Source organism: Lysinibacillus fusiformis, from assembly GCF_002845985.1.
GTDB classification, from domain to species: Bacteria; Bacillota; Bacilli; order Bacillales_A; family Planococcaceae; genus Lysinibacillus; species Lysinibacillus fusiformis_D.
Window position 1 is genome coordinate 57,672 of the sequence record NZ_PDFK01000008.1, and the last position, 105,483, is coordinate 163,154.

Sequence of the window (105,483 nt, forward strand, 5' to 3'; positions counted from 1 at the left end):
CTAATAACGCTCACTATTGAACCTATCAAAATAAGGATGACGGCCGCCCATTCAATCATTTGATTTACGTTCAACAATCACACCTCTTTCAATATATTTGGTAAAGGCAATTGTACCAATAAACGCTAAAATACCTAAAATAAGAATGGCCTCCAAATATGCCTTCGTCTTTAAAATAATCGAAACAATCGCAATGGCCGATAAAAGATTTACACCAATTGTATCGAGAGCTATGGCTCGATCAGGCATTGATGGACCACGGATGACTCTATACAGCGACAGCGCAATGGAAATACTAAAAAAAGCAAGCGCTAGCAGTAGAACATTGGTAATCATTAGCGTGTCACCTCCATTATTGCTTGTTCAAATTTCCCAATTGAGCGTATGACAGCATCCTTAGACTGCTCAATGTCCATGGCATGGATATAAAAGACATCGCCCTCTTCTGATACTTCCATCACTACAGAGCCAGGTGTTAACGTTAGCAGTAAGGCAAGAGCTGTAATCTCCCAATCGCCCTTAAGTACCGTTTTATACGTGAAAATACCAGGTGTAATGTTAAGCCTTGGAGTAGTTATTTGTCTTATAACGCTATAACTTGATAAAAATAGCTCCCAATTAAACAGCCATAATAATTTTAAGATTGAAAAGACACGTCGCAAATAAAATTGGGTGCCATAAAAGCGATGCATCGCATATAAAATACCCATACCTACAATAAAGCCCATTAAAAATGTCGAAAAATGTGGTGTCACTTCATCCTGTAAAAGTAACCAAAGTGTTGCGATAAATAAATTTAAGATAAACTGCATCGCCATTATTTATTCACCTCACCTTGCCATAAATCACCATCTAAAACAGCATCAATATAAATAGATGGTGTATAAAGTGTTTCCGCTGCATCTGTTACAAAAGGTGCCAATTTTTCAGCCCCAATACCTAAACCGAGTGTACATGCAGCCAATAGTGTTAATGGTAGCAGAATACGTTTTGGTAAAGGTTTTTCATCCTCTATACTAATGATGGTTTCTCCAAAAAAGGAAGAAAGAAATATTCGTAGCAGTGAATACAAAACAATTAAACTAGAGAAAAACCCTAGACCTAATAGAACAAAATTGCCACCTTCTATCGCACCTTGTCCAATTAAAACTTTTCCTAGAAAACCGCTTAATGGCGGTATACCAGCTAAAGAACACATAGCTACAAAGAATAACCATCCAAAAAAAGGATAATTTCGTATAAGTCCACTCATTTTATCTATTACTGTTTCCCCAGTGACATAAATCATCATACCAATTGCTAAAAACAGCATAGCCTTGGCTACCATATCATGCATTAAATAGTAGACAACGCCTTGCAAGGCTGATTCTGTACCAATCGCTAGACCAGCTACTATAAAGCCAACACCAATCAGCACATTGTAGGAGGCAATCGTTCTGACATCTCGTCCTGAAAGAGCGCCGATACAGCCTGCTATAATCGTGACTCCAGCCATTATGCCGAGTGCCATGTGTGTGACTTCCGTATTGTTAGGGAAAAGCAATGTAAAAGTACGTACAAGTGCATAAATCCCTACCTTTGTTAATAAAGCAGCGAATAAAGCAGCAATAGCAGTTGGTGGTACACTATAGGAGCCTGGCAACCAGAAGAATAATAAAAGTCCAGCCTTCAAGCTGAAGACAATTAAGAAAATAAGCGCCACTGTTGTAATAAGGGGATTAGTCCCTGCCTCCATCACACGAACAGATATATGGGCCATGTTTAATGTACCCACTGTGCCATATAGGAAAGCTAACGCCACTAAGAAAATCCAAGAGGCCACAATATTGATGAGCACGTATTTCAATGCTTCACGCAGTTGAATTTTCTCGCCACCTAAGCTAATAAGTGCATAGGAAGCAAGCAGCATTACTTCAAAACATACAAATAAGTTAAAAATATCGCCCGTCAAAAATGAGCCGTTAACGCCCGCTACCATGAGTAAGGTAAATGGATAAAAATACATTTTTTCATACCTTAACTCCATCGTAAAAATTGCATATAGTATACAAATAACGGCCACAAGATTAGCAACTAACACTAATAATGTTGCAAATGAATCTGCCACAAATGAAATACCAAATGGCGGAGCCCAGCCACTAAAATCAATTCGCAATATACCTTGATGTTGAATCTCTAACAATAAAATAATGCTAATAATAACAATAAAGCTTAATGTCAATAAGCTGATGATACGTTGTAACATCACATGCTCTTTTAAAAAAACCAGTAAAATAGCTGTAATTACCGGTACAATTAATGGTAAGACAATTATATTACTCATCCGGCGTACCTCTCAATTCATCAAAATTCCCTGAACCATTTGTCTTGTACGCACGATAGCCTAAAACTAAAACAAATGCAGTAACAGCAAAGCTAATCACAATAGCTGTTAAAATTAACGCTTGTGGTAACGCATCTGTATAAGGGCCCTCTGATTCCCCTAATAATGGTACAGCTCCTTTTTTAAGACCTCCCATTGTCAGAATCAGTAAGTGGGCAGCATGTGATAAAACAGCAGTGCCTAATATAACACGCAATAACTGTTTCGAGAGGATTAAGTACGTTGCAACAGCTACTAATATACCTACTAAAACAAGTATTAAAGACTCCATTGGCTACTCATCCTCACTTATACTTAAAATAATTGTCACGACAACACCCACCACCGTTAAAGCTACACCCGCTTCAAAAATGGTTACGGTTGAAAAACCCATTTTCCCAAATATCGGCACATCAATATACGTATAGGCCTGTGTTAAAAACGGCACATCGAAAAACAACGAACCTATTGCAGTTCCAGTTGCAAGCAATACGCCTAATGCTGCAACCTTTTTAAAGTCAAATGGCATTCCTTTATGCACAGTCTCAATATCATAGGCTAAGTATAATAAAACAATGCCAGAAGCTAACACGAGGCCACCTATAAAGCCACCACCTGGCGCGTGATGTCCAGCAAAGAACAAATACACGCCAAGTGTTAAAATAATGAACACGACTGTCTTTGTGACCGTCCTTAATATCACATCATTAATTTTCACGATCTGCTTCCTCCTTTCGTGGCTTAAGCTTTGTCAACATATAGACCCCTAAGCCAGCAATCAGAAGAACAACAACCTCTAACATCGTATCAAAGGCACGGAAATCCCCTAGAATTGTATTGACAATATTGGAACCCCCAGCCAATTCATAGGAATCATTGAAGTAAGTGGACACTGGTTCAAAGCGATCGTAGTGTACGACTGCCAATCCAACCATTGTTACGGTTGCCCCAACAAAAATGGAGATCATCGCTTTTGACCATTGAATCCTTTTGCGAGGAGCTTCCGGCATTAGATCTGGTAAATATTTAAAGCACAACAGGAATAAAGCCGTTGTTACCGATTCAACAACCAATTGTGTTAAAGCTAGATCTGGTGCACGGAAAATGACAAAGAAGAAGGCAATGGAATAACCTAATACACCATTTAACAACATAGCTGTCACACGACCTTTTGCAAAAATCATCCAAACAGCTGCAAAAATCATGACAAATACAAGAATTAGCTCATAGTATTCAACAGCAGAGTCCATGTCAAAATGAAAGGTCATTGCGTCTGACCAAATAAAATAACCAGCAATAAGTGCAACGAAAAATACATATATATAGACAAAATAATGTGTTAAATTACCTGTCATATATTTACTAGTGAGCTTCTTAGAGCCGCTTTCACTCATCTCAATTATTCGATTGTAATACGTATTAAACGTATACTTTTGTGAAAATAGGCGATAAAGTGGCTTCCAGCTTTTTAATGTTTTGAATAAGATTATCCCAATAATAATGACACCTAGCGTCATTATTAATTCCGCATTGATGCCATGCCACGCATGGACATGTGGTGTTAATTCACTTGTTGTTGGGAATGTAGGATAAATACTTGCCATAGCAGGCTCTAAAATATAGTGACCTAGCACATTTGGGAAGAAAAAGATACCTATTACCAACAAGCATAAGATTATTGGTGAAATTAACATGCCAAACGGAGCTTCATGTGGTTTTCTATCCATCTTCTCTGGCTGTAGTTTACCCAAAAATGTACGGCTAATTAATATCAAACTGTAAACAAATGTAAAGACACTTGCCACCCATGCTACTAATGGGAAAAACAGCCCTACATCAGCAATTGAGAATGCCTCTACATCTCGAATAGCCAATACCGCAGCAAAAAACATTTCCTTACTTAAGAAACCATTAAATGGCGGTAATCCTGCCATCGAGAAGCTACCGATAACTGCGATTGTAAATGTTATAGGCATTAAAGACATTAGGCCACCTAAACGGCGAATATCGCGAGTTCCCACTTCATGATCGACAATTCCAACCATCATGAATAAGGCTCCCTTAAATGTCGAGTGATTCACAAGGTGAAATAACGCCGCAAAGCTTGCTTGTGTATAGAGAATAGAATTCTCTGCATAGCCATAATAATGACCAACAGATCCAAGACCAAATAGACTCATAATTAAGCCCAGCTGACTCACTGTTGAAAAAGCTAATAAAGCTTTTAAATCCGTTTGACGAACAGCATTAAAGGAACCCCAGAATAGTGTAATTAGACCAACGACACTGACTAGCCAGAACCAAATGGCTTCTCCTCCAAAGACTGGTGAAAAACGGGCAACTAAATAAATTCCTGCCTTAACCATTGTCGCTGAGTGTAAGTAAGCACTAACAGGTGTTGGTGCTTCCATAGCATCTGGTAACCAAATATGGAATGGAAATTGAGCAGACTTTGTAAAAGCTCCTAGTAAAATTAAAATTAGCGCTGGCGTAAACAGAGAATGATCACGTATTACTTCTACATTAGCTACAATTTCACGAATACTAAATGTTTGAGAGGCCACGTAAAGCATTAAGAAGCCTGCAAGCATCGATAGACCACCAAAGACTGTAATCATCATCGCCTTTTTAGCTCCTGCGCGAGATGCTTTTCTATGGTGCCAAAAAGCAATTAATAGGAATGATGACACACTTGTTAGTTCCCAAAATGTGTATAATACCATTAGGTTATCTGAAAAAACAACGCCAAGCATAGCGCCCATGAATAGTAATAAATAGCAGTAAAAATGATGAAGAGATTCTTTCGTTGATAAATAAAAAATAGAATATAAAATGACTAAACTACCTACTCCTGTAATCAGTAAACCAAAAATCATACTGAGTCCATCAAGGTAAGTTGTGAAATTTATATTAAAAGAGGGAATCCACTCATATGTATGGATAAATGTTTTACCCTCGGCAAGTTGAGGAATATAGCGCGCGAGTAAAAGAAACAAGATAAGTGGAACAGATAAAACAAACCAGCCAAGATGTGTGACACGCCTTAGTCGCCTATAAAGCAATGGGATTAGTGCAGCACAAACAATTGGCAAAAGTATTGCGATGAGAACAGTAACCAAATGAAAACCTCCTACTATCAAAATCATCTAGCAAATTTTTGTGGTGATTGGAATGGTAAGTGCTAAGACTCTAGAAATTTGTTCAAGCTAAGTAACATATCAGATCTATTCTTGAAATTTTTTAAATGGAATGTGGTGGGGTGTGAAAAAGTGCCTTGTCGTTTATCAAAAATGGTTATGTTAGTTATTTAGTCACTTCTAACCCGATGCAAGCCTAAATAACTTGTGGAAAATCAGATAATTTATACAGTTGTAACTTAGGTTATATCAGTACAATGAAGACACTTGACTATCTATTTAACACACTGCATAATAGTGTGGCATATGAAAGCAATTTTGCTCAGATGCACATAATGCATAAATTAAATAATTTTAAATTATTGATTTAAGCTTAATCCTTCAAGGGTTTTCCAATATATTTCCGTTAACTTTTATACGTTTTTAAGTATACAATATAAATGAGCATAATGCACTGTAACAGCATCAATTTTAGCTGTTTTAGGATAATTTTTTCGATACAACAGTGAAATTAACAAAATACCAACAGATAAGAGGTGTACATTTTTTATGAAGCATGTAAAAGGGCGTTTGGATGAAAGTATATTAGTTTGTGTTTACTACGGCTTAAATGGCGAACGTTTAATACGTCGTGGTCATAAGATGGCCACAATGCTAGATTGTCCACTCTATATTCTTTCAGTCGATTCGCAACCCCTTGATGCATTTGACGCAGAAAAATCTAGTTATATAGAGCAATGGAAGAAGCTATCAGATGAACTTGAGGTTGAAAAATTCATTTTGCAAGATAATGAAAAACGCCCCATTCAAAAAGTTATTGCAGAAGTCGCAAAGAGTTATGGTATTTCACAAATTATCGTAGGGCAAAGCGCACAAAGTCGTTGGGAGGAAATCACTAAAGGTTCTTTCCTAAACGTACTGTTAAAAGAAGTTCCTTTTGTAGACTTTCATATTGTGGCTGTTCAACGTCCAACAGACGATGATGCAAATGAAACATATGAAAAAGGAGTACGTGCTTACTTAATTAAAGAGCAGGATCACTTTAAAGTAGCATTTACTTGCCCTAAATATGTATCCATCGAAGGTATATTTTTCAAGGAAATTGGCACGGACTTTGACAATGGCATCTTTAAATTTACTTACAATGATAAAATGCATGAAGTTCATATTTCAGAGGGCTACGTGATCGATCAAGAGAAGTTGCCAGCAGAATTTTTAGCTCCATTAAGACAATAAAAAGACGCGTACCTCATAAAGAGGACGCGTTTTTTAAACTGCAGTGGATGCTGGTTTATCCTTCGGTAAAAAGAAGGCAATCAACAATAATAACGGTAATAAGGAAACGACCATCATAGTAAAATCAATCCCTTTATGATCCATTAAAATGCCGATAACCATCGCACCTATTGCTCCCATACCAAAGGCAAAGCCCGTTGTTAAGCCAGCCATTGTACCAATTTTTGTTGGTACTAGCTCTTGAGCATAGACTACCGTTACGGAGAAGCTAATCATGATCAATGTACCGATAATGACTAAAAATATCATAGCGGCCCATAATGGTACATAGGGCAATGCTAAACAAAATGGCATTGGCACTACCACAGAAAGAATAATGACATTCTTTCTACCAATACGATCTGATAAAGAGCCTCCGAAAAATGTACCTACTACCCCGAATGCCATGAAGGTGAATATTAATATTTGTCCTAGTCGCAGGCTGACATCATAGTGATCCATCAAATAAAACACATAAAAGCTTGTTATATTTGTTGTATAAAATGATCGTGCAAAAATAATTGTAAATAATAATGTTAACGCAATTCCTACTTGTTTCTTTGTTAAAGGAGGCAATGTTGAGATTAGTACACGTTTTTTCTTCGCTATACGCTCTTGCTCCAATTGTTTTTTATACCATGTAGCTATTTTACTCAATAAAATGATACCGAACGTTGCAACGACTAATACGATTGCAGCACCACGCTGCCCGAAAATATCAAAGATGTACGCACTAATTAACGGTGCAAGAGCTTGTCCTGAATTTCCTCCTACTTGATAGATAGACTGAGCAAGTCCTCTTTTAGAACCAGCTGCCATAAATGAAACTCGCGATCCCTCAGGGTGAAATATAGCTGAACCAAAGCCGATAAATAATACCGCAATAATAATAATCCAATACTGTGTTGTAAACGCGATAATGGCGATACCTATAAAAGAACTAATCATACCTATTGGTAAAGCATAGGGCATTGGTTTTTTATCACTGATAAAGCCTACAGCAGGCTGTAATGCAGAAGCAAATATGTTTAAAACAAAAGAAATCATACCAATTTGTGTAAAGGTCAAACCTAATTCACTCTTAAATATCGGAAACATCGCTGGGATAACAGCTTGCATCGTATCATTGATAAGGTGAGCAACACCGATTGCAACCATAATTGGATAGATTGGATTTGTTAAATTTAATTGTTTATTCATGTTGCCACCTCGCTCATATTTTGTTTATACAGGATTGTCGCATACTATCGACCATTTTGCACAAGCTATAGTTCGACAGCTGTAAAAGGAGTTGATATATGCATGGAAAGCTTTATTCATGCTCACTTTTGGGAAATGATTCTTCGAACAACACTTTCGTTTTTTGCATTACTCATTCTGGCACGTATACTTGGGAAAAAACAATTGGGCCAGTTAACATTCTTCCACTATATTACAGGTATTACATTTGGTTCGATTGCTTCAGAAATAGCCTCACAGGAAGAAACACCTTTTTTAGATGGTATGATATCCCTCGTTTGGTGGAGTGCTTTAACTTATTTGATGACCGTCATTACCATTAAATCTAAAAAGGCTCGTGTTCTCATCGATGATAAACCTACCATCGTTATTCAAAAGGGGCTTATATTAGAATCAGCTCTACAAAAAAATCGTCTTCATTTAGATGAGCTAACAATGATGCTACGTGAACAAGCCATTTTCTCTGTACAGGATGTTGAATATGCTATGTTAGAAACAAATGGTAAACTCAGTGTTTTACAAAAAACTTCTGAGCAAGTGGCTACGAAGCAAGATGTGAAAGCGGATGTATCACCACCTACTTATCTGCCTACGGAAGTCATTTCGGATGGTCAACTTATTACAGAAAATATAGTTGAGCTTGAGCTAACAGAAGATTGGGTATTGAAAAAATTGAAAAAACAAAATGTGCAATCAGTAGAAGAAGTTTATTTTGCTCAAGTCCAAACAAATGGATCCTTATACATTAGCCTAAAAGACAAATCGAGACATTCAAGCCCGTAATTGTTTGTCTCGTCTCTTTGTTAGTCGATCTTTACTATATCTAATGGTGTAATGATACCTAGTAATTTTTGATGTGGTTCGCCATGCTCTGTTATTAGTAAGGCCTCGAAGCGCCTTCCCCTTTCGACCCCTTGTTTAAAAATCTCCTCAGCCTCATAGATCGTTAAAGATCTGCTGACAAATTTGTAATTTACTCTATTTTTCTCATGCATTAAAATATCATGCAACGTAGGAATCCTTTTTGGTAGATGGTCACCACCCATTTTTGAAGCAAGCCAATTGGTAATTCCTACTGTCGTGATAAGCCCTTTAAATTGCTTATTATAATAAACTGGGAACTGCGTAAATTTGCGTTGGCGTATCACTTTTAGTACATGTTTCAATGAATCGTTTTCCTGAAAAACCAGTACTCTTTTACGGAACATTTGTCCCACAAGCGTTGGCTTAGCAAGGGTAGCATCTATGTATTCAATTCTTTCTACAACATCGGTATGTGGTTCTGCAATGACATAATGTAAGGAAGTACGGTGATGCACAATAGCATTACGTAAGTCGGCATATGAGCGTAAATCATCCTCATATTTCTTCACCAAGACATCCTTTTTCTTTGCTTGATCAATCAGTCTATAAAAAGCCATAAAATCCTTGGCTCCTACAATATCTCGTAATCTATGATCTATTCGATTAAACGCTGTCAGGAAACGATCGGAGTTTTCAGTCCCCACTTTTCTTGTACCTTCTTTCTCTATTCATCTATATATTTTCCGAGTTATTTGACAAATTTCGAGTTACACACCCATTATATTCCTAAGTTATAGAGATTCCAAGAATGTAGTTTTTAAATATAGAAATGAATTAACAATTCCCCCTTGAAAGTGACGTAATGTTATTTTATATACTAGCTGTAACAGAGAGGGGTATTAGTTATTTTGCTGACGATTCACCATGTTTCCAAGCAAACTGGCTTACTGTTCGCACATTATGAGGAGATTGAACTGTTACTTCCAACAGTAAAGGCGGAGGATGGACAGAGGATTTACGGTGAAAATGCCCCTACAAATCGTATTTTTAAAGGCATGAGGATTCAAATTAAAAGAAATTCAAACTCTACTAAATAATTCATGGGCGTGGCAAACAAGTTAACTTTTATAGCGGAGGAACAAAAGAAATGACAACAGATGGAGAGTGCCATACTTGGATTAAAGAACGCTTCGGCTATTGAGGGAGGGCTAACAGAGTCCCTTATCCAGAAATTCATCCAGCTTTCGAATCCATAACAAGATAAAAAGCAAGCTTTCCGACAGCAAATTTTTGTAGCTGCCGAAATAGATCTCATTAACTTAGTGGTTACACAAGGAATCATTCTACTTGTTTTACATCTTTTATTCTGTGGATTTATGAATCAACCCTTAAGAAAAATTCAAACACTTTTTGATCAAAGTATAAGTTCTGCTCTTTCTTGGATTATGTTTTTTGTCGGGCTGATACTGCTTATAAATCGTGGGATGATTTAAAAATAAAAAACGGTAAAAACTCATCGCAAACTGGTTTTTACCGTTTTATCTTTTTTAGATTTTTGCCATAGACGCATTTCTTTTCATCATCGCGATCCCAATGCTAATACAGATAATTGTTAATGCCACAGTGATTATTAGGCTCCACCAATAGTCTGACATGTCCATTGCTCCTCGTACTAGCAAAATTCCATAGCTCGCTAGTTTCCAAGGAGATATTGTCCAAAAGATTCCCACTATCATATCTACGATTTGCCCTACAAAGATCACCGTAAATGCACATGTAGTAGCTATAACCGTTTTAAAACTAGCACTCATCAGTAATGAGACAGCTATTACAAATAACAGCCAAATATAGTACGTACAAAAACTAATTAGTAGTGCTCCAATGTCCAAAGTTCCATATAATATGCTTGTGTAATATACACTTGCAGCAAAGCCAGCTAAAATACTTACAAAACAAACTGTGCCTATAACAATAAACTTACTCATAAAGTAGGCGCCATATGAAATGGGCCGTGCATATAAGAGGGTAGCCATGCCACTTGCTCGTTCTTTACTAATAGCCCCTACAAATGAAGCCATCATCACCAGTAAGCCTATTGTTTGAAACTGTCCAATAGAAGCTTGGAGTAAATCAACTGGCACTAATTCTGGCATTAGCATTTCAAAGCCCTCAGGTACATTCCCAACAGCATTTAATATATCCATCATATAATAGTTTGTTAGTGGATCACTCATTCCAAGCAAAGCAAACACGAGAGGTATCCATAAAAATTTCCAGCTCCGCCATGCTTCTCTATATTCCTTTTGCAGAAGTACTTTGAATCCACTCATGCTTTTTTCGCCACCTTCATGAAAATTTCTTCCAGAGATGCTGTTTGTCGCTCCACTTTTCGGATGGTATAAGGACATGCACTTAAACGTTGTAGCAGCTCCTTCATCGTTGGCTCCTCATTCACAACCTCAATATACACATAACAACCGATTATAGTATAGGATGGATCCGCAAAAAGCTTCGCCTCTTCTTCACTGCCAAATTCAATTACATAGTTTTGCTCATCAAAACGTTGCCGTACCTCACGTAATGTACCCTGTTCCACTAGTTTTCCATTTTGCAAAAATAATAGCTGGTCTGTCATTTCTTCCGCATCATTTAAAATATGCGTTGAATATAAAATGGTTGTCTCTTGTTGTAAACCTTTTAATAAATCGAGCACTTCTCTGCGTCCAACGGGATCTAACGCTGAAACTGGTTCATCTAATAGCAGTAATTTAGGCTTATGCACAATTGCCTGGGAAATACCAAGACGTTGCTTCATTCCCCCAGAAAAAGTGGCTATTTTTTTATGTAGCGCATCCCCCAACCCTACGAACTCTAATGTTTTTTGTGCTTCTAATTTAGCTTTTTTGGCTGCTACACCATTCAACCTAGCAGCCATTTCTGTAAACTCTAATGCACTTAGCCAAGGATGAAACTGCGGATACTGAGGTAAAAACCCTATATTCGCACGTAAATCTCCATTTAACATCCTTACACTTCCAGCAGTCGGTTTTAAGAGCCCTGTTAACATAGATAAAGTTGTTGTCTTGCCAGCTCCATTTGGTCCAATTAAAGCTGTTGAAGTCTTTTCTTCTAACACGAAATGAATATTATCTACAACTGTGTGCTCTGCAAATTGCTTGGTCAAGCCTGTAACTTGAAGTAATGTTGTCATGACTGCTTTCTCCCTACTATAAAGTACGCAATGGACCCTAATAGATTGGCAAATAGAATGATAAATACCCATAAAATTTTAGGACCATTTGTGGCATGGATTTTACGCAGATCAATAAGCGCTACGATCATTAATATAATTTGAACGATGATGAGCGGTGCGATAACCGCCCATGGAACCTTTGCTAATTCCTCCATCATACAGATCACCTCATCATTTGTTATATATTAACTATAACAAATTTGTTCTAATATGTATAGAACAAAATAAAATTTAATAAAAAAGATGCACCCTAATAGGTACATCTTTTTTATTTATATAGTTGTTGCAATGCATCTTCCATTTTTGGGCGAATGGATACTTGTGGACGAGCTTTTTTAACTGCTGCTTCTGCTTCCTCTAATGAATTAACCATTCCCAGCTCCATTAATGCGGCTGCGGCGGCAACACCTGCACGTCCGCCACCACTTCCACAGTGAATATATACTTTTTGCCCGTCCTCGAAGGCTGATGCAATTTCTTTCGCTACTTGTTGAATAGATGATGCTACCTCAATCTCTTCATCTGCAATTGGCAAATGTTTATAAGAATAAGGAACTGTTTGCTGCTCTTGTGTGGAAAGCCCTTGAACACGAACATCTATCACAATATTTACGGATTCTTGTGCAAATGCAGTCTCAGCGTCTTTTGCACCACCAAAGAATAGTCGATCTTCTACTAAAGCATCGTAGTTCTTTTCCATATTCTCCACATCCCACATGTTTATTTTAGTAAATGCTTAATGTCCTCATAATATGGTAGGGCAGTTAATGCACCTGCTTTTGTGGCAGCAAAAGCTCCTAATTTATTGCCGAAGCTTGTACAGCGCACGAGTTCTTCTTGCGTTGTAGGTAAGCCATTATAATGGACATCACATAGTACGCCTGCCATAAATGCATCGCCCGCACCTGTCGTATCTACAGGTACTACCTTCTCCGTCGGCACATGGAGAACCTCACCATTAAGTACAGCATAAGTACCATTTTCTCCTACTGTGATTAAGATAATAGGCACTAAATAGCTATTGAGATGTGCAATGCCCTCTTCTAAGGTAGTTGTCTCTGTCAGAAAGAATAATTCATCATCCGTAACCTTTAAAATATCAACATCCTCAAAAAATGATGTAATCGTCTCTCGACAAATTTCCTCACTGCTCCAACGTAGCGGTCGAATATTGGCATCCATTGCAATAATTGCACCCTTATCCTTTGCCATTTCTACAGCTGCTCGCGTTGTGGCAAGTGCTGTTGGATGGAACATAGTACCTGAACATACTGTTAAAGCCGAAGCATGTTTAAAAGCTGCTTCATTTAGCTGTGATGGTTCCACTTGTAAATCGGGTGTTTCATCAACATAATCTTTAAAAATCCGCTCACACGCTTCTGTAAGATGCACATATACGCCACTTACTCGCTTTGCTGGATTAAATACGGCATAATCCAGTTGTACACCCTCTTGGGCAAGCCCATCTCGCACAAATTGAGAGCCTTCGTCATCCCCTGTAATAGTAATTAATGCCGACGGTGCCCCAATTCGGCTAATACCAGCTGCAACATTTACCGTTGCACCACCCATATATTTAGTAAATGATGTGTTTGTTACATCATCAGCAATATAGTCAATAAAAGCATCTCCATAGACTAATATAAAATCCTTCTCTTGCTTTGTCATGATTGTCCTCCAAAATGTCTAGTCATTATAGATTAACACGAAAATTGTCATTCTATCAATGACGCCGGGGCGTCATTGCGTCCAAATATTTTCGAGCTGACGAGTAGAAGTGAATCTATAACTGTCTGTCTATCCTGTGACAACGGTTGACTGATCTGCATCATACAAGCCTCTTTTCAAAATCTTTGATATCAGCTAGAGCCATTGTTTTAATTTAGTGTTTTGTTGAACACCTGCTGGATTAAGCTAATGGGTTTTACTTTTGTTAGTGGGCTATAAAATTTGAGTCAATCTCTATCTTTGTTATACTTGCCTATAGAAAGGTAGGGATTATCAAGATGAGTATTACAATTCGACAAGCGCAACCACATGATGCCCATGCCGTTGTGCCTCTTATTATCGATGCAATTGGTGAAATTGCTAATCGCTTAACTGGCGAGAAATCAGCTGAAGCTGTTATACAAGAACTGACAATTCTTTTTCAACGTGACGACAATCGACATTCTTATTTAAATACCTTTGTCGCTACTGAAGGAGAGCAAATATTAGGGATTCTCGTTTATTATCACGGTGCACAAGCCGTTCACATGGATGCTAACCTTGTTAAATGGCTAGAAGCAAAAAACGCTACATCCATTGTCATTGATCAAGAAGCACATGAAGATGAGGCATATATCGATACTGTTTGCGTAGCACCAGAAGCACGAGGTAAAGGAATTGGAACATTGCTATTACAATTTGCCGAAGAGCTAACAAAGCAGCGCGGCTATACAAAATTATCATTAAATGTTGAAACCCAAAAAGAAGATGCTCGCCGACTTTATGAGCGTTTGGGCTTTGTTATTACAGAGCCATGGTCCATAATCGATGAGCCATTCCATCACATGGTGAAACAGTTTTAGGAAGTGAAATATTTATATATGAAAACAAATTTTATTTACCCTCTTTTGATTGTCATTGCTTCTAGTAGCTACGGTATATTGTCAACGATTGTCAAAGTAGCTATGCAGCATGGCTTTACAACATCAGAGGCAGTATCAAGTCAGTATATAATCGGCTTTTTACTCGTTGTAGCCATTTTTATTTTTACAGACAGAAAATTACCGAGTCCATCCAAAAAGGGCTTACTTATTTTAATTTGTGCTGGAATTTTTACTGGGACGACAGGAATAGTGTATGGAGAATCTTTAAAATATCTACCCGCTTCTCTTGCGGTAGTCATGCTATTCCAATTTACATGGATTGGTCTGCTAATTGATTGTGCCCTACACAAAAGATTACCCAGTCGTCCTGAAGTAATTTCGATCATTATCTTATTTGCAGGAACTATTTTAGCTGCTGGTGTATTAAATGTAGATTTAAGTGGCATCCCTATCCAAGGGTGGCTATTTGGCTTTGCAGCAGCCTTTACCTTTGCTTGCTTCATTCAATTCAATTCGCGGCCTGTCGAGGGAGTTACTACGACTTCTCGGGTATTAATCGTTTCCTTCGTAGCCCTTATTATGATTAGTATTTTCCTTAGCCCTGAGGTTATTTGGAATGGCCAATTATTCATGCAAGGCTTATGGAAATTTGGACTAGCACTAGGTCTTTTCGGTATCATTTTACCAATTTACTTATTTTCAATCGCTATTCCTAAAGTCGGTGGCGCGCTAGCTTCCATTTTAAGTGCCATCGAATTACCAGTTGCCGTTACAGTTTCGGTTATTGTTCTGCATGAACCTTTAACCGCTGTACAAATCGTAGGGATTATTCTCGTTATTGCTGGTATGATGCTGCCAACCATTATTGCACAACGGCAACAAAAAGACAGCTTATTAGAAGCCCATTCATAAATCGACAAAAAACTCCTTAAAAATGGAATGATTCCTTTTTAAGGAGTTTTTTTGAATTTTGCTGAAATCGCATTGCTTACTGTTAAGTACTTAGCTATGATGAAGGCAAATGTAATTTTTTAATAATTCTAACATTAATCTTATCCTTTCGTATTATACTGCAATATGCAAGTACCTTACTTTATGAAAGGAGAAGATGATGAAAAAAACCCGCATTCTTGGTTTTTTCCTTGTGTTGATGTTTTTAGCTTTAGCTGCTTGTAACGGCAATAATCAGCAAAATTCTACAGATGGTGCAGCAAATAAAGACAAAACATCTGATGGTGATAAAACAGAAGTGGCAGCAACGACACCTTCAGGAAAGCTTGTCATTTACACAGGTCGTGATGAAGAAATGGTGCAAAATGTGATCGATCAGTTTAATGAAAAATACCCAGACATTGAGGTCGAGTTTTTAACGATGGGGGCACAGCAAATTTTAGAGCGCCTCCGCGGTGAAAAGGCCAATCCTCAAGCAGATTTTTGGTGGGGTGGAACGCAATCCGCTCTCATTGTTGGAGCAAATGAAGACTTATTGCATGCTTGGCAGCCTAGCTTTATCGGTGCCATTGATGCCTCACACAAAGATGCAGATGGACGTTGGTTTGGTGAGATGTTGCTACCAGAGGTCATTATGATTAATAGTGATTTACTGACAAAAGAAACAGGGCCTCAGGACTGGGATGACCTATTAGATCCTAAATGGAAGGATCAAATTCTAATTAGAGGTGTGCTTGCGTCAGGTACAATGCGCACAATTTATTCCTCTATGATTGTACGACAGGGAGACGATTCACCTGATAAAGGCTATGAATGGTTATTACAATTAGATGCTAATACAAAGGAGTATACACAAGATCCTAATGCCTTATATTTAAAGCTAACACGACAAGAAGGTAGTGTTTCTTTATGGAATTTGCAAGATATTTTATTAAAGAAATATACGACTGATTATCCTTTTGATTATATTTATCCAAAAAGTGGTGCACCTATTTTAGTAGATGGTGTAGCCGTTGTAAACAATGCGAAAAACTTAGACAATGCAAAACTATTTGTAGAGTTCTTATTTGAAAAAGAAATGGTGACACAATTGGCGAACGATTATTATCAAATTCCTACACGTTCTGATATCGATAAGGCTTCCATGCCAGAATGGTATCAGGAATTAGATTTAAAAACGTTCGATATTGATTGGCAGCTAATGTCTGACAAAGAAGCTGAATGGATGGAATATTGGGATAACAATGTAAAAGGGCGCGGCAAATAATAAAATAGGTAAAAATTCGGCATGTGCTGCGAATTTTTACCTTCCTGTATCATCTGCATTCTTTGTTAGAGAGGAGTTTATGATTGAGAAGTGTCAAAATTGAAAATGTCTCAAAGCAATTTGGTCAAGTGTATGGCGTGAATGATATAAATCTTGAAATAAAAGCAGGGGAATTTTTTACTTTTCTCGGTCCTAGCGGCTGTGGCAAAACAACCACTTTAAGGATGATTGCAGGCTTTTATTACCCTTCTAAAGGTAAAATTCTTTTTGACGATCGAGATGTCACTCGACTTCAGCCCAATAAACGCAATATCGGTATGGTATTTCAAAATTATGCTCTTTTTCCTCATATGACGGTTGATGAAAATATTGCCTTTGGTTTACAAGTGCGGAAATTTTCAAAGACCGAAATTCAATACAAGGTTGACCGCATTAGAGGACAAGTACATCTAGCAGCTTATGGTAACAGAAAAATAAATGAACTATCTGGTGGACAACAACAACGGGTTGCTTTGGCTAGAGCGCTTGTAATTGAGCCAGATATTTTATTACTGGATGAACCTCTATCCAATCTAGATGCTAAATTGCGTGAGGAAACACGTATTGAAATCAAACGAATTCAATCTGAGCTTGGCGTTACAACGATTTACGTTACCCATGATCAGATGGAGGCAATGGCTATGTCGGATCGAATCATGGTCATGGAGAATGGTTTGATCAAGCAAATTGGGACTCCTCAAGAAATTTATCATCAGCCTGAAGATCGTTTTGTAGCTAACTTTATTGGTGAAACCAATTTAATCGAAGGCACTATACAAGCCATTAATGGTGAAAATGTACAAGTGAGAACCTTAAATGGACATCTTTTGACTGGGCGAAAGCAACAAAGCTCCCCCTCTTTAACGCATATGATTGGAGACAAAGTGTTTATTTCTATTCGACCGGAGTCTATTCAACTAGGTACTGGTGATAATACGTTAACAGGAAAAATTACATTTGTTGAATTTACAGGTATTAGCGTCAATTACATTGTAGATTTTACGGCATTTTCACTTAAAGTAATGATTATTAATTCTTATGACCAAATAAAGAAAATCGGTGAAGACATTACAATCAATATGGCTCATGATTCACTGTACTTATTAGGGGAATAGGAGGAAGCCAAAATGGGAAAACAGTCTGTCAATGCCTCTCAGGAAAGCGCGTGGACACGAATTTTTCAATCCAATTGGTTTGTTTATATTTTAATATCGCCATTATTTTTAGTATTGTTCGCCTATGTGGTTTACCCCTTCTATCAAACATTTATCCAAAGTTTTGCTGGTGATGAGGCTTTCTTTCACTATAAAAAATTTTTTGATCTGGCGAGCCCAGCAAACTTAGAAGCTTTATGGACCAGTATTTATATTTCGATCATCAGTGTTATTTGCTGTGCAGTCGTTGGGGTTACGATGGCCTTTTTACTGGAGCGCTATAATTTCCCAGGAAGGCGTACACTGTCTATTTTAGTATTAGTTCCTATGGCACTTCCTCCTCTAGTGGGTGTACTTTCTTTTTCATTTTTATATGGCGATAGCGGTATTTTCCCTCGAATCTTTCAGCATCTATTCGGATTAGACCATGTACCGTTTGCATTGAAAGGCATTTGGGGAGTTATCGTCGTTCATACCTTCACGATGTATACGTACTTCTACTTAACAGCTTCAGCTGCTATTAAGGGGCTCGATCCTGCTTTAGAAGAGGCTGCAACCAGTCTAGGTGCAGGGCGTATTCGCGTATGGACAAAGGTTATTCTACCAATGCTGACACCTTCCATTGTCGCCTCGTCCTTATTAGTGTTTATGATCTCAATGGCTTCCTATACAGCACCTTTAATGTTTGGTGTAGAGCGCACCATGACGATGCAAATATATTTATCACGTACAAATGGCAATCTTGAGATGGCTGCAACACAGTCGATGATTTTATCCTTTGTATCTATTACCTTTTTAATCATCATGCGTTGGTATCAGAATCAGCGAAATTATCAAAATCTCAGTAAGGGTATCAGTGTTCATCGTTCCGAGGTATCCTCTAAAAAAATTAAAGTTATGGCAACAATCGCATCCTTTGTTGGGACATTCATATTAATATTGCCGATATTAGTTTTGATATTGATATCTTTTTCTGTTGATGGTGCTTGGAAAACGCAAATTCTCCCGACCGACTATACGATCGATCATTATATTGCTCTTTTTACTGATGAGCGTACATGGCGGCCTATTTGGAATTCCATTCAAATGGGTGTCATAGCAACAATCGGCAATATCATTTTTGGTGTCGCTGCTGCTTATGCTATGGTTCGGTTAAACTTTAAAGGGAAAACATTGCTCGATATTTTGATTATGGTACCTTGGGCTTTACCTGGTACTGTTGTAGCGGTTAATTTAATCGCTGCCTTTAGTACAGAAAGTATTTTTAGTTTCAATCAAGTATTGATCGGTACATTTTGGATTTTGCCATTAGCGTATTTTATTCGACATTTACCACTTGTTTTTCGATCTACTTCCGCCTCTCTTGTACAACTAGATCAATCGATTGAAGAGGCTTCACGTGGCTTAGGCGCCAATTGGTGGTATACATTTAGACGGATTGTCGTACCGTTAACATTCACCGGAATTTTAGCAGGGACACTCTTAGCTCTCGTGCAAAGCTTTGGTGAGTTTGTTGCATCCATTCTAATATACAGTACATCCACTATTCCATTGTCTGTAGCGATATTCCAAAAATTATATGCATTTAAATTTGGGACCGCCTGTGCTTATGGTGTCTTACAAATTTGCTTAATTTTAGTTGTTCTTATTATTTCTGAAAAACTATCAAAAGGCAGTGCTGGTACAGCCATCTAGCTGCCAATCTATTAGGGGGCCATTACAATGTTTGAAGATTTTCGCAACAAAACGCAGCGGGAAGATGGGATGATATTCCCTTCTAACATCTATCGGAAAATTGTCTTACAGCCAGCTTATGATGAAGCGAAGAAAAATTTTTTAACAATCATGCTACAAATTAATATTGCTCATTTAAAAATGTTAGAAGAACAAGGACTCGTAAAAAAAGATGAAGCGAAACAAATTGGGATAGCTCTAAAAAAAATAGATTTAAATTATTATCGTTTAGAGGATTACAGTCCCCAATATGAGGATTTATTTTTCCGCATTGAAAATAAACTAATCGAGCTTGCTGGTGATGTTGCAGGAAATCTTCACATTGGCAGAAGTAGGAATGATATGGGGATCGCCATCTATCGTATGACCTTAAGGAAAAAACTATTATTATTAATGAACGAGTTACTAACATTACGTGATGACTTAATCGCGGCTGCAGAGGAACATATAGATACCATCATGATTGGCTACACGCATACACAGCAGGCTCAGCCCACAACCTTTGCCCATTATTTAAAAGCTGTTATTGACCAGCTTGAGCGTGATTTTGAGCGGATGCAGCATGTCTATAAAACTGTCAATCGCAGTAGTATGGGGGCGGCTGCCTTAACAACGACAGGCTTTAATATTAGTAGAGAACGGATGCGTGATCTACTGGCATTTGATGATATTATCGAAAATGCGTGGGATGCTGTTGCAGGCGCAGATTATATTGCTGAAGCGGCAAGTATTGTACAGCTTGCTGCACTCAATCTCGGCCGTACATCTCAAGATTTTTTATTATGGGCTACCCAGGAATTTAATGCATTCACACTCGCAAGTCCATATGTCCAGATAAGTTCCATAATGCCTCAAAAACGTAACCCTGTTTCCGTAGAGCATACACGTTCATTACTATCTGCGGTTGTTGGAGATGCAAGTACAGTATTACAAATGGTACATAATACACCGTTCGGAGATATCGTCGACACTGAAGATGATATGCAGCCCTATTTATGGCGTGCCATTGACCGTTTAAATGGTATTTACAAGTTATTTGGTTCTCTTGTTGTCACAATGGATGTTAATAAAAAGAAATTAAGAAACCGTGCAGAGAATAGCTTTGCCAATGTTACAGAGCTTGCAGATACATTAGTGCGTTCAGAGGGGATTTCATTCCGCCAAGCACATAGTATTGTTAGCAAATGTATTAAAGTTCTACTTGCCCATGGCGAAGAATCACTAGCAAGCCTTACATGGGGCCTTGCCAATACACAATCTAAATTGATTACGGGAAAGGAATTAGCTATTTCAGAAGAAGACTTTTATAAAACATTAAAGCCAGAATCTTTTGTTGGTGTGCGAACATTGCTAGGTGGCCCAGCTCCAGCCACAATGAAAGCAGCGCTCGAACGTTCAAAAATGAATGCTCAAAACCTTTATGAATGGGTCCGCTTAAAGGAAAATTCTATTATACAAGCGGAAAAGGAATTAACAGCCTTTCTTGAGGAATGGAATCAATGAAGGATTGGTTATTGATTATTGACGGTGGAGCAACAAAAACAGCATGTGCGGTCGTTCATGCTGAATCTGGTGACATTCACTATTCTACAACAATGCAAGGCTCGAATTATCAAGCCATTGGTGTCGAATCAGCTACAGCAAGATTACAAGGACTTTTAGCAAATGTACAAACATTTTTGCAAAAGTACCCCCATTCTCAAATTGCTGTAGCTACCTTTGCGTTAGCTGGCATTGATTCTCCTAAGGATCATGCCACAGTAACGGCCATTGTTCAAAATGCCCTAAAGGCCACACAGCTACAAATCAAGACGCTAATTATTGAAAATGATGCGGAAGCTACACTACTTGGTGTGACTGCTGGACAGGCTGGTGCATTACTCATTGCCGGAACAGGAGCCATCGCCTATGCCTATGACGGGCAACGAATTGTACGTGCAGGAGGTTGGGGACATCGAGCTGGTGATGAGGGAAGTGGATATTGGCTAGGGCAGGAAGTAGTAAGAGCTGTATTTAAAATGGAGGATGGTCGTGGTGAACCAACAATCTTAAAAGAAGCCGTCTATCATTTTTTAAATATACAGGATGTAACAGAGCTTGCGGAATGGTTATTCCATCCATCCTATACGAATGCACAGCTGGCCAAGATGAGCTCATTTGTAGCAAAGGCAGTCGAGCAAGAAGATGCTTGCGCCATGCAAATATCACTACAGGCTGCCTACGAATTAGTTCTTCTAGCAAGCGCTGTATTGAAAAAAATGGGCTATCAGAATGGACCATTTACACTTTATTGTAATGGTGGTGCCATCAAGCATAATCCACTCATTTTAAAGACTTTTACGGAGGAAATCACCTTACTATATCCACAAATTGATATTAAACTTTGTCAGCATCAGCCTATTACTTATTTGATTGAACGTACAAAAAGGGCATATGACTATTTATAAGTCATTGCCCTTTTCATAGTGTAAAAAAACAAAACCATCTATTTTGTGAAAGATGAAGATGGATTTCCGTTGCAGGCTACTTGCTTTCCCGTGGGCTAGCGCCGAGCCGCTTCGTGTTTAGAGTCTCGCGGGAATCGAGTAGCCTTCCGCTCCACCTCACAAAAGATTATCTTTTTAGAAAAAATTCCTAAGTAAAGTGAAGGTGTTCACTACTTATTTATTGAGAGGTGTGTAACTAATCACTTCTCCACATTGAAAATAAGAGCCTATCCTTTCTCTAATTATACAAATATTTTGATCGCTACGGCTAGTATAAAAGAGAAGGAAAAGACACCTTTGCCACATGGATTTAGTGAACTGCCCCCTGGGAAGGACGCTGGCAGAACGGAAATTCCCCCCCGCCTTTCAACATGGCTGTTTGTGCCGTTGACATCACCTTTTTTATGTTAAATTAGAGAGCCATTCTCTTCAATTCATTCGTTGTGAAATAGAGGAAGCCATCCTTCACAAATATATCCTTTGTATCTTCCCTATTTAGTACCTGTTCTCCACTACCGTCTGGACGAATTTTTGTTAAATACGCCCCCCGAGAGTAATTACTAAAGTATAGCCACCCATCCGAGTAAACGATGTATTGTGCACGAGTATTTGTGACACGCTTTATTTTACCTGTCTTTATATCAAGCACATACAACTTATTGTCATCAGAGATATTACTAAAATATAATTGATCGCCAGCCTGTGCTGGGAAGTCTATATCATGATAATAACTATACATTGTGCTTGTTGCCTTTGGATAATCCTCAGCAATCCACGTGTGATCTTTCGCCATTGTACGATCGTCTACTAAAAAGTATTGGTAACGAATGGCACCTTTGCGATCTGGTACTGGATCATTCCATGTCGTATCAAGGTGATACCACTGTCCATCCAGCTTGACCAAATTCCACGCATGTCCCTCTTTGCCGACATAGCCCACGATATATTTTGTTTCAATTCCCAGTTTTTGAAGCATCGAGTGAGCTAGTAAAGCATAGCCCTGACATACTCCCCCATGCTCGGCAAGTACGGTATAGGCACTATGTGGACTAGAATTTGTTTGATCTGTATAGGCAGTATTAGCGACAATATAGTCATTGACTGCTCGTACCTTTTCTACTTCTGTCATAGAGTCTTTACTGATTTTGTTGATGATTTCTTGGACATTCATCTCGACAAAGGCAGCCTGTTCTGGCGTCATTAAATAGCTCTGCTCTCCAAAAATAGTTGCCTTATTTCGCCCATATTCATAACGAATTGAATGCTTACTAACATGACCATAAACATAATCATCTCGTTCAATAGCATTGTTGTAGGCCTCTTCCACAATTTGTTCAATTCGTTGTGTATTACCTTTATATTGAATTTCAAACTTCGGTGAAAAACTACTATAATATGCATACATGGCATCAGCCATCTCTTTGGCATTTGTCACGACTAGCTTCGTTTCTGGTTTCTGAATTGGCGGCGCTTTAGGTGCTACCTCCGCTTCATGTATATCTTCTATAGGTATGGCTGTTTCTATGGAGGCATCGTCTGAAAGTCTAGCAGTAACATCTACGATTTTCTCCTTTGTTGAAAGAAGCATTGTTTCTATTTCGTCATTATTTGTCCAATCCAGCACCTGCTGAACGACTGCCTTACCAGCCATATAAATGGGATCAATAAAAATAATAATAATGGCAATAATAGCTAATTTCTTCCACAAATTCCTCACCTCCAACCGTCTTCTTTTCATTATATACAAAAAAAGCACAAAGAACTCACTTAAGGGTCCAATTGTGCTTGTTAATATTTGTTTGTTGACTTAATTAATTTTAAGTTTATATTCTTTAGTATTCATAGTATACAGCAAATCATTGTCATTGATCTTTAAATTCGTTACTGGCTGCTTAACTAGCACTTCAGCTTTTAATGTTTTCAAATTCAGCTTTGTCAAATACCCACCGTTACTGTAATCACTATAGTATAGATAATCATTAGTTCCAGTAATATACAATGCACGTTTATCTAATACTTTTGTCTTTTTCCCACTAGTCATATCCAGCTTATACAGTTTATCGTTATCTGCCGTATTGCTAAAATAAACAGCATTATTTAACTGATACGCAAAATGAACATTGTGCATATAACTGTATTTTGTGCTTGTAGCAGTAGGATAATCGGCTTTAACCCAAGCGTGATCTTTGTTAAGCTGACTGTCCGTCACTAAAAAATAGTCATATGAAGCAGCACCAACACGATTTGGCAAAGGATCATTCCATGTTGTATCTAAATGATACCATTTTCCATCTACCTTTACTAAATTCCAAGCATGTGCCTCGTTCCCATTCACAAAACCTATAACATATTTTGTCTCTATCCCCGATTGCTCTAACAAGGCTTGTGCAGCTAATGCATAACCTTGACACACAGCTTGTCCTTCAAAAAATAAAGCATAGGCACTATGTGGGCTTGCCTTTGTTTTTGTTCCATACATCGTATTCGATACAATATAATCGTTAATAGCCTTTACTTTTTGGAACTCTGTCATAGAAGGTTTGATAATATTTTTCAGTATTTGATTAATCTTTTTTTGTACAGCTACTTCTTGTGTTTGATTCGTCAGGTACTTCACTTTATACGTTACATTTCCGAGAGAATCTGCAGAAACCGTCATACTTTCGAAATGTCCACTTGCATAAACAGCTTGTTGTTTAGCCTTTTCAAATGCATCCATCATTTCTTTTTTGAAATCACCCATCGGGCCTGTATACGTAAATTTTATTTCCGTCTCGAAATTTCGCATTTGCTTAGCAAGCTCTTTTGTCAATTGATCCCAAGTAACTACTGTTGAGTCAGCTACCACAGGATAAATTGGGGAAGTAATTTCTGTTTGTTTTGCATAGGCAGCAGTCGGGCTTAACATCAATAAAGTTGCTCCACATAACAACCATTTTTTCATCACTAATCACCTTCCCTTTGAATCTTTTGTTACTATTTAGCATAACAAAGAAAGTACCTACTAAGCTATCATACAAGTTCACTAACTAAGACTTTCATCTAAAAATATATCAACACTTACATGATATAAAATACCTAAAAACCAAATATAATTCTCGAATATAACTATTTTTTTGCAAAAAAATAAAACTCACCCCATTTATAGTGAGTTTTATTTGGATTCAGCTACTATTTTTTGTTCCGAAAATCGAGGTAATTATCTACTTTTCACAACCAAATTAACGGCTTCCTGAATGGCTTCATTCATTTTTTCGTCATCACCTTCAGCATTTTGGACACATTCTAATAAGTTTGTACTGACAATAACACCAACTGTACGATCTACAGCAGAGCGTACAGCCGATAGCTGTGTAATGACTGCCTTACAGTCCTTACCTTCCTCCATCATCTTCAAAATACCACGTAGCTGGCCTTCCATCCGTTTCACACGATTTTTCACTTGATCTGAATATTCCATAAACATTGCTCCTTCTTTCTATACTCGCTACGTCCTCATGAGTAATCGTTATTCTTTATCCTAGCTCATTATTTCAAATTTAAACCTAGCCATTCCTTGGTTTTAAATAATTCATCAGCATTCTTGTGATTATAGTGCTTGCATTGGTTATTTCATCGTACTGGATAATTGTATTTTTCTTTAAACGTAATTGCCCAATCTCTACCTCAAAAATTGGACACTTTCTTTTCAGTGCCGCAACTAGCATATTTGTATCATAATCATAGCGTTCGCCTTTCACCTTCATCAGCCAAGGCAACTCATTTATCGATATATATCGCAAACCCGTTTGTGTATCCATTAATTTTCGATGATACAGTAACTCAAAAAATAGGCTTGTTGCACGATTTCCCCAATAAGAAAGAAATGAACTATCGGCAGAATGGAAATTACGTACCCCTAGCACAATACCTTCTGAAAACACCTTTGTCATCGTTAAGACAAGCTTAACATCTTGCAGTGCATGCTGCCCATGTGCCCCCACTGTAAGGACACCATGACACTTTCCTTTTTGCTCTCGGATAAATGCAAAGGCTGTCTTCAATGCACCACCTTTTCCAATATTGCGATCATGCTGCAATACTTGACAACGATCAATTTTATTTAGATCTTCAAAAATATCTTTATATCTTTGATCACTCCCATCATTGACAATGACAATTTGTGTAATGGTCGTTGCTAATAATTGATGTACATAGGTAATGAGTGATTGTTGTGGATTATATGCTGGAATAATAGCTGCAATATTTTTCATTTCGATCCCCCACCTATAGGCTGACGGGCTCTCCGTAGCTACGAATTTCCCTTATATCAAATAGTATCATGTCACAGCAACAATTCAACTGATGAATCCCATTAAAACTTATCAATAATATAGATTTTTCTCCGATATATGTACAAAGAGATTTAGAAGAGGGGCTTTCAACTGGCTCGAAGAAAATTAGACGCAATGATGCCGAGGCATCATTGATGAAAGAGGTGAGGGTGATTGTTATGCATTACGAAATTCTTGAAGAACAATGTCAGAAATTAACGCAGCTGTCCTTCACAAAATTAGCAAAAAACCTACAGGATGCAAGTTTGCTCGCTATTTCAAACCCAGCTACATCTTTACAAAAATCTCTTTTTGTATTGGAAGAAATTCTTTATGAGATTTATCGGCTGGAAATGCATACTGAACCTAAAACGAAAAATATCCGTACACTATTAAATAATCGAAGTTTTGTAGCGCAAATTCACCCTCGTCGGATTTATTTATTAATGAATTTAGTTCATAAAATGACAAGTCATAATAGTAACGACATTGTGGAAGCCAAAGCGGCAAAAATTGTTTTGGATTATCTTAGCGATATTGTGGAATGGTTTATGAAACGCTATGATCGTAGTTTCAAGTCAGCAAGTCTAACTCCTCACACTACAGAGCTTCCAACCATATTGGATAAGAACATACTCCAGCACAATCAATCGCCAGAGGCTTATACACATGCAGCCAAATGGTTTGAAAGGGCAGCGCAAAACGGTGATGCCAGTGCACAATATAATTTAGGAACTCTTTACAATCACGGGCGAGGGGTGAAAAGGGACTATAAACTTGCGAAAGTATGGTATGAACGAGCTGCCGCACAAAATGACGCAAATGCCCACTATAGTCTAGGCGTACTCTTTCATTTAGGGCATGGGGTTGGACAAGATTATAAGGAAGCCGCGCACCATTATCAAATTGCGGCAGATCTCGGAAATGCAGATGCGCAATATAATTTAGGTGTCCTTTATAATCAAGGTCTAGGCCTTTCGCAAAACTTTCATGAAGCGGCTAAATGGTATACTTTAGCAGCCAACCAAGGCAATACAAGTGCTCAAAACAATTTAGGCTTCCTTTATCATAATGGCACAGGTGTCGAGCAAAGCTACGCAGAGGCCATCGCTTATTTCGAAATGGCTGCCTTAGCGGGCGATGCCAGTGCACAGTATAATCTCGGCTATATGTACCTTAAAGGTCGTGGTATTGTTCAAAACCTTGAAGAAGCGGCGAGATGGTTTCATATGGCTGCTTTACAAGACCATGTGAACGCAGAGTTTCAATTGGCTATGCTCTACAATACGGGACAAGGAATGACGAAGGATCATCTAGAAGCCTTAAAATGGTTCAAGCTAGCAGCATATAAAGGACATTTAAATGCACAGTACTGTCTCGGCTTACTGTATGAAAAAGAACAGGATCTTGTTTCAGCAGAAAAATGGCTTCTACGAGCAGCTGACAATGGGCATATTAGCGCCGGCTTCGAGCTAGGTCGGCTTTATGTCTATCAGCAAAAACAGCCTGCTAAAGCTATGTCATACTTTAAAGTTGCTGCTAACAAAGGCTATGCTGATGCTCAGTATGAGCTTGGTCTATTACTGACATCAGGAGTTGATGTACCTATAAACTATACAGAGGCTGTAAAATGGTGGCGAGCCGCAACGGATCAGTCACATATTCAAGCGGAGTATCAATTAGGCTTACTATATGAGCAGGGATTAGGGGTTGCTATGGATCTTGAAGAAGCACGCAGATGTTATCGACTAGCTGCTATTCAGGGCCATGCAGGTGCTCAATATCAACTTGGTAATTTATTTGATAAAGGGAAAGGTGTTAAACAGGATTACACGGAGGCAGCTAAATGGATTGAACAAGCAACGTCACAAGGGCATATAAAGGCACAATATCAACTAGCTCAAATGCACATTCATGGACAGGGTGTACCGAAAGATTTTGCAAAGGCTGCCCAGCTTTATCGATCGGCTGCTAATCAAGGACATCAAAAGGCTCAATTTCAGCTTGGTATGCTCTACAAAAAAGGGCATGGGGTTGCACAAGATTATCAAGAGGCTGAAAAATGGCTGAAAAAATCGCTTGAAAATATTAAATAGACAGTTTAAAACCTACCGTATCATGAATTGTGATACGGTAGGTTTTTCTCTTGTTTCGGCATTCATCTCCTTTTTCTATAGTGGGAGATGAATATTTTTTCTCAACAGATTTTTACAGGCAAAATCGAAAAATTTTGGATACATTGTTTATCTGCGCGCTAGAAATGCGTAATGGATTAACTTTTTATATAGTCTTGTTGATGAATCATGAATGTTACTATAATAAATAAGGCAAAGCTGATTAATAGCGTAGTTCCACCTACAATAAAGAAGATTAATGTAAATGTACTACCAAAATTAAATGGATTTATATTGTAAAACCACATGCCAACTGTTAAACCCAAAACACCAAGAATAGCTGTCCAACCGTGAATGGCTACTAATTTTTGTGATTTCACTTTGAAGGCTCGATAAAAAATGCCCCATGCAAACATACTTAGCCAGCCGACAAGTAAAATATGTGCATGGATTGGTCTATATTCATAACTACCTGATCCTGACATATGTGAACCTAAATACGTACCGATGAAAGCAAAAATAGCCGCTAATCGAATAAGACGTATACTCCACTTCTGTTCCATACGAAAACTCCCCCTAAGCTTGTTTCAACTAAGTAGCAGTTTAACGTGTGAACATGAACTTTACATGAACTCCTTATGACAAGACTGGTAAATGAATATAAACCTTTGTACCGACATGCATCGTACTTTCCATCTGAATAGTACCTCCGTGTAGCTCTACAATCTGTTTGACAATTGCTAGTCCTAGACCTGTTCCTTGCTTTGTCCTGGAAGCATCTGCGCGATAAAAGCGGTCATATACTTTGGCTAATTGATCTGTCGTCATCCCCATCCCATTGTCCTCCACAAGGATTTCAAGTGAAGTAGATTTTTTCTGTAATTGTAGATGTATTTGTCCACCCTCTACATTATATTTAATAGCATTCGTCAGCAAATTATCCCACACATTTTGTAAAAGTCCTGCATCACCAGCATAACTAATTGGCTCTAGCTTGTAGGCTATTTGAAGCTGTGCCTCTTCTATTTGCCAGCGATATTTTCGCACAGTCTCCCTCAATTGTTCGTCTAATCGGTACGGCTCACGTTTTACGATTCTTGTCGATTGGTCGAGAGATGTTAATAATAATAATTGCTTGGTTAATGTAGATAAGCGCTTTGTTTCCAACTCGATGATCGCTGCATACTCCTGTCTTTCCTGCTCAGTCAGCAGCGGATTTTTCAGGAGGTCAACATAGCCTTGAATATTTAACAAAGGCGACTGAAAATCATGCGATACATTACTAATAAATTCCTTTCGTATACGATCATTTTCTTGTAATTTCTCGGTCATCCTATTAAAGCTTACAGCTAATTGACCAATTTCATCTGCACTATCAATATCTAACACCGTATCAAACTTTTCATGCGCAAGCTGTTGAGTTGCCGCCGTTAGCTTTGTAATCGGACGAATTAATGCTTTAGCAAACAATAGCATTGCTAGTAAACTCAGTACTGTCATAACCAACATTAACCCTGCAAGTATCGTATGCACTTCGGAAAATAATAAGCGAATATCAGGTCTTATAAATAATGCATATGGCTTGTTTTCATACGTAAATGGCACACCAACTGTATTAATCAATTCATTAGCGAAAAATCCTGTCACAAAGGTTTCTTTAGGGAAGTCTCGCATACCATGATAGGTTTCTCCTTGTAAAACGCGGTCAACAACAGATGCTGACAATGTTTTATCACGATAGTCTCCACCAAAAAAATACCCTTCCTCGCCTGATGTTACATATATTTGATAGCCAATTTCACCCAGTGTCTTCAAATAATTATTTAAATCCTCTGGCTTCGCTGTTTCAATATAATGAACGATATCCTTTGCTATGTTTACGTTTTTTGCATCATTCTTTTCTTTTACCACTTGATGATAATACGTATTCGTTGCTAAAAAACCAATACATAGGCTACCAATCATCACTAGCATCGTCGTCACAACAAATTTACTGTATAAAGTTTTCATGTTGTCTCCTCTAGCTTATAGCCAACACCTCTTACGGTTGTGATTTCAACAGCCGTGTCATAGCGATTTAATCTTTCACGAATTCGCTTCACATGAGTATTCAACGTCTGTTCGTCTCCTTCATAGTCATAGCCCCATACTTGCTCCATAATATAGCTTCGCGTAAATACTTGGTGAGGGCGTGATGCCAATAAAGCAAGTAGTTCAAATTCCTTTAAAGGTAATATAAGTGTATCCTCTCCTATGACAACTTCAAAGCTTCGACGATCAATCACTAATTTGCCTACTTGGAAAGTTACTTGATTTTTCTTATCCAATCTCCGTAAAATAGCTGCTATACGAAACAATAATTCCTTTGGCTCAAAAGGCTTTACAACATAATCATCTGATCCTGCTAAAAAGCCACACTCTTTATCCTCAAGCTCGCCTTTCGCTGTTAATAATAAAACAGGAATGTCATAATCTTGCGTTAAAGTCTCGGTTAATGTAAAACCATCCATCCCCGGCATCATCACATCGACAACAGCTAAATCAGGCAGATTCCCTTCTAGTAAGGCTAATGCCTGCTGTGCATTTTCTGCACATAGTACCTGATAGCCTTCCCTTGTGAGATAAATAGTAACTAGCTGTAAAATATGAGCATCGTCATCGACAACAAGAATTTGCATCTGCCTACCTCCAATCAATAAGAAAAAAACTCGCTCATATGGAACGAATTTTTCATCACAAATTACTATTATTTTATAACGAGAATATGGAAATCAACAGTAATAAAAGAAAAGGCAAACCAATAACAATATAACCTCTTGGATTTGCAAGGTTCATGGTCCAACCTACTCCAAAACGTTTCTCTACAAAAACGGAAGGGTCCTGTCGATTCATATAAATTAAGCCGCCTTTCCAATAACGATCTTCATCTACATCCATTACCTGTGAATCAACATTATCTTCATAACGCACTCTATGTTTACGCTTTTTCAAAATATAAATAAATAGTGAACCTAACACAACAGCTAGAAATAAAATAAATACTGGTAATAGCTTATAGCCAACAATCATGGAAGGATAAATATTGCTTAGTTGTAAAACCGTTAATAGAATGGTTAAGGCATAGCTCATCAGCAATATTTGCCAACTCATGTATTTTCGAGTCTTTAGCTGATCTTCCAACGATTCAGCTTTGCGGTTTACAGCTAATTTAATAGCAGAACGTTTAATAGAATCAGTAATTCCCCACATCATACATTGCATCATTAGCATAACAAGCGGCAGCGAAATAGCCGTAAAATAAGTCTTGTTTCTCCAAGCATCTGCTTCTCCACTTGGTCCCCAATGTACGGCTATATCATTTGGCATTAGGTCGTAATGGAGCAATGTGTAAATGATTAAAAACACCGCTATCCCTATAGGTACAGCAAAAAATGTCCAAGGAATCATTGCATCACGGCTTCGAGCAGTTAAATCAACCGCTCGTACTTGTTTAATATTTACGCCCCACTGCTCCTGCCTTTTCAACGTTGATACCTTGTGATGATTTATCCAGTACAGCACCATACTTACGGTAAGCATACTAAACAAACAGCTTAGTAAAACGATACTTTGAGTGGATTCAGAAGAAGCTAGACGATTGTAGCACATCAACATAATGATTAGAAATACTATGCCTGAGCCTCCTACCAATTGAACATACTGTTTTTTCAGCTTAGCTAATGCGAGATGCTTAATATGCTGATCAGGTACAGTAACCCCAAAAACAATAGTCTCTCTTACAATATAAGGAACCACCATTTGCATAGCTAATGTCATGATGTAGATTGTTGTAAAAACACCCAGTAGCATCTTGCTACACTCCCTCTGCTGGAATTTGCAAATCAGCGAATACCTTTTTCATCATGTACTCAATTTGTTCTACTGTTGCGCCGAGCACCATTCCTTCTGCTACAACAGGCTTTAAATTCTTTTCGATTTGTCGTAGCTGCTCAGGTGACAAAGCTCTCTCCTCAGTTGAACTAATAATAGCTCCTGATTTCGGTCGAATAACAATAATTCCTTTCGCCTCTAATTCATGATAGCTCTTATTAACAGTATGCATATTCACACCTAAATCAGCAGCTAACCCTCGCACAGATGGTAGGGTATCGCCTGGTTTCATTTCGCCTCTTGCAATACCTTCAATAATTTGACGTGTCACCTGCTCATAGATCGGTACGTCTGATTGTGGCTCTATTTGAATAAACATGTTTATCAGCTCCAAATTTGTTATATAACTAGTATAACAAATTTACTGCAATAATGCATGAGATACAAGCTTATTAAATTGGGGAATTTCTAATTGTTTCAATAAATTTTTGCACAAGCATATTTTGTTTCTCGTTATTTCTCGTACAAATAGCGATTTTATGTTTAATAGCATGTATATCCTTTACATAAACCCTTGCCAATTGGCCACTCTCTACATACTCTCGAACTGCAAGGGAAGAAATAAAGTTTGCACCATAGCCTGCCATGACCGAGCGAATTGTTTCATTGATGCCATTAAATTGGAGGGCAATTTTCGGTGGTTTCACTTGGTATGTTTGACATAACGAAAACAGATGCTCTCTCATCGAGCTCCCTTCTTCCCTCATAATAAAAGGCTCCTGAAACATTTCAACCAATGTAATGGATTGATGTGCAAAGCGATGATTTGGAGACACAACAAACCATAACTCATCCTCATATAATTCATCCCACTCGATTTCTTTCGGCCTTTCAGACATTCCTCCACCATATATCGCAATATCCGCCTTATAGTTTATTAGTTGTTCAAAAGCGTCCTTCGTATTGGTTGTTGTAATAATTAAATCCACCTGTTCATTTGCAGCCTTGAAAGTAGCTGCCCATTTTGGAATTAAAAAATTGGCAGGCAGATAGGTAGCCACAATATGTAAATTCCCTGCTTTCGCCAAACGGTAATTTTCGATAAATGTTTCAATATGCTGTTCAAGAGCAATAAAATTTTGAGCTTTCTCTGCTAGAGCTTCACCAACTTCTGTTAGTACTACACCACGCCCTTGTTGCTTAAATAATTGGACTCCTAGTTCATGTTCAAATCGCTTCATTTGACTTGAAACGGCAGGTTGGCTAATACACAAGATCTCTGCAGCTTTAGTGAAGCTACCTGTAGTAGCAACCTGATAAAATAATTTTAAGCTATGACTGTTGATGATTTCACCCCTATTCATAATATAAAGTTATGTATAAATAATAATAATATATTTTTATTATGATTTATTCTATCATACACTTTATTGGCAAGCTTGCACTTTAAAATATAGGGAAATGAGGACTGTATGATGACAGAGTTAAATGTTTGGAAAAATGTAGATGACTATTTTATGGATAAGCTTCTACCAGAAAACGAACACCTTGATGCTGTACTACAGGCTAATAAAGAAGCAGGTATTCCAGAGATAGATGTATCCCCTACTCAAGGGAAACTATTATATTTACTAGCTAAAATAAAAGGAGCAGCAACTATTTTAGAAATTGGCACACTTGGTGGCTATAGCAGTATTTGCTTAGCCCAGGCTCTTCCTAAAGAAGGGAAAGTAGTGACTTTAGAAATTAATGAAGAGTATGCCTTAGTCGCTCAACAAAATATAGAGAGGGCTGGCTATAAGGAACAGGTTGAGATCATTTTAGGAAACGCCTTAGATTCATTACCAAACTTGAAAAAAGCAGGCCATTTATTTGACTTTATTTTTATTGATGCCGATAAGCCTAATAACCCCGCTTACTTGAAGTGGGCGTTAAAACTAGCTCATCCAGGCGCCATCATCATCGCGGATAATGTAGTTCGTAATGGTGCGGTAACTGATGAAATTAGTGAAGATGAACGTGTCAGAGGCGTACAGCAATTTATAGATTTACTAAAAGAGGAACCTAGAATTGAAGCAACAGCTATACAAACAGTTGGTGTGAAGGGGTATGACGGCTTCGTACTAGCCATTGTAAATTAAGACGGAAAAAAATCCGCGTAAACTGCTGCAGCAGCTACGCGGATTTTTTTCAAAAAAGATGCCCTACAGCTCCCCATCTAAGCTAATAAGACATCTTTTCCCCCTTAAAACCTCTTAACTTTTATTTAGACCCCTTTTAATTCGATCATGCTTATCTCTTTCATTTAACGGGGGAACAGACCCCGTCACGTTATGTTAGTAGAATTAGGAAAGTTGAATATGTTAATAGTAGATTTTATCTTATGCTAATTTTTCATACCCTGGAAGTGTCAAGAATTCCGCGAACTCATCTTGCTCAATTAAAGATTTAAACAGTTCAGCAGCTTCTTCATAGCGACCACTGTTATAGGCTTGTTCCCCAACAGCCTCTTTAATTTTCACAAGCTCTTCTTCCAATATCTCTAAGACAAACGCTAACGTAATGCCACGTCCATCATCTAAAATACCTTTAGGATGACGAATCCATTGCCATACTTGTGTTCGAGAGATTTCTGCTGTTGCAGCATCCTCCATCAAGTTATTTATAGGTGCAGCACCGTTACCACGAAGCCATGAAGCAATATACTGTACACCAACACTGCAGTTAATACGAAGACCTTCAAGCGTAATTGTCCCTTCTGGTACAGCTACTAAATCTTCTGCCTTTACATGTACATCTTCGCGTTTTTTATGAATTTGGTTAGGAGTTGTCATAATAGCATCAAATTGCTCCATTGCAGTTGCCACCATACCTGGATGTGCTACCCAAGTACCATCATGTCCCTCTGTTGCCTCACGACGTTTATCTTCTGCAACCTTTGCAAATGCCACCGCATTCGCCTCATCATCATTTTTAACAGGAATTTGTGCAGCCATACCGCCCATTGCTGGTGCATTTCGCTTATGACATGTCTGTATACATAAAGACGTATAAGCCTTCATGAAAGGTACAGTCATCGTTACTTGGCCACGATCTGGTAAAATAACGTCAGCTTGATTGCGAAGACGTTTAATATAACTGAAAATATAATCCCAACGGCCACAATTCAGACCAGCTGAATGTTCACGTAGCTCATATAAAATTTCATCCATCTCAAACGCTGCTAAAATCGTTTCAATCAAAACAGTAGCTTTTATAGTCCCTTGTGGGATGCCAATATAATCTTGGGCAAACACAAAGATATCATTCCATAGACGAGCCTCTAAATGACTTTCAAGCTTCGGTAAATAGAAGTATGGCCCAGTACCTTGTGCTAGTGCATTTTTCGCATTATGGAATAGATATAACCCAAAATCAAAGAAACTCCCTGAGATCGGCTCTCCATCAACAAGCACATGCTTCTCAAGCAGATGTAAGCCTCGCGGTCGAACTAACAGCACTGCTGTTTCAGTATTTAATGTATACGTTTTACCATTGGAGGCTTGCGTAAACTCAATCGTCTTATTAATAGCATCACGCATATTAATTTGACCACCAATCATATTTTCCCACGTTGGAGAGGATGCATCCTCAAAGCAAGCCATAAACATTTTTGCACCAGAGTTTAAAGCATTAATCACCATTTTTCGATCAACAGGACCTGTAATCTCGACACGGCGATCTTGCAAGTCCTTTGGAAGTGGTGCAATTGTCCAATCACCTTCACGAATACCTTTAGTCTCTGGTAAGAAATCCAGTTTCTCTCCTGCATCAAGACGATTTTGTCTTTCCTGGCGAGCGTTCAACAGCTCCTTACGACGAGCATCAAAATTTTTATGCAAGGCAAGAACAAACTCAAGAGCTTCAGGTGTTAAAACTTCCTTCGTTTGCTCGTTTTGTTCTCCAACAATTTTAAGCTTACCTGTCGTTGCCTGTTCCATTAGTTGTTTACCCACCTTTGCTATTTTAGTTTCGTCATCCTCCGTCTTAGGAGGAGCGGAGGAGACTACTCTATGATTATGAATTTAGGAAAACACGTAATTCAATCAAGACTTATACAAACTGTTCAGTTTCAGTTGAACCTGCCATTGCCGTTGTAGAAGAAGTACCTCCAGAGATAACTTGAGAAATTTCATCAAAGTATCCAGTACCTACCTCACGTTGGTGGCGTGTAGCTGTATAGCCTTTTGATTCTGAAGCAAACTCAGCTTGCTGTAGCTTAGAATATGCAGCCATACCATTATCTTTATAATCATGTGCAAGCTCAAACATAGAGTGGTTTAGTGCATGGAAACCTGCTAATGTTACAAACTGGAATTTATAACCTAGCTTACCAAGCTCACGTTGATACTCTGCAATTTCCTCTTCTGAAAGGTTTGCTTTCCAGTTGAATGATGGTGAACAGTTGTATGCAAGCATTTTACCAGGGAACTCTGCATGAATGGCCTCAGCAAATTCACGAGCTTCTTCTAGTGATGGTTTAGAAGTTTCACACCAAATTAAGTCTGCATATGGTGCGTAAGCTAAACCACGAGCAATTGCTTGTTTAATACCTGCTTTTGTACGGAAGAAACCTTCAGGTGTACGTTCACCAGTTATGAACTCCGCATCACGTGGATCAATATCTGAAGTAACCATATCCGCAGCATCGGCATCTGTACGCGCAATTAAAATTGTATCTACGCCCATAACGTCTGTTGCTAAACGAGCAGCCACTAAGTTACGAACAGCGTTTTGCGTTGGCAGTAAAACTTTACCGCCTAGATGTCCACATTTCTTTTCTGAAGCTAATTGATCTTCTAAGTGCACACCAGCTGCACCAGCTTCAATCATGCCTTTTACAAGCTCAAATACGTTTAGAGGACCACCAAAACCTGCTTCAGCATCTGCTACGATTGGTGCAAACCAGTCAAATTGATCGACACGTCCTTCAGCATGATCAATTTGATCGGCACGTTGAAGTGCTTGGTTGATTCTTTTTACTACTGCTGGTACAGAGTTAGCAGGATATAACGATTGGTCAGGATACATTTGACCAGAAAGATTTGCATCCGCAGCCACTTGCCAGCCTGATAGATAGATAGCCTTTAATCCAGCCTTTACTTGTTGTACCGCCTGATTACCTGTTAATGCCCCCAATGCATTAATAAATGGTTCTTCACGTAACGAATTCCAAAGTCGAGTAGCACCTTTTTGCGCCAATGTTTGTTCAATTATCACAGTGCCCTGTAATTTAACAACCTCTTCAGCTGAATATGTGCGTTCAATACCAGCCCAGCGTGGGTTTTCAGCCCATTGTTTTTCTAAAGCTTCGATTCTTTCTTGACGAGTTGACATATTGAAATTCCACCTTCCCCTTTGTGTACAATATACTCTGTTAAAAAACTTTTAATTAACTGTTCCATAACAGGTTTATTTGTTGTAAATTAATATATAACAGGATGTTTGAATTTTCATTATTTTTGGATAAAAGACCATTTTTTCGGGATGAAACTACTTTTTTGAGCGATAAAATTTGGAAGACTGTTTACAAACAAGGGGGATATTCACAATGAACAATGAGTTAAAATCTTTTGGAAATGATATTTCACAACAGTATATTTTAATGTTGCAGGACTGGGTTCCTGCAAATTCATCCATTGCAATTGCTGTTGAACATTCTTATATTTATTTTCACCCAGGTCATCAAGATATTCAGTTAAAGATAGGTCAACAAGTAATGCCTGGGAGTATTGCAGAGCAAGTGTTACGCACTCACAAAAAAACAGATGCCATATTAGATAATTCTTTATTCAATACGCCCTATTATGGCATTGGCTATCCCATATCCATTCAAGATAAGCCAGCTGCATTAGTTGTTATCTTACCATCCACATTCACTATGAAAAAAGCAGAGCCATTCCAATTTTTAACGGGGAAACAAGAGGAGGAGTGGAATCCAGTAGCAATAAGTAAAATATCTCATATAGAAAGTCTGCAGAAAAAAACTTGGTTTTATGTAGATAAAGAACAGTTTAAAACGGGGATTACACTAAAAGAGCTGCAATTAAGGTTGCCACCATACTTTATTCGTATTCATAGATCCTATATTGTAAATATACATTTCATAAAAAAAATGGCCCGAGATCTAACATCAAATTTTATTATTACATTAACCGATGGAAGTGAATTGCCAGTGAGTCAATCCTATATCAATAATCTTCGAAGTGCTCTTGAATTTTAAGTGCGAAGACTGTCTTTTATCTGGATTTAACAATTATTTTTGTACCGAAAGCAAAGAATCACTCCTCTCTAGGGGATAATCATTGCTTACTTTGTTGCTATTTTCAGCAGATGTTCACATGTGATGAATCAAGCTAAATCATCAAGCGGATGTCACAGATTTGAGCTTGAAAAATCTAACTAGAAGAACCAAAAAAGACCAGAGGAATTATTCTCTGGTCTTTCACAATTGCCTAGCGACGTCCTACTCTCACAGGGGGAAGCCCCCAACTACCATCGGCGCTAAAGAGCTTAACTTCCGTGTTCGGTATGGGAACGGGTGTGACCTCTTTGCCATCATCACTAGACTATGGTCGACCTTCCATACACGGCATGCTACTGTGTCTAGAAGCTCTCTTTTTTGAAAGAATTGTTCTTTCAAAACTGGATAAACGGTTCATTGAATGGTTCAAACATTTTTGGTTAAGTCCTCGATCGATTAGTATTCGTCAGCTCCATGTGTCACCACACTTCCACCTCGAACCTATCTACCTCATCGTCTTTGAGGGATCTTACTTACTTGCGTAATGGGAAATCTCATCTTGAGGGGGGCTTCATGCTTAGATGCTTTCAGCACTTATCCCGTCCACACATAGCTACCCAGCGATGCCTTTGGCAAGACAACTGGTACACCAGCGGTGTGTCCATCCCGGTCCTCTCGTACTAAGGACAGCTCCTCTCAAATTTCCTACGCCCACGACGGATAGGGACCGAACTGTCTCACGACGTTCTGAACCCAGCTCGCGTACCGCTTTAATGGGCGAACAGCCCAACCCTTGGGACCGACTACAGCCCCAGGATGCGATGAGCCGACATCGAGGTGCCAAACCTCCCCGTCGATGTGGACTCTTGGGGGAGATAAGCCTGTTATCCCCGGGGTAGCTTTTATCCGTTGAGCGATGGCCCTTCCATGCGGAACCACCGGATCACTAAGCCCGTCTTTCGACCCTGCTCGACTTGTAGGTCTCGCAGTCAAGCTCCCTTGTGCCTTTACACTCTACGAATGATTTCCAACCATTCTGAGGGAACCTTTGGGCGCCTCCGTTACCTTTTAGGAGGCGACCGCCCCAGTCAAACTGTCCGCCTGACACTGTCTCCTGCCCCGCTAAGGGGCATGGGTTAGAATTTCAATACAACCAGGGTAGTATCCCACCGACGCCTCCTTCGAAGCTGGCGCTCCGAGATCTCTGGCTCCTACCTATCCTGTACAAGTTGTACCAAAATTCAATATCAGGCTACAGTAAAGCTCCACGGGGTCTTTCCGTCCTGTCGCGGGTAACCTGCATCTTCACAGGTACTATAATTTCACCGAGTCTCTCGTTGAGACAGTGCCCAGATCGTTACGCCTTTCGTGCGGGTCGGAACTTACCCGACAAGGAATTTCGCTACCTTAGGACCGTTATAGTTACGGCCGCCGTTTACTGGGGCTTCAATTCGCAGCTTCGCTTGCGCTAACCACTCCTCTTAACCTTCCAGCACCGGGCAGGCGTCAGCCCCTATACGTCACCTTACGGTTTTGCAGAGACCTGTGTTTTTGCTAAACAGTCGCCTGGGCCTATTCACTGCGGCTCTCATGCGCTTGCACGCTCAAGAGCACCCCTTCTCCCGAAGTTACGGGGTCATTTTGCCGAGTTCCTTAACGAGAGTTCTCTCGCACACCTTAGGATTCTCTCCTCGACTACCTGTGTCGGTTTGCGGTACGGGCACCTCTCACCTCGATAGAGGCTTTTCTTGGCAGTGTGAAATCAGGAACTTCGTCCATACGGACTCGCCATCACAGCTCAACGTTACAGTGTGCGGATTTGCCTACACACACGCCTTACTGCTTGGACGCGCATAACCAACAGCGCGCTTACCCTATCCTACTGCGTCCCCCCATTTCTCAAACGGTGAGGAGGTGGTACAGGAATATCAACCTGTTGTCCATCGCCTACGCCTATCGGCCTCGGCTTAGGTCCCGACTAACCCTGAGCGGACGAGCCTTCCTCAGGAAACCTTAGTCATACGGTGGACGGGATTCTCACCCGTCTTTCGCTACTCATACCGGCATTCTCACTTCTAAGCGCTCCACCAGTCCTTCCGGTCTGACTTCAACGCACTTAGAACGCTCTCCTACCACTGACATCGTAGATGTCAATCCACAGCTTCGGTGAATCGTTTAGCCCCGATACATTTTCGGCGCAGCGTCACTCGACCAGTGAGCTATTACGCACTCTTTAAATGATGGCTGCTTCTAAGCCAACATCCTGGTTGTCTGTGCAACGCCACATCCTTTTCCACTTAACGATTACTTTGGGACCTTAGCTGGTGGTCTGGGCTGTTTCCCTTTTGACTACGGATCTTATCACTCGCAGTCTGACTCCCGTGTATAAATATCTGGCATTCGGAGTTTGTCTGAATTCGGTAAACCGGGATGGCCCCCTAGTCCAAACAGTGCTCTACCTCCAGTATTCTCATCACGAGGCTAGCCCTAAAGCTATTTCGGAGAGAACCAGCTATCTCCAAGTTCGATTGGAATTTCTCCGCTACCCACACCTCATCCCCGCACTTTTCAACGTGCGTGGGTTCGGGCCTCCAGTAAGTGTTACCTTACCTTCACCCTGGACATGGGTAGATCACCTGGTTTCGGGTCTACGACCACGTACTATTTCGCCCTATTCAGACTCGCTTTCGCTGCGGCTCCGCCTTCTAAAGCTTAACCTCGCACGTAATCGTAACTCGCCGGTTCATTCTACAAAAGGCACGCTATCACCCATTAACGGGCTCTAACTACTTGTAGGCACACGGTTTCAGGATCTCTTTCACTCCCCTTCCGGGGTGCTTTTCACCTTTCCCTCACGGTACTGGTTCACTATCGGTCACTAGGTAGTATTTAGCCTTGGGAGATGGTCCTCCCGGATTCCGACGGAATTTCACGTGTTCCGCCGTACTCAGGATCCACTCAGGAGAGAACGAACTTTCGACTACAGGGCTTTTACCTGCTCTGGCGGACCTTTCCAAGTCGCTTCATCTAACTCGCTCTTTTGTAACTCCGTATTGAGTGTCCTACAACCCCAAGAGGCAAGCCTCTTGGTTTGGGCTCTTCCCGTTTCGCTCGCCGCTACTCAGGGAATCGATTTTTCTTTCTCTTCCTCCAGGTACTTAGATGTTTCAGTTCCCTGGGTCTGCCTTCAAGACGCTATGTATTCACGTCAAGATACTACGCGATTAAACGTAGTGGGTTCCCCCATTCGGAAATCTCCGGATCAAAGCTCACTTACAGCTCCCCGAAGCATATCGGTGTTAGTGCCGTCCTTCTTCGGCTCCTAGTGCCAAGGCATTCGCCGTGCGCCCTTAATAACTTAACCTAACGGCTTTCAATACACATCACATTTCGTTGTCAGCTTCACTCGTTCAATCAGTCACGTACTAAAAGTACGCTCCTTCATTCACTCGATTGCTTCCTAGAACTGCTCGTGTCTTGAAACCTTCTAATGTTATTAAGCCTATAAAAAAACTTAAAAAATAAATGTGTTTGTTACAATTTCAATGTCGTTTTATCCAGTTTTCAAAGAACAAAGATTGGTGGAGCCTAGCGGGATCGAACCGCTGACCTCCTGCGTGCAAGGCAGGCGCTCTCCCAGCTGAGCTAAGGCCCCAAGAGGTATATATGGTGGGCCTAAATGGACTCGAACCATCGACCTCACGCTTATCAGGCGTGCGCTCTAACCAGCTGAGCTATAGGCCCTCTTGGAAGTTTTATATTATTTAATAAACCTTCAAAACTGAACGCAAAACGTAATCTTACAAACCCTAGGTTTGTATTCCGAAATAATCCTTAGAAAGGAGGTGATCCAGCCGCACCTTCCGATACGGCTACCTTGTTACGACTTCACCCCAATCATCTATCCCACCTTCGGCGGCTGGCTCCAAAAGGTTACCTCACCGACTTCGGGTGTTACAAACTCTCGTGGTGTGACGGGCGGTGTGTACAAGGCCCGGGAACGTATTCACCGCGGCATGCTGATCCGCGATTACTAGCGATTCCGGCTTCATGTAGGCGAGTTGCAGCCTACAATCCGAACTGAGAACGACTTTATCGGATTAGCTCCCTCTCGCGAGTTGGCAACCGTTTGTATCGTCCATTGTAGCACGTGTGTAGCCCAGGTCATAAGGGGCATGATGATTTGACGTCATCCCCACCTTCCTCCGGTTTGTCACCGGCAGTCACCTTAGAGTGCCCAACTAAATGATGGCAACTAAGATCAAGGGTTGCGCTCGTTGCGGGACTTAACCCAACATCTCACGACACGAGCTGACGACAACCATGCACCACCTGTCACCGTTGCCCCCGAAGGGGAAACTATATCTCTACAGTGGTCAACGGGATGTCAAGACCTGGTAAGGTTCTTCGCGTTGCTTCGAATTAAACCACATGCTCCACCGCTTGTGCGGGCCCCCGTCAATTCCTTTGAGTTTCAGTCTTGCGACCGTACTCCCCAGGCGGAGTGCTTAATGCGTTAGCTGCAGCACTAAGGGGCGGAAACCCCCTAACACTTAGCACTCATCGTTTACGGCGTGGACTACCAGGGTATCTAATCCTGTTTGCTCCCCACGCTTTCGCGCCTCAGTGTCAGTTACAGACCAGATAGTCGCCTTCGCCACTGGTGTTCCTCCAAATCTCTACGCATTTCACCGCTACACTTGGAATTCCACTATCCTCTTCTGCACTCAAGTCTCCCAGTTTCCAATGACCCTCCACGGTTGAGCCGTGGGCTTTCACATCAGACTTAAGAAACCACCTGCGCGCGCTTTACGCCCAATAATTCCGGACAACGCTTGCCACCTACGTATTACCGCGGCTGCTGGCACGTAGTTAGCCGTGGCTTTCTAATAAGGTACCGTCAAGGTACAGCCAGTTACTACTGTACTTGTTCTTCCCTTACAACAGAGTTTTACGAACCGAAATCCTTCTTCACTCACGCGGCGTTGCTCCATCAGGCTTTCGCCCATTGTGGAAGATTCCCTACTGCTGCCTCCCGTAGGAGTCTGGGCCGTGTCTCAGTCCCAGTGTGGCCGATCACCCTCTCAGGTCGGCTACGCATCGTCGCCTTGGTGAGCCGTTACCTCACCAACTAGCTAATGCGCCGCGGGCCCATCCTATAGCGACAGCCGAAACCGTCTTTCAGTGTTTCACCATGAGGTGAAACAGATTATTCGGTATTAGCCCCGGTTTCCCGGAGTTATCCCAAACTATAAGGTAGGTTGCCCACGTGTTACTCACCCGTCCGCCGCTAACGTCGAAGGAGCAAGCTCCTTCTCTGTTCGCTCGACTTGCATGTATTAGGCACGCCGCCAGCGTTCGTCCTGAGCCAGGATCAAACTCTCCATAAAAGAAATTTGAATAGCTCAAATTGTTTTGCTGGCATCAATTTTGATGTCCAAAATTTTGTTTTGTTCACTAACCGAAGTTAGTTACTGAAAACTTTATTGATTACGTTTTGCTTGTTCAGTTTTCAAGGTTCATTTAATAAATCGAATTGGTGGAGCCTAGCGGGATCGAACCGCTGACCTCCTGCGTGCAAGGCAGGCGCTCTCCCAGCTGAGCTAAGGCCCCATATGTTTTTAGGAAATGGTCGGGAAGACAGGATTCGAACCTGCGACCCCTTGGTCCCAAACCAAGTGCTCTACCAAGCTGAGCTACTTCCCGTTCTTTTTTGGCGCGCCCGACAGGAGTCGAACCCATAACCTTCTGATCCGTAGTCAGACGCTCTATCCAATTGAGCTACGGGCGCATTAAAAATGGTGCCGAGGACCGGAATCGAACCGGTACGGTAGTCACCTACCGCAGGATTTTAAGTCCTGTGCGTCTGCCAGTTCCGCCACCCCGGCACATTTGGAGCGGAAGACGAGGTTCGAACTCGCGACCCCCACCTTGGCAAGGTGGTGTTCTACCACTGAACTACTTCCGCATGTGCATAAGTTTTTTTATCTGGCAATGAAATAATGGTGCGGGTGAAGGGAGTCGAACCCCCACGCCTTGCGGCGCTAGATCCTAAGTCTAGTGCGTCTGCCAATTCCGCCACACCCGCTTATTATTATTTAAAAATGGTGAGCCATGAAGGACTCGAACCTTCGACCCTCTGATTAAAAGTCAGATGCTCTACCAACTGAGCTAATGGCTCTAAAAAATGGTGCCGGCTATAGGAATCGAACCCACGACCTACTGATTACAAGTCAGTTGCTCTACCTGCTGAGCTAAACCGGCATATGGTGGAGGATGACGGGCTCGAACCGCCGACCCTCTGCTTGTAAGGCAGATGCTCTCCCAGCTGAGCTAATCCTCCTGGGTAATATGCCTAGCGATGTCCTACTCTCACAGGGGGAAGCCCCCAACTACCATCGGCGCTAAAGAGCTTAACTTCCGTGTTCGGTATGGGAACGGGTGTGACCTCTTTGCCATCATCACTAGACTATTTGAAAGACAATACTTATTATAACATATTTTATCAAAATTACAAGTATATTATAATATTTTTTATTCTTTCAAAACTGGATAAACGTACATTGAATGGTTCAAACATTTTTGGTTAAGTCCTCGATCGATTAGTATTCGTCAGCTCCATGTGTCACCACACTTCCACCTCGAACCTATCTACCTCATCGTCTTTGAGGGATCTTACTTACTTGCGTAATGGGAAATCTCATCTTGAGGGGGGCTTCATGCTTAGATGCTTTCAGCACTTATCCCGTCCACACATAGCTACCCAGCGATGCCTTTGGCAAGACAACTGGTACACCAGCGGTGTGTCCATCCCGGTCCTCTCGTACTAAGGACAGCTCCTCTCAAATTTCCTACGCCCACGACGGATAGGGACCGAACTGTCTCACGACGTTCTGAACCCAGCTCGCGTACCGCTTTAATGGGCGAACAGCCCAACCCTTGGGACCGACTACAGCCCCAGGATGCGATGAGCCGACATCGAGGTGCCAAACCTCCCCGTCGATGTGGACTCTTGGGGGAGATAAGCCTGTTATCCCCGGGGTAGCTTTTATCCGTTGAGCGATGGCCCTTCCATGCGGAACCACCGGATCACTAAGCCCGTCTTTCGACCCTGCTCGACTTGTAGGTCTCGCAGTCAAGCTCCCTTGTGCCTTTACACTCTACGAATGATTTCCAACCATTCTGAGGGAACCTTTGGGCGCCTCCGTTACCTTTTAGGAGGCGACCGCCCCAGTCAAACTGTCCGCCTGACACTGTCTCCTGCCCCGCTAAGGGGCATGGGTTAGAATTTCAATACAACCAGGGTAGTATCCCACCGACGCCTCCTTCGAAGCTGGCGCTCCGAGATCTCTGGCTCCTACCTATCCTGTACAAGTTGTACCAAAATTCAATATCAGGCTACAGTAAAGCTCCACGGGGTCTTTCCGTCCTGTCGCGGGTAACCTGCATCTTCACAGGTACTATAATTTCACCGAGTCTCTCGTTGAGACAGTGCCCAGATCGTTACGCCTTTCGTGCGGGTCGGAACTTACCCGACAAGGAATTTCGCTACCTTAGGACCGTTATAGTTACGGCCGCCGTTTACTGGGGCTTCAATTCGCAGCTTCGCTTGCGCTAACCACTCCTCTTAACCTTCCAGCACCGGGCAGGCGTCAGCCCCTATACGTCACCTTACGGTTTTGCAGAGACCTGTGTTTTTGCTAAACAGTCGCCTGGGCCTATTCACTGCGGCTCTCATGCGCTTGCACGCTCAAGAGCACCCCTTCTCCCGAAGTTACGGGGTCATTTTGCCGAGTTCCTTAACGAGAGTTCTCTCGCACACCTTAGGATTCTCTCCTCGACTACCTGTGTCGGTTTGCGGTACGGGCACCTCTCACCTCGATAGAGGCTTTTCTTGGCAGTGTGAAATCAGGAACTTCGTCCATACGGACTCGCCATCACAGCTCAACGTTACAGTGTGCGGATTTGCCTACACACACGCCTTACTGCTTGGACGCGCATAACCAACAGCGCGCTTACCCTATCCTACTGCGTCCCCCCATTTCTCAAACGGTGAGGAGGTGGTACAGGAATATCAACCTGTTGTCCATCGCCTACGCCTATCGGCCTCGGCTTAGGTCCCGACTAACCCTGAGCGGACGAGCCTTCCTCAGGAAACCTTAGTCATACGGTGGACGGGATTCTCACCCGTCTTTCGCTACTCATACCGGCATTCTCACTTCTAAGCGCTCCACCAGTCCTTCCGGTCTGACTTCAACGCACTTAGAACGCTCTCCTACCACTGACATCGTAGATGTCAATCCACAGCTTCGGTGAATCGTTTAGCCCCGATACATTTTCGGCGCAGCGTCACTCGACCAGTGAGCTATTACGCACTCTTTAAATGATGGCTGCTTCTAAGCCAACATCCTGGTTGTCTGTGCAACGCCACATCCTTTTCCACTTAACGATTACTTTGGGACCTTAGCTGGTGGTCTGGGCTGTTTCCCTTTTGACTACGGATCTTATCACTCGCAGTCTGACTCCCGTGTATAAATATCTGGCATTCGGAGTTTGTCTGAATTCGGTAAACCGGGATGGCCCCCTAGTCCAAACAGTGCTCTACCTCCAGTATTCTCATCACGAGGCTAGCCCTAAAGCTATTTCGGAGAGAACCAGCTATCTCCAAGTTCGATTGGAATTTCTCCGCTACCCACACCTCATCCCCGCACTTTTCAACGTGCGTGGGTTCGGGCCTCCAGTAAGTGTTACCTTACCTTCACCCTGGACATGGGTAGATCACCTGGTTTCGGGTCTACGACCACGTACTATTTCGCCCTATTCAGACTCGCTTTCGCTGCGGCTCCGCCTTCTAAAGCTTAACCTCGCACGTAATCGTAACTCGCCGGTTCATTCTACAAAAGGCACGCTATCACCCATTAACGGGCTCTAACTACTTGTAGGCACACGGTTTCAGGATCTCTTTCACTCCCCTTCCGGGGTGCTTTTCACCTTTCCCTCACGGTACTGGTTCACTATCGGTCACTAGGTAGTATTTAGCCTTGGGAGATGGTCCTCCCGGATTCCGACGGAATTTCACGTGTTCCGCCGTACTCAGGATCCACTCAGGAGAGAACGAACTTTCGACTACAGGGCTTTTACCTGCTCTGGCGGACCTTTCCAAGTCGCTTCATCTAACTCGCTCTTTTGTAACTCCGTATTGAGTGTCCTACAACCCCAAGAGGCAAGCCTCTTGGTTTGGGCTCTTCCCGTTTCGCTCGCCGCTACTCAGGGAATCGATTTTTCTTTCTCTTCCTCCAGGTACTTAGATGTTTCAGTTCCCTGGGTCTGCCTTCAAGACGCTATGTATTCACGTCAAGATACTACGCGATTAAACGTAGTGGGTTCCCCCATTCGGAAATCTCCGGATCAAAGCTCACTTACAGCTCCCCGAAGCATATCGGTGTTAGTGCCGTCCTTCTTCGGCTCCTAGTGCCAAGGCATTCGCCGTGCGCCCTTAATAACTTAACCTAACGGCTTTCAATACACATCACATTTCGTTGTCAGCTTCACTCGTTCAATCAGTCACGTACTAAAAGTACGCTCCTTCATTCACTCGATTGCTTCCTAGAACTGCTCGTGTCTTGAAACCCTCTTAATGTTATTAAGCCTATAAAAAAACTTAAAAAATAAATGTGTTTGTTACAATTTCAATGTCGTTTTATCCAGTTTTCAAAGAACAAGTTTTGAAGCTTTTCATTCAAGAAGAATGAACCTTCAAAACTGAACGCAAAACGTAATCTTACAAACCCTAGGTTTGTATTCCGAAATAATCCTTAGAAAGGAGGTGATCCAGCCGCACCTTCCGATACGGCTACCTTGTTACGACTTCACCCCAATCATCTATCCCACCTTCGGCGGCTGGCTCCAAAAGGTTACCTCACCGACTTCGGGTGTTACAAACTCTCGTGGTGTGACGGGCGGTGTGTACAAGGCCCGGGAACGTATTCACCGCGGCATGCTGATCCGCGATTACTAGCGATTCCGGCTTCATGTAGGCGAGTTGCAGCCTACAATCCGAACTGAGAACGACTTTATCGGATTAGCTCCCTCTCGCGAGTTGGCAACCGTTTGTATCGTCCATTGTAGCACGTGTGTAGCCCAGGTCATAAGGGGCATGATGATTTGACGTCATCCCCACCTTCCTCCGGTTTGTCACCGGCAGTCACCTTAGAGTGCCCAACTAAATGATGGCAACTAAGATCAAGGGTTGCGCTCGTTGCGGGACTTAACCCAACATCTCACGACACGAGCTGACGACAACCATGCACCACCTGTCACCGTTGCCCCCGAAGGGGAAACTATATCTCTACAGTGGTCAACGGGATGTCAAGACCTGGTAAGGTTCTTCGCGTTGCTTCGAATTAAACCACATGCTCCACCGCTTGTGCGGGCCCCCGTCAATTCCTTTGAGTTTCAGTCTTGCGACCGTACTCCCCAGGCGGAGTGCTTAATGCGTTAGCTGCAGCACTAAGGGGCGGAAACCCCCTAACACTTAGCACTCATCGTTTACGGCGTGGACTACCAGGGTATCTAATCCTGTTTGCTCCCCACGCTTTCGCGCCTCAGTGTCAGTTACAGACCAGATAGTCGCCTTCGCCACTGGTGTTCCTCCAAATCTCTACGCATTTCACCGCTACACTTGGAATTCCACTATCCTCTTCTGCACTCAAGTCTCCCAGTTTCCAATGACCCTCCACGGTTGAGCCGTGGGCTTTCACATCAGACTTAAGAAACCACCTGCGCGCGCTTTACGCCCAATAATTCCGGACAACGCTTGCCACCTACGTATTACCGCGGCTGCTGGCACGTAGTTAGCCGTGGCTTTCTAATAAGGTACCGTCAAGGTACAGCCAGTTACTACTGTACTTGTTCTTCCCTTACAACAGAGTTTTACGAACCGAAATCCTTCTTCACTCACGCGGCGTTGCTCCATCAGGCTTTCGCCCATTGTGGAAGATTCCCTACTGCTGCCTCCCGTAGGAGTCTGGGCCGTGTCTCAGTCCCAGTGTGGCCGATCACCCTCTCAGGTCGGCTACGCATCGTCGCCTTGGTGAGCCGTTACCTCACCAACTAGCTAATGCGCCGCGGGCCCATCCTATAGCGACAGCCGAAACCGTCTTTCAGTGTTTCACCATGAGGTGAAACAGATTATTCGGTATTAGCCCCGGTTTCCCGGAGTTATCCCAAACTATAAGGTAGGTTGCCCACGTGTTACTCACCCGTCCGCCGCTAACGTCGAAGGAGCAAGCTCCTTCTCTGTTCGCTCGACTTGCATGTATTAGGCACGCCGCCAGCGTTCGTCCTGAGCCAGGATCAAACTCTCCATAAAAGAAATTTGAATAGCTCAAATTGTTTTGCTGGCATCATTTTGATGTCCAAAATTTTGTTTTGTTCACTAACCGAAGTTAGTTACTGAAAACTTTATTGATTACGTTTTGCTTGTTCAGTTTTCAAGGTTCATTTCGTCAACCATCTTTCGACAGCAACTTTTATATTATAACAACATCATTTCTCGTTGTCAACATCTTTTTTCAAGAAAAATTTCATTCCCAGAAGAGACAACTTTTAAATCTTATCATAACCACTTTACCAAGTCAACATCTTTTTATTCAAATTGTTTTTGAAGTTTGATGTTAGTTCTTACGTCGTCTTAACGACAAGTAATAATTTATCACGTTATGATAGACTTGGCAAGTGTTTTTTAAATAAAATCTATTGAATTAAAAAAACACAAATTTATAAGCATTTTTGTGCATTTACGAGAATACCAAATTGAGATATTCTCTTTGCTTACTTAATTATTTGTTTTACTATACATCTCTTTCTTTTAAATCTCAATGTTTTAAAATAAAAATACTTATTTATTCTCAAGATACCATTTGTTTAGGAAAGGAAATCTCAGTGGTATTTGTTTGTAAACATTACTCCTTCAGATTTATAAATCAAAGTCTTGTAAATTGTAATCAACATAGCAATATAATTTCATGCTATAACGCTACTATGAATAAATCCCGTTGCCTTCTGGATAGTTTGAATCTAAGCAACCTTTCGCACAAACCTACTTTTAATTTTATAACCGCCATAACAACGTTTCCTATATAAGTCACTATAAAGCTCTATTTAGTTTTTCATTTCCTAACAAATAAGCAGGCGCTAAAGTGCTTCTACTGCACTTTAGCGCCTGCTTACTGCTATTTATGTCCCTATTTAAGGTCATCCGCTTGAGGATCCACAATATTTAAGCACCATAAGAAATTGTCCCACGCAGAATACCAGCCACTGAAAACTTCAGAAGAATCATCCCAACGAACGTCGAATTTCTTGTGGCCATCTATTTCTACTAAATATAAAGTAAGGTTCTCATCTTTTTTAGCAACCACTAATTTCATACCATTCTCAAGTTCTTCTTCAGTAAATGGCACATCAGAAACCGAACGTAGTTGTGCCTGTTCAAATACTTGTTTGTTAATAATTTTGTAATTCATTATAAGCCCCCAATAAAAATACTTCTTTTTATACTTTTTGAATTTGAAAAACATAGAACTATAAAAGTATAACCTAAATTTAATCCTCGTTTAAACAACTTAATTTTTTTATAGCTTAAAAAGAGGAGAACTCACCTATATTGTGAATTCTCCTCTTCATTCATTACTATTCTTTTATTGCTTCACGAAAAGACTTCATTACAATTTAACTATTTTGTAATATGACGCATTGTTGGGAATAATAATACATCACGAATTGATGGTGAATTTGTAAGAAGCATGATTAAACGGTCAATACCAATACCTAGTCCACCTGTTGGAGGCATACCGTATTCCAACGCTTCAATGAAATCGTTGTCCATTTCATGTGCTTCATCGTTACCAGCTGCTTTTTCTGCTAATTGCGCTTCAAAGCGTTGGCGTTGGTCGATTGGATCATTTAATTCTGTGAAGGCATTTGCATGCTCACGACGAACAATAAATAGCTCAAAACGATCTGTGAAACGCTCGTCCTCTGGATTCTTCTTCGCAAGAGGTGAAATTTCTACTGGATGACCATATACAAATGTTGGCTGTACAAGAGTCTCTTCTACTTTTTGTTCAAAGAATTCATTAATGATATGACCCACTTCATGAACATCTTTCACTTCTACTCCGTGCTCTTTTGCAAGTGCTTGCGCTTGTTCTTTTGTCATTGGCTGCCAGAAGTCTACACCTGTTGCCTCTTTTACAGCGTCTACCATGTGTACTCGTTTCCAACCTACTGCAAGGTTGATTTCATCTTCTCCATATTGAACTGTCGTTGTACCAAGAACTTCTTGCGCAACATGTGCAATAAGGTTTTCAGTTAGTGACATGATATCTTGATAATCAGCATATGCTTCATATAGCTCAATCATTGTAAATTCAGGGTTATGACGTGTAGAGATTCCTTCGTTACGGAATACACGACCGATTTCATAAACTTTCTCTAAACCACCAACTATTAAACGTTTTAAATGCAATTCGATTGCGATTCGCATATATAGTTCCATATCTAGTGCATTGTGGTGCGTAATAAATGGACGAGCAGCTGCACCACCAGCAATCGTATGAAGCATTGGTGTTTCTACTTCTAAATATCCAGAGTTATCTAGATAATTACGGATTGCACGGATGATTTTAGAACGAGTTATAAATGTTTTTTTACTATCTTCATTTGTCATTAAATCTAAGTAACGTTGGCGATAACGTTGCTCAACATCCTGTAGGCCGTGGAATTTCTCTGGCATAGGACGAAGTGCTTTTGTAAGGAACGTGAAGCCCTCCGCTTTTACTGAAAGCTCTCCAACTTGTGTACGGAATACGTTTCCACGCACTCCAACAATATCTCCTAAGTCTGCTTGCTTAAATAATTCATATGCTTCCTCGCCTACATGATCTTGACGAACATAAATTTGAATTTGGCCACCTAAATCTTGAATATGGGCAAAGCCAGCTTTTCCTTTACCACGTTTCGTCATAATACGACCCGCAATAACAACCTCTTGAAGGTTTTCTTCTAGCTGCTCTTTTGTTTGGTCTGCAAATTGCTCACGCACTTCTGTTGATAAATGTGTACGCTCAAAACGACTTCCGAAAGGGTCTTGTCCGTTTTCTAGTATTGTCGTCATTTTTTGGCGTCTCACCAAAAGTTGATCATTTAATTCTTCTATATTATTTGACACTTGTTTCACTCCTTAAGTAAATTGTCCGCGTTTACGTCCATAATATTTCTATTGTACACAATTTTAGTGCTGTAATCATCTGTTTCAATTTATTTTCAATCCAACAAAAGATGATTAATAATTCTAAAAATTAAAGTTAGCAACACAAAGGCGCCTCTTTTAAAAATACCGAGACGCCCTATACATATCACTATACAATTAATTCCTTAGCTTCTGGACCGACTAAATTAAATTCGCTCTCTTCATATTCCTGCACAAGGCCATTTAATAGCGCACGAAGGTCTGCCGCCGTTTCTGTTTGGTTAATAGCATTACGTGCTTTCCCATTACCACGAATTCCTTTTAAATACCATGACGCATGTTTACGCATTTCACGCACCGCAATTCCTTCTCCTTTTAATTGGAGAAGACGTTCAAAGTGTAGGAGACATACATCCATTTTTTCTCGAACACTTGGTTCTTCCTTTAACTCACCTGTTTCTAGGTATTGAACCGTGCGGTAAATCATCCATGGATTACCTAATGCAGCACGTCCAATCATGACTGCATCTACTCCTGTAGTTTCAAGCATACGTTTAGCATCTTGTGGTGTTTCCACGTCACCATTACCAAGCACAGGAATGTTTACATTCTCCTTCACTTGACGAATGAAATCCCAATTCGCTTTACCTTCATACATTTGTACACGTGTACGACCATGAACCGCCACCGCTGCTGCACCTGCACGCTCAACAGCTTGTGCATTTTCCACTGCAAAAATATGCTCGTCATCCCAGCCAATACGCATTTTTACGCTGACTGGTTTTTTGACAGCATCCACAACAGCCGCTACCATTTCATATACTTTATTTGGATCAAGTAACAAGCGGGCTCCTGCTTCACATTTAATGATTTTATTAACAGGGCACCCCATGTTGATATCAATAATATCAGCAGTTGTATTTTCATCCACATATTTCGCCGCTTCCACTAAAGTTGCTTTATCTCCACCAAAAATTTGCAATGACAGAGGATTTTCACGTTCATCGATATAAAGCATCCCTAATGTTTTTTCGTTTTTTTGGACAATACCCTTATCACTAATCATTTCAGCATACACGAGACCTGCTCCGAACTCTTTAACCGTTAATCGGAAAGCAGAGTTACAGATCCCAGCCATTGGCGCTAAAACCACTCGATTGTCCATGACGATATCGCCAATTTGAAACGGCTTCTCTGTTGTAAGACTCAACGTTGTCTTCCTCCTCTAAAAGCTTTTACCTATTATTTGCTATCTATTGTTAATGCTATGCATTAATCTTTCATCCACATACTATTACTTAATGCACCGTTGAAAACTCTTCAAACGGACTCCATAGGGTGATACCTTCATTTTCGCAATCCATTTGCTGCAACAGATCGTGCGCTTGTTGTAGCTGTACATCAAAGGGTGATGCTGCAATCTCTACTAATGGTACTAAGACGAATGCTCTTTCGTACATTCTTGGATGGGGAACTGTTAAACTCTCCGTTTCAATATTCTCTTGATTGTAAAGTAAAATGTCAAGGTCAATGATTCGTGGGCCCCAGCGAAATTCTCGAACACGCCCTAATTCCTGTTCTATGGATTGGCAGATCTTCAACATATCAGCAGAAGAAACATCTGTTTTTAGATGAACAGCAATATTTAAAAAATCTGCCTGATCTGTATAACCCACTGCAGCAGTTTCATAAACGGACGATACACGAACAAGTTTAATACCTTCCGTTTCCTTTAAAAGGGCAACTGCATGCTGAAGATTTTCATATCTCTCTCCCATATTCGTTCCGATAGATAAATAGACATCCTTCATCAGAAATCACCTCTCGTTACCTCAACAGACACCTCTTTGTAATAGCCATGAATTGGTGGGTCTGGTTTAATTAGTTCTACACGAACTCCTTTTACTTTATCAGGGTAGGTTGTTAATATTGCATCCGCTACTCTCACGACCAGAGCCTCAATTAGCTTAAACGGTTCCCCCTCCACAATATCACGGCATAATGCATAGACCTCTGCATAGTTCACTGTATAAGAGAGATCATCTGTTTCTCCAGCCTTGGTCATATCTACAGCAAGGGAAACATTTGCTCGAAAGCGTTGACCTAGAGTTGTTTCTGCTGCTAATACACCATGGTAGCCATAAAACTGCATGTCCTTTAAATGAATGTAATCCATCACGCTTCCTCCTTAAACAAACGTTTTCCCACTAAGACATCAGCCATATACGTAGCACGCGTCATTTCCTTTACATCATGAACACGTATCATATGACAGCCCTTTTCAATTCCATAAACCACTGTCGCACTTGTCCCTTCAAGACGCTCTTCAACAGGTAGTTTTAAGACATTGCCAATCATTGATTTACGTGACGTTGCTAATAATACAGGGTAACCCATAGCTACTAAATCCTTTAAGTGTTGCATCATAACTATATTTTGGCCAGTATTTTTAGCAAAGCCGATACCTGGATCTAAGATGATATGATGTTCAGGAACCCCCGCTTGCTGAGCGATGGCAATACTTTTCTCTAAGTCCATTTTTGCTGTCGCCCAAAAATCAACACCATAATCCATATTTTCGCGATTATGCATTAAAATAATAGGCACATGTAAATCCGCAGCAACCTGAGCAATTTCTGGCTCAGCCTTCGCACCCCAAATATCATTAATCATATGTGCCCCTGCTTCAATAGCAGCACGGGCTACATTTGCTTTATACGTATCAACGGAAATAACGGCCCTTACTTCTTTCGCTAATGCTTGAATAACGGGCACAATGCGGGCAATTTCATCTTCATCTGAAATTCGTTCATACCCAGGGCGTGTAGATTCCCCACCTACATCAATTATTTTAGCCCCTTCAGCCACCATTTTTTTCGCTTGAGCAACAGCAGCTTCTACATTGTTGTATTTTCCACCATCTGAGAAGGAATCTGGTGTAACATTGAGAATCCCCATAACAAATGTTTCTTTTGTATAGTCTAATGTAATACCATTAAGCGTTAATGGTTTCTTATATTTTTCTAGCATGTAAACGCTCCCTCTATCCTTGCTCCACTTCTTGAACAAATGCCTCATGTAAACACGAATAAATCGGCCCATTATTACCTAAAAATTGCACATTCTCTAAGCTACTAATCGGCACAAGCTCTTGTACTGAATTGGTAATGAAGCATTCCGTACTTTGTAGTAAGTCTTCTTTTGTATAAAAACCTTCTTTAACTTCTAAATCGAGTGCAGAGGCCTTCTCTATAACCCACGCTCGAATAATACCCGGTAAAATACCTGTCTCTAAGGAAGGCGTATATAGTATATCATTATTTACCCAAAAAACGTTTGATGTCACACCTTCAGCCACATAGCCCTGTTCTGTTAAAAAGAACCCTTCTTGTTGTGCCAGTGATAGCATTTCAAAGCGGCCAAGCACGTTGTTACCATAATGATGTGATTTAACTCGCAATCCTTGTTCAGGTGTATTGCGTGGCGTTGAAAGCCATTGCGCAATTTTCTCCGTCCCACGTTTTGTATTCTGAAGTTCTTTTCGAAAGATAATGACATTGGGTTGTTTATATTCTGTTGGCTGTAATCCAATATGATGTTCTCCAGCTGATACATTTAAACGGAAGTAGCCATCCTGACCGCCAGCCAGCTTGTTTAACTGTTGCACAACTTCAAGTAAAAATTTTTCAGGATAGGTTAAATGAATGTGATACTGAGATAAAGCAAGCTGTAATCTATCCATATGCTCTTCCCAGCGAAATACCTGACCTCTATATGTGCGGAATGTTTCAAAAAAGCCCAATCCATATAAAAAGCCATGATCAAATGGAGAAATCCGCAAATCCTGTGCGGCCATATAGTTTCCATTCATCCAGCACTGCATCTATTCCACTCCTTCTACATACTTCTCTATAAATTGACGCAATAGTTTTTTGCCTTGCTCTGTCATAATAGATTCTGGATGATATTGTACACCCTCTATCGAATATTCCGTGTGACGAAGCCCCATAATTTCTCCCTCTTCTGTCCAAGCGGTTACTTCTAGACATGCTGGTAACGTCTCTTTTTCTACAATAAGAGAGTGGTAACGTGTGGCCTGGAAGGGATTTGGCATACCTTTATGCAAACCCACTTCAGCATGTAGCACAGGTGATGTCTTACCATGCATAAGATGCTCAGCTCGTATGACATTGCCACCAAACACCTGTGCAAGTGCCTGATGACCCAGGCAGACCCCTAAAATCGGAATATTTCCCGCGAAATATTTAATAATGTTCAGGCTTTCACCTGCCTCATTTGGACTACATGGTCCTGGAGAAATAACAATCATATCAGGTGCAAGTTGCTCAATCTCCTCTACTGTTATATCATCATTTCGTTTCACTACTATCTCATGACCAAATTCACCTAAATATTGTACGATGTTGTAGATAAATGAATCATAATTATCAATCATTAAAATCATTTTGCTCGCTCCTCTGCCATTGCCTTTGCCTGCCACATTGCCTTCGCCTTATTTAAGGATTCCTGATACTCCCTTTCTGGCACAGAGTCAATGACAATACCTGCTCCAGCTTGAATATGTGCAACCCCATCTTTTATAAATGCTGTACGGATCACAATATTAAACTCCATATCACCTGTATAGCCGAGCCAACCGATAGAACCAGTGTATAAACCTCGTCGTACAGGCTCCAGTTCTTCAATAATTTCCATGGTGCGGATCTTTGGCGCACCTGTAATCGTCCCACCTGGGAACATTGCACGGATAACATCTGCATTCGTTTTATCTTCCGCTATTTCTCCTCGTACATTTGAAACAATGTGCATGACATGTGAATAGCGCTCAATGACCATAAATTCGTCCACTTCCACTGTTCCATAGGCTGATACTCGTCCTAAATCATTGCGCTCTAAATCCACTAACATCACATGCTCAGCACGTTCTTTCTCATTATCAATCAACTCTTGTGCCAATGCTAAATCTTCCGCTTCGGATTTCCCTCTTGGTCGAGTACCTGCAATGGGTCTTGTCGATAATTCATTGCCATGACGTTTTACTAATAACTCGGGTGACCCAGAAACTACAGCAAAATCAGGCGCTTCAATATAAGCCATGTATGGCGACGGATTAAACGCTCGTAAAGCCTCGTAGACATCCATCGCAGTCGCATTTAAGTTCTTGGACTGACGAACAGACAAGTTTACCTGAAACACATCCCCCTGTGCTATATAGGTTTGAATTTTCTTTACAGCTGCTTCAAAATCAGTTCCTGCAAATGAGACAAGCAATTCATGCTCATCATTAGCAACTTCTACAGCATTTGTTTTTTCAAATTTACGCGCCTCTAAACCAGACTGTGCTGCAACCTGCCAGTTGTTAGCCCATTCTTCCAAGTTAACGTCACTATCTTCTAGCTTCATAAGAGTAACTGTATTCGTTTTCACATCATGTACTGCCCAACTATCAAAAATATAAAAATAGATATCTGGTATTTGCAAGTCATCCTTTGCCATATTAGGAAGTACTTCAATTTTACGTGCATAATCATATGCAACAAATCCAATAGCCCCTCCTTGAAAAACAGGAAGGTCCACATTATAAGAAATTCGATATTCCGCTACAAGCTCTTCCAGTAAAGCTAGAGATTCACCTTGTAAAATTTCTTGTCTATCATTTTTCCAGTTTACTAAAAGCCCCTCCTCTACTGATTGTGCAGTAGCTAACGGATTCCAAGCAGCTATCGTAAAATGCCCTCCGCGTCCACTCTCTAAAAACACATGCGCTTGCTGTGTCTCTGTTTGCTTCTTATAGCTATAAAAAAATGAATCTGCATCCATTGTTAATGTTTTTGTAAGTATTGTTTTCAAGTTATTTTCCCCTTTAAACATGTGGTGTGATTCCATCTTAACTTGAATATTACATAGAAGCGAATATTTTTATAATTTTAATAGTGTCCGTTTTTATGCACTAAAAAGGACTCCTTTTAAAAAGGAGCCCTTACATAAAAATCTTTATTTAGTCTTCAAATTGGTATAAAGGTGTTGAAAGGTAACGCTCTCCGTTAGAAGGTACAATGGCAAGAACATTCGAACCTTTACCTAAACGTTTTGCCGCTTCAATCGCAGCATAGATGGCAGCACCAGATGAAATACCACATAGGATACCTTCTTCACGTGCTACTTTACGTGCTACTTCAAAAGCAACCTCATTTTCAACAGGGAATACAGCAGAATAAACATCTGTATCTAGTACTTCTGGTACAAATCCAGCTCCAATACCTTGAATTTTATGTGGCCCTGGTTGACCACCAGAAAGAACCGGTGAATCTTTTGGTTCAACAGCAATGATTTCAATGTTTGGATACTTTTCTTTTAATACAGCACCTGCACCTGTAATGGTACCACCTGTACCAACGCCAGCTACAAATGCATCAAGTGTTAGGCCATCAAATGCTTCTACAATTTCAGGACCTGTTGTCAGACGGTGAATAACAGCGTTCGCTGGATTTGTAAATTGTTGTGGGAGGAAGTAGCCATGCTCAGCAGATAGTTCTTCTGCTTTAGCAATTGCACCCTTCATGCCTGCTGGACCAGGTGTTAACACAAGCTCTGCACCATAAGCTCGTAATAAGTTACGACGCTCTAAACTCATTGTTTCTGGCATAACTAAAATCGCTTTGTATCCTTTAGCAGCAGCAATCATCGCAAGACCGATACCTGTATTACCAGAAGTCGGCTCAATGATTGTACCACCCGGCTTTAATGTCCCGTCTTTTTCTGCAGCTTCAATCATTGCTAGAGCTAGACGGTCTTTTACTGAGCTTCCTGGATTAAAATATTCTAATTTTACATACACAGTGCCTTCATTTTCATTTGTTGCATGATTTAATTTTACAATTGGTGTTTTACCAACTAATTCAGCCACTGAATTCGCTAATCTACTCATTTACTAATCCACTCCCAATCCCTACTATTTTTATAGGTTTTACTTATTTTGTATTTTATCAATTTTTCCATTCGATTGTCAATAAATAAAACTTATATTTTCAGAATATTTATCATTACTTAAAACGGAAAAGCCTTATCATCTGTCTACAAAAAAAGAATCTGCATCCATTGGGTATGTCACTACGAATGCCTGCAAGTTTGATCAGACTCATTTTACCCCGCAAAACTTGCAGACTCTTTTCATGTATTATTTTTCTTTTTTAGACTCTCCATAATACCAAGTAGCATTAAATTCAGACCAAAATGCTTCCGGTGTAACAGATTGCGTCAATTGCTCTAAAGCCAATTCACGCTCAATATGTTCTTTCACATCGTCATATGTAAAGGATTGTCCTTCTAATACCTCTTGCACTTGAACAATTCCATAATGACCATTATCTAACTTAAAGGCTTTACTTACCTCATTTGCCTTAAGAGATTTCACAGTATTAATAATGGTAGGGTCCACATTCTCCTGATTCTCTGTGAGGAAACCAATATCTCCTCCTAGACTGGCTGAAGCACTATCAACAGATATTTCTCGTGCCAGCACTGTAAAATCAGAACCATTTTTCAATTCACCTAGTGCCTCATCAGCAGCTTTTTTTGAATCGACTTCAATAAAATTCGTACGATAGCTTGTTTTTGTATTATATAACCCCTGATTTTCCTCATAATACTTTTCAACACTTTCTTCCTCTATCACTACGTCCTTCGTGAGTACTTTATCCAATATAAGCTGTGAACGAATTTTTTGGCGTAGTTGCTCTACTGATAGATTTTGCATGGCTGTATCAAACTTATCTTGAGCAGAACGCATTAACGCAAGTTCAAGATCTATTTCTTTATCGGTAACTTTAATTTTATATGTTTTTGCTGCCTTTTCCATTACCGATTCATTTACTAAATTTTGTAGTGTTTCTTTACCATATCGTTCTTCCATGGCAATCATCCACTCTTGGCGCGTGATCACATCCCCATCAATGGCAGCGACTTGTTCGTCGCTACCAATTTCCTGACCTTTGTTTGGGATTAACCAGCTGATGAACCATAAAATATTTCCTAATAACAGAATCGCTATGACAGCTAAAGCAGGCTTTGTCTTTAAACGACGTTGCAGTAAAGGCGTTTGGTTTGGTGTTACAGTGGTTGAAGGTCGTCGATTACGCGTTGAGCTCATCAATAAACCCTTCTAGCTCATCCTTAGAAAAACTGTATGTCTCTAGGCAGAAGTGACACTCTGCTTCCGCTCCGCCATCCTCTTCAATCATTTCTCTAATTTCCGCTGCTCCTAAACCTAAAATTGCTGCACCAAACCGCTCTTTTGTACATTGACATTTAAATTCAACTGGCATGGAATCTAAAATTTGTAGATGTCCATTTCCTAAAACAGCTTCTAAAATTTGCTCTGGTGTAAAGCCTTTTTCAATCATTTTTGAAACAGGCTCTATTGTAGCAAGATGTTGTTCAATTTCATTGATTGTTTCTTCCTCACAGCCCGGCATTAATTGAAGAATAAATCCGCCTGCTGCAAGAATAGTGTTGTCTGGATTGACTAATACACCTAATCCAACTGATGATGGTACTTGCTCAGATGTTGCGAAATAATAAGTAAAGTCTTCAGCGATTTCACCCGAAACAATTGGTGTTTGTCCAGAGAACATATCTCTCAATCCAAGATCTTTAACAATTGTAAGAAATCCTTCTGTACCAACGCCTGCTCGAACATCTAACTTCCCTTGCTCATTTAAATCAAAGTGAACATGGGGGTTTGTAACAAATCCGCGTACTTCCCCATGTGCATTACTATCAATTACCATAGGGCCAATTGGACCGTCACCCTCAATTTTAATCGTGATTTTCTCTTCACCTTTTAACATAGCTCCCATCATGACAGCTGCTGTCATTGAACGACCTAAAGCTGCTGACACAACTGGCCAAGTATCATGACGACGTTGCGCTTCACCTACTGTAGCAGTTGTACGAGCTGCAAACACACGAACTTGCCCATTAAATCCTAACCCTCTTACTAAATAATCATTCATAAATGGAATGTCCCTCATTTCCTATTGGTTACGTTTATATAGCTTATATAAACCCTTCAAAGTTAAAAACGGATCCACAACATCAATGATTTGTGTCTCCCCTGCGATTAAATTTGCTAGCCCACCTGTAGCAATAACTAATGGCTCCTCTTTACTTTGTGCTTTCATCCGGTTAACAATGCCCTCTACTTGTCCTACAAAGCCATAAAAAATACCTGCCTGCATGGCAGAAACGGTCGTTTTCCCGACAATATGTGAAGGCCGTACTATTTCAATACGCGGCAATCTTGCAGCCTGTGTATAAAGAGCCTCTGTAGAAATCGTTATACCCGGCGCGATAGCACCACCCATGTAATCGCCCTTCTCATTCAAATAACAATAGGTTGTCGCTGTACCAAAATCAACTATGATACAAGGGGCTTTATATAAATCTAGAGCTGCTATGGCATTCACAATGCGATCTGACCCAACCTCACGCGGATTTTCGTATTTAATATTTAAACCCGTTTTCACACCCGGGCCAACTACCAAAGGCTTTCTTCGAAAATATTTCTGACACATCGCGTCTAATGAAAACATAATTGGTGGCACAACTGAGGATATAATAATACCTGTAATTTGTTCAAATGAAATGCCTGCATGATTAAAAAATGAAAGAACTTGCATAGCATATTCATCCTCTGTTTTATGAAGGTCCGTCACCATACGCCAATGGAAAGCTAATTGTTCGTTGTCATCATAGACACCTAATACAATATTAGAATTCCCTGCATCTAAAACTAAAATCAAGGCTGACACCTCCCCTATCATCATTGCACCTTTCATAAACCTAACATGACAGCTACAATCTAATTGAAATGAAGATAAAATACTTTAGAAAATGATACCATACTTTTTACCTTGATTCAGCATTCATCTCCTTCCTCTAAAGGCGTGAGCGGAATGCTTACTTTATTTTTTCAGTGGATGTTCATCTATAACGATGAAAGCTTCTTTAAAAAGGAGCTCCCTAAACTAGGCAGCCCCTTTGAAAATCATTTAAAATTAAATTTTTCTGGATCTGGACCACAACGTAGACCATCATTCAATGCATCCAACTGTGTCATTTCTTGCTCAGATAACGCAAAGTCAAAAACATCAAGGTTTTCAGACATACGTGCCGGTGTCATCGTCTTTGGAATTGTGACAACATGATGCTGTACATCATAGCGTAACACAATCTGTGCAGGTGTCTTGCTGTATTTAGAGGCTAATTCTTGAATCAACGCTTCTTCAAGTAGAGAGCCATTCATCAATGGAGACCACGCCTCCACCTGTATACCCTTATCCTCACAATAGGCACGTACTTCCTCTTGTGTTAAATGTGGGTGAAATTCAATTTGATTAATAACAGGAATAACAGTCGTTTCCTTCAAAAGGCTTTCTAAATGATGCACATGGAAATTACTAACACCAATTGAGCGTACTCGACCATCTTGATAAATTTTTTCTAGTGCTTTGTAAACCTTAATATAATTTTGATCAATTCCTGGCCAGTGCACTAAATACAAATCTAAATAGTCTAATCCCATTTTCTCTAAACTGCTATCATATGCGGCAAGTGTTTTTTCATAGGAAAGACCATCGTTCCAAACTTTGGATGTGATAAATAGTTCTTCACGAGTTACTAAACCTTCTTCAATTGCGGCTTGTATTCCACGACCAACACTTTCTTCATTGCGATATACTTGTGCTGTATCAATGCTACGATAACCTTTAGCAATAGCTGTTTTTACGGCTTCTGCTAGGTCATCTCCTTCAGGTACTCGAAAAACACCATAACCAACCAAAGGCATCTTAAGTCCATTATTCAATGTTACATTTCCCACGTTAAACACTCCAATCTGTTTTCACTAACTTTACATCTTCTCTCCACCCTAAGAGCAGAGTTATATGTAACTGTCTTACATAAATATATCCTAATGCTTATTAGCAAGAAAAGGCAAAGAAAAAGACTGTTTACCTAATTTTAGTAAACAGTCTTTTCTACTTTAATCACGTTTCTCATCGATACCTTTAGGAGCATCATTTGGTTCTTTACTTTCTTTTGCCAGATTTAAAGTTGTTGGGTTAGGCTCTTTGCTAAGTAGCTCTTTTTCAACAGTTGGTTCACCAATAGTATCTAATGTTGGCTTCGCTTCAATTTTCGGAGTGCTCTCCTCAATACTTTCTACGACCTCTGGCTCTGGTAAAATACCATGATCACGTAAATGTTCGATTTCCTGTGCATTTAATGTTTCTTTCTCCATTAAAGTATTGGCAATTAAATCAAGCAAATCACGTTTCTCCGTTAGGATGCGTTTTGTACGCTCATATTGTGTATCAATAATTTTTTGCATTTCTTTATCAATTTCATAGGCTACTGAGTCAGAATAATTTTGATCTGAATTAAAGTCGCGACCAAGGAATACATTGCCACCCTGACTTGAACCAAATTGCATAGCACCAAGGTTTTCACTCATTCCGTATTCGGTAACCATAGCACGAGCAATGCTTGTAACTTTTTGGAAATCGTTATGTGCCCCAGTAGAAACTTCACCAAGAACAATTTCTTCAGCTACACGACCACCAAGAAGGCCTGCAATACGATCTAAGAGCTCTTGCTTTGTTGTAAAGAAACGTTCTTCCTTCGGTAACATAATCGCATATCCACCCGCTTGACCACGAGGAACAATTGTTACTTTGTGCACTGTATCCGCTTCATCAAGCTCAAGACCTACTACTACGTGACCAGCCTCATGGAAGGATACCAGTTTTTTCTCTTTAGCTGAGTATACTCGACTTGCTTTAGCTGGACCCGCAATTACTCGGTCAGAGGCTTCATCGATATCCGCCATACTAATCGTACGTTTACTTTTACGAGCTGCTACAAGTGCTGCTTCGTTTAGTAAGTTTTCTAAATCTGCACCGGAGAAACCTGGAGTACGTTGAGCAACTGCAGCTAAATCAACTGTATCTGCTAAAGGTTTATTACGTGCATGTACTTTAAGAATTGCTTCGCGCCCTTTTACATCAGGATGACCTACAGTAATTTGGCGGTCAAATCGACCTGGACGTAATAACGCTTTATCTAAAATATCTGGGCGGTTTGTTGCAGCAATGATAATAATACCTTCATTTGCTCCGAAACCATCCATTTCAACCAATAATTGGTTCAGTGTTTGTTCACGTTCGTCATGACCACCGCCAAGACCAGCGCCACGTTGACGACCAACCGCATCAATCTCATCGATAAAGATGATACATGGTGCGTTTTTCTTCGCGTTTTCAAATAAATCTCGAACACGTGATGCACCGACGCCGACAAACATTTCTACGAAGTCAGAACCTGAAATTGAGAAGAAAGGAACGCCTGCTTCGCCTGCCACTGCACGTGCAAGTAATGTTTTACCTGTACCTGGAGGACCGACAAGTAAGATACCTTTTGGAATGCGTGCACCGATTTCAGTGAACTTGCGATGGTCTTTTAAAAAATCTACAACCTCTACAAGCTCTGCTTTCTCTTCATCAGCACCTGCTACATCTGTAAAACGAACTTTTTTCTTTTGGTCATCATAAAGTTTAGCTTTACTTTTACCAAAGCTCATCACTTTATTACCGCCACCCTGAGATTGGCTCATTAGGAAGAAGAATAAGAAAATGATGATGATGAAAGGAATAATTCCTGTAAAGAATTGAATCCATCCACTTGTTTCTGGTGCTGCTAAAAAACTAATATTACTATCTTTATCCTTAGCAGCCTCATCGATACGGTCCATTAAAGATTGGTTTTCACGAGGGATATTCACTGTAAAGCTTTGACCCTTCTCATAACCTTTCAGTGTACCTTCAACGATGTAAACTGATTTATCAGGTTGAATTGTAGCACTTGTTATTTCTTTCTTATCTAGAGCTTGTTGAAACTCATGATAAGATAACTCTTTCGTTGGTGAATTTCCACTATTGAAAGTACCAAAAATACCGATAATCACTAGGAAAATCAGTAAATAAAATATGGTATATCGAAATATTCGATTCATCTCCAGCCTCCTCATTACAAACAGAAAAATTATAAGTAAAATCTTAACATATCATGATTTCATCATACAACGAAAAGCCCTACTTAAAAAATGTTTCGTTCACTTTTGCCGTTATCAAAACAGTTTTAGGCCATCTTTATATGTCCCAGCGTAATTGTACCTGTTCCTTGGACTCGATATAGCTGAACATTGTGTCAAGATTTTGAATTATGTTAAACATAACGAAAAATACATGACTTGCGCTGGAGGCCTTTGCATTTATAGCTGGTTTTTGTAACTTAGAAAGAATAAACTTCAGGCTTCAGTATACCAATATAAGGTAAATTACGATATTTTTCTGCGTAATCTAAGCCATACCCTACAACAAAGCCATCCGGCACTTCAAAACCAACATAGTCAGCAGATAAGTCCACTTTACGGCCTGATGGTTTATCTAATAATGTAACAATTTTGATGGACTTTGCTTTGCGGTATTTAAATAAATCTACTAAATAGCTTAACGTTAAACCACTATCGATAATATCCTCGATAATTAATACGTCACGTCCCTCAACGCTTGTGTTTAAATCTTTTAAAATTTTCACTTCACCCGATGACACAGTAGCATTACCATAACTAGAAACATCCATAAAATCCAATTCGATGAAAGAATCGAAGCGTTTCATTAGGTCTGTCATAAATGGCATTGCTCCTTTAAGCACACCAACAGCTAATGGGAATGCATCTTTGTATTCCTCTGTTAATTGTGCACCTAAATGTGCAATTCTTTCTTGCAGTTGTTCTTCTGTAATCATAATTTTTTCGATGTCGTTTTGTAACATATCGATTCCTCCTCGTGATGTATCAAAAAATTTTCAACCAATTACGGTGAAATATTTTACAAAGACCTTAGTCTACGATGAGCACTGTATCATCGTTTGGTTGCGGAGTGGTTGAAAAAAATATTCCCATACGCACACCAATTACCGCTACCACCTCATCAGATTGAGAAATCAGTAACGGCCAGCTATTTCGCTCATTTAAAGGAATCTTTTCATCTATAAAAAGGCGAGATAAGCGTTTTGGCTGATCCATTCCTTTTAACAGCATTCTGTCTCCGTCCTTGCGTGCTCGAATATAGAGCGGTAGTTGGAGTTTGCTAGCGTTAAAATAAAAAAGCTGTGCAGTATCCGTCAGCAATTCAGACGATAAATCATGCAAATTGACTACGCATAAGCGTTCACCATTTGTCAGTGTTGTCCATCCATCAGCAGCCGTAATCATTTGTTTCTCAGGAGATGTTTGGCCTTCTAATGGCTTATTCTTCTGAATCGTTAATTTCCCGTAAAGGCGAACTGCTAGAAAATCTTCAGGCAAGTGAATTTCAGCATACCCTGCTGTTGTATCACAAAGCTTTAAAATTGAAGTCAATAAAGCATAACTTTGTATCGTATTTGAATCTTTGTAAAGATAGTTTAATAGTATTAAAATGAGCCTCCTTTGTAAAGCAAGTGGTACCAATTGAAAAGCCTCAATTTCCATGCTATATGTATTTTCGTTACTTCTTATGATGGTTTGAGAAAATACATCTTGGGCTAATGTCATTAAAAAGGTATCGTCTTCTTGCAATTGCTTTGTGAAATGGGCCACCTGCTCAGTCACTCTCGGATTTTCTGCCTCCAGTAAAGGCACCACATGATGTCTAAAGCGATTGCGTACATAGGTGTCTTTGGAATTGCTAGCATCTTCTCGATAATCCAAACCTTTTCTAAGTAAATATTCCCTTATTTCAGACTTTGTAACCGTTAAAAACGGACGAATTAATGATTTGCCTTCAAAACATCGTTGAGGACGTATGCCTTGCATACTGTTCATTGTTGCATTTTTTGTAAGGGCCATTAATACTGACTCCAGTTGGTCATCCGCATGATGTGCAGTTACAAGCTTATTGGCATTTGTTTTTCTCAAGATTTCTTTGAAATATCGATACCTCTCCCTACGACAAATTAACTGTGTATTACCATTTTCCTGTGCCATAATTGCAGGTATTGGAATATCTGTAGCATGTAAGTAAACACCATTGTCGTCACAATACTTTTGGACAAATGCTCTATCTGCAGCAGAGTTTTGCCCTCTCAACATATGATCGACATGTACTGCTTCCACCTGAATGTTCCACTGCGCCTGTGTTTGGATAAAGTAATGGAGTAACGCCATAGAGTCTACCCCACCCGAAACGGCGATGAGAAGATGATCGCCTTGCTGTAATAATTGCTCTTCTTCAATAAATGTTTTGACCTTTAATTCAAATGACAAACGCTTCTCCTCCCCTTTTCGTTGTTATTTTAAGATGAATTACTCATAGAATACTGAGTTGGTCTAAAGACAGCCCATGTCGGTACAACATGCGTCACCTCTAACATTAATACTGTACAGTCATCTTCTATTTCGAAATACCCTTGGAATGATTGCATGATCGTTGTTAGCTTTTCTTGAATGGTTTTATTTGTACTGGCAACCTGCTGTGCAAAAGCTAAAAATGTTTCCTCTTGCTCATCCCAATCATCTACACTTGAAAACAGGCCATCTGAGTGCATTAAAATAACGTCTCCTGCCTTCAGTTTTCTTTTTTCAGCTTCTACTGTTGAAATAGATAAAAATCCTACAGGTGCTGCATTACTTTCAACTTTCAGCACCTCTTTTCCACGTAAAATATAGGTCGACATACCTCCAGCCTTCCACGACCACAAATCACCATGCTGTAAATCAACAAGTGCAAAATCAAGTGTTGCATACATATCATCCTGTTGCTTTAATGACATAACATAATGCAATGTATGCATCGCCGTTTCCGGATTCATATTGTAATTAAGACACTCTCGCATCAAGTGGATCAATTTTCTACTTTCATGTTGTGCTTCTTTATTTTGCCCCATACCATCAGACAGCAAAATGGCAAATAGTCCTGGATGCAATTGGAAGAGGGCATGAGAGTCTCCAGAATATAGTGTTGCATCTTTCGACATGCTATATATATCATACTCTACTTCAAAGCTAATAGCTGATCTAAAGCATATTTGAACATGACGAAACGGTATTTCACAGGCTATTACTTTTTCTATTTCAAAAGGTTCATCGAAAATCTCATAAAGAATTGGCAGAATCATGCGTTCAGCTAATGTTGTATCTTCCTCCCAGTTGACACGTGCTGGTGCTAAAGCACAAACAATCTTTCTTGCACCTGGCTTATTGCTAAGCACATCTAGTTGAAAACATTCAATATTGGCATCCTTTAAGCGTTCAGCAATTTCCTTTTCTACACTAACAAACGAAATTGTATCCTCCTTCATCTCAGCGATTAACTGGTTTAAATGGTTACTCATATCACGAAGTTGCAGGGCAATCATTTTTTTACCATGAAAGTACTGCCCATTAATGCGTTCCCTATAAAGCTCTGTATCTAATTCCTCGAAAATCTTCGTCGATTTTACGCATTTATACCGTATTTGTTCTTCTACACGATGAATAGCTGATTCCTTGCCTACTCCTTTCATATGAAACCAGTCTGTCACAAGCTTGTCCATACCGTTATTTTTAGCACCCCAGCAATGTTCATAGCGGAAACAGCTTAAACAAGTGTTCATTGGAGATACTTCCTTCGCAGCTTCAACTGGAGCCGTCATAAAGCGATCAAATACAAGCTCCTTCATGAATTGTACAAAATGCTGAAAATGCTCTAATTTATACGTTACATGTTCGGTTAACCAATTCTGTCGTGCCAGTAAAATCTCCTCACGTTGTGGGAAAAGCTTGTCCCTCACCCTATCTGAATATTTCTTTGGGATCGTTAGAAAAAGAATGCTCCCGATGGCAATGGAGGTAAAATACACGCTATCTAAAGGCAGTGTGGCGTCATAAAATAAAAAAAAGACACTTGGCAAAATACTACCGATCGCAACACCAAATCTACCACCTTTAGCTCCCATTCCTGCACACAGCCCCGTTAAGGTCGCAACTGAAAGCATCCCGGTAAATGAAAGCTTAGCAATACCGATAAGAGTTCCCAGCACTGCTCCGATTACTGTTGCTAATGGGACACTGCCAACCAATGCACCAAAACAGATAAAAAGCTGCAATAAAAAAATGGGGAGTGAGAAATAGCTAATCACAACTGCTTGCATCCCAGTAAGCATGGCAGCAAACACGACTAATCCAGAGCCTAGCTTCTCATATGTCCAATGACTCGTAAACCATTCATACGAGTTAACAAATAGCACTTGCATAAACAGCGTCATAATAAGAGCTAGAGCTGCCTCACAGCCTACATAAAATTGTACAAGCACTGGTGGTAAGCCTTGATACATCACCCCTTGCCACATTATTTGTACCAGTAATACAGCTAAAGACACCGCAATACTTTGGGGCAACTGCCAGTAACGGAAACGCATGATACATTCATACATAACAATTTGTAACGCTAGAATGAAGACTTGTCCAAAACCAAGGAAAAAACAACCTGCTAAACTACCGAATAAAACGAATTTGGCATACTCCCTATACTTTGTTCGAATAATGGCCCAAAAAGGAACTGAGAACGGTACAGCTGCTTCAAATACAACAGATTGAGCTAAGAAAAAGGCGGTTAAAAAAAAGAGAGAACCTATTAGGATCTGCTTCTTTTTCATACCGATCTTTTGGTCATCTACATTCGTTGTATTATACCATTCAATACTTGTCATTTAATTATCCCCTTTCCGCACTTTTGGTTATTATAAAAAATTATGTGCGGAAAGATTGTCTGACGTTGACAGAAAAAAATATAAATATTTCGACTAATAGCTATTCATAAATACGAGAATTGGCAACAATTTCTTTCGCAACAGCCTAACATTCATGAAAAACGTTGAAAAATCCACTTATAAAAACAAAATTGTAATGACTTGCTATTCATCTTAAAGCTTAGTGCGAGGGCATTCTATGAGCTATCAATCACTTTATTCAACTGTTACCACGATACATTTCTACGTAAGAACAAAAAATCCGCTAAAATACTCTTCTATGCTAGTTTTTACGAAATATATTTTTTTAAAAAACCTACTTGACACTAGCACGTTTGGCTTGTATTATTTAACTTGTTGCTTAAACGACTGTGCGGAAGTAGTTCAGTGGTAGAACACCACCTTGCCAAGGTGGGGGTCGCGAGTTCGAACCTCGTCTTCCGCTCCATATAGTAATTGGCGGCCTAGCTCAGCTGGCTAGAGCGTACGGTTCATACCCGTAAGGTCGGGGGTTCGATCCCCTCGGCCGCCACCATAGTAGGCCCGTTGGTCAAGTGGTTAAGACACCGCCCTTTCACGGCGGTAACACGGGTTCGAATCCCGTACGGGTCATTTCAAATAGGCGCCTCAGAACTAAATTCTGAGGCGCCTATTTTTATTGTAATCTATTTTGTCACTATTCCCATCTATCCGTCTGTTCATTTATAGCTATGTGACTGCGTATAAAAATATGGCATACTAAAGAAAAGAGTGTTTTTTAGGAGGTTAAATTCCCTTGAGTGCATTAACAAAAGCCGCGTTAATTTGCGGAAGTGGCTCGATGATTATTCTTATTTCAATTCTTATTAATTTACCTTTTTTTGTTCAAATAATCCTATTACTTTGTGGACTTGCCGTGAGTGTATATGGTGTTTTCTTACTTGTCAAAATGGTTACTCATCCAGTGGAGAAAACATCCATAGCTTCTGCCGATGAAAAAACAATAAACCCCACAAAAAAGAAAAAGAGACCTTCTTCTACTTTGTAGGTAAATGAAAAAAAGGGATTAGCTTTATTAAAAAGCTAATCCCAACTCTATTTCATACACTTTTTCTACGATTAAAACAGTCAGCAAACTACCCTCTTCTAGCTCCGCGACCTCCGCGTTTTGATTCTGTAGCACGTTTAAGTGTTGCTAGACGTTCATCACTATCTTTTAAGAAGCGTGCCATTTTTTGCTCAAAATTTTCTTTTGGCTGGTGGCGTTCGTTACGATCATTAGAACGATTATCACGACGTGGACGTGCTGGACGTTCTGGTCTCTCAGCTTGAGGCTTTGCTTTACGGATTGAAAGACCGATCTTCCCGTCCGCTTCAACATTCATCACTTTTACTTCAACTTCATCTCCAACTTTTAGATGCTCATTGATATCTTTTACATAATTGTCAGCAACTTCACTAATGTGAACTAAGCCTGTTTTGCCATCTGGCAGCTCAACGAATGCTCCAAAATTTGTGATTCCTGTTACTTTACCTTGTACCTTGCTGCCTACTTCAATTGACATAAAAAAAATGCTCCTCCTTAAAAATTAAGCGACTCATTTGAGCCATGTAATCAATTTAATCAAACCTTTTATTGCATTAAGCTTCTCTTTTCATTATATATAACAATAAAAGAGTGTCAACAATACACAGCTTTTCAGTCGTCTTTTTTATCTTCCTTATCTGGAATGATAAAAATAATCTCACCTTCATCAGATAAGTAATACTCTTTTCTTAATAGCTTTGCGATATATTCATCATCCTGTAATTGTTTGATTTTAAGATTTAATGTATCTTGTTCTTCTTTCAATTCAGTGAGATGCTGATTCGCTTCTTTCTTTAATTTCTCTTTTGCTGCTAAAGTTTCATTTTGATGTGATAGCACATTTAAGAGAAGAGCGATAATAATGACTGGTACAATCGCAAAAAAGACAATACGACGCAATTTACGTTTACGAGCCTGCTGTTTGCGATTTATAGCTCTATCCGTGTTACGGACATAGTCATTATCAAGCTTCGTGAAATTTTGTTGTTCATCATCTGATGAATGACGTCTAGTCATGCCCGCACCTCCGAAAATTATTGTTGCTTTCTATTATACTTCAAATATCGTAATTTTTTAAAAAAAGTGTAGGACAAATAGGAATAAATTTTGACAAAAGGTCTTATAACAAACATTACTATATTTATGAATAGCTGCAAAATTTGTCGAATAACAGCGACTATGAAGCGTACAATGAACCAGAAGGGTCTCCAAGTTATATTCACCACAATTCTAGCAATGAAACGTAAAAAATTTTGAAATAACGATTGATACAAAAAAATTCCGGCTATTTGCGCTAGCGGGTCATAAGCCCGCCAAGCGCCGTCTTTTAGCCAAAATAATAAATAGTATGTCGCTCCCCCAAGTAGAATCCATGTTATTAATTCAACAATCATCATCCACTTTCGAAGGCTTGACCTTTTTGGAGTTGAAAAAACTACGAGCCTTACACTATCAATAATGAAACCAACTGCTATACCGCTCAAAACCATGACAATTAATTGATATAATTGTTCACTAACAATCATCCAAATAACTTATGAAGGAAACCTTTCGAGAAGCCACTTTCCTCCTCGTCGTACTGTAAGGTTTTTACAGTTCCTTCAAGCGTCAATAATCCTTTATCAACATCTAAATGAACGATATGCAGTTCTTCTCCGCGAATTAACAAGTGCCCTTGGGACGTCTTAATGAAAAACTCTTCCTGATCAAAGCGTTCAATTGATTTTACAGAAGTCATGTCCATTCTTTTACGATTACGAATCGTTAAAATATGCTCTCCAGATGGAATTGTGTAACGATTACTTTCTTGATGTAGCGTCATTTTTTTCCTCCTTTAGTCGTCCTAGCTTCTGTTCACTTTATGCGGACAACCTTCAAAGCATGACAACTTTATTTAAGTTGTGTAATACTTTCATCCACAAAAGAAAGGTGGGACAACATTAGGAGGTTTAAAAAATAAATTTAACTTTAATCCTCATCATCAATAAATTCAGGTTCAACCTTTTCTAGTCTTTCTTCCTTCAAAATGGTAAACATTTTTGCGGCATCTTCTTTTTTCACTGTATCACGTAATTCTTCTACACGTGCAGTCACTATTTTTTGACCAAAACGAATAGCTAGCTCATCTCCTGCTTTTACTGTACTACTAGCTTTCGCTACCTTATCATTGATTGTGATACGACCTTGATCTGCCACCTCTTTCGCTAAAGTGCGGCGTTTTATTAAACGGGATACTTTTAAAAATTTATCTAGTCTCATCTTTTTACTCCTTTTCTAGTCGCTTTGCTTCATTCCAAAATGCATCTAATTGCTCTAATGTAAAATCGGAAAAAGACTTTCCACTGATCTTTACCTGTTCCTCTACATAACCGAAACGTCGTGCAAATTTTTCATTTGCATGTAGCATAGCCTCTTCTGGTGACAGTTTGTAGAAACGCGCTAAATTTACTAGTGTAAACAACACGTCACCAAATTCATCCAAACGGGATGCATTAGAGCCTTTCGTTACTTCCTGGCGAAATTCCTGCCACTCCTCATCAAATTTATCCCATGCCCCATCCACATCTGGCCAGTCAAAGCCCACTTTTGCAGCTCTTTTTTGGTAATTAAATGCTGTTTGTAATGCAGAAGAGGCTCTATACTCCTCGTCTAATAGTGGTTTATCGCTAGTACCCTTTTCTTCAGCCTTAATAGCCTCCCAATTGGCCACAACATCGTCCGCATCTTCCACTGCAACATCACCAAAAACATGTGGGTGGCGGCGAATCATTTTTTCACTAATGGAAGCTAACACATCTTCAAGTGTAAAGTAACCTTCATCTTCTCCAATTTGTGCATGTAAAAATACTTGTAATAGCACATCACCAAGTTCCTCGATCATTGCAAAATCGTCCTCAGCATCTATAGCAGCCAAATATTCATGTGCTTCTTCGAGTAAATATTTTTTTAACGACTCATGTGTTTGTTTTTGATCCCAAGGACAGCCATTTGGACCTCTTAGCGTTGCAATAATCTGACGGAATGTTGTCCAATCTTTTAATGCCTCTTCTTGCGATTTGACAGGTGGTACATAGACTGTTGTTAAATTATTAACTTCTACACTTTGATCGAGTTCATAGAGAGGTACCGTAACAATCTGTTCTTGTGCAGACCCTGCAGCCGTCACAACCGTCACAGGGTACTCGTCATCATATTTCTCCATCAACGTTAGCTTTACTTCCGAGGCACTAAATGTATCGTATACTTGCGCGATCAAAATATGTTGACGCATGTTAATGTCATGCATTGAAAAGCCGGTACCATCAAGCAATTGAAAACCTTCTATTGGATCAATTTTTAATGCACCAAAAATCGGATCTATGAAACTCTGACCGCCCTCAATGACTAACTTAATTTTGCCTTCATCCGCTGCTGCAATAAGCAGTTGCACTGTCTGTTCTGCAACTAATGGATGGCCTGGCACAGCATACATAATATCCTCAACAGCAGCAGCTTCAATAAGTGCATTTGCTATTTCCGCATAGACAGGCTGGAATGCATCATGTTTTTCATATACTTTATCAAAGCTTTCGAATTTAACACCCTCTGCTGCTAATTCCTCTAATACTGGGTGATCTATCGTACGTACATATAATTTTTTAGCAGCCTTTAATTTTCTATAAACACCCATTTGCAGCTGATTAAAATCCCCTGCACCTAAGCCAATAATTGTTAAAGTTTTCAATATTCACACCTACTTCTTTGAATTGAGCCAAAGTTGGTAAACAGCCATTCTACGTCCAAACGGCAATAAATACCACTCTTTCTCCATTAATACTCGTTTCTTCGCAATGACAGTCAGCATAACAAATGCCCCTATGGATACAGCTGTTAAACCCGTCACCATAGCTACCATACGTGAAGACAGTGAATGGCTTAAGATTGCCGATACAAACTGTAACCAGACAAGTACAACGACTGCCATACTGAAAGATGCTGTCCCAACTTTTTTATAAAAATCGACAGATGCTAGCTGAATGCCAGTCAATGTTTTTAAATAAATAATTAGTAAAATCGCTGTTAATAATAATCCTATATCATTTACGATAGCCGCTCCTAATACACCTAACCAACCGATTAATCGTACATTCAGTATCATTTTTAGCAGAAAACCTAGCATTAAAAATAGAGCTGGCTTTTTTAATTTTCCATAGCCTTGTAAGATCGCTGTAAATGTAAGAATAATCGATAATGGTACAATTTGGAATACATAGACGATTAATACTTCGGATAAAGTATTCGTTTTGAAAAGCATTTCATTTAAATACGGCATAACTAGCATTAAACCCAAGGCTGCAGACCAGCCGAATAGTATGGACGCTTTGTACGTTAATTGTATAAATGGAACTGCACTGCGCCCCTCTTGTTTTTTAGATAAATGAGCAACAAGCGGAACAATAGCAAGCGACAATGAGGATGCAATGACAACACCTAGTTGAACTAAAGGTTGTCCACGATCATAAATACCTTTTGTTTCCTTCGCCATTGTAGGATTCATACCATTATCAATTAATGCTGAATATATCGTAAACGAATCGACAAGCTGATATCCAAGTAGTAGAAGACCGCTCATACTGACACTTAAGCTTAGCCATGTCACCTCTTTAACAATGGGCAAACTTGAAATAGGATGTAGTTGTAGTTTAGTTAGCTTTAGCCCAAAACGTTTATATGAGATATAGGCAAGTAATAACAAGGCCGTAATTTCACCAATTACAGTACCAATAACAGCCATTTCACCTGCACCATAAAGGGATTTAGTAGTCGTCATAATGATAAATGTTCCTGCTAAAATAACAGTAACTCTTACCGCTTGTTCGAGGACTTGGGCATAAGCAATCGGCTCCATAATGCCTCTAGATTGGAAGCCACCTTTTAAAATAGCCAATGCTGGCATAACCAATACTACAAATGAGCCTGAGCGAATCAATGGTGCTAATTGAGCATCTCCCATCAATTGGGCAATTTTTTCAGCTCCTCCAAATAAAACAGCAAAAAACAGTAGCGATAACACCGTCAAATACCGGAAAACCACACGCATAATAGTGCTTCGTCTTTGATTACGTTCTATTGTATCAACAATGCAATCATTATCTGCAAGCATTTTAGAAATGGCTATAGCAAAGCCACTAGATGTCCAAACAACGAAAATCGATATAACTGGATATACCTGTTGATAGATATAAAAGCCTTCATCTCCAACTAGATTTTGAAAAGGTACACGATAAATTGCACTAAGAACCTTTACAATAAGAGCCGCTATTGTCAATAAGGCGGCACCCTTCATGTAGCTTTTCATGCCAAAACGTTGCGACATAAATTGCCCTCTTTCCTTCTTAACAATGCCAATAGTATAGCATATCTCAAAAGTTTGACGCGCTAAGGAGCTATACTGTTCCTATATTGACCAATCTTTATGTACGCAAAAAAAGTTATTGTTCAGCCTTAAAGGTCATCGCAATAACTTTTCCATGCATCAACTATTCATTTGTTTAGCTAAGAAGTTTGCAGCTGTTTCCACTACTTTTACCTCTACTTCACCGACAAAATGTACTTTAGATAAGGCAATAATGCAACCTATCGGATCACCGTTCACCATAATAGGTGTCGCACAATACGATTTCACTTGCTCATATTGCCCAGGGACAATTTCAATCGTTGTCTCCATTTTTTCTATTTTTGTTGAGCGCTCTTCCATGAAGCTCTCCGCAAAGGATGTAATGCGACGGTTAATATATTCCTTTTTACCAATCCCTGCAACTGCGATTACCTCATCGCGGTCAGTGACAAATGCTGGTGTTCCTAATGTTTCATAAAGTGTTTCAACATATTCTCTTGCAAATTCACCCAAATCATTGATGGGCGAATATTTTTTTAATATGACTTCACCTTCACGGTCCGTATAAATTTCAAGCGGGTCGCCTTCACGAATACGTAGCGTCCTACGAATTTCTTTCGGAATAACCACACGCCCTAAATCATCAATACGACGAACAATTCCTGTTGCCTTCATTCTAATGCCTCGCTTTCGCTACAATGAAATTTTTATTCAACTATAGTATGGTTTTTTTTTAAACAATCTATGCAAAAACTGAAGAAAAAGGATTTCACAACCATCAAATTTTTTCAAAAAACTTTATTACTTACATCAATCAACTCCTTATTAGATTACCCAAGGAACAAATTTCTATAATCAATTCATAAAAAAAACTGGAAAAATAAAAAGGCTATCTTATCTCTTCAATAAAAAGATAAGATTAGCCTTTTGCTATTTTTTTGCCTTATCGATAATTTGCATTAGCTCTTCCAAAATATCAAAGGGTTGATATTTTCCGCTCTTACGCTCATCGATTGTTAATTTCAACTGCATGCCATCCATACCAAAGCCAACAGCACGCTCAAACTTCATTGACGCTTCAATAATCTTACTGCCATCGACATTGGCTGTCCCCTGTTCGGATAATAGGATAGTAATAATTTTTTGCTTTTCCTTTACAGATACTACTCCAGCACCTAAGCCCCAAACCTTCATTCTTGCTATTCGTAGTAGACGCTCTGTTTCTATTGGAAGATCGCCAAATCGATCCTCCAATTCCTCCATGATTTCTTCGTACTCCTCCACCTGATCCATTGCCTTAATACGTTTATACATTTGGATTTTTTGATACCCATCTGGAATATAGGCATCAGGGATATAAGCATCAACACTTAGCAATATTTCTATATCTGGCTTTTCTTCTTTTTTCACACCTGTTTGACGTTCAGCAATGGCATCCTGAAGCATTTGTGAGTATAAATCAAAGCCGACTGAATCGATAAAGCCATGCTGCTGCGCACCAAGTAAGTTACCTGCTCCCCGAATAGATAAATCACGCATAGCAATTTTAAAGCCGGAGCCTAGCTCAGTAAATTCTTTAATTGCCTGCAATCGTTGTTCTGCTACATCTGTCAATACTTTGTCACGTTGGTACATAAAGTACGCATAGGCTACCCTGTTAGAGCGACCAACACGTCCACGTAATTGATAGAGCTGCGCTAAGCCCATGCGATCAGCATCATGAACAATTAATGTATTCACATTTGGTATATCGACGCCTGTCTCAATAATGGTTGTTGTAACAAGCACATCATAGTCACCCTCTAAAAAGGCTAAAATCACAGATTCCAGCTCTGACTCTGTCATTTTTCCATGCGCAAAGCCTATACGTGCTTCAGGGACAAGCACTTGAATCTCCTCAACCTTTCGAGCCATATCTTCTACTCGGTTATATAAATAAAACACTTGTCCGCCACGCGCCATTTCCCGCTCAATAGCTTCTCGCACTAATGCGCCACTGTGCTCCATCACATACGTTTGAACCGGGAATCGGTTAGCTGGTGGCGTTTCAATAACAGATAAATCTCGGACTCCTACCATTGACATGTGAAGTGTCCTCGGGATTGGAGTTGCCGTTAAAGTTAAAACATCAACATTTGTCTTTAGCTGTTTAATTTTTTCCTTATGTGTCACACCAAAGCGTTGTTCTTCGTCAACAATTAACAAACCAAGATCTTGGAAAATTAAATCTTTAGATAAAATTCGATGTGTTCCTATAACTATATCAACGCGCCCCTCTTTTAAGCCTTTTAATGTGGCAGACTGCTCCTTTTTCGTTCGGAAACGAGATAACAGGCCAACATTAATGGCAAAATCCTGAAAGCGCTCACGGATGGTTTCATAATGCTGCTGGGCTAAAATCGTTGTAGGAACGAGGAATGCAACCTGTTTACCATCTTGAATAGCTTTAAATGCTGCACGAATGGCTACCTCGGTTTTACCATAGCCTACATCACCGCACACTAAACGGTCCATAGGGCGTTCTCGCTCCATATCTCGTTTCACTTCTACAATAGAACGTAGCTGATCCTCTGTTTCCTCATAAGGGAACAATGACTCGAAATTACGCTGGTCATCATTATCAGGTGTAAAAGCATGCCCCTTCTCAGCTTCACGCTTCGCATATAGCTTAATTAAATCGTCGGCAATATCCTGTACAGCAGAAGATACCTTCGCTTTAGCCTTTTTCCATTCAGCGCCACCTAATTTATGTAGCTTCGGTTCACGATCCTCTGACGCCACATATTTTTGGATTAAGTCTATTTGTTCTACAGGTACGTATAGTTTATCGTCTGCACGATAGCGAATATGCAAATAATCCTTATGTGTACCATTGACCTCTAATGTTTCTACACCAATATATTTACCAATCCCATGATGAACATGTACAACATAATCACCTGGTTTAATTTCCGTATAGCTTTTAATACGTTCAGCATTAGTCATTTTTTGTGTACGTGCTTTTTTCTTTGCCTGCTGTTTAAAAAGCTCGTCTTCTGTCACAATTGCTAAACGTTGCAGTGGCAACTCAAAGCCACTCGACAAGCCACCATCTACTATATAAATACCAGGTTCTGTTGGTTCACCAATAGCCGTATGAATATCGTATTCTCCAAGCATGTGCTGAACCCGTTTAACACGTTCTTTATCTCTTGCAACAATCAGTACGGTAAATTTACCAAGTAACCAGCGTTCGACTTCAGTTTGAAGCAATGACATTTGTCCGTGAAATTGCTGCATTGGCTTACAAGAGAAATTAGTTGTCTTATTAAACGTTATTCCAGCAAATGTTCTTGAAAATAATGAAAATGATAGCTTCTGTTGTGACAACATTGCTTGTATTTCTTTTAATGTAAAGGCAGGTTTGACATCATGAACCATTTTTCCTTCTTCAATTAAAGATAAAAACCATTCATCCTCTTCACGTTCCCATGCATCCATCACTTCCTGAATGCGTCCAAGCTCGTCAAAGAGCACAATACCATCTTGTGCAAAATAATCTCCTAAATAAGCTGTTTTATCGTATAATAATGAGCCGTATTTATTTACGTAGTCGGGTAAATTCCCTTGCTGTAACAATTCAATATCATATTGAATATATTGATACAGAAGTTCTTTTGTCTCCTGCTTTTTTACCTTCTTTAGGCTTGCAGCCAATGCCGCTTCTAAACGGCCTGCTAATGCCTGCCTTTCTAACTTAGTTAGAATGACCTCTGAAGCAGGAAGAATACGAATCTTTTGTAATTTATCAATCGAACGTTGATCATCTGCTGAAAATGTTCGTATGGAATCAACCTCAGTATCAAATAATTCAATTCGAATAGGTGCTTCCAAATAAGGTGGATAAATATCTAGTATGCCTCCGCGCAACGCAAATTCTCCAGGTGTCGTTACCATTGAATTACGCACATAGCCCATTTCAACTAATGTTTGTAACCAAGTATCTATTTCAATCTCATCGCCTACAGCTGTTTGTAAAAAATATTGTAGCCAATGTTCCTTAGGCTGCATTATTTTCCGTAAACCTGCCACTGGTATGACGTAGACAGCCTTCTCACCTCTAGCTAAGCAATCGAGTGTTGCAATTCGCTCCGCACGTAGTTCTGGTGAAGCAACAGAAAGGTCTGCTGCAATGAACTCATCCGCTGGATAATAATGAACATGCTCTTCACCTAATAATCCAGCAAGCTCATCAACCATCTTTTGTGCCTGCAGTAGATTAGGAGAAACAATGTAGATTGGCTTCTTCACATGCTCAAATAACGCATCGACCATTACGGGGCGTGCGCTTCCTGTTAAACCAGTAATAAGCTGTGATGCAGTTTGACCGCTCTGAATCTCCTGTAAAAATGATGTAATATGTTTATCCTGCGACACAAGCTGTCGTAAAACCTCCACAGTCAAAAGCTCCTTTCAGCATAAAATTCTAAATTTTCAATGCTATTATTCTAGTACTATTTTATTTATCTTTCTTATCAGCTATTTTATAAAATGGAAAAAGCCTTGAACACACATGAAGTGCGTCAAAGCATCCTTCCAATTATTGAATCCATTTATTGAGTGCGTGATAATCTGGATATTGTTTCAGCGAATCCTCACATTGCTCACAAATGCAGTGCACAGTCGTTTGTCCATGTTGATCTTTCTCAACATAATCATCTGCTTCTCCCAATTCAAAAATATGCAATTTTCGAATTGTATCATCTGCATCAAATGGTAGTGTCCCTATTTCTACTTCACAATGCCGACATCGGTAGCGAACTGACATCTCCAAATCATCCTCCTTTAAGCAGCTTTCTACTTAAAGTATAGACATTTATAAAACGGATTATGCACTTTCCAATGGCATCCGCATTGCAATAACTTGAAAATTAGAGAATTGATTTTTGCTTGTAGTAAAGACTAATCACTACAAACATCAGCTGTCATGATAGTAAAAGGTCTGTAGTCATTCACCTTAAACCAGTCCAATTATCCAAAGACTTTAACGGAAATTTATTAGTGGCATTCCATCTATTTGCTAGCGTTAAAGTGATTCATCACATCAAGAAATGGCTTTGAAAGAGATGCTTCAACAGCATTTACAGAATTTTCAATGGCTTCTTCAATAAGACCTTGATCGTCCTTTGAAAATCTTGCTAATACATAGTCTGCTACCTTCATACCAGCTGGCGGGCGGCTAATCCCTACTCGGATACGATTAAATTCCTGAGTACCAAGATGCTGAATTAAGGATTTAATGCCGTTATGACCACCTGCACTTCCTTTTTGTCGCAGACGTAATTTACCTGTTTCTAAATCTAAGTCATCATAAATAACAATCAAATCTTCTACATCAATATCAAAATAATCCATAAGGGGACCGACACATTCCCCTGATAAATTCATATATGTTAAAGGTTTAACAAGTAGAACCTTTCCCTCAGGTCGATGTACAGTTGTATACATCCCATTAAATTTCGAGTTTGTTAAAGGTGTTCCCCATTTTTCTGCTAATGCATCAATAACATCAAAGCCAATATTATGTCTTGTATGTTCATAAGGTTTACCTGGATTTCCTAATCCAACGATAATTTTCATAAGTACCTCTCTCTTCTTTCCAATCTAATAGTCATTATTTTACCATATAGCACACCTAGAAAGCATTTTGTACAATCCTACTGACATAAAAAAAGGCTAATAAGAAAGCCGTAGCCTCCTTATTAGCCTTACCCATTATTTACTTTTATACTTGCTCTTCCACACTTTCTGTAGTCTCTTCCCCTACAGAAGGAGGCGCCACAACGGTTACTAATATATAGTCATCTTCACTGATGATTTCAACAGGTATTTTTTCACGAATATCTGCTACCGTTAGGGTTTCCCCGATTTTCAATGCTGAAATATCAACATCAATTGATTCAGGTAACGCCGCAGGTTTTACTTTCACTTTCAATTCTAAGTTAGGCTGCATTAAAATACCGCCCTCACTTACTCCAACTGACTGACCAAGTAATTTAATCGGAACATCAGCTTCTAACTCTTCAGCCATATTAATAGCTAAAAAGTCGACATGATTTACTTCATCTTTCAATGAACATTGCTGTACCTCTGACACAACAGCATTCACTTTTTTCCCCTCTAACTCTAGTGAAAACACACTATTTTGCCCATTTTTTTGAATGGATTTTTTAAAATCTTTTGCAGCAATAGAAATTGGGGTTGAATCTAACTTATAGCCGTAAATAACTGCAGGAATGGCTCCCCCTTTTCTAAGTTGGGTTAATGTCGAACGATGCCCAGTTTCGCGCCTTGTAACACTTAATACTGTACTCATACCTCTTTATTCCCCTTCCAAGAAAATTATTTACGCCTTATCAACAATGTATTTGTTGAAGGCTATGATAATATTTAGCTCTATTTTTTAACTTAGAGTAAATATTATTAAGACACATTATCTATTATACCCCTTTGTGAGATGATTCACACCAAAAGCACTCATCTATTACGTCATCTTCACAAAAATGAATATAAAAAAGACAAATCCACCCAAAAAGGTAGATTTGTCTTTAACTCGCCATATTTATTAATCAAATAGAGTACTTACAGATTTGTTTTCATAAACACGAGAAATAGCATCAGCCATTAATTTAGCTACAGAAAGCTCCGTAATTTTAGGCGATTTTTTCTCTGCTGGCAACTGAATTGTATTTGTCACAACTAATTCTTTAATAGAAGAGTTTTCAATACGTTCAATCGCTGGGCCAGATAATACAGGGTGTGAGCAGCAAGCATAAACTTCTTTAGCGCCAGCAGCACGTAAAGCATCGGCACCAATTGTAATTGTACCTGCTGTATCAATAATATCATCAATCAAGATTGCCACTTTACCATCAACATTACCAACAATGTTCATAACTTCCGCAACATTTGGTTTCGGACGACGTTTGTCAATAATTGCAATCGGTGCTTTTAATCGTTCAGCCATTTTACGAGCACGTGTTACCCCACCATGGTCTGGTGAAACAATCACGATTTCATCATCTGGAATACCTTTAGATTTGAAGTAATCAGATAGTAATGGTACCGCCATTAAGTGGTCAATTAAGATATCAAAGAAGCCTTGGATTTGAGGTGCGTGTAAATCTAATACGATAACACGTGTTGCACCAGCAGTCTCAAGTAGGTTAGCCACTAATTTAGCTGTAATTGGCTCACGCGCCTTTGCTTTACGGTCTTGGCGTGCATAACCATAATAAGGCATTACAACGTTTACTGTACGAGCAGACGCACGTTTAACTGCATCTACCATAATTAAAAGCTCCATTAAATGTTCGTTTACTGGTGCAGAAGTAGACTGCACGATAAACACATCACAACCACGAATACTTTCTTCAATGCTAATTTGAACTTCTCCATCGCTGAAGTGCTTAACAGAAGATTTACCTAATTCAACGCCCATTTCCTGCGCAATTTCTTGAGCTAATGGATTATTGGAATTAAGTGAAAATATTTTTAATTGTGAGTTTGCATAATGATACGGCATGATGGCCTCCTGTTTAGTTGATAATTATTTTGAATTTAATTTGCTTACATAATTCGGTTTGTTTTCTTGTCGTGCACGAGCTATTGCTAGTGCGTCTTCAGGAACTTCTTTTGTAATTGTAGAACCTGCTGCAATAAATGAACCTTTTCCAACTTTCACTGGTGCTACTAAGTTAGTATTACATCCTACAAATACATCATCTTCAATAATTGTTTTGAACTTGTTTTTTCCATCATAATTTACTGTAATGGAACCACAGCCAATATTGACGTTACTGCCTATTTCTGCATCACCAATATAGCTTAAATGCGATACTTTCGTGTCATTATCTAGCTTGCTTTTCTTCACTTCTACAAAGTTACCAATTTTCACATGGCTACCGATGTCTGAAAGTGGTCGAATATGAGCAAATGGCCCAATAGCTGTATCATCCGCAATAGCGCTTTCACGTACAACAGAAGAATGTACAGTTGTGCGGTCACCAATGCGACTATCTACAATTTGAGTATTTGGTCCAATTATGCAATCTTCACCGATAACAGTGGCACCTTCAATCATTGAGCCTGGTTGAATAACCGTATCGCACCCAATAACTGCGTCTGCGCTAATATGCGTTGTTTCAGGATGTATAATTGTGACACCATTACGCATATGTTTTTCATTGATTCTCGTACGCATTAATGTCTCAGCTTGTGACAAAGCTACACGATCATTGACACCTAATGTTTCTTCAAAATCATCAGTGACATAAGCTTCAACAATATCACCTTGCTTTTGTAAAATTTCAATGACATCCGGTAAATAATATTCACCTTGTGCATTGTCATTTTTCACAAGCTTCAATGTTTCAAATAATAATTTGTTATCAAAGCAGTATGTGCCCGTGTTTATTTCTTTTACTAATTGCTGTTCTGCTGAAGCGTCCTTTTGCTCAACAATTTGCTCAACCTGTCCGTTATCGCCACGTAAAATACGACCATAGCCAGTTGGATTTTCCGCAATCGCTGTTAAAATAGTTGCTTTAGCATTCTTTGCTTGGTGATGTTCGAATAAAGCCTGCATTGTTTCAGGACGAATTAGTGGTGTATCCCCACATACAACTAATGTAGTTCCTTCTTCGTTACCTAAAATAGCCTCAGCTTGTTGAACAGCATGAGCTGTACCTAACTGTTCGGCCTGCAGAACATACTCGCTTTTATCTCCAAGCTGTTGTTGCACTTTCTCTGCACCATGTCCAACAACCGTTACAATGCGATTTACATCTAACGTTTGAATATGATCCACCACATGTTGCACCATTGGTTTCCCACATACTGGATGGAGCACTTTATATAATTTGGACTTCATACGTGTACCTTGACCTGCAGCCAAAATGACAGCAAAAATATTGCTCATCTGTAAGTCCTCCAATACGCTCATTTTCTCTTATGACTATATAGCAAAATTCATCTATTTTCAAGGCATGTAGAGTTGACAAAAAGATGAATTACAAAATCCATTGCACCTTATGCTCGATTGTCATGAAGTATATCCTAAAATTACTCATATTCTCTTTTTATCAAAATAAAAAGAACCCTTCCTACTAGAAGAGTTCTTCCTCATTTTCTACACATTAATTTGTAGCAAATCCTTCAATAGGTATTTATTCCCTTTTTATTACACACCAATACCCTCTAATTCTTCCTCTTTGCCCGTTTCCTCTATTTCGCTAGAGTTATGATAGGCGTTTAAAATGATCTCTTGAATTTTATTTCGAGTGTCAGAATTAATTGGATGCGCAATATCTCTAAACTCCCCATCCGGTGTTCGTTTACTTGGCATAGCTACGAATAAACCAGTATTTCCATCAATTACACGAATATCATGAACAACAAACTCATTGTCAAGTGTAATGGAAGCAATCGCACGCATGCGACCATCCGTCTGTACTCGACGTAATCTCACATCAGTAACTTCCATTTTCTCACCACCTCTCTTCTTAGATGCCTTCATGAAAATATCATATCCTCAATTACCGAATATTTTCCTTTTAATAGTCTATCAAATTTTCTAAAAAATTTGAATACTTATTAGAATAATATTTTTTCTTATATACGGAATTTTTGACAATTGTTTGTCAGCTTAAAAAAATTCCCTAAAAAGAAGAGCGTTTCTTTTTAGGGAACTTAACGAATTATTTTATTTTACGATTGCGATAACTTCGATTTCTACTTTTACATCTTTCGGAAGACGAGCTACCTCTACAGCTGAACGTGCTGGTTTATGATCACCAAAATGGCCTGCATAAACCTCATTCATTGCGATAAAGTCGTTCATATCCTTCATAAAAACCGTTGTTTTCACAACATGATCTAAAGAAGTTCCAGCTTCCGCTAAAACTGCTTTTAAATTAGCGAACACTTGATTTGTTTGAGCAGTAATATCGCCTTCCACTAATTCACCTGTAGCTGTTAATGGAATTTGACCAGAGCTATAAAACATACCGTTAACAATAATCCCCTGTGAATATGGTCCGATTGCTGCTGGCGCATTTGTTGTTGCTACTACTTTCATTTGTCATGTCCCCTTTTAGAAAAATAGTTACCTTCACTTAATGCAATTGTACGATCTTTTTCGTTTACTTCATGAAGCTTTACAAGTGAATAATAATCATCTACTAAAGTTTCGTCCGCATGCTCAGCCTCCACAAGCACCGCGATGCCTGCTAGCTGACAGTCAAATTCCTCTAATAGATTTTTCATGCCGTTCATAGTACCACCGACCTTCATAAAGTCGTCAGTAATTAACACACGTTGTCCACTCTTCATGCTTCTTTTTGATAATACCATTGTCTGAATTCTTCTGGAAGAACCAGACACATAGTTAATGCTAACTGTAGAGCCCTCAGTTACTTTACTGTCTCTTCTCACAACTACTACTGGTACATTTAAATGTCTTGCAATGGCATGGGCAATGGATATCCCCTTAGTTGCTACAGTCATTATGACATCAATTTGTTGATCTGCAAAGGCAGAAGCAAAGACCTTTCCTACACGATTTATTAAATCTGGGTTTCCTAGCAAATCTGTCATAAATAAGTAACCGCCTGGTAACAATCGATCTGAATGTTCAAGCTCTGCCTTTAAATCCTGAATGACTAAACGTACTTCTGCCTCGGACATCTTCGGAATATACTTTACTCCTCCAGCAGCACCTGGCACTGTCATCAATAACCCGATTCCTTTTTCTTCGAATGTTTCCTTTACAATCGTTAAATCCTCACTAATGGATGACTTCGCAGATTGATATAGTTCTGAAAAATAAGTTAGCGGGATCAGCTGATGTGGATGTTCTAGTAAGTAGTACGTCATATCAACTAGTCGTTCACTACGCTTCCATTTCATGCGACCCTCTCCTAAACACGAATATTTATAGGTAAAATTAACACAAATTTGCGTTTCTAAGCAAGCGTATTCCGCTCACCTAAAATTCGCACTGCATAAACTTCCTCACAAAAACCACGTAAACCATTATAAATGCGACTAACACGAGCTTCACTATCAACTAGTCCAAACACAGTCGGGCCGCTTCCACTCATTAACGTAGCATCTGCACCAAAGCGTTTCATTTGTTCTTTTAACATCACAACTTCTGGATGTAAGTTAAATGTTACAGTTTCCAAAACATTTCCTAATGAAGAACATAATAGCTCATAATCTTTTGTTTCTATCGCTTGTATCATTTGCTTGGTATTTGGATGTTTCAACCCTTCAACCTTAAGACCCCCATATACCTCAGCCGTTGACACGCCAATTTTAGGCTTTGCTAATACAACCCAACAGTTTGGAGGGGCTGGTAATTCAGCTATTTTTTCTCCACGGCCTGTAGCGAGTGCTGTGCCACCATAGACACAAAACGAAACATCCGAGCCAATTTTAGCACCCAGCTCCGCTAATTCATCTATCGATAACCCTAAATCCCAAAGCTCATTTAGTCCCTTTAATGTAGCTGCTGCATCACTACTGCCACCTGCAAGTCCAGCCGCAATGGGTATTTCCTTTTCAATAGTAATGGATACACCTTGCCTAATGCCGTATGTATCTTTAATGAGACGCGCTGCCTGATACGCAAAATTACGATGATCATTTGGTACAAAATTATCTGTTGAAATAATTTGAATAACACCGTCTTCTCGAGATTCAAGACTGATACGATCAGCTAAATCGACAGTTGTCATAACCATCTCTACTTCGTGAAAATTATCTGGCCTTTTATAAAGTACATCTAATGTTAAATTGATTTTTGCAGGCGCCTTTACATAAAGCATCTTTCTTCCTCCCTTATAGCTACACGTATAAACAGTTCTTTTTTTCGCGCAAGATTATTCATTTTATTTTACCATAATGAGAATGCGAAAATGGAAAAAAAGAACCGTTTACCCTGTTCGGAGTAACGGCTCTCTCTCGTCAGTTGTATTTGTTGTGTCAGTAAGGATTTTTATCCTTGCTGAATGAAACTTTATAAGATGACTACTTTAATAAAAATAGCCTACTTATGCTCTTGCTCATTACTTGCCCGTTCAGCCATTTCTATGGCACGTTTGACCATATTACCAGCATCTCGAGCTTTTATGCCGCCCCAGCCTTCCTTTTGCACAACATCATAAAATCCAAGCTCTTTTGCGATCTCTTCTTTTAATCGAGGTGACATGATACCTTTTCTAGGCATATAAACTCCTCCTTTAACAACTGACGAATTTAGTATGCCCGTGAAAACGCAAAACACTCATGTAGTTTTTAACATACATGAGTGTTTCTAAAATATAGAAATAAGTACTAGAAACTATTTTGCGACAGCAGCTTTTGCTTCGTCTAAAAATGTAATCTCTACTGCTTCAGTTAAAATATCTGTGTAGCTATACGATACGCGCTTGCACGTATTGTCTTCTTGATCGAGCTCTACTACAAAGATAGCGCGATATGTCTCACGTAATATCCCTGCACACTCAACCGTTTTCTTGCGACCACCATTTGCTTTTAATTGCAAACGTTTACCCAAATGACAATCCAACGACTTTTTAATGTCCGCTAAAGTTTTTGGCATTTTCGCTTACACCTCACTACTAACTAGTATAAGCGAATCGCCCAAAAATGTCAACAAAATATAATATTTTATCAGCCCATTATAAATCTTGTCAACTTATTTTTTATAAAAAGCATATATTTTTTTACATCCATGAAAAAATGTTAACAAAAATTCTTACTTTGCAAACACAGGATATAGTGCATCGGCTAATTTTCCAAACTCTTGAATAGTAAGTGTTTCTCCTCGACGAGTTGGCTCAATTGTAGCTGCCTCTAATGCCTGTAAAATTTGTTCCTTTTGTGCCTTCCCATTTGGTAAACCAGCTTGCAGATTATTGTAGATTGTTTTTCTTCTTTGAACAAAAGATGCTCGAGTCACAACAAATAAAAAATCCTCATCTATTACTTTTACTGGTGGCTCGTCATGCTTGATGAGCCGAATAACCGCTGAATCGACATTTGGTTGTGGCATAAACACTGTTTTTGGTACAGTCATAGCAATATCAGCCTTAACATAATACTGAATCGCAATAGATAATGAACCATATTCCTTCGTTCCAGGCTTAGCCGTTATACGATCAGCCACCTCTTTTTGCATCATGACAACAAAACCTCGGATTGGTAATCGGTCATTTAGCAATTTCATTAAGATTGGGGTAGTAACATAATACGGTAGATTGGCAACGACCATAATATCTTCAATACCTGGCATTTCCTCCGCAATAATCTTTGCAACATCTGCTTTAAGAATGTCAGAGTGGATAATAGACACATTATTATATGGACTAAGTGTGTCTTCTAGCACAGGTAATAAACGTTGATCAATTTCAAAGGAAACAACCTTTTTGGCACTTCTCGCCAAATGCTCTGTTAGGGCACCAATACCAGGACCAACTTCAATTGCGCCACTATTTTCCGTTAAATTTGCGTGACTTACAATATTTCGTAAAATATTAGGATCAATTAAAAAGTTTTGTCCTAAGCTTTTTTTAAATGAAAATCCATACTTTTTTAAAATTTCCTGTGTACGAATTGGTGTTGCAATATCCTTATGCATCATTTTCCTCCTGATCTAACTGTGCGACCGCCGCACCAAATTGCTGTTCTGTAATCTGAAACATTTTTAACCTTTTATGAAGCTGTTTACCGTTTGTAGCACCAATATTTAAAATTTCTCCCAGTCGATCACGTCGCTGTTTTGATTGTGGATAGCCAATCAAACGCGCTGTCATTAAATCTTCCAGTGTAATATCATCTTCATTTGGCACATCTTGTTTAGGGGTATAGACATGTCGTAATGCTTCCCGTATATCATCGTCAGCTGCATGCTCAATCCCCAAGCCTTTACCATTCTTCGCAATTGTTTTGGCTTTTGGTAAAAAGGCATGTTTCACTCCTTGAACACGCTCTTCAATAATGGCACGTATTCGACGTCCTGGGTAGTCAGGATCCGTAAATACAATAACACCACGCTTTTCTTGAGCATGTTGGATTCGCTTCAATGTTTCTTCAGAGATAGCAGATCCATTTGTTTCTATAGTATCTGCTTGTACGGCACGCTTAATAGCTGTCGTATCATCTTTTCCTTCAACGACAATGATTTCTTTTATTTGCAAAAAGACTCCTCTTTTCTATCTACCTTATCTTCTGACCATTTTACAACTGCAAGATACCGTTTGTACAGAAATACAGGGTTTGAACGAGCCTTCTAGCGAACGTACCGTCAAACATTGCTAATAATTAGCATTCCAACGCTTTCTTTCAAGGGGCGTTTGTTGTACTTACTGTTTAAACAGTTGTTAAAACAAAAAAAGCCTCCCTGCCAGTCAAAACAGGAAAGCTCCATTAGTGAAATAACATTTTGATTAATTTTACAATTTTTTTAATTTAATACTTTAATACGCACTTTCTTACGTCCCCAGTTACGTGCCTGAGCATCTGTTTGTACAAGTATATCGATCTTATTACCCTTAATTGAGCCACCAGTATCTCCAGCGATAGCTGTACCATAGCCTTCAACCCATACTTTTGAGCCTAATTTAATAACAGAAGGGTCAACTGCGATTACCTTCATACCAGAATTTGAACGCAAGTTTATACCAGTTGCTGATGTACCAGTACAACCGTTGCAATATGGTGTATAAGCTGTTGCCGTTACATAGAATTCTTTACCACTAGCTGGCTCTGCTGAACCACGTGACACAGTTGCTGCACTTGCAACGACTGTTTTTGTGCCAACTGCAACGACTTGTTTTTTTGGCTCTTTTAAAACTGCCTCTGCTTGTAGGTTTTTAGCTACAACCTTGCCATTTTCTTTGACAACTTCATACGTACGAGAAATTGAGCCCTTCTCGCCCGTTGCCACTACCTTTTGTTTCCCCTTTTGCAATGAAGCATCCTGCTTCTTTTCAACTGCGAAATCTAAAGAGTCTTCCACTACATCGATAACCTTTTCTACGCGAACTACTGCGATTTTACTCTGTGGAGTAATAACGTCCTCCAGGTTATTTTCGACACGATCGAATTCATTTAACTGAATTCCTTGTTGTTTTAAAAAGTTAGCGACCGTAGTCGAAGTGGACCATACTTGTCTTTTGTTTACGCCATCGACAAGCGCTACTTGAAACGCTTTTTGAATATCGATTTTGTTCTCTGCTCCTAGTTCAGTATCTAGACCTTGTGCTAAAGAGTCGTGTTCAGATACTTCAATATTTGCTTCCTTCAAAATGTCTTTCACTAGTGTTTCAGTTGTCCAAACTTTTGACTGATTTCCATCAACTGAAATAGTTACTTCTTTTGCCTGTTCCCATTGAATTGCTAATCCATTAACAATTTTGGTGTTCAGAGAGGGTGATATTTTATCATGCGCTGCTACATCTATATTTCGATCTTGTAATAATTGTTCTACAGTTTTGGCATGTGTTGAAACTTCGATTGTTTCTCCGTTTGCTTCAAGCGTTACGGCTTTTTTCGTACCTTGATAAAGTACGAAAGAGATTACAGATACAAACAGGACAAGTGAAATAATTCTTATCACTGCTTGCTTACTCCTCAATGATCCTAAGAACAAGTTTTTCATGGAATTATTTGACATGAAAAAACGCCTCCTTAATACAAGGTTGGATTATACGGACTAGTTTTGGCACTGTCAACCCGAAAGTATTTCTCTGAAAATTGACTTCTATGTTTTTGCCAACCACAAACCCTGTATTGGAGGCATCTAAGCTAGTTAATTGTCAATCCCAAAAAATTTTTTCGCATTGGCGGTAGTTGCTTGTGCAATTTCCTCAATTGTTAACCCCTTCAATCGCGCAATTTCCTCCGCAACTAAGGGCACAAAGCTTGGTTCATTACGCTTACCTCGATGTGGATGTGGCGCCAAATATGGTGCATCTGTTTCAATCATCAAGTGCTCTAGAGGTATTTCCGTAGCCACTTCCTTTGGCAGACGTGCATTTTTGAATGTCACTGGTCCACCAAGACTAATCATAAAATTCATAGCTATACATTCACGTGCTGTTTCTACACTCCCACTAAAGCAGTGCATAACACCCCCTATGGATGCTGCGTTTTCTTCACGCAAAATTTGTACAACATCCCCTGTTGCATCCCTGTTATGAATAATGATTGGCAAACCTAACTTTTGCGCTAATTGAATTTGCTTGCGGAAAAGTGCTTGTTGAACTTCTTTTGGTGACTTATCCCAATAATAGTCCAAACCTGTTTCACCAATGCCAACTATTTTTGGATGTGCAGCTAATTCCTCAATCCAATCTAAATCTTGTTGCGTACAATCAATAGCGTCTACTGGATGCCAGCCAATGACACCATAAACAAAATCATATTGCTCTATTAATTGCATTGTTCTATTAATGGTTTTACGGTCAAAACCAATAACAACCATTTTCTCTACTCTAGCTTCAAGGGCTCTATCAATTACCTCTTGAAGGTCTTCCTCATACTGATCTGCATTCAAATGTACATGTGTATCAATAAACATCTTCATTCTCCTAACATCGATTTTATTAAAATTTATTATTTCATATTTTTCGTAAGCATTACAATTTTGTTACAAACCATTCGGTATTGTGACATTCCACTTAATCGACAATACTTGCAATGATTCTATATACCCATAAAATCACATTTTTCACACCATATAAATTATTTCAAAATAACAATAACCTAATTTCTCTAACAGATTTGAAAAGCCTGCTGAATAATATGTATTCAGCAGGCCTTTCTTAGATTGTTACTTTACTTTTGCACCATTTTCTAGTTTTGGATCAACTGATGCTAATTTTAAAATTCCATCTTTTTCACCAGCTAGAATCATTCCTTGTGATAATTCACCACGTAGTTTAACTGGCTTCAAGTTTGCTACGACAATCACTTTTTGACCGATTAATTCATCAGGTGTATAGAATTTTGCAATACCTGAAACTACTTGGCGTTGCTCATATCCAAGATCCACTTGAAGCTTTAATAATTTATCTGCTTTTGGAACAGTTTCACATGCCGTAACAGTCGCCACACGCAAATCAATTTTCATAAAATCATCAATGGTAATTTCAGGAATTTCTGGGTTTTCGTCAGTCTCTGGAGTCTTTTTAGTCTCTTCTTCTTGTGGTGTTTTCACAGAGCCACGCATTTCCTCACGAATATAAGCAATTTCAACTTCATTTTCCAAGCGTGGGAAAATTGGTATCCCTTTTTCTACCACTTTAATGTTTGTTGGAATAGTATTGCCGAATGTTTCAATTGTATCCCATGCTAAGAATTTGTCATCTAAACCTAACTGATCGATCATACGTTTCGGTGTTGTTGTCATAAATGGTTGTAACATGACAGCAATTTGGTGTAAGCTCTCTGCCAAATTTCGCATAACGGCTCCTAATTTTGGCTTATCTGACTCTTCTTTTGCTAACACCCAAGGCTGTGTCTCATCTATATATTTATTAGTACGCGACACCAGTGTCCATAAGTCAGCAAGAACAACACTAAATTGCATTTTTTCCATACTTTCTTCATATTTAATACGCACCGACTCAGCTTGCTCTTTTAATGCTGCATCAAATTCTGTCGATTGAAGATTTTCTGTAGGAATAATACCATCAAAATATTTATTAATCATTGAAATAGTTCGATTTAGTAAATTTCCTAAATCGTTCGCCAAATCAAAGTTTGTACGTTCAATAAATGATTCTGGCGAAAATACACCATCAGAGCCGAATGGTAATTCACGTAAAAGGAAGTAACGTGTCGCATCTAGGCCATAACGTTCGATTAACATTTCTGGATAAATGACATTGCCTTTTGATTTAGACATTTTACCGTCTTTCATCATAATAAAACCATGTGCAAATACTTTTTTCGGTAATGGTAAATCTAACGCCATTAAGAAAATTGGCCAATAAATTGTATGGAAGCGCACAATATCTTTCCCTACTACATGTACGTCTGCTGGCCAGTACTTGTTGAATAGTGTTTCATCGTCGGACAGGTACCCTAGAGCTGTAATATAATTCGTTAATGCATCCACCCATACATAAATGACATGCTTTGGATCCCCAGGTACTTTAATTCCCCAATCGAAGGACGTTCTTGATACTGATAAATCTTCTAGCCCTGGTTTAATGAAGTTATTAATCATTTCATTTTTTCGTGATTCTGGCTCAATGAATTCTAGGTTTTCTTCATAATAAGTTAATAAACGATCTGCGTATTTCTTCATATTAAAGAAGTACGATTCTTCTTTTACTTTGTGTACTGGTCGACCACAGTCGGGACAGTTCCCATCAACTAATTGAGTTTCTGTAAAGAATGACTCACATGGTGTACAATACCAGCCTTCATATTCGCCTTTATAAATATCACCATTATCTAAAAACTTTTGGAAAATCTTTTCGACAGCTTTCGTATGTCGCTCTTGCGTCGTCTGTATAAAATCATCATAAGAAATATCCATTAAAGACCAAAGCTTTTTCGCAGCATCTGCAATTTCATTTACATAATCTTGAGGGTGTTTCCCCGCTTCGGCTGCTTTTTCTTGTATTTTTTGCCCATGTTCGTCCATTCCTGTTAAAAAACGAACATCATAACCACGTAAACGTTTATAGCGTGCAATAGTATCAGATGCAACGGTTGTATATGCCGTACCAATATGAAATTTCCCACTTGGATAGTAAATGGGTGTTGTTATATAGAATGTTTTTTGTTTTTCACTCACAAGAACTGCCTCCATTGTTTTACAATATACTTTCTATTCTAACGAAGTACCAAATTCGTTTCAATGAAAGTTTATCATATGCGAAAATTGTCGAATAATATATTGAATCCATTAAATGACTTAAAAAAGAATCTTTTTTACTATTGTTGAAAATATTTATTAAAAACCTTTTAAAATGAATAAAATAACTGCATTCTTCTCAAAAAAATTTTTTAGAAAGCATAATATTAGTGTATTAATTAATTGACGTTTATGGCATTACTTGGTATGATAACTATCAGACAAGGAAATTATGTCGAAATTTGACGAAATACCAATATAACTTTTAATAATTAGGAGGAAATCTATTATGAAATCAACAGGGATTGTTCGTAAAGTCGATGAGTTAGGTCGTGTAGTAATTCCTATCGAGTTACGCCGTACGCTAGGTATTGCTGAAAAGGACGCTTTAGAAATCTATGTGGATGACGATAAAATCATCTTAAAAAAATATATGCCTAATATGACATGTGCTGTTACTGGTGAAGTTTCCGATGATAACTTCCGTCTAGTTGGAGGCAAATTAATTTTAAGTCCAGAAGGCGCTGAAATGTTAGTAAAAGAAATCCAATCTAATTTAAAAAAATAATTGATTGCTCACCTAAATCAAATACAATGATTTAGGTGTTTCTATTTATATAATTTACTATACCCAATTTCTAAACCCCTTATAATGTCCATGTCAGACCTTTCTATTTAAGGGTACTATTATTTACAGTTATTATCAATTTAAAATCAAATAAAGAGCTACCTTAGTAAGGTAACTCTTTACTATTATTGACTATGATATTCATTATAAACATCTCTTTTAGCTACTTGTCTCAACTTGGCTACTTCCTTAATGGCTTCTTTTGATGTTATATTCGATTGATCCATGATGAAATCAACATGTTCAATAATGGACATTGTCTCCCAATAGGCTTTTGCATGTTCATCTTCCTCTTCGGCAGAGCTATTGCCTTCAAGAACAATACAAAACTCTCCACGAATCTCCTGGGTTTGCGACCATTCTACAGCTTCAGCCAATGTGCCGCGTAAAAATTCTTCAAATTTCTTTGTCAGCTCACGCGCGAGGACAACGCGACGGTTTCCGAGTATTGCTTCCATATCCTTTAATGTATCTTTTAAGCGATGAGGTGCCTCATATAATAAGATAGTTTCTTGACGTCTTTTTAATTGCTCTAACTGCTGGCGTCGATCTTTTTTTCCACGATTCAAAAACCCATAAAAGAAAAATGGCTGTGGTGTTAATCCAGAGGCAATTAATGCTGAAATCGCAGCATTGGGACCTGGCACTGGTACAACTGGAAAGTTTTGAGCAATTGCTTTTTCAACTATGTCCGCACCTGGATCAGAAATACAAGGTAAACCTGCATCACTTACTAATGCAATTGTTTTCCCTTCGTGAAGCATAGATAATAATTTTTCGCCACCTACTGCTAAATTATGTTCATGGTAACTGATTAATGGTGTTTCGATATCAAAGTAATTACATAGCTTCTTTGTATTTCTAGTATCTTCTGCCGCAATAATATCGGCTTCTTTTAAAATGCGAAGTGCACGTACACTCATATCCTCTAGATTTCCAATAGGCGTTCCTACCAGATATAAACAACCTGTCAGATCGTGTATTGTACTTTTTTGTGATTTCATGATTCACCCCTCCTTATATAGTTTATTTTCTGCATTCTTGTTAATTGCTTAAAAGCATATTCAGCACGCATTGCTTCTTGCTTTGTCTCAAACATTTCTTTATAAATACATTTCACTGGGCCTCTAGCTCTTGTATATTTTGCCCCTTTACCAGCGTTATGTACAGCAACACGCTTTTCTATATTATTTGTATACCCTGCATAAAGGGTTTGATCCGCACACTCTAGCACATAAAAGTAGTGATTACTGCTCTTTTCCATAAAGAATGTCTCTCACTTCTGCTGTATATTCGTTATTGCCATCATAGACATACAAGGGTGGCAAGATTTTTAAATCTGGTTTTCCATCTTTTATTCCTTCTATTAATAATGTATTGGCTTCTTTGCCTTCTTTCGGATAAATGAGTTGCATCCGTTTGGGCTCTAAGCGATTTGCTCGCATAGCTGTAACAATATCTAATAATCGACCTGGACGATGGACAAATGCCGCCTTGCCACCTTGCTTTAATAATTTACTTGCAGATTGGATGGCTTCTTCTAATGTTAAATATAATTCATGTCGTGCAATGGCATGATGTTCACTGAGATTTTTATCACTTGCTTCATGTGCTAAAAAATAGGGAGGATTGCAGGTAACAACATCATACTGTTCTATGCCTAAGTGTTTTGGTATTTCTTTTACATCACCAAGAATCATTTGAATTTGGTTTTCCAGTTGATTGTAATGGATGCTTCTCTCTGCCATATCAAATAAACGGGGCTGAATCTCAACTCCCGTAATTTCCCCTTTTGTACGTGCACTTAAAAAGAGAGGAATTACGCCATTTCCTGAGCATAAATCAACAATTTTTCCCTTATGATAGGGAATATTGACAAACTTTGAAAGCAACACTGCGTCTAACGAAAACGAAAAGACGGAGGGACTTTGAATAATACGCAAATTCTCCGCCAATAAATAGTCTAATCGCTCATCATCCTTTAACCATTTTTCCATGCTTATTCCTCCTACGCTACAAAACAAAAGACTGATACCACCGTAGTGGGAATCAGCCTTCTATTACACATTTTGTTTATTTAAAAATGATAGACAAAACAGACAATCTTCACCTTTACGTGAACTTCCAAAATGAACATGACAAACGTGGAAGCCTTCCTGGTATAAGCGAGCTAGGTTATCATAACCTTCACCTATATCTAGAGGACTCTCTTTCTTTACTTCAGCAGCTTGTACGGAGTTTGTATTAGAAAGTAGTTCTTCCAGACGTGTACGAAGATGATGATTTTCTGTTTCAAGCGCCTTATGCTCTTCCATCATTAACGCTACAAATTGTTTCAATGCACCAAATTGCTCCTGCATTGCTTCGAGCTGTTGTTCGAACTCCATAACGGTATCCAAGAAATTACGGTCCTTCACCCAAGCCACCTCGTTAAATTCTCTATCTTAAATAAGATTTTTTTCGCATGCTAGCAGTTCTTCTAGTGTATACTCAACTGTGCGTTCCTGCTCATGTAAATATACTTGAATAAGTCTTTCCAGCACATTTAACCCTACAACTTTCCCGCGACCATCTGGTGTCATCGCTACCTCACCTATATCTGGCATGCCCTCTTTTGCCTCTTCATATTCATCATTTTCATACTTTAAGCAGCACATTAAACGTCCGCAAAGACCTGATATTTTTGAAGGATTTAAAGATAAGTTTTGATCTTTAGCCATTTTAATAGAAACTGGCTCAAAATCACCTAAAAATGTGGAGCAACAAAGCATTCTTCCACATGGGCCGATACCACCTAATAATTTTGCTTCATCACGCACACCAATTTGGCGAAGTTCGATACGTGTTCTAAAAACCGAAGCTAAATCTTTTACAAGATCCCTGAAGTCAACACGTCCTTCAGCTGTAAAATAAAAAATAATTTTATTACGATCAAATGTATATTCAACATCTACAAGTTTCATTTCTAAATTATGCTCTATAATTTTAGTACTAGCGAGTTCAAATGCACGTTTCGACTCAGTTGCATTTTCCTCTACTTGTATACGATCACGATCATCTGCTGGTCTAAGTACTTGTTTTAGTGGTAATACAACATCATTATCACCTACTACTTTTTGAGGGACAACTACTTTTCCATACTCTACTCCGCGAGCTGTCTCTACAATAACATATTGACTATCTTCTAGTAGAAATGATGCCGGATCAAAATAATATATTTTACCCGCCTTTTTAAAGCGGACTCCTACTACATTATACAAATGTATATCCCTCCTGCAGATTTAGCATTAACTGCTCAATCAATAACGTCCTATTCATGTTACGTTGTAAAGAGGCGCGCGCTTGTAAAATAGATTCCATTTGACTTGATAGTCGCTCATAAGTGGAATGTAACGCAACTTCTTTAAATAGTGGTAACATGTCTGGATAAGTACAAGCTGCCTCGGGATTAGCTTTTATTGACACTATATCACGGTAAGCAAATAGTAGTAAATCCAATGCTTGCTCCATCTCGCCTTTTTCTTTAAAATGTGGTAACCACTCTTCATGTGCAATAAGCATTGCCTCGTGTACATTTTGCCGAATGGCCTCCACTAATTTTAACACTGTTTTTCGAGCGAGTGCAAACTGCTCATCATTTGCCAAAAATATAGCCATTTCGAGCTCGTTTGTCATCATGCTTACTGTTGAAGCCATCGAATCCGAAATATTATTGTCCTGTAAGTGCTTCAACAAAACATGACGTGGCATTTTTTGAAATTTGATATGTTGGCAACGAGAACGGATTGTTGGAAGTATTGACTGCATTTGCTCTGTTAATAATATGGCAGTTACTTCTCCATCCGGCTCCTCTAAAAATTTAAGTATCATATTGGCTGATGCTGTATTCAGACGGTCTGCATGATGAAGCACATAGATTTTACGCCCTTCTTCTACACCCATCATTTTCATCTCGCCAATAAGTTCTCGCATTTGATCAATTTTTATAAATTGACCATCTGGATAAATTTGATGAATATTTGGGTGATTTCCCGAATCCACACGTCTGCAATTTCGACATGTTTCACATGGAACATTTCCATTTGGTTGCTCACATAGCATTAATTTGACAAAAAAGGTCATAATATCTGCCTTGCCTGTCCCTTTTTCGCCATCAAAAATATATGCATGTGCTAATCTATTTTTGTCAAAAATCGTTTGAAGTTGCTTCATTACGACTGGCTGTAGCGTGAATAGCTCTTCAACATTCTTGGCCATACATTTTAATTCCTTCCTGTATCTACAACAAAAAGTGTAACTGTCTCCAATTTTTACTTTTTGAAAAGAAACATTACAGTGCTTCCTAGTTTAGTGGCAAGCTGCCAAATCAAAATTTGAAAAAAGCCCGCGCCTAAATGAGAATGAGACACGGGTTTTACATATATAAATTAATTAGTAAGCCTTTAATCTCACCGATTTTATCAAGGAGGTCTATCGCTTCTTTTTCCTCATCTAAGAGATCTTGGGCAAGTTCGACAAGACGTGTATCAATAGTTTCAATGATTTTTAATCGTCTGCCTTCGCCAAAACGATTCCATGTATGTGATTGTTTTAAATCCATTCCATGTTCTACTGTCTCTTGTAGAAATCGTTTTACAAGCATTTTAAACTTAGCAAGTTCCCGTAAATTACGTGATCTTGCAACACGATCACCAGCACTCGAAATATCTCCTAATAAACGTGTTAGTTGCTCTGTTTGTAGCTTGTTACCTTGCTTAACGACCATATCTCCAAATCGGTTATTTTGATTATTATTTTGTAGTGGCTCATTGCGATTTGTATTTAACCCGACACGTATATCTTGATTAATCTTCAAGCTGGTTTCGCCCCCACTATCTTTATCAATTTCTCCCTGCATTGGGATAAATATCAGGCTCATATGATAAGCCTAATATCAGTGACCTCTTACGAATGGAGGCTACTTATTAAAAATGATGGAATTGTTCAATTGGTAAAACAAATACAGTAGCTCCTCCTACCTCTACCTCCACAGGGTAAGGTATATAGGAATCGGCATTTCCTCCTAATGGAGAAACTGGTGCAACCATTTGCTCCCGTGCTCGACAATTATCCCGAATAATATCTAAAAGTTTGGGTATGAGAGAGTCTTCAGTTCCTATAAGAAATGTCGTATTTCCTGAACGTAAAAATCCTCCTGTGCTCGCTAATTTAGTTGCGCGAAACTGATTTTTCGTTAAAGCATTTGATAAGCGACTGCTATCCTGATCTTGCACTACAGCTACGACTAACTTCATTCGCACTCACCCCTTTTATAAAATTCACCTAAATAGGTTTTCATACTATTCCTAAGCATTTATAAACATTAATACTTCGACTATTATCCATGTGAAATTAATTACACCTCGGCATAATTACGTCCATATTTTATCAAGCTTGCTCGTAATTCAGTAGGTATCTGCTGAATTAGATAAAATAATGGATAGTATCATTATATCACAATGTTGTGGACAACTTCATGCTTTTAGTGCATTGCTTCCAATAATAATAACCATACATCTTCAACAACATGCTCAATATGTTGGTCTGCATTCACTACACGTATACGTTCTGGGTACCGATCGACTAGTTGTAAATATCCTTCACGTACCTTCTGATGAAACGGCAAACTTTCAACATCTAAACGATTTACTTCTCTCTTGTCAGTTGCATGAATACGTGCTAATCCAACCTCTGGTGGAAGATCAAATAATATAGTTACGTCAGGTAATTTCTTACCGATAGCAAATTCGTTAATAGAAAGTACCTCATCAACACCTATTCCTCTTGCATAACCTTGATAAGCTAAAGATGAGTCGATAAAACGATCACATATTACCAACTGACCAGCATCTAAAGCTGGTTGTACTTTTTCAAAATAATGCTGACTTCTTGCTGCAGCATATAACAATGCTTCTGTTCGCTCGTCCATAGCTGTATGTGCAGGATTTAAAATAATGGTTCTTATCTTTTCTGCAATTTCGATGCCGCCTGGTTCTCTTGTTGCTAGAACGTCAATATTTTTTTCTGCTAGTCGCTCAGCTATCATTTGAATGATTGTTGTTTTCCCTGCTCCCTCTGGGCCTTCGAATGTAATAAATATATTGCTTTTCATGCTGTTATTGCCTCCAACTATCTAATGACCTGAATCATTTTTTCTGCTAATCGATGATTTCCTTGGAATGTCGCTCCTGCTGCTAATAGCTCTTCCAGTTGACTTAATTTTGCTACGGTTATTCTTTCTCCTGGAACAAGTAATGGAATACCAGGCGGATAAGGAATAATCATACTTGCTGAAACCCTTCCCATTGTACGCATATATGGTAACCATTCTTTACTTAATGATGCAATTTCATTAAAGGTATAAATAGGTTCAGTAATAGGTACAAAATGATAGGCTGTTTGAGAAGCAGCTATGCTATCCGTTTTAGTTGTGTTTAATAGCATTGTTATAGCTTCTTTTATGCGGACTCTTATTTCAGCAAATGGGTAAGGATGTCCTTGCTTCAGCAAAGGTAACACAAATAATACTTGATTCGCATCAGCTAGCTCTCCATAGACATGCTTGGCCTCCAGTACCTCCTGTAATTGAAAACCACTATAACCATTGACACGTAACAATACCTTAAGTGGATCATCTACTTCAATTACTTCTAAGGAACCAATTGATCGTAATGCTTCAATCCATTGTTTCTTTTTTTCTATTATATATGCCCCATCACTCTCCATATATGTCTGTACATAATAGCGAGCATCATCTAATGAGGCTAATAATACATAGGATGGGCTACTAGATTGCAGCATACGTAGATAGTGATGTATTTTGTCAGCATCAATTAATTTCGACTTAACATGCATAAAGGATGCCATCGTCATTGCAGGTAATGTCTTATGTGCTGATTGTACAACGACATCTGCTCCTAATGACAAAGCGGATGGTTGAAATAATGTACACGCATTAAAATGAGCGCCATGTGCCTCATCCACTAAGACAGGGATTTCTTTTTCATGACAATAAGCAATTTGTTGCTGTATTTCATTCGATGTCATCCCATAATAAGTAGGATATGTTAAAACGACCGCTTTCGCCTCTGGATAATTTTTCACTGCTTCTTTAAGATCTTTATAAGTGACATGCGTTGCCGTTAACGTTCGCTCATCCCAGATTGGTGAGACAAAAATAGGCTTAGCCCCCACAAGTTCAATGGCGTGGAAAATTGATTTATGGGCATTACGTTGGACAATAATGGTATCACCTTTATCACATGTAGCATAAATCATCGTTAAATTCCCAACAGTAGAACCGCCCACTAGAAAGAAACTCTTCATTGCTCCATATGTATCTGCTAGTAAATTTTCTGCTTCTAATATCATTTCCTCAGGGTAATGCAAATCATCTAAACCTGTTAATTCAGTTACATCATAACGCATAACATCTTTAAATGCTTGCGGAAGATGGGACAGTTCGCCATGCTTATGACCTGGGACATGAAAAGAAATATTTTGTTGTTGTCTAAAACGTTCTAATCCCTCTATAATTGGCTTTTTCTTTTGCAAAACAAACACCCATTTTCGTTAGATTCTTATTTAATTATACGAAATTATAACGAGATAAAAAAGCTATCCCTCAACAAGGTTCTCCATATTTATCTGTTGAACTAAAATTTTTCAACAAAACGTCTTATTATCTCTGTTTCCATTGCATCTAGATTACTTTGAGTTTACTCCAAAGGAATCATCGTTTAGAGGCTATGTGACAACATAATTTAGTCACGCCGGCATTCTATTTCAATAGATATTTGAATAGCCACTAAAAAGCAGACATTCTTTACCTCATTATCGAAGAGAGAACATTTAGTAAAAAAACATTGGCTCATTCCATATAAAAACCGATTATTGCCGTTATCTGCAATAACCGGTTCTCCCACCCTTTTCCACAAAACTACTCTTTCACCACTTTAACGGCCATTTCCTTTACTAATTGCTCCACTAGTCTTGGGACAAAATTATCTAAAACTGGATTCATCATTCCTGCTAAAAAGCCGCTAGCCTTCATTGTTAACTTACCAGTAAGTTGCAATGATTGATCTTGATTTTGTTTTATTTCAAATGAACCATCGCCATTTATCGGATCGGATAAGCCCTCCAAATCAAAAAGTATCTGATGAGCATCTGATTTTTTCACCTTAAGCTCCACTTTAACAGCTTTTTGAATAATGCCAAAATCTCCTTGAAAGACCCAAATCATATCATTTTCATTCAGTAATTCGTGGTGTAAGTAACCTGGTATTAAAACAGCCCATTGTTCTTTATTTTGAATAAATTCCTCTAACCTTTCTTTCTGCATACTGATACTCTTACTATATTGTCCAGTTGCCATTACATTGCACCCCTTTGTGTGTTTTAATCACTCCATTAAACTTTAACATTTTATAGGTCTCTAAATAAATAAAAAAAACCACTGATTTCTCAGTGGTTACTTTG

Annotated in this window: 95 protein-coding genes, 14 tRNA genes and 6 rRNA genes (1 of these 115 cut by a window edge); 18 read left to right on the top strand and 97 right to left on the bottom strand. The window is 39.3% G+C overall.

The genetic code is table 11. From position 1 onward, the window contains the following. The 7 genes in view from CRI88_RS19205 to CRI88_RS19235 are tightly spaced (at most 3 nt apart) and all read right to left on the bottom strand, a layout consistent with a single transcriptional unit that may run on beyond the window. Positions 1-74, bottom strand: partial view of a Na+/H+ antiporter subunit G gene (locus tag CRI88_RS19205; RefSeq protein ID WP_036125106.1) — the 5' end (the start) only. 286 nt of this gene lie to the left of the window's left edge; 74 of the gene's 360 nt are visible here — the first part of the coding sequence; its start codon is at positions 72-74; the stop codon falls past the left edge of the window. After that, positions 52-336 carry a Na(+)/H(+) antiporter subunit F1 gene (locus CRI88_RS19210; protein WP_058843768.1) on the bottom strand — a complete coding sequence of 95 codons (285 nt, stop codon included), beginning with the start codon at positions 334-336 and terminating at the stop codon, positions 52-54. The genes CRI88_RS19205 and CRI88_RS19210 overlap by 23 nt, the downstream gene beginning before the upstream one ends. After that, positions 336-818, bottom strand: a complete 483-nt coding sequence (locus CRI88_RS19215) for a Na+/H+ antiporter subunit E (RefSeq protein ID WP_036125100.1) — start codon at positions 816-818, stop codon at positions 336-338. The genes CRI88_RS19210 and CRI88_RS19215 overlap by 1 nt, the downstream gene beginning before the upstream one ends. Continuing rightward, on the bottom strand, positions 818-2,323 hold the full coding sequence (locus CRI88_RS19220; RefSeq protein ID WP_036125097.1) for a Na+/H+ antiporter subunit D: 1,506 nt from the start codon (positions 2,321-2,323) through the stop codon (positions 818-820). Before CRI88_RS19220 ends, CRI88_RS19215 begins: the two co-directional genes overlap by 1 nt. Then, positions 2,316-2,654, bottom strand: a complete 339-nt coding sequence (locus CRI88_RS19225) for a Na(+)/H(+) antiporter subunit C (RefSeq protein WP_036125094.1) — start codon at positions 2,652-2,654, stop codon at positions 2,316-2,318. The genes CRI88_RS19220 and CRI88_RS19225 overlap by 8 nt, the downstream gene beginning before the upstream one ends. A 3-nt stretch (positions 2,655-2,657) precedes the next feature. Beyond that, positions 2,658-3,080 carry a Na(+)/H(+) antiporter subunit B gene (locus CRI88_RS19230; RefSeq protein ID WP_036125091.1) on the bottom strand — a complete coding sequence of 141 codons (423 nt, stop codon included), beginning with the start codon at positions 3,078-3,080 and terminating at the stop codon, positions 2,658-2,660. After that, the gene (locus CRI88_RS19235; protein ID WP_180957825.1) at positions 3,070-5,481 is read right to left on the bottom strand and encodes a Na+/H+ antiporter subunit A; all 2,412 of its coding nucleotides are present in this window, start codon (positions 5,479-5,481) and stop codon (positions 3,070-3,072) included. The genes CRI88_RS19230 and CRI88_RS19235 overlap by 11 nt, the downstream gene beginning before the upstream one ends. A gap of 567 nt (positions 5,482-6,048) precedes the next feature. On the opposite strand from CRI88_RS19235, the gene CRI88_RS19240 reads away from it, so the two are divergent. Then, entirely contained in the window at positions 6,049-6,735 is a 687-nt protein-coding gene (locus tag CRI88_RS19240; protein ID WP_036125087.1) for an adenine nucleotide alpha hydrolase family protein, read from the top strand. Between the two features lie 33 nt (positions 6,736-6,768). On the opposite strand, the gene CRI88_RS19245 is transcribed toward CRI88_RS19240, so the two are convergent. Further along, positions 6,769-7,974: an MFS transporter gene (locus CRI88_RS19245; RefSeq protein ID WP_036125084.1), complete on the bottom strand. Its 1,206-nt coding sequence runs from the start codon at positions 7,972-7,974 to the stop codon at positions 6,769-6,771. A 102-nt stretch (positions 7,975-8,076) separates the two neighbouring features. Here CRI88_RS19245 and CRI88_RS19250 point away from each other — a divergent pair, with 102 nt between their 5' ends. Then, a complete protein-coding gene (locus tag CRI88_RS19250; RefSeq protein ID WP_080717103.1) occupies positions 8,077-8,796 on the top strand; it encodes a DUF421 domain-containing protein in 720 nt (239 codons plus the stop codon). 20 nt (positions 8,797-8,816) lie between these two features. Here the strand turns inward: CRI88_RS19250 and CRI88_RS19255 are convergent, their stop codons facing one another. Beyond that, positions 8,817-9,521, bottom strand: coding sequence for a CBS domain-containing protein (locus CRI88_RS19255; RefSeq protein ID WP_036125082.1), 705 nt, complete (start codon positions 9,519-9,521; stop codon positions 8,817-8,819). Positions 9,522-9,725: 204 nt separating this feature from the next. Here CRI88_RS19255 and CRI88_RS23050 point away from each other — a divergent pair, with 204 nt between their 5' ends. After that, positions 9,726-9,914 carry a MerR family transcriptional regulator gene (locus tag CRI88_RS23050; RefSeq protein WP_058843770.1) on the top strand — a complete coding sequence of 63 codons (189 nt, stop codon included), beginning with the start codon at positions 9,726-9,728 and terminating at the stop codon, positions 9,912-9,914. Positions 9,915-10,364: 450 nt separating this feature from the next. On the opposite strand, the gene CRI88_RS19270 is transcribed toward CRI88_RS23050, so the two are convergent. The 5 genes from CRI88_RS19270 to CRI88_RS19290 all read right to left on the bottom strand — a co-directional run bounded on the left by CRI88_RS19270 (position 10,365) and on the right by CRI88_RS19290 (position 13,738). Beyond that, positions 10,365-11,147 carry an ABC transporter permease gene (locus CRI88_RS19270; RefSeq protein WP_036125077.1) on the bottom strand — a complete coding sequence of 261 codons (783 nt, stop codon included), beginning with the start codon at positions 11,145-11,147 and terminating at the stop codon, positions 10,365-10,367. Continuing rightward, entirely contained in the window at positions 11,144-12,028 is an 885-nt protein-coding gene (locus CRI88_RS19275; RefSeq protein WP_036125076.1) for an ABC transporter ATP-binding protein, read from the bottom strand. Before CRI88_RS19275 ends, CRI88_RS19270 begins: the two co-directional genes overlap by 4 nt. Continuing rightward, positions 12,025-12,228, bottom strand: a complete 204-nt coding sequence (locus CRI88_RS19280; RefSeq protein ID WP_004233126.1) for a PLDc N-terminal domain-containing protein — start codon at positions 12,226-12,228, stop codon at positions 12,025-12,027. Before CRI88_RS19280 ends, CRI88_RS19275 begins: the two co-directional genes overlap by 4 nt. Positions 12,229-12,338: 110 nt before the next feature. Next, on the bottom strand, positions 12,339-12,770 hold the full coding sequence (locus CRI88_RS19285; protein WP_058843787.1) for a protein-tyrosine phosphatase family protein: 432 nt from the start codon (positions 12,768-12,770) through the stop codon (positions 12,339-12,341). A 20-nt stretch (positions 12,771-12,790) separates the two neighbouring features. Then, positions 12,791-13,738 (bottom strand): carbohydrate kinase family protein, encoded by a 948-nt coding sequence (locus tag CRI88_RS19290; protein ID WP_058843771.1) that lies wholly within the window; start codon positions 13,736-13,738, stop codon positions 12,791-12,793. A gap of 338 nt (positions 13,739-14,076) precedes the next feature. Here CRI88_RS19290 and CRI88_RS19295 point away from each other — a divergent pair, with 338 nt between their 5' ends. From CRI88_RS19295 to CRI88_RS19325, 7 genes are all read left to right on the top strand, one after another. Next, positions 14,077-14,640 (top strand): GNAT family N-acetyltransferase, encoded by a 564-nt coding sequence (locus CRI88_RS19295; protein ID WP_036124951.1) that lies wholly within the window; start codon positions 14,077-14,079, stop codon positions 14,638-14,640. A gap of 18 nt (positions 14,641-14,658) precedes the next feature. After that, a complete protein-coding gene (locus CRI88_RS19300) occupies positions 14,659-15,573 on the top strand; it encodes an EamA family transporter (protein WP_036124953.1) in 915 nt (304 codons plus the stop codon). Positions 15,574-15,772: 199 nt separating this feature from the next. Beyond that, on the top strand, positions 15,773-16,879 hold the full coding sequence (locus tag CRI88_RS19305) for an extracellular solute-binding protein (RefSeq protein ID WP_036124955.1): 1,107 nt from the start codon (positions 15,773-15,775) through the stop codon (positions 16,877-16,879). An 83-nt stretch (positions 16,880-16,962) separates the two neighbouring features. Continuing rightward, entirely contained in the window at positions 16,963-18,033 is a 1,071-nt protein-coding gene (locus CRI88_RS19310) for an ABC transporter ATP-binding protein (protein WP_036124956.1), read from the top strand. A gap of 12 nt (positions 18,034-18,045) precedes the next feature. Beyond that, positions 18,046-19,767, top strand: a complete 1,722-nt coding sequence (locus CRI88_RS19315) for an ABC transporter permease (RefSeq protein ID WP_058843773.1) — start codon at positions 18,046-18,048, stop codon at positions 19,765-19,767. 27 nt (positions 19,768-19,794) lie between these two features. Then, positions 19,795-21,309 (top strand): argininosuccinate lyase, encoded by a 1,515-nt coding sequence (gene argH, locus CRI88_RS19320; RefSeq protein ID WP_058843774.1) that lies wholly within the window; start codon positions 19,795-19,797, stop codon positions 21,307-21,309. Beyond that, positions 21,297-22,253 (top strand): N-acetylglucosamine kinase, encoded by a 957-nt coding sequence (locus CRI88_RS19325; RefSeq protein ID WP_257982958.1) that lies wholly within the window; start codon positions 21,297-21,299, stop codon positions 22,251-22,253. The genes argH and CRI88_RS19325 overlap by 13 nt, the downstream gene beginning before the upstream one ends. A gap of 451 nt (positions 22,254-22,704) precedes the next feature. On the opposite strand, the gene CRI88_RS19330 is transcribed toward CRI88_RS19325, so the two are convergent. The 4 genes from CRI88_RS19330 to CRI88_RS19345 form a co-directional block, all read right to left on the bottom strand. Next, positions 22,705-24,000, bottom strand: a complete 1,296-nt coding sequence (locus CRI88_RS19330; protein ID WP_058843776.1) for a transglutaminase domain-containing protein — start codon at positions 23,998-24,000, stop codon at positions 22,705-22,707. Between the two features lie 99 nt (positions 24,001-24,099). Continuing rightward, positions 24,100-25,236 carry a transglutaminase domain-containing protein gene (locus tag CRI88_RS19335; protein WP_058843777.1) on the bottom strand — a complete coding sequence of 379 codons (1,137 nt, stop codon included), beginning with the start codon at positions 25,234-25,236 and terminating at the stop codon, positions 24,100-24,102. 255 nt (positions 25,237-25,491) lie between these two features. Beyond that, positions 25,492-25,752 carry a metal-sensitive transcriptional regulator gene (locus CRI88_RS19340; protein WP_036125888.1) on the bottom strand — a complete coding sequence of 87 codons (261 nt, stop codon included), beginning with the start codon at positions 25,750-25,752 and terminating at the stop codon, positions 25,492-25,494. An 85-nt stretch (positions 25,753-25,837) separates the two neighbouring features. Further along, positions 25,838-26,545, bottom strand: a complete 708-nt coding sequence (locus CRI88_RS19345; protein WP_058843778.1) for a glycosyltransferase family 2 protein — start codon at positions 26,543-26,545, stop codon at positions 25,838-25,840. 239 nt (positions 26,546-26,784) lie between these two features. Here CRI88_RS19345 and CRI88_RS19350 point away from each other — a divergent pair, with 239 nt between their 5' ends. After that, positions 26,785-28,701 (top strand): SEL1-like repeat protein, encoded by a 1,917-nt coding sequence (locus CRI88_RS19350; protein ID WP_058843788.1) that lies wholly within the window; start codon positions 26,785-26,787, stop codon positions 28,699-28,701. A 176-nt stretch (positions 28,702-28,877) separates the two neighbouring features. Here the strand turns inward: CRI88_RS19350 and CRI88_RS19355 are convergent, their stop codons facing one another. The 6 genes from CRI88_RS19355 to CRI88_RS19380 all read right to left on the bottom strand — a co-directional run bounded on the left by CRI88_RS19355 (position 28,878) and on the right by CRI88_RS19380 (position 33,935). Then, positions 28,878-29,282: a hypothetical protein gene (locus CRI88_RS19355; protein WP_058843779.1), complete on the bottom strand. Its 405-nt coding sequence runs from the start codon at positions 29,280-29,282 to the stop codon at positions 28,878-28,880. 73 nt (positions 29,283-29,355) lie between these two features. Next, positions 29,356-30,729, bottom strand: a complete 1,374-nt coding sequence (locus CRI88_RS19360) for a HAMP domain-containing sensor histidine kinase (RefSeq protein ID WP_036126608.1) — start codon at positions 30,727-30,729, stop codon at positions 29,356-29,358. Then, positions 30,726-31,397 carry a response regulator transcription factor gene (locus CRI88_RS19365; RefSeq protein WP_058843780.1) on the bottom strand — a complete coding sequence of 224 codons (672 nt, stop codon included), beginning with the start codon at positions 31,395-31,397 and terminating at the stop codon, positions 30,726-30,728. Before CRI88_RS19365 ends, CRI88_RS19360 begins: the two co-directional genes overlap by 4 nt. Before the next feature lie 73 nt (positions 31,398-31,470). Then, positions 31,471-32,568 carry a DUF1648 domain-containing protein gene (locus tag CRI88_RS19370; protein WP_058843781.1) on the bottom strand — a complete coding sequence of 366 codons (1,098 nt, stop codon included), beginning with the start codon at positions 32,566-32,568 and terminating at the stop codon, positions 31,471-31,473. A 4-nt stretch (positions 32,569-32,572) separates the two neighbouring features. Beyond that, complete coding sequence (locus CRI88_RS19375; protein WP_058843782.1) at positions 32,573-32,968, bottom strand: GntR family transcriptional regulator; 396 nt, start codon at positions 32,966-32,968, stop codon at positions 32,573-32,575. A gap of 73 nt (positions 32,969-33,041) precedes the next feature. Beyond that, a complete protein-coding gene (locus CRI88_RS19380; RefSeq protein WP_058843789.1) occupies positions 33,042-33,935 on the bottom strand; it encodes a LysR family transcriptional regulator in 894 nt (297 codons plus the stop codon). A gap of 129 nt (positions 33,936-34,064) precedes the next feature. Between CRI88_RS19380 and CRI88_RS19385 the strand changes: the two genes are divergently transcribed. Continuing rightward, positions 34,065-34,730 (top strand): O-methyltransferase, encoded by a 666-nt coding sequence (locus CRI88_RS19385; protein WP_058843783.1) that lies wholly within the window; start codon positions 34,065-34,067, stop codon positions 34,728-34,730. A 240-nt stretch (positions 34,731-34,970) separates the two neighbouring features. Here the strand turns inward: CRI88_RS19385 and aceB are convergent, their stop codons facing one another. Together aceB and aceA are read right to left on the bottom strand one after the other, a co-directional pair. After that, entirely contained in the window at positions 34,971-36,569 is a 1,599-nt protein-coding gene (gene aceB, locus CRI88_RS19390) for a malate synthase A (protein ID WP_058843784.1), read from the bottom strand. A 112-nt stretch (positions 36,570-36,681) separates the two neighbouring features. Then, positions 36,682-37,965: an isocitrate lyase gene (gene aceA, locus CRI88_RS19395; RefSeq protein WP_036122155.1), complete on the bottom strand. Its 1,284-nt coding sequence runs from the start codon at positions 37,963-37,965 to the stop codon at positions 36,682-36,684. A gap of 214 nt (positions 37,966-38,179) precedes the next feature. Between aceA and CRI88_RS19400 the strand changes: the two genes are divergently transcribed. Continuing rightward, positions 38,180-38,851 (top strand): LytTR family DNA-binding domain-containing protein, encoded by a 672-nt coding sequence (locus CRI88_RS19400; protein ID WP_058843785.1) that lies wholly within the window; start codon positions 38,180-38,182, stop codon positions 38,849-38,851. Positions 38,852-39,081: 230 nt separating this feature from the next. On the opposite strand, the gene rrf (CRI88_RS19405) is transcribed toward CRI88_RS19400, so the two are convergent. The 35 genes from rrf (CRI88_RS19405) to CRI88_RS19575 all read right to left on the bottom strand — a co-directional run bounded on the left by rrf (CRI88_RS19405) (position 39,082) and on the right by CRI88_RS19575 (position 70,937). Next, positions 39,082-39,197: ribosomal RNA gene (gene rrf, locus CRI88_RS19405) — 5S ribosomal RNA — on the bottom strand. Between the two features lie 111 nt (positions 39,198-39,308). Continuing rightward, positions 39,309-42,236 (bottom strand): 23S ribosomal RNA (locus tag CRI88_RS19410). A gap of 215 nt (positions 42,237-42,451) precedes the next feature. Further along, positions 42,452-42,527, bottom strand: a tRNA-Ala gene (locus CRI88_RS19415). A 12-nt stretch (positions 42,528-42,539) separates the two neighbouring features. After that, positions 42,540-42,616: transfer RNA gene (locus tag CRI88_RS19420), tRNA-Ile, on the bottom strand. Positions 42,617-42,710: 94 nt separating this feature from the next. Beyond that, positions 42,711-44,262, bottom strand: a 16S ribosomal RNA gene (locus tag CRI88_RS19425). Positions 44,263-44,409: 147 nt separating this feature from the next. After that, a tRNA-Ala gene (locus tag CRI88_RS19430) sits at positions 44,410-44,485 on the bottom strand. Positions 44,486-44,501: 16 nt separating this feature from the next. Further along, positions 44,502-44,578: transfer RNA gene (locus CRI88_RS19435), tRNA-Pro, on the bottom strand. An 8-nt stretch (positions 44,579-44,586) separates the two neighbouring features. Further along, positions 44,587-44,663 (bottom strand) — tRNA-Arg (locus CRI88_RS19440). 8 nt (positions 44,664-44,671) lie between these two features. After that, a tRNA-Leu gene (locus CRI88_RS19445) sits at positions 44,672-44,760 on the bottom strand. A gap of 5 nt (positions 44,761-44,765) precedes the next feature. After that, positions 44,766-44,840, bottom strand: a tRNA-Gly gene (locus tag CRI88_RS19450). 35 nt (positions 44,841-44,875) lie between these two features. Continuing rightward, positions 44,876-44,960, bottom strand: a tRNA-Leu gene (locus CRI88_RS19455). Between the two features lie 17 nt (positions 44,961-44,977). Beyond that, positions 44,978-45,053: transfer RNA gene (locus tag CRI88_RS19460), tRNA-Lys, on the bottom strand. A gap of 7 nt (positions 45,054-45,060) precedes the next feature. Next, positions 45,061-45,136, bottom strand: a tRNA-Thr gene (locus tag CRI88_RS19465). Positions 45,137-45,139: 3 nt separating this feature from the next. Further along, positions 45,140-45,215, bottom strand: a tRNA-Val gene (locus tag CRI88_RS19470). Positions 45,216-45,225: 10 nt separating this feature from the next. After that, positions 45,226-45,341: ribosomal RNA gene (rrf, locus tag CRI88_RS19475) — 5S ribosomal RNA — on the bottom strand. A gap of 113 nt (positions 45,342-45,454) precedes the next feature. Then, a 23S ribosomal RNA gene (locus CRI88_RS19480) occupies positions 45,455-48,382 on the bottom strand. 309 nt (positions 48,383-48,691) lie between these two features. After that, positions 48,692-50,243: ribosomal RNA gene (locus CRI88_RS19485) — 16S ribosomal RNA — on the bottom strand. Together the 16S, 23S and 5S rRNA genes with 11 tRNA genes alongside form the textbook arrangement of a ribosomal RNA operon. An 874-nt stretch (positions 50,244-51,117) precedes the next feature. Continuing rightward, complete coding sequence (locus tag CRI88_RS19490; protein WP_036123109.1) at positions 51,118-51,399, bottom strand: hypothetical protein; 282 nt, start codon at positions 51,397-51,399, stop codon at positions 51,118-51,120. A 209-nt stretch (positions 51,400-51,608) separates the two neighbouring features. Next, a complete protein-coding gene (lysS, locus tag CRI88_RS19495) occupies positions 51,609-53,114 on the bottom strand; it encodes a lysine--tRNA ligase (protein WP_082673746.1) in 1,506 nt (501 codons plus the stop codon). Between the two features lie 181 nt (positions 53,115-53,295). After that, positions 53,296-54,336: a tRNA dihydrouridine synthase DusB gene (gene dusB / locus CRI88_RS19500; protein WP_036120709.1), complete on the bottom strand. Its 1,041-nt coding sequence runs from the start codon at positions 54,334-54,336 to the stop codon at positions 53,296-53,298. 88 nt (positions 54,337-54,424) lie between these two features. After that, entirely contained in the window at positions 54,425-54,937 is a 513-nt protein-coding gene (gene folK / locus CRI88_RS19505; protein ID WP_058844493.1) for a 2-amino-4-hydroxy-6-hydroxymethyldihydropteridine diphosphokinase, read from the bottom strand. Next, a complete protein-coding gene (folB, locus tag CRI88_RS19510; RefSeq protein ID WP_036120703.1) occupies positions 54,937-55,302 on the bottom strand; it encodes a dihydroneopterin aldolase in 366 nt (121 codons plus the stop codon). The genes folK and folB overlap by 1 nt, the downstream gene beginning before the upstream one ends. Further along, a complete protein-coding gene (gene folP, locus CRI88_RS19515) occupies positions 55,302-56,156 on the bottom strand; it encodes a dihydropteroate synthase (RefSeq protein WP_036120700.1) in 855 nt (284 codons plus the stop codon). The genes folB and folP overlap by 1 nt, the downstream gene beginning before the upstream one ends. A gap of 13 nt (positions 56,157-56,169) precedes the next feature. Further along, positions 56,170-57,009 carry an aminodeoxychorismate lyase gene (pabC, locus tag CRI88_RS19520; RefSeq protein WP_058844492.1) on the bottom strand — a complete coding sequence of 280 codons (840 nt, stop codon included), beginning with the start codon at positions 57,007-57,009 and terminating at the stop codon, positions 56,170-56,172. Then, positions 57,010-57,591, bottom strand: a complete 582-nt coding sequence (pabA, locus tag CRI88_RS19525; RefSeq protein WP_089934837.1) for an aminodeoxychorismate/anthranilate synthase component II — start codon at positions 57,589-57,591, stop codon at positions 57,010-57,012. Continuing rightward, positions 57,588-59,018 (bottom strand): anthranilate synthase component I family protein, encoded by a 1,431-nt coding sequence (locus tag CRI88_RS19530; protein WP_082673745.1) that lies wholly within the window; start codon positions 59,016-59,018, stop codon positions 57,588-57,590. Before CRI88_RS19530 ends, pabA begins: the two co-directional genes overlap by 4 nt. A 127-nt stretch (positions 59,019-59,145) precedes the next feature. Next, positions 59,146-60,075, bottom strand: a complete 930-nt coding sequence (gene cysK / locus CRI88_RS19535) for a cysteine synthase A (protein WP_036120688.1) — start codon at positions 60,073-60,075, stop codon at positions 59,146-59,148. Between the two features lie 249 nt (positions 60,076-60,324). Beyond that, positions 60,325-61,296 (bottom strand): peptidyl-prolyl cis-trans isomerase, encoded by a 972-nt coding sequence (locus CRI88_RS19540; RefSeq protein ID WP_036120685.1) that lies wholly within the window; start codon positions 61,294-61,296, stop codon positions 60,325-60,327. Continuing rightward, on the bottom strand, positions 61,280-62,161 hold the full coding sequence (gene hslO, locus CRI88_RS19545) for an Hsp33 family molecular chaperone HslO (protein WP_036120682.1): 882 nt from the start codon (positions 62,159-62,161) through the stop codon (positions 61,280-61,282). The genes CRI88_RS19540 and hslO overlap by 17 nt, the downstream gene beginning before the upstream one ends. Positions 62,162-62,182: 21 nt before the next feature. Continuing rightward, positions 62,183-62,950 (bottom strand): type III pantothenate kinase, encoded by a 768-nt coding sequence (locus tag CRI88_RS19550; protein ID WP_058844489.1) that lies wholly within the window; start codon positions 62,948-62,950, stop codon positions 62,183-62,185. 245 nt (positions 62,951-63,195) lie between these two features. Next, positions 63,196-63,996, bottom strand: a complete 801-nt coding sequence (locus tag CRI88_RS19555; RefSeq protein WP_051891624.1) for an aldo/keto reductase — start codon at positions 63,994-63,996, stop codon at positions 63,196-63,198. 195 nt (positions 63,997-64,191) lie between these two features. Continuing rightward, a complete protein-coding gene (gene ftsH / locus CRI88_RS19560; protein ID WP_036120673.1) occupies positions 64,192-66,219 on the bottom strand; it encodes an ATP-dependent zinc metalloprotease FtsH in 2,028 nt (675 codons plus the stop codon). Between the two features lie 278 nt (positions 66,220-66,497). Beyond that, positions 66,498-67,040 (bottom strand): hypoxanthine phosphoribosyltransferase, encoded by a 543-nt coding sequence (gene hpt, locus CRI88_RS19565; RefSeq protein WP_036120670.1) that lies wholly within the window; start codon positions 67,038-67,040, stop codon positions 66,498-66,500. 67 nt (positions 67,041-67,107) lie between these two features. Next, positions 67,108-68,514: a tRNA lysidine(34) synthetase TilS gene (tilS, locus tag CRI88_RS19570; protein ID WP_036120667.1), complete on the bottom strand. Its 1,407-nt coding sequence runs from the start codon at positions 68,512-68,514 to the stop codon at positions 67,108-67,110. A 29-nt stretch (positions 68,515-68,543) separates the two neighbouring features. Next, positions 68,544-70,937, bottom strand: coding sequence for a SpoIIE family protein phosphatase (locus CRI88_RS19575; RefSeq protein ID WP_058844488.1), 2,394 nt, complete (start codon positions 70,935-70,937; stop codon positions 68,544-68,546). A 412-nt stretch (positions 70,938-71,349) separates the two neighbouring features. Between CRI88_RS19575 and CRI88_RS19580 the strand changes: the two genes are divergently transcribed. The 4 genes from CRI88_RS19580 (at position 71,350) to CRI88_RS19595 (ending at position 72,003) form a co-directional block, all read left to right on the top strand. Then, a tRNA-Gly gene (locus CRI88_RS19580) sits at positions 71,350-71,424 on the top strand. A 10-nt stretch (positions 71,425-71,434) separates the two neighbouring features. Continuing rightward, positions 71,435-71,511: transfer RNA gene (locus tag CRI88_RS19585), tRNA-Met, on the top strand. Positions 71,512-71,516: 5 nt separating this feature from the next. After that, positions 71,517-71,588: transfer RNA gene (locus tag CRI88_RS19590), tRNA-Glu, on the top strand. Positions 71,589-71,751: 163 nt separating this feature from the next. Continuing rightward, the gene (locus CRI88_RS19595) at positions 71,752-72,003 is read left to right on the top strand and encodes a hypothetical protein (RefSeq protein ID WP_036122369.1); all 252 of its coding nucleotides are present in this window, start codon (positions 71,752-71,754) and stop codon (positions 72,001-72,003) included. 88 nt (positions 72,004-72,091) lie between these two features. On the opposite strand, the gene CRI88_RS19600 is transcribed toward CRI88_RS19595, so the two are convergent. The 25 genes from CRI88_RS19600 to metG form a co-directional block, all read right to left on the bottom strand. Next, the gene (locus CRI88_RS19600) at positions 72,092-72,520 is read right to left on the bottom strand and encodes a S1 domain-containing RNA-binding protein (protein WP_004229154.1); all 429 of its coding nucleotides are present in this window, start codon (positions 72,518-72,520) and stop codon (positions 72,092-72,094) included. 134 nt (positions 72,521-72,654) lie between these two features. After that, complete coding sequence (locus CRI88_RS19605; RefSeq protein ID WP_036122366.1) at positions 72,655-73,059, bottom strand: FtsB family cell division protein; 405 nt, start codon at positions 73,057-73,059, stop codon at positions 72,655-72,657. 17 nt (positions 73,060-73,076) lie between these two features. After that, on the bottom strand, positions 73,077-73,568 hold the full coding sequence (yabQ, locus tag CRI88_RS19610; protein ID WP_036122364.1) for a spore cortex biosynthesis protein YabQ: 492 nt from the start codon (positions 73,566-73,568) through the stop codon (positions 73,077-73,079). Beyond that, entirely contained in the window at positions 73,565-73,864 is a 300-nt protein-coding gene (gene yabP, locus CRI88_RS19615; RefSeq protein WP_004229167.1) for a sporulation protein YabP, read from the bottom strand. The genes yabQ and yabP overlap by 4 nt, the downstream gene beginning before the upstream one ends. Before the next feature lie 146 nt (positions 73,865-74,010). Further along, positions 74,011-74,301 carry an RNA-binding S4 domain-containing protein gene (locus CRI88_RS19620; RefSeq protein WP_036122359.1) on the bottom strand — a complete coding sequence of 97 codons (291 nt, stop codon included), beginning with the start codon at positions 74,299-74,301 and terminating at the stop codon, positions 74,011-74,013. A 4-nt stretch (positions 74,302-74,305) separates the two neighbouring features. Continuing rightward, positions 74,306-75,766, bottom strand: coding sequence for a bifunctional methyltransferase/pyrophosphohydrolase YabN (gene mazG, locus CRI88_RS19625; protein ID WP_036122356.1), 1,461 nt, complete (start codon positions 75,764-75,766; stop codon positions 74,306-74,308). Between the two features lie 9 nt (positions 75,767-75,775). Beyond that, positions 75,776-77,398 carry a putative polysaccharide biosynthesis protein gene (locus tag CRI88_RS19630; RefSeq protein ID WP_036122352.1) on the bottom strand — a complete coding sequence of 541 codons (1,623 nt, stop codon included), beginning with the start codon at positions 77,396-77,398 and terminating at the stop codon, positions 75,776-75,778. A gap of 159 nt (positions 77,399-77,557) precedes the next feature. After that, positions 77,558-78,094: a stage V sporulation protein T gene (spoVT, locus tag CRI88_RS19635; protein WP_036122344.1), complete on the bottom strand. Its 537-nt coding sequence runs from the start codon at positions 78,092-78,094 to the stop codon at positions 77,558-77,560. A 255-nt stretch (positions 78,095-78,349) separates the two neighbouring features. Continuing rightward, positions 78,350-81,856, bottom strand: a complete 3,507-nt coding sequence (gene mfd / locus CRI88_RS19640) for a transcription-repair coupling factor (RefSeq protein ID WP_036122341.1) — start codon at positions 81,854-81,856, stop codon at positions 78,350-78,352. A gap of 142 nt (positions 81,857-81,998) precedes the next feature. Then, the gene (locus CRI88_RS19645) at positions 81,999-82,226 is read right to left on the bottom strand and encodes an anti-sigma-F factor Fin (protein ID WP_004229176.1); all 228 of its coding nucleotides are present in this window, start codon (positions 82,224-82,226) and stop codon (positions 81,999-82,001) included. 245 nt (positions 82,227-82,471) lie between these two features. Further along, complete coding sequence (gene pth / locus CRI88_RS19650; protein ID WP_036122336.1) at positions 82,472-83,038, bottom strand: aminoacyl-tRNA hydrolase; 567 nt, start codon at positions 83,036-83,038, stop codon at positions 82,472-82,474. Positions 83,039-83,183: 145 nt separating this feature from the next. Next, positions 83,184-83,774 carry a 50S ribosomal protein L25/general stress protein Ctc gene (locus tag CRI88_RS19655; RefSeq protein WP_036122334.1) on the bottom strand — a complete coding sequence of 197 codons (591 nt, stop codon included), beginning with the start codon at positions 83,772-83,774 and terminating at the stop codon, positions 83,184-83,186. Positions 83,775-84,023: 249 nt separating this feature from the next. Further along, positions 84,024-84,983, bottom strand: a complete 960-nt coding sequence (locus CRI88_RS19660) for a ribose-phosphate diphosphokinase (protein WP_036122331.1) — start codon at positions 84,981-84,983, stop codon at positions 84,024-84,026. Between the two features lie 24 nt (positions 84,984-85,007). After that, positions 85,008-86,378, bottom strand: coding sequence for a bifunctional UDP-N-acetylglucosamine diphosphorylase/glucosamine-1-phosphate N-acetyltransferase GlmU (gene glmU, locus CRI88_RS19665; RefSeq protein ID WP_036122328.1), 1,371 nt, complete (start codon positions 86,376-86,378; stop codon positions 85,008-85,010). Between the two features lie 261 nt (positions 86,379-86,639). After that, the gene (gene spoVG, locus CRI88_RS19670) at positions 86,640-86,942 is read right to left on the bottom strand and encodes a septation regulator SpoVG (RefSeq protein ID WP_036122325.1); all 303 of its coding nucleotides are present in this window, start codon (positions 86,940-86,942) and stop codon (positions 86,640-86,642) included. A gap of 219 nt (positions 86,943-87,161) precedes the next feature. Next, positions 87,162-87,536: a RidA family protein gene (locus CRI88_RS19675; RefSeq protein ID WP_036122322.1), complete on the bottom strand. Its 375-nt coding sequence runs from the start codon at positions 87,534-87,536 to the stop codon at positions 87,162-87,164. After that, positions 87,533-88,366, bottom strand: coding sequence for a pur operon repressor (purR, locus tag CRI88_RS19680; protein WP_004229190.1), 834 nt, complete (start codon positions 88,364-88,366; stop codon positions 87,533-87,535). Before purR ends, CRI88_RS19675 begins: the two co-directional genes overlap by 4 nt. Positions 88,367-88,422: 56 nt before the next feature. Continuing rightward, on the bottom strand, positions 88,423-89,289 hold the full coding sequence (gene ispE, locus CRI88_RS19685; protein WP_036122319.1) for a 4-(cytidine 5'-diphospho)-2-C-methyl-D-erythritol kinase: 867 nt from the start codon (positions 89,287-89,289) through the stop codon (positions 88,423-88,425). Positions 89,290-89,510: 221 nt separating this feature from the next. Further along, complete coding sequence (locus tag CRI88_RS19690) at positions 89,511-89,690, bottom strand: small, acid-soluble spore protein, alpha/beta type (protein ID WP_036122317.1); 180 nt, start codon at positions 89,688-89,690, stop codon at positions 89,511-89,513. 114 nt (positions 89,691-89,804) lie between these two features. Further along, positions 89,805-90,065 carry a biofilm formation stimulator Veg gene (gene veg / locus CRI88_RS19695; protein ID WP_004229199.1) on the bottom strand — a complete coding sequence of 87 codons (261 nt, stop codon included), beginning with the start codon at positions 90,063-90,065 and terminating at the stop codon, positions 89,805-89,807. 156 nt (positions 90,066-90,221) lie between these two features. Next, positions 90,222-91,103: a 16S rRNA (adenine(1518)-N(6)/adenine(1519)-N(6))-dimethyltransferase RsmA gene (gene rsmA / locus CRI88_RS19700; RefSeq protein ID WP_036122314.1), complete on the bottom strand. Its 882-nt coding sequence runs from the start codon at positions 91,101-91,103 to the stop codon at positions 90,222-90,224. Next, the gene (gene rnmV, locus CRI88_RS19705; RefSeq protein WP_036122312.1) at positions 91,096-91,662 is read right to left on the bottom strand and encodes a ribonuclease M5; all 567 of its coding nucleotides are present in this window, start codon (positions 91,660-91,662) and stop codon (positions 91,096-91,098) included. The genes rsmA and rnmV overlap by 8 nt, the downstream gene beginning before the upstream one ends. Before the next feature lie 266 nt (positions 91,663-91,928). Further along, complete coding sequence (locus CRI88_RS19710) at positions 91,929-93,140, bottom strand: G5 and 3D domain-containing protein (RefSeq protein ID WP_036122310.1); 1,212 nt, start codon at positions 93,138-93,140, stop codon at positions 91,929-91,931. Between the two features lie 135 nt (positions 93,141-93,275). Then, positions 93,276-94,046 (bottom strand): TatD family hydrolase, encoded by a 771-nt coding sequence (locus tag CRI88_RS19715; RefSeq protein WP_058844486.1) that lies wholly within the window; start codon positions 94,044-94,046, stop codon positions 93,276-93,278. Between the two features lie 252 nt (positions 94,047-94,298). Further along, on the bottom strand, positions 94,299-96,290 hold the full coding sequence (gene metG / locus CRI88_RS19720) for a methionine--tRNA ligase (RefSeq protein ID WP_058844485.1): 1,992 nt from the start codon (positions 96,288-96,290) through the stop codon (positions 94,299-94,301). A gap of 334 nt (positions 96,291-96,624) precedes the next feature. On the opposite strand from metG, the gene CRI88_RS19725 reads away from it, so the two are divergent. Beyond that, positions 96,625-96,903 carry an AbrB/MazE/SpoVT family DNA-binding domain-containing protein gene (locus CRI88_RS19725; RefSeq protein WP_004229214.1) on the top strand — a complete coding sequence of 93 codons (279 nt, stop codon included), beginning with the start codon at positions 96,625-96,627 and terminating at the stop codon, positions 96,901-96,903. Between the two features lie 185 nt (positions 96,904-97,088). Here the strand turns inward: CRI88_RS19725 and rsmI are convergent, their stop codons facing one another. The 11 genes from rsmI to CRI88_RS19780 all read right to left on the bottom strand — a co-directional run bounded on the left by rsmI (position 97,089) and on the right by CRI88_RS19780 (position 105,379). Then, positions 97,089-97,967 (bottom strand): 16S rRNA (cytidine(1402)-2'-O)-methyltransferase, encoded by an 879-nt coding sequence (gene rsmI / locus CRI88_RS19730; protein WP_058844484.1) that lies wholly within the window; start codon positions 97,965-97,967, stop codon positions 97,089-97,091. After that, positions 97,964-98,227: a GIY-YIG nuclease family protein gene (locus CRI88_RS19735; RefSeq protein WP_036122300.1), complete on the bottom strand. Its 264-nt coding sequence runs from the start codon at positions 98,225-98,227 to the stop codon at positions 97,964-97,966. Before CRI88_RS19735 ends, rsmI begins: the two co-directional genes overlap by 4 nt. Next, the gene (locus CRI88_RS19740; protein ID WP_036122296.1) at positions 98,211-98,960 is read right to left on the bottom strand and encodes a tRNA1(Val) (adenine(37)-N6)-methyltransferase; all 750 of its coding nucleotides are present in this window, start codon (positions 98,958-98,960) and stop codon (positions 98,211-98,213) included. Before CRI88_RS19740 ends, CRI88_RS19735 begins: the two co-directional genes overlap by 17 nt. A 63-nt stretch (positions 98,961-99,023) precedes the next feature. Continuing rightward, on the bottom strand, positions 99,024-99,380 hold the full coding sequence (gene yabA / locus CRI88_RS19745; RefSeq protein WP_004229222.1) for a DNA replication initiation control protein YabA: 357 nt from the start codon (positions 99,378-99,380) through the stop codon (positions 99,024-99,026). 27 nt (positions 99,381-99,407) lie between these two features. Then, a complete protein-coding gene (locus CRI88_RS19750) occupies positions 99,408-100,223 on the bottom strand; it encodes a PSP1 domain-containing protein (protein ID WP_036122293.1) in 816 nt (271 codons plus the stop codon). After that, positions 100,216-101,220 carry a DNA polymerase III subunit delta' gene (holB, locus tag CRI88_RS19755; RefSeq protein WP_036122279.1) on the bottom strand — a complete coding sequence of 335 codons (1,005 nt, stop codon included), beginning with the start codon at positions 101,218-101,220 and terminating at the stop codon, positions 100,216-100,218. Before holB ends, CRI88_RS19750 begins: the two co-directional genes overlap by 8 nt. A 157-nt stretch (positions 101,221-101,377) precedes the next feature. Then, a complete protein-coding gene (locus CRI88_RS19760; protein WP_036122373.1) occupies positions 101,378-101,818 on the bottom strand; it encodes a YaaR family protein in 441 nt (146 codons plus the stop codon). A gap of 109 nt (positions 101,819-101,927) precedes the next feature. Continuing rightward, positions 101,928-102,257 (bottom strand): cyclic-di-AMP receptor, encoded by a 330-nt coding sequence (locus tag CRI88_RS19765; RefSeq protein WP_004229230.1) that lies wholly within the window; start codon positions 102,255-102,257, stop codon positions 101,928-101,930. A gap of 227 nt (positions 102,258-102,484) precedes the next feature. After that, entirely contained in the window at positions 102,485-103,114 is a 630-nt protein-coding gene (gene tmk / locus CRI88_RS19770) for a dTMP kinase (RefSeq protein WP_058844483.1), read from the bottom strand. A gap of 17 nt (positions 103,115-103,131) precedes the next feature. Next, positions 103,132-104,565 carry an aminotransferase class I/II-fold pyridoxal phosphate-dependent enzyme gene (locus tag CRI88_RS19775; protein WP_058844482.1) on the bottom strand — a complete coding sequence of 478 codons (1,434 nt, stop codon included), beginning with the start codon at positions 104,563-104,565 and terminating at the stop codon, positions 103,132-103,134. Positions 104,566-104,941: 376 nt separating this feature from the next. After that, entirely contained in the window at positions 104,942-105,379 is a 438-nt protein-coding gene (locus CRI88_RS19780) for an SRPBCC family protein (protein ID WP_058844481.1), read from the bottom strand. Positions 105,380-105,483: the final 104 nt, after the last annotated feature.

Bases quoted from the DNA above. Each gene is read 5' to 3' on its own strand.
- CRI88_RS19210 (WP_058843768.1), bottom strand. From the start codon at position 336: ATGATTACCAATGTTCTACTGCTAGCGCTTGCTTTTTTTAGTATTTCC.
- CRI88_RS19215 (WP_036125100.1), bottom strand. From the start codon at position 818: ATGGCGATGCAGTTTATCTTAAATTTATTTATCGCAACACTTTGGTTA.
- CRI88_RS19220 (WP_036125097.1), bottom strand. From the start codon at position 2,323: ATGAGTAATATAATTGTCTTACCATTAATTGTACCGGTAATTACAGCT.
- CRI88_RS19225 (WP_036125094.1), bottom strand. From the start codon at position 2,654: ATGGAGTCTTTAATACTTGTTTTAGTAGGTATATTAGTAGCTGTTGCA.
- CRI88_RS19240 (WP_036125087.1), top strand. From the start codon at position 6,049: ATGAAGCATGTAAAAGGGCGTTTGGATGAAAGTATATTAGTTTGTGTT.
- CRI88_RS19245 (WP_036125084.1), bottom strand. From the start codon at position 7,974: ATGAATAAACAATTAAATTTAACAAATCCAATCTATCCAATTATGGTT.
- CRI88_RS19250 (WP_080717103.1), top strand. From the start codon at position 8,077: ATGGAAAGCTTTATTCATGCTCACTTTTGGGAAATGATTCTTCGAACA.
- CRI88_RS19270 (WP_036125077.1), bottom strand. From the start codon at position 11,147: ATGAGTGGATTCAAAGTACTTCTGCAAAAGGAATATAGAGAAGCATGG.
- CRI88_RS19275 (WP_036125076.1), bottom strand. From the start codon at position 12,028: ATGACAACATTACTTCAAGTTACAGGCTTGACCAAGCAATTTGCAGAG.
- CRI88_RS19280 (WP_004233126.1), bottom strand. From the start codon at position 12,228: ATGATGGAGGAATTAGCAAAGGTTCCATGGGCGGTTATCGCACCGCTC.
- CRI88_RS19285 (WP_058843787.1), bottom strand. From the start codon at position 12,770: ATGGAAAAGAACTACGATGCTTTAGTAGAAGATCGACTATTCTTTGGT.
- CRI88_RS19290 (WP_058843771.1), bottom strand. From the start codon at position 13,738: ATGACAAAGCAAGAGAAGGATTTTATATTAGTCTATGGAGATGCTTTT.
- CRI88_RS19295 (WP_036124951.1), top strand. From the start codon at position 14,077: ATGAGTATTACAATTCGACAAGCGCAACCACATGATGCCCATGCCGTT.
- CRI88_RS19300 (WP_036124953.1), top strand. From the start codon at position 14,659: ATGAAAACAAATTTTATTTACCCTCTTTTGATTGTCATTGCTTCTAGT.
- CRI88_RS19305 (WP_036124955.1), top strand. From the start codon at position 15,773: ATGAAAAAAACCCGCATTCTTGGTTTTTTCCTTGTGTTGATGTTTTTA.
- CRI88_RS19315 (WP_058843773.1), top strand. From the start codon at position 18,046: ATGGGAAAACAGTCTGTCAATGCCTCTCAGGAAAGCGCGTGGACACGA.
- argH (WP_058843774.1), top strand. From the start codon at position 19,795: ATGTTTGAAGATTTTCGCAACAAAACGCAGCGGGAAGATGGGATGATA.
- CRI88_RS19325 (WP_257982958.1), top strand. From the start codon at position 21,297: ATGGAATCAATGAAGGATTGGTTATTGATTATTGACGGTGGAGCAACA.
- CRI88_RS19335 (WP_058843777.1), bottom strand. From the start codon at position 25,236: ATGAAAAAATGGTTGTTATGTGGAGCAACTTTATTGATGTTAAGCCCG.
- CRI88_RS19340 (WP_036125888.1), bottom strand. From the start codon at position 25,752: ATGGAATATTCAGATCAAGTGAAAAATCGTGTGAAACGGATGGAAGGC.
- CRI88_RS19345 (WP_058843778.1), bottom strand. From the start codon at position 26,545: ATGAAAAATATTGCAGCTATTATTCCAGCATATAATCCACAACAATCA.
- CRI88_RS19350 (WP_058843788.1), top strand. From the start codon at position 26,785: ATGCATTACGAAATTCTTGAAGAACAATGTCAGAAATTAACGCAGCTG.
- CRI88_RS19355 (WP_058843779.1), bottom strand. From the start codon at position 29,282: ATGGAACAGAAGTGGAGTATACGTCTTATTCGATTAGCGGCTATTTTT.
- CRI88_RS19360 (WP_036126608.1), bottom strand. From the start codon at position 30,729: ATGAAAACTTTATACAGTAAATTTGTTGTGACGACGATGCTAGTGATG.
- CRI88_RS19365 (WP_058843780.1), bottom strand. From the start codon at position 31,397: ATGCAAATTCTTGTTGTCGATGACGATGCTCATATTTTACAGCTAGTT.
- CRI88_RS19370 (WP_058843781.1), bottom strand. From the start codon at position 32,568: ATGCTACTGGGTGTTTTTACAACAATCTACATCATGACATTAGCTATG.
- CRI88_RS19375 (WP_058843782.1), bottom strand. From the start codon at position 32,968: ATGTTTATTCAAATAGAGCCACAATCAGACGTACCGATCTATGAGCAG.
- CRI88_RS19385 (WP_058843783.1), top strand. From the start codon at position 34,065: ATGACAGAGTTAAATGTTTGGAAAAATGTAGATGACTATTTTATGGAT.
- aceB (WP_058843784.1), bottom strand. From the start codon at position 36,569: ATGGAACAGGCAACGACAGGTAAGCTTAAAATTGTTGGAGAACAAAAC.
- aceA (WP_036122155.1), bottom strand. From the start codon at position 37,965: ATGTCAACTCGTCAAGAAAGAATCGAAGCTTTAGAAAAACAATGGGCT.
- CRI88_RS19400 (WP_058843785.1), top strand. From the start codon at position 38,180: ATGAACAATGAGTTAAAATCTTTTGGAAATGATATTTCACAACAGTAT.
- CRI88_RS19490 (WP_036123109.1), bottom strand. From the start codon at position 51,399: ATGAATTACAAAATTATTAACAAACAAGTATTTGAACAGGCACAACTA.
- folK (WP_058844493.1), bottom strand. From the start codon at position 54,937: ATGAAGGATGTCTATTTATCTATCGGAACGAATATGGGAGAGAGATAT.
- folB (WP_036120703.1), bottom strand. From the start codon at position 55,302: ATGGATTACATTCATTTAAAGGACATGCAGTTTTATGGCTACCATGGT.
- folP (WP_036120700.1), bottom strand. From the start codon at position 56,156: ATGCTAGAAAAATATAAGAAACCATTAACGCTTAATGGTATTACATTA.
- pabC (WP_058844492.1), bottom strand. From the start codon at position 57,009: ATGCAGTGCTGGATGAATGGAAACTATATGGCCGCACAGGATTTGCGG.
- pabA (WP_089934837.1), bottom strand. From the start codon at position 57,591: ATGATTTTAATGATTGATAATTATGATTCATTTATCTACAACATCGTA.
- CRI88_RS19530 (WP_082673745.1), bottom strand. From the start codon at position 59,018: ATGTTTAAAGGGGAAAATAACTTGAAAACAATACTTACAAAAACATTA.
- cysK (WP_036120688.1), bottom strand. From the start codon at position 60,075: ATGAGTAGATTAGCGAATTCAGTGGCTGAATTAGTTGGTAAAACACCA.
- CRI88_RS19540 (WP_036120685.1), bottom strand. From the start codon at position 61,296: ATGAGCTCAACGCGTAATCGACGACCTTCAACCACTGTAACACCAAAC.
- hslO (WP_036120682.1), bottom strand. From the start codon at position 62,161: ATGAATGATTATTTAGTAAGAGGGTTAGGATTTAATGGGCAAGTTCGT.
- CRI88_RS19555 (WP_051891624.1), bottom strand. From the start codon at position 63,996: ATGCCTTTGGTTGGTTATGGTGTTTTTCGAGTACCTGAAGGAGATGAC.
- ftsH (WP_036120673.1), bottom strand. From the start codon at position 66,219: ATGAATCGAATATTTCGATATACCATATTTTATTTACTGATTTTCCTA.
- hpt (WP_036120670.1), bottom strand. From the start codon at position 67,040: ATGTTACAAAACGACATCGAAAAAATTATGATTACAGAAGAACAACTG.
- CRI88_RS19575 (WP_058844488.1), bottom strand. From the start codon at position 70,937: ATGACAAGTATTGAATGGTATAATACAACGAATGTAGATGACCAAAAG.
- CRI88_RS19600 (WP_004229154.1), bottom strand. From the start codon at position 72,520: ATGTCAATTGAAGTAGGCAGCAAGGTACAAGGTAAAGTAACAGGAATC.
- CRI88_RS19605 (WP_036122366.1), bottom strand. From the start codon at position 73,059: ATGACTAGACGTCATTCATCAGATGATGAACAACAAAATTTCACGAAG.
- yabQ (WP_036122364.1), bottom strand. From the start codon at position 73,568: ATGATTGTTAGTGAACAATTATATCAATTAATTGTCATGGTTTTGAGC.
- yabP (WP_004229167.1), bottom strand. From the start codon at position 73,864: ATGACGCTACATCAAGAAAGTAATCGTTACACAATTCCATCTGGAGAG.
- CRI88_RS19620 (WP_036122359.1), bottom strand. From the start codon at position 74,301: ATGAGACTAGATAAATTTTTAAAAGTATCCCGTTTAATAAAACGCCGC.
- CRI88_RS19630 (WP_036122352.1), bottom strand. From the start codon at position 77,398: ATGTCGCAACGTTTTGGCATGAAAAGCTACATGAAGGGTGCCGCCTTA.
- spoVT (WP_036122344.1), bottom strand. From the start codon at position 78,094: ATGAAGGCAACAGGAATTGTTCGTCGTATTGATGATTTAGGGCGTGTG.
- CRI88_RS19645 (WP_004229176.1), bottom strand. From the start codon at position 82,226: ATGTCAGTTCGCTACCGATGTCGGCATTGTGAAGTAGAAATAGGGACA.
- pth (WP_036122336.1), bottom strand. From the start codon at position 83,038: ATGAAAATTATCGTTGGATTAGGAAATCCAGGTAAACCTTATGAACAT.
- CRI88_RS19655 (WP_036122334.1), bottom strand. From the start codon at position 83,774: ATGAGTACAGTATTAAGTGTTACAAGGCGCGAAACTGGGCATCGTTCG.
- CRI88_RS19660 (WP_036122331.1), bottom strand. From the start codon at position 84,983: ATGCCGTATCATTATGCAAACTCACAATTAAAAATATTTTCACTTAAT.
- glmU (WP_036122328.1), bottom strand. From the start codon at position 86,378: ATGAGCAATATTTTTGCTGTCATTTTGGCTGCAGGTCAAGGTACACGT.
- spoVG (WP_036122325.1), bottom strand. From the start codon at position 86,942: ATGGAAGTTACTGATGTGAGATTACGTCGAGTACAGACGGATGGTCGC.
- CRI88_RS19675 (WP_036122322.1), bottom strand. From the start codon at position 87,536: ATGAAAGTAGTAGCAACAACAAATGCGCCAGCAGCAATCGGACCATAT.
- purR (WP_004229190.1), bottom strand. From the start codon at position 88,366: ATGAAATGGAAGCGTAGTGAACGACTAGTTGATATGACGTACTACTTA.
- ispE (WP_036122319.1), bottom strand. From the start codon at position 89,289: ATGCTTTATGTAAAGGCGCCTGCAAAAATCAATTTAACATTAGATGTA.
- CRI88_RS19690 (WP_036122317.1), bottom strand. From the start codon at position 89,690: ATGCCTAGAAAAGGTATCATGTCACCTCGATTAAAAGAAGAGATCGCA.
- veg (WP_004229199.1), bottom strand. From the start codon at position 90,065: ATGCCAAAAACTTTAGCGGACATTAAAAAGTCGTTGGATTGTCATTTG.
- rsmA (WP_036122314.1), bottom strand. From the start codon at position 91,103: ATGCATAAGGATATTGCAACACCAATTCGTACACAGGAAATTTTAAAA.
- CRI88_RS19710 (WP_036122310.1), bottom strand. From the start codon at position 93,140: ATGTCAAATAATTCCATGAAAAACTTGTTCTTAGGATCATTGAGGAGT.
- CRI88_RS19715 (WP_058844486.1), bottom strand. From the start codon at position 94,046: ATGTTTATTGATACACATGTACATTTGAATGCAGATCAGTATGAGGAA.
- metG (WP_058844485.1), bottom strand. From the start codon at position 96,290: ATGGAGGCAGTTCTTGTGAGTGAAAAACAAAAAACATTCTATATAACA.
- CRI88_RS19725 (WP_004229214.1), top strand. From the start codon at position 96,625: ATGAAATCAACAGGGATTGTTCGTAAAGTCGATGAGTTAGGTCGTGTA.
- rsmI (WP_058844484.1), bottom strand. From the start codon at position 97,967: ATGAAATCACAAAAAAGTACAATACACGATCTGACAGGTTGTTTATAT.
- CRI88_RS19735 (WP_036122300.1), bottom strand. From the start codon at position 98,227: ATGGAAAAGAGCAGTAATCACTACTTTTATGTGCTAGAGTGTGCGGAT.
- CRI88_RS19740 (WP_036122296.1), bottom strand. From the start codon at position 98,960: ATGGAAAAATGGTTAAAGGATGATGAGCGATTAGACTATTTATTGGCG.
- holB (WP_036122279.1), bottom strand. From the start codon at position 101,220: ATGGCCAAGAATGTTGAAGAGCTATTCACGCTACAGCCAGTCGTAATG.
- CRI88_RS19765 (WP_004229230.1), bottom strand. From the start codon at position 102,257: ATGAAGTTAGTCGTAGCTGTAGTGCAAGATCAGGATAGCAGTCGCTTA.
- tmk (WP_058844483.1), bottom strand. From the start codon at position 103,114: ATGAAAAGCAATATATTTATTACATTCGAAGGCCCAGAGGGAGCAGGG.
- CRI88_RS19780 (WP_058844481.1), bottom strand. From the start codon at position 105,379: ATGGCAACTGGACAATATAGTAAGAGTATCAGTATGCAGAAAGAAAGG.